Below are 115,343 nucleotides of genomic sequence, written 5' to 3'. Positions count from 1 at the left end.
TTATAACTGTATTTCCACACGATGGTGAGATAATTTATTATTCAAAATAAAAATTCATTATAGATATATACTTAAAATATTATGAGTAAACCTTAGTCAATTAAGGAGAATATAATGATTAATCCACTGGAATACCATCCTAAAGGGGATAAAGTCAACTCAGATTACTTTAACGAATACAAAACCAAAATTTATGAAAGGCGTGTATCTACTGGACTGGAAGAGTTGTATGGTGATATGTGCGGCGTAGTTGTTCAAGTACAAACTGGAGATGCTATTCCATATATCAGAGAATTGTATTCCATGACTCCTTACCGATATGCTCGGAGCTATATTAGTGATACACATAAGATTTATTGTCTGATTAATACAAAAAATTCACCTGCTTTTATAATACTTGAGCCGCTAGATCCTAATTTTAAAGACGATATAACTCGTTTAAATAAGATGTATCCTAATTCAAGAGAAAAATTTAATGCTCGTTACGTAGGTGAGATTTACCGATGCAAGGATAAGGATGAAACCAGGGGTGTATTAATTTCTCATGATTTTAATTTTCATAATCCTGATATGACAGAAAACAAGTTTTACTGTAATAGACATATTCATTTTACCAGGTTATCTGATTTTACTTACAATTGCGTGGGTTATACTGAGGATAATATTTATGATTTTGATGACCTGGAATTGGGGCAACGATTCTATCTAACTAAGGAGCAAGAAACGATATTGGATGCACAAGACCAAGAAAGTCATGACAATGGAATTAAAAATTTGATTAAAGGCATCGATCATATGGCCACTCGGATATTGGCTGGTGAACGTGAAGATGCCATTTTGGAGTTTTTGTGCTTGTCCAAATATTATTTTTGGGGTGCCTATAATATCTATGATATGAATTCATCGACTAATGTGAACAGAAATCCACATGGTCATGATATAAAATCTCCGGCAAAAGTATTTACTGCTAATAACACTCCCTTTATGGTCAATTCCTTTGAAAATCTTCCCATGCCAACTGAGACTTTTGTACGTAATTATGGCAGAAGAATGCATCATATTGCCTATGAAGTGAAAGATGGCGATCATTCTTCTGGGAAAAAAAATATTGATTTTGTTGTTGAAACACTTCGAGACAAATTGAAAATTGAATTTTTAGCTAAGGTGTTTGGGGCTTGCGAAAATTCTCCAGACTTAAAACAAATTTTCTCCAAGCATTCCATTTATTCTATATTAATCACTGAATACGTAGAACGATGCCATAATTTTGATGGATTTTTTACCAAAGAGAATGTCGCTGCCTTAACTGAGGCTGCTAGTTTGGATGAAACGACAAAGCAACAACATAAAAAAGCTTCAATTATTGGGGATTGATAAGCCTTAGGTTATTTTGAATGATAATTCCAAAACTTGGGCAATGCATAACAGCAGGCAGTTACTCCTATAACGCATAAAATACCACCTGATATTAGTGCGATTGGAATACCAAAGCCTGCTGCAACAATCCCAGCTCTGGTGTCACCCAATCTTGGGCCACTTAAATAGCTGATCATCTCAATTCCAGATAATCGTCCCCTTAATTCCTGAGGGATGGTATTATTCCATAAGGTACTTCTGAAAATGCCGCTAATGGCATCAAATGCTCCTGCCAGAGCAAGAAAAAAGAGCGATAACCACAGAGAGTTAGCCAGTCCAAATCCGATAATAGCTACTCCCCATAACGCTGCAGAAACAGCAATAGCTCTTCCATCGTGGTTAATTTTTGCTGTCCATCCACTGACAAAGGAAATAATCAATGAACCGACTGCAGGGGCGGCATATAGTAATCCTAATGTTTTGGCTCCGCCAAATTGCTGAGCAATGGCGGGTAATAGAGCATTTGGCATCGCAAAAATCATTGCAAAGAAATCAACAAAATAACTGCCCATTAATTCTTGTCGGCTAAATGCAAAGCTTAAACCTTGTTTTAGTGATACGAAAATGGGGGGATGCTCTTTGGTGATGGGTTTGGGTATTGTGTGCATTAGACTCAGATTGATCAATGAAATTATAAAGGTTAACAAATCAATGACATAAGTTATTACAATCCCATACTGCGCAATGATTAGACCAGCAATAGCTGGTCCAATGATCATACAAAAGCTGAATTTGAAACTGCCGAGGGCTCCTACTTTTTTATAATCCTCGGGCTTAACAATTTGTTGAATGATGCTGTCAAAAGCAGGTCGATGCAATCCAGTAATTGCGGACATTAATGAAGCCACAATAAACATTACGCTGATGCTTGGATGAGTAAGAATAGAATTTAACGCCAGGAGAAGGCAACCGAGGGCAAGTAAGAATTCACTGATGATCACTAATCCACGTCGACTATATCGGTCTGCAAAAACACCCCCGAGGAGTGCTGTAACAAGAAGTGGTAATAGTTGTACCAGACTGAGCATTCCTACCATGAGAGTGGATTCGGTGAGTTGATAAATCTGAAATGGTAGAGCGACACTGGTAATCATTGTGCCAATGAATGAAATAAACTGCCCCAAATAGAGTAAAGTAAAATCGCGGTTTGTTTTAAGGATGGATAAATCCAGTAAATGACTCATATTAGGAAATATAAATTATAAAAGTATAAATTTTTTAAATGATAATTTTATGCTCTTTTACTCGAACAGTACAGAAATATGTACAAATTGGATATTGAAGTAAGTTTTGTCAATTTAACTGTGTTTGGTTAGCCAGTACAGAGCAATGTCTATTCTCTTGGCTATCCATATATTTTGAAATTGTGAAATATAGGTTAAAAACTCATTTAAAGCGTGGGAGCGATCAGGCTTTCCACTCAATCTTGGATGCAAGCCTATCGTCATAATGGCAAGTCGATTTTCTTGATAAAGATAATCAAAGGTATTTTGTAAACGCTGATAGAAATCCTGAGCAGTAACAAACCCTGGAGAAGTTGTAAAGCGAAAATCGTTACAGTCTAAGGAGTAGGGTATTACGAGATGATTATTAATAAAATACGGTAGTTCATCGGCATAACTATCCGAGTCATAAACAAATCCGCCGATCTGAGTTAATAGATTACGAGTAAATGGACTTCGTCTTCCAGTATACCAACCTAATGGCCTCTGTCCTGTCAATTCTTGCAAGGTATCAATGCATCGAATGATGTGTTTTCTTTCTGTGGTTCTGTTTTCTTTTGAATAATCTATCCAACGCCATCCATGCCCAGCAATTTCATGTTTGTTACTTGCCAGATAGTTGGATAACTCAGGATTTAGTATTAAAGCATAACCAGTAACGAAAAAGGTAAGTGGGGTGTTGTGTTTATCAAATAGGCGGATTAAGCGCCAAATTCCAACTCGGCTCCCATATTCATAAAAAGACTCCATGCTGTAATTTCGCTCTCCTTTCCTTTTAGGGCTAAATGGGAAGTCGCTGCCGTAGAGTTCAGCTTTTGCGTCACCATTAATTGGACTTAATTCCGCTCCTTCTTCATAGTTAATAACAAAATTAATGGCGACCTTGGCTTTGTTTGGCCAGGTCAAGTCTATTTGCTTTGGTCCATATCCAGTGAGATCTCGAGTCATGGTTTATCCTAATTCAAAGGTGGTGATTCCATAGATGTTTTCTTTTTTTAATTGTGGTTCCCCTTTTAAATACATACGTGCTGTAGCGAATACCTTATTCATTTGATAATGCTGAACCAGCTCAATGGCAGAAGGATTATCTTCTGGAATATCTAGAAATATCTCATGCCCATCAGCATATTGAGCTAAATTAGTGAAGAGTTGGTGTGCGATATCGAGAGTATTAGCAAACAGAGGTCCAATTTTGAAACCTTGCTGACATGTTCTAATCACACCGTAACCTTGAATTTGTCCTTCAGATAGATAACCTAAAGCCCGACTTTGTGGCTGATTAATCCAGCATTTCAGAAACTTGGGGCGAGGTGCCGGGAAATGCAACCGATCATAATGGGATAGTTGTAAAAAATCAGTTTGATTTAGTGCGACAATATGGGGATCATTTTGAATTGTTTTCATTGTATTATTTAAGTGATAACGTGCGTTATTGTGTGCAAATTGATATCCAATGCTTGCATACTTATCCAGCATATTCATCACACCATCAATACCTGCATTTCTGTTACCAATATAAGCCAACCTGGCTCTGGTTAGTTCTAAACCATAGCCTTGATCTCTATAAGATTTATCAACAATATAAAAACCACAAAAGGCAAAATGGTCATCATAAATGACTGCAGAACCAACTGCGATCGTTTTCCCTTTCAGTTTACCCACAAAAAAACCATTAGGATCGGTTTGGTAAAAACATACTGCATCATGATTTCCTGGGTTCCATCCTTCTCGTGCTGCCCAATCTATCGCCAGGTTAATTTCATCCTGGCTCATAGTTTCTATAATATAATCTTTTGTCATGATGAACCTCAGTATTCCTTTATCGTTAGAAACAGGAGTTTAATTGTTTATTTGAGTTTGGTTTCGTGATTTAAGCTCTCTTAGCTTATGGGTTATTTCAATCCCATACACGGGTAGTTTATCTGAACTGAGTAAGCCGATTTGTACAAGAATTGAGGCTTGATCCCAATAAATATGTTCACTGATGATTTTTCCATTATGAAATCCAACAATTGCAACCAAAGGGATTTCTACTCGTTTTCCGGTAGGTTCAATTCCATTTAACATCCAATCCATCTGAATATTGTGAGTAAATTTGAAAATGAGCTCATCTACGATTTGATGGGTACCTATTGTTCTGGAGATAAGCTCTACTTCAGTATCATCGGGTTTTTGAGGGATAAATAATTTGCTGTAAAAATATTTGACTCCTTCCTTTCCAAATCCCCCTGTCATAGTCGGTACATTATTGACATAAGGATTGTCCTCCATAGTTCTCATGGTATCTTCAACACTTTTGGTTTCAAATTCATAGCGAGTATGATTTTCCCATACTTGAACCATGTGTTTTTGCTCTTCAGTAAGAATATCCTCAGTCATTTTGCTCATTGTTCTAGTCCTTTAAAAAAGAGATCTGTATTTCTTTAATTTAGACTAAAAAAGATATTTTTTCTGATCCTAATATCATTATTTATCACCAAATTACTTATGATTTAAGGCCAAATTTCTAATAGACTATAATAAAAACAATTAACGGATTAAAAAAGCTAAGGCAAAATCATGATTCCTCGTCTGACCTGTTCCATGGCAGTTTCCAGCAAAATTAGAGACTTTTTACAGGAACTTGAAAAATTATCTGGTTTTCAGGGTGAAATAGATGAAGCCTTAAGTAGCCGCATTGTTTTATCAACTGATAATAGTGTCTATCAAGTACTTCCTGAAGCCATCATTTTTCCTAAAACTGAAAATGATATATCCCTTATTTTTAAACTGGCTAGTGTTGAGCAATTTCGGGATTTATCTTTTGCTCCAAGAGGTGGGGGTACTGGGACTAATGGTCAATCATTAAGCGCAGGTGTAATCATAGATTGTTCTCGCCACATGAATCACATTCTTGAAATCAATCTTGATGAAAATTGGGTACTAGTGGAATCAGGCGTAGTTCTTGATCAATTGAATGACTACTTAAAGCAATACGGTTGTTTTTTTGCTCCTACCTTGTCCCCAAGTAATCGTGCGACGATTGGTGGCATGGTTAATACGGATGCCAGTGGCAAAGGCTCAAGATTATATGGAAAAACCAGTCAGCATGTATTGGCAATTACTGCAGTTTATTTAGATGGGCAAATCCATACGAGCGAAGAAATAGAAGTCAGTTTTTTGGAGGAGATAAAAAAATTGCCAGGAAACGTTGGACAATTTTATAAACAATTGGAGAAATCAGTTCAAGATCACCGGAAAACAATTGACAATAAGTTACCTAAACTACATAGATTTGTGACTGGATATAATTTAGCGAAAATTTATTCCGAGGATCGGAAGCGATTTAACGCTAATTATGCTTTAACTGGCTCTGAAGGAACATTAGCTTATGTCACTAAAATCAAATTGAAATTAACCAAAATACCAAAATATAAATGTCTATTTGTTGTCTTGTATCCCTCATTTAGTGACGCACTTGATCATGCCAAGCATTTGGTTGCATTGGAACCAGAAGCTATTGAAACAATGGATGGGACTATTTTGAATTTAGCTAAGACCGATATTATTTATCATAGTCTTGAGTCTTTTCTGAATTCTAAGGATAACAACAAGGTTGATGCGGTCAACTTGATTGAATTTGTAGCGCATGATGAAAAAATAATATCGCAATACGAAAAATCTTTAAAGAACACTTTAAAAGACTATGATTTCCATTTTGTAACTGATAATGAGGATATTCAGAATCTTTGGGAGCTCAGAAAACGCAGTGTAGGTTTATTAGGGAAAGTAAAAGGAGCACGAAAACCAATCTCAGGAGTTGAAGATACTGTTGTACCACCTGAACATTTAGCTGACTATGTTAGGGAATTCAGAGAATTATTGGATTCTTATGGTCTGGCTTATGGGATGTTTGGGCATATTGATGTTGGCTGTTTACACGTTCGACCTGAATTTAACTTGATGGATGAAAAAGACAGACAAATTTATTATGAAATAATAGAAAAAGTAGCAAAACTAACCCAGAAATATGGTGGCGTGTTATGGGGTGAACATGGAAAAGGATTTCGAAGTGAATTTGTACCGATGTTTTTTGGGGAAGAACTTTATACCGAACTCAGAAAAATTAAGACCAGCTGCGATCCTCATAATCAATTAAATCCTGGAAAAATAGCCATTCCTCTTGATAATAGTGATCCTCTTGTTAACATCCGTTCAGAAAAAATGCGGGCTGCTGCAGATAGTCAAATTAATAATCAATACAGAGATACTTATCAGTTACCCTTAAGCTGTAATGGGAATGGAGCCTGCTTTGATTTTAAATTTCAAGATGTTATGTGTCCTTCCTACAAAATTACCCGAAATCGTATCCACTCTCCCAAAGGAAGAGCCAGTTTGGTTAGAGAATGGTTAAGACAATTAAGTACTTTTCCAGGAAATCATGAGTCATGTTGGCCATTGACAAGACAAATCAACACTTTTAAAAAACATCGTGGTCAATATGATTTTTCTCATGAAGTGTATACTGCAATGGAAGGGTGTTTAGGATGTCAAGCATGCAAATCCCAATGTCCAGTTAATGTTAATGTGCCTTCTTTTAAAGCAAAATTCTTGCAGGCATACCACACAAGATACTCTCGTTCCTTAAAAGATCTTCTTATCGCATATAGTGAGCGCATAGGCTATTTGCAAAGTCTGTTTCCAAGATTAAATAATTTCATTCTCTCTAATAAATGGGTGATGAGGTTTTTAGACAAGTATATTGGGTTTGTTGATCCTCCCTTGTTCAGTAGTCCTAATCTTAAATCGCTCTTAAAAAAAGAGAACATTCCATGGCTGGATTTGAATCATTTGCCTTCCAAAGAGAAATCAATAATTTATGTACAGGACTGGGTGACCAGCTTTTATGAGGCAGAGCTTGTGACTAAGGTCTGTTTATTAATAAAAAAATTGGGCTTTAATGTTTACGTGTTACCGTGGTTTGAAAATGGCAAAACCTTGCACGTCACAGGAATGCTTAAATCATTTGTAAAACTTGCAAGAAAAAATGCGATCATGTTTCAAAAAATATCTGATTATGAGTTAACTATGATTGGTCTTGATCCTACGATGGTCTTAACTTATCGATATGAATATCCAGAGTATTTGCAAGGAAGTGAATGCAGCAAAATATTGTTGATTCAAGAGTGGCTATCTGAAACACTAACCAGTCAAAAAGCAAAAGAAATCCCAATAAAAATTAATGAAAATCTTAAAGGTTATCAATTACTCAGTCATTGCACTGAACAGGCAAATTGCAGTGCAGCACTTGAACAATGGGAGCAAGTCTTTAAGTTTTTTGGATTGACTTTGACTACCGAAAAAATTGGATGTTGTGGTATGGCTGGATCCTATGGACACGAATCAATCCATCAATTCGAATCACGTGGTTTGTTTGATTTATCATGGAAAAATTATTTTAAAGACAATACTCATTCTTCAAATGTTTTAGTTGACGGTTATTCTTGCCGTGCTCAAGTGAAACGATTTACAGGCTTGAAAGTCCAGCATCCTGTTGAAGTGTTACTTGATTACATCCTGACTTGATTACTGGAAATAGATGAGTTGCTAATGTATTTTTCAAGCTATGGATAATATTGGATAGGCTGTTATTATTATAGTATCTACAGAATTGGTTCTCTTTTTAACTCGTATAGAAGTCGTTGGTAATCTGATGTGAAAAGAAACTGGCTTATGTGAAAGATTCCATAAGTAATAAATGGGGCTGCAAAGACATCAATACTGTAATGAATATGCCCCGCCAATACTGTATAAGCAAAAACAATGGATGTTATAAGGCAAAAATAACGGAATGAGGGATTTTTCCAAAAAATTAGCATCATTAAAAATGGCCCACCAACATGCCCGGAAAAAAACAAGTCTCCATTAAACAAAACAAATGAAGAAAAATTATCGGGAATCACCAGTTGATTAGGGGGTGGTCCTAGATGGGTCATACTGATAAAGGCGCAGCGAATTAATATAAATAGGGCGGCACTTTTAGTAACAAAAGGAAGATATGCAGGTTGTAATAGAATAAAAATAGTGAAAATTGTCCAGAAAATAATTGCTATATGCACGTGAAAAAAAGTGACGTCACGAAGTGGCAAGTTATCTAGAATTAAATCATTTACTGGGCTACCTGCCATCAGAGACGCATAATTTCCTGCAAAATTCATAATGAGGAAGCTCGTGATAAGCAAAAAAATTCCACTTACCAAGCTTCTTATAAAATATCTTTCTTGATAAAGAATTTGGTAGCGATTCGTAATAGCTTTCATGATTTCACCATGGCATGGTAGATTTTCTCATATTGTTCGGTGGTTCGCTGGATATCATGCTCTTCAGACAATTTTCTACTTTCTATCCCCATTTGTGTACTAATAACCTGATCACCAAGGATTTTGATCATATAATGGGATAATGTCTCAATATCTTCAGGTTCAAAGAGATAGCCATTTACTCCTTCTTTAACCAACTCAGGTAAAGCCATGGCATTTGCAGCAAGGAGAGGCAGTCCTGACGCGATTGCTTCCAGTGCGACAATACTTTGCAATTCAGCAATTCCAGGATTCACAAAACAATTGGCGAGACCATACACTAATGGGTATTCTTCATCTGATAAATAGCCTGTGAAGGTGACGTGCTCCACAAGATTCAGATTATGAACCAGAGCTTGCAGGGACTGTAGCTCTGCACCACGACCAGTTAATACAAAGTGCGCATCAACAGATTGTCTTGCTTTATGAAATGCCTGAATAGCAATTGCCAGATTTTTTTCTTTATCCAAACGACCAGTATATAGAAGAACAGGTTTGTGAGGAATTTTATAGCGTTGCCTAATAATGTTGGCATCTTGTTTGGGCTGAAACTTTTGCCGATCAACTCCACAAGAAATCACATGAATTGTTTTTTGTAAATGGACTGTTTTAAGTAAGTTGGCTGCTGTATGGGTAGGAGTAGTTACTATCATTACCTGGGTTAGCATATCAACCACAATCTTCCAGGTGGTGCGATGAAACCATTTTTCAAAACGTTTAGGAAGACGAGTGTAGTGGAAAAAATTTTCAGGCATAAAATGATTAGTGGCCATCAAAGGAATTCCAGCTTTAAGACAAGCACGATAACAAATTCCACCCAAGAAAAATTTACCCTGCAGGTGAACGACATCAGGTTTAAAAGTCTCTATTGTCTTTAAAATGCCTTTCTTAATGAAGATAGGCCAGCAAACTCGAAAATTTTTGTATCCAACAGCAGGCCAGGAGCGTACTCCGTAGAGATTGACTCCATCATAGCTTGTATAACCTTGTTTTAAGCTTCGAGAGGGACATATAACGAGAACTTCATGTCCTTTGCCTTGTAAGGACTTTGCCAGACGGTGAGTAAAATAAGCTCCACCATTCAAGTCTGGGGGATAGCTATCCAGTACTGTCAGAATTCTCATACGCTTTTTCAGGCATCATAGAAGAACAGGTAGATTATCATTTATACAAGTATACAGCAATAATTTCTCATGCTATCCTAAAAATGTTTTCTTTGATTATCAACCGCCTTATAGTACAATAAATAATCTACTCCTTAGCAAATCAGTTCTATGACGTCAGTAAAAATCATTGGTATGGGAAAATATTTACCCGCTAATAAAGTGTTCTCATTAGAGTTGGACAAAAAACTTAACTTACCGAAGGGTAGCGTTCAAAAAAAATCAGGACTAATTTCTCGACATTTTTGCAATTCAAATGAAACTACTTCCTATATGGCTAGTCAAGCAGCATTACAAGCAGTGCAACAGGCAGACATTGCTTTGTCTGATATTGATGCAATTATTGGCGCCTGTGGGGCTGCGGAACAACCTATACCATGTACTGCGGCATTAATTCAAAAACAGCTTGAACTTGAAGAGTCTGGAATTGCTTGTTTTGATGTTAATAGTACCTGTCTTAGTTTTCTTACGGCACTTGATACTGCTTCTTATATGATCTCTGGCGGAAGATTTAATCGAATACTAATTGTATCGAGCGATATACCTTCAACGGGCCTTAACTGGAACGATATGGAAACTTGTACAATTTTTGGTGATGGTGCTGCGGCATGTATACTCGAAAAAAGTGAAGGTTCAAGCCGAATTTTAGCAGCTCATATGAAAACATACAGTTCAGGATCTGCCTTTTGCCAGGTTAAAGCAGGAGGAACTCTTATTCCGCCTGCGAGAGAATACGACAAAAAATATGGTCTATTTGAAATGGATGGGAAGAGTGTATTTAAATTAGCTAGTCAAATGATAGGTGATTTGCAAACTGAATTATTTGCCAAGGCAGGGGTTACCCTTAGTGATGTGAATTGGGTTGTTCCGCACCAAGCCAGTTTATTGGCAATGCATCATATACGTAAAAGGCTTGGTATTCCCAGTGATAAATTTGTGGATATTTATGCTACCCATGGTAATCAAATGGCTGCTTCAATGCCTTCAGCGTTGTGTCACTTATCTCATAATCAAAATTTACAGCGCGGGCAGCTGATTTATTTATTGGGAACAGGAGCTGGTCTATCTGCTGCCGGAATGATACTGGAGTATTAGTATGATTTCAGTCGTAACAGGAGCCACAGGATGTTTAGGCTTAAATCTTACCAAACGCTTAGTTGAAGAGGGTCATGAGGTTATTGCCTTAGGGCGTAATTTGCAACTTGGCGACATTATAAAAAAAATGGGAGCAACTTTTATTCCTTTAGATTTAAATGACTTGAACTCTTTATCTTTAATAAGCCAAAATGCAAATCTCATATTTCATTGTGCCGCTTTATCAAGCCCATGGGGAAAATACAAGGATTTTTATCAAGCCAATGTGATTGGTACTCAACATGTTGTTGCGGCAACTCCCAGTGATGCCAGACTTGTGCATGTATCCACGCCCAGTATTTATTTTGATTTTACTGAAAAACATAATATTAAGGAAAATTCACCTCTGCCATCGAAACCAGTCAATTATTATGTTCAAACCAAATTAATTGCTGAATCAATTGTTGATAAAGCCAGGGTAGAGCGACAATTAGATGTTATTACGCTACGGCCCAGAGGGATTTTTGGTCCCTACGATCGTGCAATTTTCCCTAGGCTACTAAAAGCAGAGCGTAGTGGAGTGCTTCCAATAATAGGCTCTGGTAATCATTTAATTGATATTACTTTTGTAGAGAATGTAGTAGAAAGTATGATTCTCGCTGCCTTGGCAGATAAGCACTGTTCAGGAAAAAAATATAATATCACCAATGATGAACCACGGACTTTTATTGATATTCTTTCAATGATATTTTCTGCCCTTAAAAAACCATTGAAAACGAAGAGCATACCTTATGCACGTGCACAATCATTGGCCAAACTTTTGGAATTTTTTCATCGAATGTTTCATTTTAAAACAGAGCCAAGAATTACAACCTATGGTGTAGGGGTGCTTGCCTTGGGACAAACCTTAAATATCGATGAGGCAAAAAGGGATCTAGGTTATAAACCCATTTGTAGTATCGATGAGGGTATAAAAAAATTTGCTGATTGGTATTGCTCATGAATACAGAGTTTCGGTTATTTGAAGTGGGTTATTGCAAACATTGTCAGCGTATGACTTTAAAAAATGGGAGATTCAAGAAGTATGAATACCCATCTTTTTGTGCTCTTATTAAACATCAAAACCATGGGTACATTTTATTTGATACTGGTTATTCCGAGCGATTTACAAGTTTGACACAAAAATTCCCCGCATCCTTGTACCGTCGCTTAACTCCTATGACATTGGCAAAATCTTTAAAAGATCAACTATTAGAAATTCATATCAAGCCAGAAGATATCAATTATATTGTGATTTCACATTTTCATGCTGATCATATTGGTGGATTGCGCGATTTTCCTAATGCTCAATTTATATGTCATCCTGAAGCGATAGACGATATCCGACATAAAAATGGTTTGAGAGCATTATTTAATGGTTTTTTACCAGGATTATTACCTAAAGATTTTTATGAACGGCTATTCCTGATGGAGAATGAAATCAAACTTGGTGAGCATCTTTTGCCTTTCTCTAAAGGGTTTGATGTATTTGGTGATGACTCATTAATTGCTATTCCTTTACCTGGGCATGCTAAAGGACAAATTGGTTTGTATTTTAAAGCGCCTAACGACACGTTCTTAATTGCCGACAGTTGTTGGCATCAAGAAACTTTTAAAGAATTAATTTATCCGAGTCAGTTGACGTATTTGATTCACCACGACAAGACTGCCTATGTAAATACAATCCAAAAATTGCATGAATTATATCAAAGAAATAAAGCCATAGATATTATTCCTTCACACTGCCAGCAACTGCGTTCGAGAATTGGGAATCCTGAATGTTAGTGCATATTCTATTTCATTATTTCAATGCACTTTATCTTGGTAGAGTTATCAATACTCCAGAGAAATTAAAGGTTCATCAAAAAAAACAATTCAATAAACTAGTAAAAAATAGTTTAAGTCAATCGGTATTCTATAGAGATTATCTAAATACTCCTCTGGAACGCTGGCCAATTATCAATAAAAAAATCATGATGGAACATTTTGATGATATTAATACGGTCAATATCAAAAAAAATGAGGCATTAGAGGTGGCTCTGCAAGCCGAAAATACACGAGATTTTTCTCCAATGATAAATGATATTGCTGTTGGGTTATCCTCAGGAACTTCAGGTAATAGGGGTTTGTTTTTAGTTAGTGCAAAGGAAAGAGATGCTTGGGCGGGAATAATCCTTGCCAAAGCCATGCCGAATGGTTTGCTCTCGAAAGAGCGAATTGCTTTTTTTCTGAGAGCGAATAACCAGTTGTATACCACTTTAAATAAAAGCAAAACAATACAGTTCTATTTTTTTGATCTTTTAGCTGATTTTGATTCTCATATCCAGAGATTAAATACTATCCAACCTAGTATTATCTCGGCACCCGCCAGCGTACTTTTAATACTTGCATTTCATAGAGAGCGTCTGAAAATCAATCCAAAAAAAATATTTTCAGTGGCTGAGGTGCTAGAACAGGAGGAAAAAGAGTTTCTGGAAAAGGTTTTTGACTGTACAGTCTCACAAATATATCAATGCACTGAAGGTTTCTTGGCCATTAGTGAACGGAAAACCAATCGCCTATTGATGAATGACGAATTTCTTATTATTGAAAAGGAATGGCTGGATGAAGACCGATTTGTGCCGATTATTACAGATTTGTATAGGTATACTCAGCCAATTGTTCGCTATAGGCTTGATGATGTTTTAGTGGTTAAAAAATCAAATAATGTTTTTACGGAGTTGAGGAATATTGAAGGACGTTTAGGTGATGTATGTTATGGGAAAAAAGGACAAGAGGTGGTTCCAATTTTTGCGGATGTCATTCGACAACGTATGGCAAGCAGTGGGGTGAGCTTTGAAGATTATTTAATCTGTCAGAAGACGCTAACAGAATTTACAATTCAAGTAATGCCAGAAATAAGCAACAAAAGTCAATTAATTGATCATTTAAATCAGCTTTTCATTTACAAGAACTGTGAACCTCCACAATGGAGTTGGCTACCATATGATGAGCACAAACCGGGTATGAAACGTCGAAGAATTCAATCAATGTATTGTCCTGAAAGCAAAATGGACGGATGACAGAACAAGCGCACTTATAGAGTAGCTGCACATAAATGCAGCGAACACAGGAATTCAAAAATAGAAACATCTATTATACTCTGCTAACTGGGCGTTAACTTCAATCCTTTACAGTAATTGCGAAAGGAGCAAAGAGTGATTTTCCATTGATTTGCACTTGAGCAAACATTTTGATAAATCCCCCTTTATTAGGTTCAATATGAAATTGTAACTCTGGTCCTCCTCGTTCAGTTTCATTTTGAGGTTCTTTCCCCATAGGATGAATGTGAGTAACGGTTTTAAAATCATCATTGAAACCAACGATATGTGCATAGGCACCCATAACAGGTTCCAACGTATGGATAGGGTTTCCTTCGGTATCAGTAATATCAATTTTACCCATAACTGGCTTACCTGCTTGTAATGGCAATTTATCAAAGGACAGTTTGAATTGATAGCCATTAACTGTGCTTACAAATGATGTTCGATGATCAATGTGATTTTCCTTTCTTTTTATTTTCTTTTGAGGTGAAAAATCGGCAATTATATATTCCTGAGTTTTTGTATTAGCAGGTAATAGATCAGCCCATGCCCGATAGGCGGCATTCTTGAAGATAGGTTGCCATTCAAATTGGTAGATACCAGGTGTTGCTGTTTCAATTGGATGGACGTGACTGTAGTCCCTGAAAGTATCATCAATAATCAGTAAGTGAATTTTTTGCGTATGCGCTTCAACAAGATCGCTTAAGGTAACTGGTCTATTATTTTTTATTTCAGTTAACTTGATGAAGACGAGTTTCTTATCCTTTTTATCAATTATCTTTTGAATTGACAGTTGCATGGTAGGGGGATTCACTGATTGCAAAGAAGAAAATGTTGTGCTTTTCATCGTGTGATGATGTGAATTTCCAGCAAAAACATTGCAATAGTATGAATTGAGTAATAGTAAGTTAATTATAATAATGGCAAATTTTTTCACAATACAGAGATCTCCAAAACAATTCGGAATTTAGTAAAATGCTATTGATCTGTTTTTGGATAATTATAATTGAAAGTAATCTATTAAATCTATTTACTTTACTTAGTATTGTTAAATTGTCTATATTGTAGTTATTTCCTTGTCGTTGTGATGGGGGCGTTAATACCAACGTTTTTAGGCTTTATTATATATTTTATTTTGCCGCTAAAACTTTTGGTGGAATTAAGCTCACAAAATAATGGATGAGCGAAAGCAAAGGATAAATGCCATGGGAGAAGAATGGTTTAAAAAAACACCCAAGGAAATTGCTTTATACTTTAAAACGGATTTGATTTTGGGGCTGACTGAAAAAGAAGCAGAATCAAGATTGAAAGAAACTGGCCCTAACTTAATTACCAAACAGAAAAAAACATCTGCCCTTATTATTTTCCTTCAACAATTTAGTAGTTTGGTCACATGGGTGCTCTTGGTCGCAGTTATTGTTTCCATGTTACTTGGTGAAACAGTTGATGCTATCGCTATTTTTGCAATCGTCATTTTAAATGCCATCATTGGTTTTGTATTGGAATACCGAGCTGAACGCGCCATTCATGCATTGCAGAAAATGGCTGCTCCCAAAGCGACTGTCTTGCGCGATGGATATACGAAGAGGATTACTGCTTCTGATGTTGTGCCTGGTGATATCCTGGTTTTTGAAAATGGTGACTTCATTGCAGCCGATGCAGGTCTTTTGGAACAGTCGGCACTCAAAGTCAATGAAGCATCACTGACAGGAGAGTCAATACCGGTTACTAAAGATCTTAATGTTTGCACAAAGAATACTCCTTTAGCTGAACGTAAAAATATGGTGTTTATGGGGACTTCTGTTGCCGATGGCACAGGCAGAGCAATTGTTGTGGCCACAGGGATGAAAACTGAGATGGGCCGTATTGCCAAGATGCTTAGTGAAGCATCCAGTGATGAAACACCTTTACAGAAAAAATTAAATCAGGTGGGCTCTCGTTTATTGTGGTTTTGTTTTTTCATTATCATTTCCATTTTTTGCTTGGGTCTCTTACGTAATATCCCTCTTATTAAATTATTTATGAGTTCTGTGAGCCTGGCAGTTGCTGCAATTCCTGAAGGTCTGCCTGCCGTAGTTACAGTAGCTTTAGCACTGGGTGTGCAGCGTATGGTGCGGCGTGCAGTGCTTGTTAGACGATTATCGGCAGTAGAAACACTGGGCAGTTTACAAGTCATTTGCACTGATAAAACAGGAACGCTAACTGTGGGTGAAATGACGGCCCGAAAACTCGTTACTGCGAGTGACACTTATAGTATTCTCGGAGAAGGTTATCACCTAAATGGAGGATTTTTAATTCAAGGTCAACACGAGTTGAGTCCTTCTGAAGACAAATTGTTACAAGCCATCCTGCGAGTCATGGTTGTCTGCAATAATGCTGAGATTAGTTGGCAAGGAAAGCAAGCAACCATGGTGGGAGACCCAACTGAAATTGCACTTTTGGTAGCAGCAGAAAAGCGGGATGTATGTAGAAGTGAATACCAAGTATCGCTTCCAAGAATTAAAGAGTTACCATTTAATTCCGAACGTAAGCGCATGACAGTAATATGCCAACAAGAAAATGAACTTATAGCCTTTGTAAAAGGGGCTCCGGAAACTATTTTGGAGCGATGCTCTCATATTTTGACGAAAGAAGGCATTAAAAAATTAACACTGAGCGACAAAGCATACATGAAGCAATCTTGTGAATTAATGGCCAGCGAAGCATTACGTATTTTGGCATTTGGTCAGCGTCAATTAGAGCATGCTCTGTTAGATCAAGATGACGAAAAAATTGAAAATAATTTCATTTTCCTAGGCCTAATTGGTCTACAAGACCCACCACATTCTACTGCAAAGGAATCGGTCAGTCGCTGCAAAAAAGCTGGCATTAAACCGATTATGATCACAGGTGACCATCCTGATACTGCAAGAGCCATTGCCAATGAGCTAGGTATTTTAGATGTGGGGGGGCGTTTAATTACTGGTAATGAGCTTGAGAAAATGCCAGAGGAAGAGTTTGATAATTGTGTTAAAGATATTACAGTCTATGCTCGAGTAACAGCTGAGCATAAATTAAAAATTGTTCGGGCATGGAAAAGACAACAAGTTGTGGTAGCAATGACAGGAGATGGAGTCAATGATGCCCCTGCTTTAAAAGAGGCTTCTGTGGGTATCGCAATGGGGAAAACGGGTACCTCAGTGACTAAAGAAGCGTCTGATATCATTGTTATGGACAATAATTTTACTTCTATTGTTGCTGGTATAGAAGAGGGTCGTACCATTTATGACAACATTGCCAAAACACTTTCTTATTTATTGGCGGGAAATAGTGGAGAACTATTGGTCGTTTTTATTGCTCTTTTAATCGACTGGCCATTACCTTTATTACCCATACAGTTATTATGGATTAACCTGGTAACAGATGGTTTGCCGGCTATCGCTCTCGCAACTGATAAGGCGGATCCTGAAGTTTTGAATCGTCCACCCAGAGCTACACAAAAATCTCTGATGAATATTTTGTTTTTTAAGCGAGTGATATTTATTGGTAGCTTAACAGCTGCTGTAACACTCGGTGTTTTTGCTTATGAATATTTAATTGATAATGATTTAACTCAGGCTCAAGATGCTGCGTTTTCAGTGTTAGTGACGGCTGAACTCCTACGATCTTTTGGAGCACGAAGCCAAACAAAAACTATTTGGCAAATGGGGTTATTTTCTAATCTGCGTCTATTTTTTATTGTAAGCATTAGTTTCATATTACAAATAGTGATCCATAATATTCCAGCATTGAGAGCGTTGTTTGGCGTTACTCAGGTTTCGCTTGCACAATGTCTCCTTTGGATAGTTTTAGGTATGCTCCCTTTATTAGTATTAGAAGGGCAAAAGTTGTTAAGGACGAGTGGTTATAAACAAAAAATAAGGAATAGGTGAAAAATGATACATGACCATCATCAAGGACATAAACATTCTGATAAAGGACATACCTGTAGTCATCATGAACAGAAAGAGCACAAATCTCATGTTGTAGGATCAACAATGGACGGTGCGATTGTCTATACTTGCCCAATGCATCCTGAAATTCGTCAAGATAACCCAGGGGTTTGCCCACTGTGTGGGATGTCACTGGAACCTGAAAAAGTGACAATTGAAGACGCATTAAATCCTGAATATCTGGATATGAAACGTCGATTTTGTATAGCAGTGCTTCTTACATTACCCGTCGTGGTATTAGAGATGGGAGGGCATTTATTGAAACACTTTATCTCTGCCAGTATTTCTAACTGGATTCAACTGCTATTTGCTACTCCGGTGGTGTTATGGTGTGGCTGGCCATTTTTTCAACGTGGCTGGCAAACTCTTAAAACACATCAATTGAATATGTTTACTCTAATAGCTATGGGTATTGGGGTGGCATGGGTTTATAGTATGGTGGCAGTACTTCTGCCCGGGGTATTCCCAATGGCTTTTCGAAGTCAAGAAGGAGTAGTTGCTGTGTATTTTGAGGCGGCAGCCGTCATTACTACCCTTGTCTTATTAGGACAAGTGCTGGAATTAAAAGCAAGAGAGCAGACCGGCAGTGCCATCCGTGCTTTATTGAAATTAGCTCCTGACAGTGCGCATCGTATAAAAGAAGATGGGAGTGAAGAAGAAGTATCTCTGGATAAAATTAATGTCGGTGATTTATTGCGCGTTCGCCCTGGTGAAAAAATACCGGTAGATGGTGAGGTACAAGAAGGCCGAAGTTTTGTAGATGAATCCATGGTGACAGGGGAACCTATTCCAGTTACTAAAGAAGCAGGTGCTAAAGTTATTGGTGCGACGATTAACCAGACTGGTAGTTTTGTTATGAAAGCACGTCATGTTGGTAGTGATACTATGCTTTCTCGCATTGTTCAGATGGTGAGTGATGCTCAACGAAGCCGAGCACCTATTCAACGGTTAGCAGATACTGTATCTGGATGGTTTGTTCCTGCTGTGATTTTAATTGCAGTGTTTTCTTTTATTTTATGGGGATTGTTGGGGCCACAGCCAGCACTTGGCTATGGCTTGATTGCTGCTGTATCTGTATTAATCATTGCTTGTCCTTGTGCCTTAGGCTTGGCAACTCCGATGTCTATTATGGTAGGCGTAGGTAAAGGAGCTCAGAGTGGTGTGTTGATTAAAAATGCTGAGGCGCTTGAGCGAATGGAAAAGGTGAACACGCTTGTGGTTGATAAAACAGGAACACTCACTGAAGGGCACCCCAAATTGACGCAGATTGTAACTGATCAAGGCTTAAATGAGGAAGAGGCATTAGCGCTAGCGGCATCGCTTGAACATCAAAGCGAACATCCGCTTGCCAAAGCCATCGTGAGTGCTGCAAAGGAAAAACAGTTGGCTCTTGAACCAGTTCAAGATTTTGACGCCCCAACTGGGAAAGGAGTAGTTGGTAAAGTAAATGGTCATCGTGTTGCCATTGGTAATATCAAATTAATGCAAGAGCATGGGAACGATAATGCTTCTCTTTTTACAAAAGCAGATGAGCTCCGTGCCAAAGGTGCCTCTGTGATGTTTATGTCTATTGATGCTAAAACGGTAGCCCTTTTGGTAGTGGAAGATCCAATTAAATCAACAACCCCTGAAACCATCCAAATACTTCAACAAAGTGGCATTGAAATTTATATGCTGACAGGCGATAGTAAAAAAACGGCGGAAGCTGTGGCAGAGACACTTGGCATAAAAAAGGTGGTGGCAGAAATCATGCCGGAGGATAAAAGCCGCATTATCAGTGAATTAAAAGAGAAAGGATTCACTGTTGCAATGGCAGGAGATGGGGTGAATGATGCTCCGGCACTGGCGCGAGCTGATATTGGTATTGCCATGGGGACTGGGACAGATGTGGCTATTGAGAGTGCTGGTATTACTTTATTGCATGGGGACTTGCGTGGTATTGTCAAGGCTCGTCGTTTATCAGAAGGGACCATGAATAATATACGCCAGAATCTCTTCTTCGCTTTTATTTATAACATCCTGGGTGTCCCTTTGGCTGCGGGAATCTTGTATCCATTCACAGGCTTACTATTAAGTCCAATCATCGCTGCAATTGCTATGGCGCTTTCTTCAGTTTCAGTAATTGTTAATGCGCTTCGATTACGAGGATTAAAACTATGAAATTAGAAGATGCAGTAATTTATGAAAAATAATACTGTTCGGGCGATTATTCAAGGTACTCTTGACCGTTTGGTACCTGTTTTAATGACAGCAGCAACAGCGGCTCTTGGCTCAAGTCTTATTGGGAGGACTATTGACCTCTACGTTTTTAAATAGGTTCGTTGTAACAGCAGATTATCACATGATTGAAATCTGGCTTGAAAAGCATCGACAGGTTTAATAATTGAAAATTAACATTCCATGAGCTATTTTTTATTTATCACTTCTTATTCAATAAAATTTCAATGGACAATCTGGATAGATCTTTGGGATTTTATAGACAAGATGTTTTTAAAAAGGAAATTTGGTTTCAGATTGCCAGTATCGACTATGAAGAACTGATTCATTTGTTTGATTTTAAACTATTATTCAATTCTTATAAAAAACCCATAAAACTATTGGATATAGGATGTGGGACAGGTCAATTTCCAAGAATGCTTGCCAGTCATCTAGACCCTGGAATTTCAATTGATTACCATGGTATGGATCCATCACCATATAGTTTGGAAGAAATAAAGAAATCTCTAACAGATCCCTTTAGGGCTCCTACACTGATAAAGGCGAAAGCAGAAGATTTGGATGCTCTTCCACTTAAAGAAAATAGATACGATATTATATGGGCTATACACTCTTGCTATTGTTTAGATAACAGTTCCATTCCAGTTGTTCTTGAAATCCTGGTGCAAATGCTTAATGATAACAATTCAAAACTCATTATTTATCAAGCCTCTCCTGTTTCTTCCTATTATCTAGCGCAAGAGATGTATTATAAATATGTTATGCCGCAAAATTATCAGCCTTTAGTATTTGCCTCAGATATACAAATGGCACTGGATGAATTGTCAATTAGTTACGCGATTGAGACAATACGGTTTAATCACGCAGTTCCTAAACATTTTTTGGAATACTATCTGGCTCAATGTTTGTTTTCTTCTACTCCGTTAAAGCTTTGGTATGTATCAGATAAGTCTCGAAATTGGCTTGAATCACTTCGAGCTGAAGATATCTATTTTTTTCCTCAGGAAGTCTGTTTAATTACAGTACAGAAGAGAGATTAGTGAGTTTTACAAAATACGTTTATGAGCTAGTGTAGCTCGCACGAATATTTGTACTGGGCCATTGAGAGATCCGGAGAATCCTTAAGTCGGTTGGCCGTTCCATTACTCCCCGAGCCCCAGGAGGAAGATGTTCGGAAAATCGTGGAAGAAGAACTATAAGCCTTTACGATTTGCAAAATATTAAACCGAGATTGAGAAAATGGAATTTTCTGATGATTATCTCTATTGCTTTATCAAAATCGTCTTTTGGATACTCTTACTGTTTTATTTTTAGTCCAATAATCATATTTAATACCGCTCAACTATAAGTTATTTCAGAATGATTCTCATAAGACTCGTCTGAATTTTTATGACTGTTTCTTCTTTTTTCATAGAAGATTCCTGGTATCCGCACTGATTGCTTTTTATCTTGATGCTTAAATTCAATGTGCAATTCTGCTTCATTGGTCTCATTCATCGCTATGATATTATCACTGCTATGTCGCCTTTTTATCGAAGGGGTTACTACTTTCATTTTCTTAATTATAGGTTTATATCCTGGCAAAGATTCGTTTCTGTTTTTTAGTTGTTTTTCAATATCATCTATTTGATTGTTATCATCTACAATGTATTCATTACGGAGATGTTCTTCCTGTTTTAAAGTACAGGTTAAATAAATATCATAGGAGCTGGCACCCATCCACAATAAGTTACTCACCGTTGAAAATATTCCAGAAATATAATCGTAAGTTGTTAAATCTTGGCCTGAAAATAAACCATAAATCGATACCATAGAGAATCCAGCAGCAACCAAAAACATGGATGATGATACAAGTCTTCTACTTAATAGACTCATTAATAAATTCCTTAATTCAAAACGAGAGTAATGGTATTTGAAATTGAATGAGTGGCCTCAGACATAAAAAATCAATTATTTTCAAATAATTAGTTACTTGGATTTTTTCGCAAATTAAGCATCGTTATTTAATTCTTGTCAAGACCCAAAATAGTTTTTATTTTCTATTAATATTAGTACGTTATAAGGAGGTCTACTGCACTGAATCTTAAAGCTTTTTTGGTAATTTTTTATTGAAGACGTATCATCCATATGGTGAAATAAAAAATTACCAAAAAAGCTTTAAGATTCAGCACATTAAACGTTCTCGCTACAATTCAACTACCGAATTTAGGATCATTGCTCAATAACAAGACTAATTGCGTCTAATTTAGGTTAAACCACATCACCCTTTCCGGATACCCTCTCAAAGAATGTTACAAGAAACGATATCGTTTTCTTCATTCAATTGAGATTGCTCATCAAGAGACTCAAGTTCTGGCAAAATACGAAAGTTATCAAAGTTTCGTGCAAAATTAATTAAATGCTTTGTGAAGTTCCAGTTTTCGGTATTACCAAAAATATCATTTAAAATGTCTTCGGATGTTTTTCCTAACTTAGGACAACATTTTTGTAATAACTCGTTAGCATAGGCATCGTTTATTTCTGACCACTTGCTGAATATTTTTTCTAAGTTTTCAATCTTAGTTTCAGTGTCATCAAATATGTGTACTTCATTTTTATGAAAAAAATTACCTATAAGAAATAGGACGAAGACACGAGATTCCATATATTCGTTCGGAATAGCATTCAGTATTGATGGAGTAAGTAATTTTAAGGGGAGATATTTACCATCAAAGAGCTGAGTTAAAAAGCGTAAATTCCAGCTACTATACAAATCGACCCATTCTTTACTTAGCTGAAATTCGCTGACAACCTTATTTTGTGAATTAACAGTTAAGTCAGGAAGTAAGTCATATTGATTATCATTGATGAGAGAGCCTCCTTCTCGTAAAATCAGATCCTTAATCGTGGTGTTATTGTGCGGACGGAGGTACTCAAGCATGGCGATTAAAACTGCTCCTGCGCAAGTATTAGGATTCCTATTATCTCGGAAAATATCTTCCCATATCACTTCTAAAATATTGATAGAGACATTTTTAACAGATACATCACGTACTTCGCCGAGCGAATAGGGTTGAATTCTAGCATTCCACAGCATTAGCCCATGTTTTTCAATAAATTTTTTGGCCTTCTCTTCAACATTGTCATTCAGATTACCTTCTAGAGAACGAACAAATGCCCCTGCAATTATTCCGGGCTCAAGAGAAATTGCCTTTAAGTTTTTGAAAATAGTAGCTCTATCCCAACGGAATCCAAATAATAAGTTATTTATGGGATTACCAGGGTATGAAACATTTCTTTGATTTACAAGGAAACTATAGATATCTTCAGTTAGCGTAGGGCTATTGGACATAGTTACAGAGAACGCTTCAAACAAACATAAAAAATTTAACCCTATTTGCAGCTGGTTAGCACTCTGCTCTAACTCTACATCTGAAACCAGCTCCTCTTTTTCTATAAAAGCTAATAACTCGCAAAGCAGAACGTTGTTTAGGATCCCTATTTTAAAACCTTCAATCAGTGATGTTAAATCGATTGGTTCCCTGCGTATCTTGGTCGTAAAATCTTTAAAATTTTCATCCCGTGGCTCAAAGTTATCTATATTTAACTCATTAAATATTTGTTGTATGTATATAGGATCAGATTTTGTCAAAAGGTAGGCCGTAGCTCGATCTAGGAACCTTCTTGCCAAAATCCTATTTGCATTTTGATCTTCATCGATTTGTTGCTGTATTTTATCTATATTTAACATCTTGACTCCGCTATCTACTTAAAAATTATACTTGGTGCATATTGAACCTAGTGCCTCGTCAATATTGAATTTACGGGTATGATCGCCTATCTTGCATTTATCTTTGCGTGATTTTTTGCTGCAAAAATGCTCGAATTAGTTGCTAGTCCTGTGCTTTTTGCAGCAAGTAATCCCACAAATCCGAACGCAATTTAGATGCCAACCTGGGGTATTTTAAGAATACCCGCGAAATTGTCTCCTTGGTTCAGTCTACTCGTTAATTACAATTTTCTCTGGGGGTATCCAAACAACTTTATTATCGCGCCATTCACATACTTGATTCCCTGCCTGCTTATGTTTTAACAATGCATCGTTTATCCCGGATTGGATGATTTTTGTTACTTTTTCTGGATCATTAAGAATTTTGGTGATGTTGTCATTCAAATGCTCATCTTGTTTCATTAGAAAATCTCCGAAAGGTTTTTCCATATCTCTTTATCTTTAATAATTAGACTATGATGCTTAATTTTTGAAGCAATAAGAGAAAGGTTATTGGTATTTGAATTGTCATAGAGCTGCCACGATTCTGCTAGTGGACTATACAAATTGAAGAAATTTTTTAATCCTGATGCATAACGTCTTCGAATGGTTTCTTCTGGAACTGAGTGCCCACCTGCTTTAATGCGTTCTTTAACCCTAAAAACAGCAAGGTCAGCATTTTGCAACCATAAAAAAATTAAATGGAACTGATAGCCTTGCTTTTGTAGTTTGGGTATCCAGGTTGCAAAGGTTCGACTTGCTAGTGTTGTTTCAAATGCAAAATTTACTTTTTCATTTGCAAGCGTATGAATGCGTTCTAGCATAATACGACCTGCTTGAATAGCTGCTCTTTCAGGTTGATAGGCACAAAGCCCTTGAGCTATGACATCCGCATTTACAAAATTATTAACATGCAATGCATCTTTTAATAAGGCAGGTGCTGCAGTTGATTTCCCAGCCCCATTAGGACCTGCAATAATGATTAAATGAGGCATACATTTACTCCATTGATACAATAGAGTTTTTTAATCTCTTTATAGTTCGGCATAGAGTTGAACCTCTGATTTTTTATTTAAAAAATGGAAACAATCTATTTCAGTTGTTTTTACTGATAACTGTTTGATGATCTTATCAAGATCAATTGAAATATCTTTTATTAATAGATCATAACGACCATAGAAATTAATATGAGTCCATGCAACCGGAGAAAACTGCTTGATCAAATTTGATTGTGGCAAATCTCCTTGTTCTTCGTGATAATCCATTAGCTTTGTAAGGATACTTGCATTGTAATAGATTGTTGCATTTGCCAATAAGCGAGCGCATTCATTCCAAACAGAAATTTCTCTATCGCTTGTTCCTCGAAAACTTTTACCATGAATCAAGGAAATATGGCGGCGTAATTGATGATAGGCTTCGCCTCGATTTAATGCACCTTGCACGGATCGGTGTACCACTACATCGCTAATGTAATCTAAAAGATAATCACTCATTAAAACTGCATTCATATCCCATAATGCAAGTTTGGTTTGATTGCTAAACGCATTACAACTCAACTTACTAATGATATTGCTTTGATTTGTTTCTCCAACGAGTAATGAAGCTAAAATATGCTGAATATTGTTTTCCTGTTTGCTTAGCCTATTACTGTTAAGCTGACTGGATGGTTTAATCAGATAGTCTTTAAATTTATTAGGATCAGAAAAAGAAATGATCGATTCAGTTTTTGTTGATAAGGAACGATAGCGCGGGGCAAATACTTTATTAATAAGGTAAAGTAATAGAAAGTTGAGTTGATTACTCCCTTCTGTATCGGTTGAGAAAATATCAGGTTGAACATCGGAGGTATTGTTGTAGATCAGATCAAACAAATGACAGCTTTCATGTTCATTAGCACCAATAATCTTAACATTCAGTGGGATATGGTTGGCTAGCAGTGTATAAGCCACAACGCCTTTCATTAGCCCAAAATATTTGGGTGAATATCTAGCAAGTAAGGACTCAAGTTCGGTAATAAATTTTTGCCCATCAAGACTAGCATGTAACAAATCAGCTGAAAAATTCCAGTGACGAAATATAGGCAAAGCTGCAATTGCATTACTAATTACATCATTGGCATTACGCAATGTTGCCAATCTTATATAATTGTGATCAGAGACAGCTAATTCGTTTTGTGGCAGATCGCATAATTCCGCCATTTTAGCAGAACCTAAATTCGTTCCCTTGCCGATAAGATTCGCAAAAATGCATAATTCATCAAGTTGGCTTTTTGCTTTATGAGGTTTAATGTGCGTGAATTGTTGAATAAAATGAGTATGCTGATTAACAAAATGGAGTATTTGGCTAATGCTAACCGTGGGGATCTTTTCATATAAGGGGTTTTTAAGCTCAATATCCTTCTTCGTATAAGGCAAGGTCCAAATAATAGAACCATCCTTGGCCGTTTTAATTTTAATATCGGAGTTTTCGCCATTCTGAATTGCTTCATTAACTTCAATAATTTTTTTATCCAGTGGCTTAGCCTTTTCTTCAATAAATTGCTCAACTGATTGATCTAACCGACGGTTGCTTAACTTTTTGAGTACAGCTTTTTTTTCTTCTGACCAATTTGGAAGTAGTTCTGACTCTAACGAGCGATACTTTGTACTGTCATTGATAAAGAGCGATTTATTTTCTAAATAGCAAGCGACTTTTGAATAACAATAATATTCATAACGACCAACACAGATATTCTTCTGTGTTTCATCAAGAATATATTTTTTTATACTGGCCGTTATAATTTGTTTTGGAAAATTTTTATAGGGTGCTTGGGTTAATGAAAGATCATCAGAAAGGGTGGTTTTAATAAAATCAAGTGCTTGCTGCAATGAACGGTGCTTATTACTAGTAAAAGGCAAAACTCTGAGCAACGAACGTAGTAAGGGGTTATAGGTTCGTGCCAAGTTATCAATACTTTGCCATGTAAATTTTTCATTGAATTTATGATTTTCATATCGATTAGCCACCTGTTCTATAAGTTCTGGGTCGATTATTGAATAAGCTTTTTCGATAATGCTGCTGAATGGCTGTGTTCTATCAATGTCTTTATCAATATAAAAGCGCATTAATTTAGCGACGACTGCTTTTTGTTCTGATTCCTCTAATGCTTCTGCTAATAGCAGATCCTGAGTGCTTTCTTTAATGGATTTATCATATTGATTAAAAACATAAAGAAACATAGTAACCAAATTATCGCATATACGCTGATAACGGTAATTTATAAAGCATAATAGCCACAAACAGATCTGTAATTGGTTGGTTCGATTTAATCCTTGAACAGTATAATGTTCAACAAGTGAAGCATAGTAAGCCATGCTTTTCTTCGGAATTTCTAAAAATGGCAGTACACGCTGAGCGATTTTATACAACGGAAGATAAGCAATAACGTTATCAATTTCTTGATAAATAGCTTTTGGCTTGAAATTCTTAGGTTCTTTTTTTAACAATGTTATTTTAAAATGTTCCTCTTTCTGCTCAAGTAATTGGAACAGTGACGATACTTCCATATCGGTTATCCGAGCCTTAATGATAGTGCTAATTCGTTTTTGTTCTGCATATATTGCATTGGAGATCATCTCTTGTAGTGTTGTGTAACCAGAAAGGACAATTTTATTTTCTTCAAACCACGTTAAAATTTCTTGAAAGATAAAGAGAGGATCAGCAGACAATCGTGCCAAATTGGCTGTTTTCTCCAATAAAAATTTATTGTGCTTTTCCTTGCTAAATAATGAATAACCAAACAAGGATAATACCCACTGTTGATTATTGTATTTGGCTTTTCGTCCGATTGTAGCTTTGGTTGTGATAACGCCTTCAAAATATCTTTCTCGGATGTACTCAAAGTCAAAATGAACTTCATTAAATGACCAGGAGAAAAAATTTTGCTTTGCTTTAAAATAGCCCAGCTGCAAAACAGCATCAATTTTAGTTTCGATGGTTGCTTTTGTATCTAAAACATATTGTTCTTGTTGGGTTAGTTCAAAAAACCATTCTTGCTCTTCTCGACTAAACGTTGGAAGACCATAAATTTGTTGGTATTCTTCGTCCTTTAAAACGCGAATCCGTTTATTTTGTTTTGTTTCGGAAAACATTTTAGTTGTTTTTGTCCACAAAAAACGATGGTTTTATGAAGACTATAAGTGTATATTATTTTATATTTAAATAATACATATATTGTCCAATTAAATTGTGTTTTGGGTTTTATCAAAATAAGCTGAAAAATATGACGAATTTTGCCTATTTACGTGTTTCCACTGACCATCAAGATGCTAAAAATCAAAAATTAGGTGTTTTGGATTATTGCAATCATCGAGGCATTAATGCGTTAACTTTTATTGAAGATACGGTTAGTGGTAAATCCTCATGGCGAGAGCGTGCTATAGGGAGCATTTTAGAGAAAGCAGAAAAAGGCGATGTCATTGTTGCATCAGAAATTTCTAGGCTCGGTCGATCGACGCTACAAGTATTAGAAATAATGGAAGTGGCAGCACAAAAAGGAGTCTCAGTGCATATCGCTAAAAACAATATGGTATTGGATGGTTCGATGCAGTCAACTATTACGGCCACCATTCTTGGGTTAGCTGCACAAATTGAGCGTGAGTTTATATCTTCTCGTACTAAAGAAGCTTTAGCAAAGAGAAAAAATGATGGAGTAAAACTGGGTCGACCAAAGGGTGAATCTGATTTACTTAAATTAGATGCTTTTCGCGATGAAATAACAAATTACCTAAAAAAAGGTATTAACAAGCGTGCTATTGCTAAGTTGATTGAGTGCTCACCTTCAACGCTTTACAAATGGTTAAAACGTCGGCGCATTTATATTTGATAAATAAAGAATATCTGTTTTTTTATGCACTTTGTGTTATATACTTCTTCGCACAGTAATTTCTAAGGATAGAATGATGAACAACAAAATAAACTTATTAATTTCAGGGCTCACAATGGCTTTTGCTGCGGCTTCGGCGTACTCTGATGAAGGAGCTAATGACTTATGCAGCAAATTACCCGGACACTGGCAAGGTATTTATACAATAAAAAATGTAGATCATTGTGAAGCTTACAATGGATGCACTCATTTAGTCATGGCTGATGCCACTTATCTTTCAGGTAATACATTTATGTTGAAGTTGTATCCTGCTGTTGGTGAGGGCGGTGAGTTTAAAATCCAATGCGAAAATGGTGTGATCACTTCATCTGTTAACCCAGGAAATAGCATTAAGGCCTCTTGTGACTCAATGAATCACTGTTTTGTGATTTATAGTGATCCCATGCTTACTTCTGAAATGGCAAAACTGTAGATACAATGAGTTTCAAAAACTAGAGAGGAAATAAAATTGGGTAAAATAATTGATATCAATTTATTTATAAATGATTTACACGATAGAGATATAGAACTTATATTTTTAGATAAGTTTATTCCTTTTAATCAAAAAGGGCAGACTTGTAAATTGGTTGCTGGAATTGCAATACAGAACTATTTATATGTAAGCAAATTTAATTCGATGGAGCCTTTGCCTTTGCATAAAGAGCGCCAAACTTTTAATTATTCTTTAAGGCAACGGGCTAAAGAATTAATTGATTCAAAAGTTGGAGAGGTGTATGGAACAGAGCAAGTAAAAAAGGTTTTTGAATATAATCGCTTCGAAGTAAATTCTTTTAGAATTTATGAGGAAATCATATATATAAACTTAATTAGAGACTCACTTAAGAATCTATGTCCTGTAATTGTCTTTTTTGATGTTATTCCAAGAAGAGAAGAGATACAAAATAATGGATCGCCTAGCTTATTAAATGGACGATTTGAACACGCTGCAGTGGTCGTAGGAATATATAAAGAAAATGATGAGTATCGAGTTATTTATTCTCAATGGGGTGGATTTTATGAATGTTCTGTAACTGACTTATTTAAGTCTACTTCACAATTAAAAATTGATAAAAACTCAGAAGATTATAAAAAATTTGATCCTATTCCATTTGTACTTCCTAAATCAGCGTGGATTTCTGATCAGCAAGTTAAAGATACACTTGAAATATTTTATGAGGATATGCCAGTCAAAAAATTCCTATTTTCAACTCTACACACTTTCTTTAAAAGCAGAATAAGCGATGATTTAACGCGAAATCGCATAGCTAATCCACCAATTGGTTTGGAAGGAAGCCTCGTCAATACTGTAACGATTATTACTGGTGATAATATGAGTAGGGATTTCTTGTACGAATATGAGGACTTTTTAGTGCGAAATGACTCATCTTCTCTTATTGAGCCTAACGAAAATTATTTTGAAGATTCTCTCACACTATAAAAAATCATCCTATTGACTTTAAGGAGACAATTTCGCGGGTATTCTTAAAATACCCCATATTACAACGTTACCACCCAAAGCAGAATTACAGAAAAAGTTACATCAATCTATTGAGTTTGCGAGATAGCGATTTGTAAGCAAATATAAGTGAACGATATTTGTCCGGAAATTTGGACGGTTTACGCCTAGAACCCCTATAACGCGCACAATTACTTTAAGCTACTCAATCCAAAATGTTATCCCTAGAAAGAGTGGCCTGTATATTAACAATTTTATGCGGAAAATTAGCATCTTAATTTGATGTTTCGAGTAAAAATTCAAAGCAAATAATTCTTCAAAAATTCTGGAATACGTTGTTCGAGCCAATATAACGGTTGACTTTGACTTATCCCTGTTCCAGCAATAAAACCAACATGTCCGCCATATTGGCTTAATTCTAAAGTGATTTGAGAAGAAAGCTCTTTGGAGGATGGAATAACATCGGGCGTCATGAATGGGTCGTCTTGCGCATGAATAATCAAAGTGGGTATGGCAATGTTTTTAAGATATTGCCTGGAGCTTGATTTTTGATAGTATTCTTTAGCACTTTGAAAACCATTGATTGGTGCTGTGATTTGTTCATCAAATTCCCAGAGGGTTTTTAAAGAAAGTAAGTCGTTTTTTGAAAAAGGAGAGTCGTTTATGTGATCTAATTTTTTCAAAAAGGTATAGCGTAATCGCTTTAATAAATAAGCTTGATATAGACGAGAAAAGCCCTGACTCATCTTGTTAGCTACTGAATTTAATTGAAATGGCACGGAAACAGCAATAGCAGCATCTATCCACAGAGACGCACCTGTTTCACCCAACCATTTAAGTAGAACATTTCCACCCAGCGAAATGCCGACAGTTGCTTTTTTTGTAAATGGTTCACGTTTGGCTAAAATCTCAAGAAAATAGGCAAAGTCAGCTGTATCACCAGAATGATAGGCGCGTAAAATGCGATTGGGTTCTTCACTGGCACCACGAAAATGCATTAAAACACCACGAAATCCTGCATTGGCAAAAGCCCGCAACAAACCACTGACATAAATGGAATTAACTCCTCCACCTAAACCATGAAGTAATATCACTAAAGGTGCATTTTTATTTAAGCCATTGATACACCAGGCAAGATCGATAAAGTCACCATCAGGTAACTCTAGTCGTTCATGAAAATCGATCGGCGGTTTTAAACGTTTTTTTACTAATGTGGGATATAGGGTTTGCGCATGCTTATTGCTTAACCACCACACTGGCTTAAATGAGCTATTAACAATCATATACTTCCTGAAAACAAAATAATTTTAGCCTAACGTACTAAATCGGGTTTTCATTAGAGGGTTAAAAGATTAAATTTTAATCAACAAAATAATTAAAACAATCTTTTTAGGTAACTTTTCATCATAATGATTTATAGTTACCATATCAAATTATAGGGATATAAATGATAAGTATTCCATTTACGGAGCCGTATTACCACTATTATATACCAGCTCTACCCAAAATGGCTTATTTCTTGATGCGATAGTCGGTAATCAAGAATTTATATGTTTTACTCCAAAACCCTTGTTTTACTAGAAGGAGATCTTTGATGTACTCATTAGATTGGGAACGCGCATATGGTATTCCAAATTCTACAGCAAGTTTTAAATTACTTCCTGAAGATTTTAAAGTTAATGAATTGTTTGATGGGCAATTTAGTGGAGAGGGAGAACATATAGTTCTCAAAATTGAAAAAAGAGGATTAACTACGGAAGAAGTTGTTAAATCTTTGGCAAAATTGGTTAATAAACCTATAAAACTCATAAGCTACGCAGGATTAAAAGACAGGCAGGCATTAACTACCCAATGGTTTAGCATTCATGCCCCTGGAGAAGTAATTGAGAGTGTTGGAACACTCGCAGCGCCAGGGTGGAGGGTACTTGAAAACACGCGTCACAATAAAAAGTTGAAACCAGGTTTCTTATCAGGAAATCACTTTATAATCACCTTAAGAGATGTCTCTAATGAAGAAGAGCTGATTCGCCGCATTGAACAAATTAAATTAAAAGGTGTTCCGAATTATTTTGGTGAGCAGCGTTTTGGTCGTGAGTGTGCTAATTTGATGAAAGCAGAGGAAATGTTTACACAAGGACGAAAAGTAAAGGATCGATTTTTAAAAGGAATTTATTTTTCGGCAGCTCGGTCGTGGCTTTATAATTTAATTTTATCCAAGCGAGTAAGGGATTTATCATGGAATTTACCCTTGTCGGGTGATGTTATGCAACTTAGCGGATCAAACAGCATTTTCGTCAATGATAAAGACATGGATGAGCAATTATTAAAACGAATAAGTGAGAAAGATATTTCTCCCGCAAGCCCTTTACCTGGCAAAGGTAAAAATTTTGTAAAGGGCAGGGCATTGGAAATAATGAATACAATCTATGATGAGTGGGCTCACTGGATAGAGGGATTGGAGAAGAATGGTTTGGAAGAGGCATGGCGTGCTAATATCCTTCATACTGAACAGTTTGAGTACGACATAAGAAACAATACTACTGAACTGTCGTTTATTTTGCCTGCAGGCTCCTATGCGACAGTAGTATTACGTGAACTGGTTTGCTATTAATCAGATATAAAATAACATATATTAAAATATCACTCGTTAATAAACTGGGTGCTTTTGTTTTCTGTCGTAATTGTTTGTGATGATTATCTTATTCAAGGAAACTCTCATGATGCCAGTTCGACTTTTTAGGTCACTTCTTTTATTCAGCGTATTAGCATCCTATTCAACACTCTCTGTAGCACTGGGTGTTGAACTGATCGAAACCAGTCCTAAATCTCCTGCTGTCTTAAATCAAGATGAGGCTCTGTATGTGCTTATACGATATAAAAGTGACCAACCTTTGCGTTTCCAGGCCATTGGAAAATATCTGGGGCAAAAGCTTATAGAAAGAGTAAGATTCAACCCATCACAAGCCTATCCTGCAGGAGAAGGAGAAGCTATTGCTTGGGTCGCCTATGATAAAGCCACAGAAATTGATTCAATAACTGTTACAGTCTATGATGCCAATTGGCAGCAATTACAAACCAAATCAATGTTACTATCAGCTGGCTGGCAAGGAGATAGGGGTAGACGTAATCATCCTATTGCTCCATGGGTAGAAAAACTCAATCGACAACAGCAATCCAGTGTCGGACAACATCAGGCACCAATCTCCTCCAGAGAAGCTTTTTTTGTTCAATTACTTTTTCTGTCGATTCCTTTATATTGGTTTTTACAGATTGTACTTCTTTTTAAATGGACTGGATCATGGAGGAAATTGGCTTGCTTCCCATTAATATTTAGTGTGCCTTTACTTCTATATACACTATATGCTTTGTATGCTGGTTCTAATTTATGGCCATTAATGATGTTATTTATAACCCCATTTATCTTACTGAGTTTGTTGATCATTATTGGGTATAAAAAATTCTATTTCAGGTAAGCAATGAGTTAATACATTAGAAAATCTTTCTTGATTCTCAATATTCCTGATAAGTTAAAAATTTGACACGTAGAAATAATGTTATACAATTTGCTATAATTGTATAACAAATTTCGATAGGTCCCAGTTCATTATGTTTTTTAAAGAATGGTGTATTAAGCAATTAGGGATATCAACAATAACAGAGGGTAAAATTGTTCCAATAACAGTATTACCATCTTTTGGCGGCGCTGTTCAACTTGATTCTCTTGCACAGTCTTATGGTGGATATTACGTCAATGTGCCTGTGCAAGGTATAGCTTTTTCAAAAGACAGTTATAATCGATTATGTCAATATCTTGATCAAGAATTTGCTAGAACTTCTCGTTATCTCCCTACTGCTTTTATGTTTCAACAAAACAGGGATCAATACTTTTCGCGATTAGGCATCAATTCAACTGCTCAATACAATGAGAGGAAATTACCAAATATTCATTTAACATTTCAAACTCTCCAAGCCAAGCAAGAATTTATGAAAAAATTTGCAAACTACTATCCGCGCGAGAGTTTTGATGTAATTAACAATGTATATACCGTAGAAATGCCCCCTGGATTTTTAAGTCAATTGAGAGATATGTATTATAATGATCAAAACACTAATATTTATAAACGAAGTGATGTAATAGCTCTTCAGGAACAGCTGGATCATTTAGAAAAATTAAAAGATTATATACAAAAACATAAATTGAACGATCGTCTCGATAAAGCGCAAAAACTATCTTTAGATTACAGCAATGATAATAGTATTAATAATGCGGAATACGAAGCAAGTAGTGCCTATGCTTTATCGTTACAAGTTTTTGCAGAGACAAATAAAGATAACCTTACTCAACAGGAATATAATAGTTTAATTTACGCTTCTAACATGTTAGCTGCCTACGATGATCAAGGTAATTTAAAGCAAAGCTTAAAAACGGATTCTAATTTCATCAATTATCTTACGCGTGGCATTTATTTCCCTCTTATAACCTCAAAAACAGTCTCAACTCAAAATGGTTGGCCTCTAATTTCAAGCCTGCCTACCAATATTCAAACGAACCTATTTACTCTAATTAATGAGAACACGACAAATATTTTACATGGACATCCCAAAGTACCATTAGGAAAAAATAAATATTATCAAATGTTGCGTTTTCTACCTGATAACTATGGTCGCTCTGAAACTGATGAGATTGTATTTCAGGCTGGGGGCATGTTTCATCATTCCGCCATGTTCAGAATCATTAAAGTTGGGGTTTTGGCTAATGGACAACAAATAACAGATCCTACTCAAGTTCCCCATCATTATGAATATTATAAAGTAGAGAGTAATTTGGGTGCAGGATGTCATGATCCCGATTTTCATTCCAAAACCTGTAGGGGTACTTATATTACCAAATTAGATCCTTTTGTTCTTAATAGTTCCAATCAATTAGTACCAAGTACTACAAATCCATTTACTGACCCTAGGAAGTATCAAGCTGAAATGGAATTTACTTTACGAGAATTAATTTCTTCTGAGCGGCAATTGCTCTTTTATAGACAACCACAAGTAGGCCAAAATGGTGAATCATCATCTACTCCAGGTACACCAGAAGCAAAGGAATGGACTAGACTAAATAACATAAAAGTACTCTTAAGCGGAAAACACTATCCTTATCCACTGAATTATTTTACAAGAGATGCCGTTGATCCAAAGAAAATTTACACATCTACAGTGGCAAATCAACTAGGTTATCTTCAGGAAGAAGGCAGCTGTACTATTTTTTCTATTAAACATTTGGTACATGGGCTAATTGGTCACGAATTAGCGGCTTTGCATAGTGAGTTTTTACAAAAAAGCAATGGTGTGGAACATCTTGCTGCTGTAGATCGAAAAATAAATATTCTCAAAAAAGTGCTACAACCAGTACAAATTCCTATAGACAGGAATTACACACAGCTATGGTTAGATACTTTTAAACGCTGCATGAATATAACAACACAAGGATCTATTCAAGGTTTAGGAATTACTTCCTCTTCACAAACCGGGCAAGATATCATTGTTCTTAATGATCATGCGTTGAAGAAACGTTGGTATGAATTATTACAACAACAAAAAACTCAATTTCCACTTAATCCACAAAATTATAAAAATCAGATAACAAATTTTTCATCCTGTTTTCCATATGGTACTATTCCTGGTTGCCAGATTTCTCCGACTATGATTACTTTTAATGATCCTGTTATAGCGTATTTATGGGAAGAACATTCTAAAAAAGCAACTTTATTACATACACCACCTCCTTTCGGATTTTTTTCTCCTCCTTCACAAGGTTTATTAATGTTAAAAAATCTGACATTAACTGGTGCAAATAAAATTGAATCAGCTGTTATCACAGAGGATTTAAAGAATCCAAAACAATATGTTATTAAATTAAAATTTCCAGATTACCAGAGCGCTCAAATTTTTGCTGGATCACTAGAAGGTGCTACTACAAATAAGCCAAAAGTGATAATAACGACAAATAACGAAGTGATACTCGGGGAAAAACGGAGTAGTATGCTCTTCAAATCTTTAAACATTAACGCTAAAAAGATTTTGAACGAGCTTCCTCAGGAAACCAAAAGTGGTCATGGGTTTAATTTTGGTTCAGGCTAAGTGAAGGAATGGAACCTTCCTACAAACAGACAATAAAATGTCATTATCCAACCACATTGGTTTTACATAATGTTCAAAATCTACCAAGCTGGATATTGAGAACCGAAAGGCACAACTGGTTTCATCTGAATAGAAGGCATAGAAGTGAACTTGGTGGGAGGGGCAAGACGGGTAATTTTTCCGTAAGGACTCTCTTCTGTAAGCAAATTTACTGGATAATCATCTTGCTCAGGGGCCTGCATAAACTTCTCCGGCTGAATATAACCTAAATCTTGAACCCACATTGCACTACGAGATAATGACACTTTAACATGGTAACTACCACCATCTATTGCACGTTTCAAAAGGGCAGACATTACTCCGGCCACTGCTAGATAAGCAGTGATCAAGTCGGTTAAATAAAATACGGGAGAAAATTTTGGGCCGACAGTTCCTCCTTCTTTCATTGCGAATCCAGTGGTTACTTGGCCAAGCTGATCAAACCCTGGTCTATTTCGCCATGGTCCTTTATGCCCGTAAGTATTAATTGACAGGTAAATAATACCTCTTGTTGACTCTTTTGCAATATCCTCTGCACTGAGTTGAAACGCCTCAACAACAGACGGACGATAGGAATTGGCAAACACATCTGTTTCTAATAATAATTCACGCATTTTATTGGCATCTCTAGTAGTATTTAAGTCGAGATAGGCATTTGTTTTTCCTGCATTTACTGCAAAATCCTGTACTAAAGTATCACGATGATAAGGTGAAGAAACATGCAGAACATTCGCGCCAAATTCCGCTAGTGAATAAGTACTTCTAGGTCCTGCCAGAACATGCGTAAAATCTAACACATTAATGTTTTCCAGAGGTGATTGAGCTCTCGGGCTTAAACCATAAGGTTCTCCATTCTTGATTTTCTCTATTTCGATAACTGGAGTTACTGCAAGGATTTTTCCTTGTGGATGGTTAAGCCATTCTTCTTGAGTATTTGCAATACAACAAGGCAAACCAAGTTCTGATAACTTTTCTTGTAATTCAAAAGAATTCCAATTTAAAATCACGTCTGCAATCGCTTCACGATTGTTACCGCAATTAAAAAAATTTAAATAACCTTGTTCAAGTTTTCGGTAAGGGGGGCCAGACTCAATCATGACAAATTGATTATCTTTGCATTTAAATAAGCCATTGGTTGGTACAGTTTCAGCACCCAACTCTAATTTATAACCATTTTGCCAGATAAAATGTGTCGGATGTAAATAGTGAATGGCATCTTCCATTTTTATATGAATATCATTGTCCTGATTTGTACGATATTTCCATACAGCAGCTGCTGCAATAGCATCTAGCCCTAACACATAACTCACTGCCTCACCTAATCGATGGGGGGATCTCAAAAGTGGATCTTTACCCTCTAAAGTAAACTCACCCTTAAAAAAGGGTGTAAATCCTAGTACATTGATAAGATCAGAAAGCGGTTTTAATTCACCATTGGATAGTTTGCGATGATTCATAAAAATCCTTTTGATTATAGTTATAAAATAAACACCTATGATTGAAGAAAATAAATTCTTTTGTGGAATTTATCCAGATTTATTACAAAAATAAGATTCTATTAAGGAAGGTATAGAGGCGTGGGATAAATGGATATGAAATATGAGAAAATTTCTAAAAAATCTACAAATCATGAGCTCTGATTTTTCTATAATTTATAAACGCCATGCTGTTTTTTATTTATTGATAATTATTTATATACTTATTTGTTACTTATTACATATAGTAATTATCTATTTCATTAGGATACAAGTTTAAAGGATTAAACATGAAAATAGCCGTTATTGAACCAATAGGCATCCCCATTGAAGAAATTAGGTCTGAATTATCGGCTCATAAGATTCTGGAATGTGATAGCCGCAACTGGAATGATGAGCAATTAAGTGAATTTATAAAAGATGTTGAAATAATTGCGTTAACAAATCGACATCTATCTGCTGATGTCATCGATTCGGCGGGGAAATTAAAATTTATTGCTGTAGCATTTTCAGGAATCGATCATATTGATATGAATGCAAAGGAAAAAAGGCAAATTCCTGTAAAAAATGCAGGGGGCTATGCCAATACAGCCGTCGCTGAGTTGGTGTTTGGACTTATGATTTCTCTTGCACGTAATATTCCTGATAATAATCGGAACATAAGGCAACAAGCCGCAAGCAATACCGGAGTTGAATTGAAAAATAAAGTCTTAGGTATTGTAGGGTTTGGGGCGATCGGTTTGGAGGTTGCAAGACTTGCCAAAGCGTTTCAAATGCAAACATTAGTGTATGATAGAAAATCTCAATTAACATTAGAAAATGTATTTTCACAATCTGATTTTGTGACTCTGCATGTACCACTTAGCAATGAAACAAGAGGGATGGTCAGTTTAAGACTTTTGTCAAAAATGAAAAAAACGGCTTATTTGATTAATTGTGCCAGAGGACCCATTGTGATTAGTGACGATTTAAAGCAGGCACTAGAGCAACGCTTGATTGCGGGTGCTGCGTTAGATGTATTTGATAGTGAACCACCATTACCAATCAATTACGGTCTTCTTGATGCGCCTAATCTTATTGCTACACCACACATTGGATTTAATACAAGAGAAGCACTTATCGCCAAGGGGAAATTAACAGTAAAAAATATTCAAGAGTTCCTTAAGGAGAGCTCTTGATTTCTTGATTCTTGATGATAAACCTGGGCTGAGAGTTTTGCTTTGACATTTTCTAAATCCATTACAGCCTTAGTATAGCTTTTCATTCGAGCTATTAGTTATTTATTCAATACTTAGACACCTCGTAAATTCCGTGCTGAAACCGTAGTATAAGGACAAGCTGGTTTTGGTATGGTTAACAGGCGGTAATTCAAATTTATTCTTAGCATTTTTTCAATTTCGACGATTTGCTCAAAACGCTCATCTATATTCTGATAATTGACGCATTTTAGATTGAGACATTCTTCTCGCTCGGATCTTGTCTCCAATTCTAGTAAATTTTCTTTATTATTTTTATAGGAGGCCACTAATTCAGATAAACAATAGTTAGAAATATAATGTTTAGCTATGTTACTGTAATCTTTAAATAATATTCTATAATCGACCTTTTCATTAAGGTAGTATAGAAACGCCATCATTTCATGGAGTTTGGGTTTATAATGACCGCTATCATTATCAATGATTTTCAAATTCCCATTCTCAAAAACCATAAATCCTGCCCCTCTAACCTTCTTACCATTTGCAAGATAAGAATGATGGGTTTTTTCATCATATGGTTTCGCAACAATTTCAAAATTATCCTTGATGATGTAGATGTACCTGCCATTAAGTAAATTCCCGTGCTGAGTAGTAAATCGACCTTCATCGGTATTACGGATCGTATTGATGCGTTGCTGTTTAGCTGTTAAATACAGAAGCTTAAAATCGGGATGAGAAAAAAATGAATTATTATGCAGATTAGCTTTCACCACGTCATTTTTTAAGGCAGCAACCAATCTCTCAGTCTTGCGTTCTTTTCTATATGGATCACCAAGTTTGATTTTAGACATTAATTTTTTTGTCGCAATTGCATCAAGTTCAGCATCTGAAAATGAAAAATCTACTGAATTTCCTGATTCATTATTTTGCGCCATTTGTTGTCTTAAGGTTTCACGGATTTCTTCTTGGCTTAACATTCAATATCTCCTAAAATTTTATGAAATAAATAAACTTTATGGTAAGAAATTATTATTAAATAAACTTTAGATTGTGTATGGGTAGATATACGCAATTTGAGTTAACCAATATTTTTTCGAAGCCTTAATCACTTCTGTCATATTTGTAAGTTAAATAAAATCAAATAGTTACGAGGAATTCTGGAGGAGCATTCTAACTTTAAATGCGACAATCATTTATATACTTTTACTTGAGAGAGATTCTCTCCCCACCCCTTGGTGGCTATGGCTTATTAATAACTGCCTGTTGCTTTTTGAAAAACTAAAATGGGCAGAAACGGTCCTATAAAATAGTAAGTCTTATCGGAATTACCGGTTAATATAGAGGGACAGGGAATCGATCATGGGTAATTACGATCAATTGATCCAGGAAATACTGACAAGGGCTGTCTTTGACTGTAAAAATTAATTTCGAACATCATATCTAATCGGTTTACAAATCCTCCGGGAGGACTCCGGAGTCAATAGCTACTTATTCCACGTGGTTAGGCAGCATGCTATGATTCTTCTATATAAAAATACCCTTTGTCCATTAATTTAGATACTATTTCATCTTTGGTGCTACAATTTAACTTGGCTCTAATATTCTCAAAATGTCTTTCAACAGTTTTTTTCGAGATGAATAATTTGCCTGCTGTCTCTCTATGATTTAATCCTTTCATGTATTCACCAATAATCTGCTGCTCTCTTTTCGTCAAATTCAATGTCCTTATTTCGTGTTTAATTTTTATTATTTTATCCTTGACGTTTATTGTCTCTAAAGTCTCTTTATCCCAATCAAAATTATAAACCGCTTGATTAATATCAGCAGTCAAATGCCGACTCGGTGAAGCCTTGTCCATAGTACTTAATAAACGCAGCATACGTTTATTGAAATACTGACTGAACTCCTGAAATAATTTGAGATCTCTTAAGTAATATTGGTTAATATTTATATTATTAATGTCTGTTCCATAAACGAAAATCTTAATTAAAATCCCTTCCTTAGTCACTTCCTTGTTAACTATCGTAAAAAAATTGCCAATTCCAAATTTTCTAGCAACTTCCTGTAAAATTTCAGGTCCATTTGAGTCACGCAGATAAGACAAGTAGGTCCCACTTTGAGGATATTGCTTTATCGACCATAACGGGGCGGAAAGAAAGAGGTCATTTTTTTGCATTTGAGAAGCGGCATATTCGTAATATTTGAGATTATTGATTAAACCAATGAAATCGCCACTTTCGTCAATTTCCATGTACCTGAAAAAATTCACTCCATATTTCAATAACAATGGTTCACACAAATCATTGATAAGATGAGATTGCCTCATAAAATTTTCTAAAACATTTTCATCCATTAGTCTATTGCCTGTGCTTCTTACTCGCTCCTATTATTAAGTATAGCCAAAGATGCAGATAAACTTGATTTCATTCACAAGGAAAATCTGTTGATACAGATTGTTTTGAAGAATTTTTATCTTGAGCTTTTTGCACTTTATCTTGTTCCTGCTTTTGCACTTCTTTTTCATTAGCCTCTAAGGCATATTTCTTCAGATAGAGGCTTAGACTCGAATCAAATTTTGTTGTTTGAGCTGTTAGCACAGCTCAATATCCAAAATATATATAAGATCGCATAACTAGTTTCCGTTTATCGGCCACATTGTTTGTATTCTCAGTCGCCATTCATAGACAAACAGGACGCTACTAGTAAAGGGTATTTTTTTTATTAACCTCTAAATCTTCTGCAGCTTTTTCCACGGCTTTTACAGACTCTGGACGTGCATATGAGAAGATGCCCTGGCGTGAACCAAGCGTAGCAAAGGTAATCACTGCGTTAACCAAGCTTTTTAGTAGGTTCTTCAGGTAGTCACTCCAACCTAAATCTTTTTCTAAAACTGGTTTGGCATCATTTATTGCTTTTTTACAAGCGAATTTGAATTGGTTTTTAGCTTCTTCATGAGGAATGTTATTAGCTCTTAGTCTTAGATTATCCTCATAAACATTACGAGCAGCTATCAAGTTGGTTAAAAGTGTCGTAGAAGCCTTATGTGCTTTTTTGTATTTATGTTGATCTACTCGGTCTATTTTGAGAACAAGCTCTGTAATAATACTATCAATTTTCTTGATGGTATTATTTATTTTACTTTCTCTTTGTTGGCTTTTTTGACGTTCCAATTCTTTTTGATGTTCCAATTCTTTTTGACGCTCTTGCTTCAAAGGATGTTCATGCGCCAAAATTTGTTCTTTATAATACGCAGGGGCTTCTATTTCTTTATTGGCAGAATTAAGGAAAACAATATTTTTTGCATTGGAGAACATCATACCTAATTTACCCCGATCCTCTTGGGGTATGGATTTAATTTCATCGATACTTAAATAAACAGTATTAACATGAGGTAAGGACGACTCGAGATTTATTAAATATTTAGGATTGATTCTATCTAAGTAGATATTTGACAAATCAATAGAGGTTACGTTTTCAGGAATAGCTTGCAAACATTGAGCCCATTCTTTAAGACTTAGGGGATGCCAGATACTGTTACTCAAACTAAGGTGAGCAACTGATTTTGGAATGGCGGCGAAAAGGTTAGTGAATTTCTCTAAGGTTTGCTCCCGAGTATCTTCCCCCCAAACTTTCAAGTTAAGGTGAGTCAGGTTCGGAGGTAGTTTGGAAAAAGCACTATACAATTCCTCACGATTTAGATGGTTAAATTTAGTGTGATTTAAATCCAGATGAGTCAGGTTTTTAGGAAGACTAGCGAAAACGTTGCCTAATTCCTCACCACTGAGTCTTTTAAAGTCATTAAAACTTAAATCCAGATGAGTCAAATTTTGTGGGAGAAGACCGAATATATTAGCTAACTCTTCTCCACTTAGTTCATCAAGGTACCTTGCATTTGTTAAACGAAGATGAGTCAGTTTGGTTAGATTGCTCAGAGTAGAAAAACACTCAACCAATTCATTATAATTGGGAAATTGATCAGTGACTATGTCATCATCTAAAATAAGGTAAGTAGTTTCAGAAGGAATTTGGCTAAATTCCCTATCTAGATCCGCCTTTTTTTTATGGTTTATCTGATATGCTTTCATGATGACTCCACAGGAATAAAAAGAAATAGAAATAAACTTTATGGTAAGAAATTATTATTAAATGAACTTTAGATTGTGTATGGGTAGATATACCCAATTTGAGTTAATCAATTTTTTTCGAGCCCTTGGTTCACTTCTGTCATATTTTTAAGCTAAATGAAATCAAATAGTTACGAGAAACTCTGGTTTTTGTTACCCAAGGTATCTATCTTAGTTAAAGGAAGGAGCGAAGCAGACCTTTCCAGTTATCTTGCTTCTCTAATAGGGAAGGAACGAGTTAAAGTAGTTTCATGGATCTAAGTAGTACTTACCGTTCCATCGTCAAAACATTTTCCCAATGCAAAAATAGTGGCCGACCGCTTTCATGTCATACGCCTCCTTCAACTTCAATGTATGATGACCTACCACGAACTATCGAGCCAAATAAAAAGGAAGCGGGGCATATTGGCTTTGCTGCGTACACGACCAGATGGATTGACGCCTCAACGAAAACTTAAGCGTGATGTATTTCTTGAAGACAATCCGGCTATAAATGCTATATATCAGTTCCAGCAACATGCTCTTACACAAAGCCATGAATAAAGATTGGCGTAAAAAAATGATCCCCCAATTTTTAAATATGCTGGATGACATGAAAAATAGTCCATTTAAAGCTTTGTGGCTCTTGGAAAAACATTCTGTCTATGGAAAGAAAAGATAGTACGTATGTGGCGTTTTAGAAAGTCTAATGGCATTACTGAATGCTTTCATCGAAAGATGAAATTGATTCAACGAAGAGCTTATGGCTTTCGTAAATTTCTCTCAATATGTAATAAATATATGCAGAATTATATGCGGTTGCTGAGTATAAAACAATCAAAATAATCATGAGATGAGCAAAGCATTGCTGGGTGATAAGTTTTTAGTCCACGGGGGGGGGGGGGGGGACAATTACCCCTTTAATTTGCTTTAAATACATCAAGCTATGATAACGCCTATCAAAAGACTTTTCGCTTTGGTTCGTCATGGTCAATGGTTCTTTTTCTTTAAGTTGGTAATTGATAACACGCCATTGAGGCAAGATTAGCTTACTCCTTGGAAGGGTTTTATAAGTTTTTCCATACCAGATCTTTGGCTTACTCAGTCAATAACGGTTGGTACTTCATTTGATGATGAAACTGGAAAGGACAAGGAAAAAATGAATCGAAGGAAGTTATTATCCACCTTATCGGCAAAAAAAAGCCAAATTAATTGCAGAGAAAATTGATTTTGATTATCGGTATTTACTTTAAATGAGTATGTTATATATCATTAAAAAAATATTCAATTAACTTTTATAATCAATAGTTAATGTACTTTGTGCAACCTCAATCATTGAAATTTCATGGTGCTCATAATTCCCATTTAAATTATCAATACACAGTCTCGCTGAAATAGGTTTCAAATTATCTAATGAAGTTTCTAAGTAAATAATGCTGCTATTGCTCTCAAAGTTAATTTCATCCGGAATGGATTCTTTAATGGTTGTTATCCCTTGTTTAAGAGAAGACGTTTTGTTTTGGTCTAATATTTGTACTTCATAAATTGCAGACTGAAAACATTCATCTTCAGAATATAGATTACCAATACGATTAGCCCGAACAAATTGACGTGCATCAGAAAGAGAATAAAAGACCATCACTTTACTTTGTGGATCTTGTACATACAAAGGATATGAATACTTTATCAACTTATCAGTAATTAAATAAGTAAAATCAAAAGTTTCATCAAATATCTCTCCATTATTTTTAATACAAAATGGCAAACCTGCAATAAAAAAATTTTTACTCTTATTATCCTCAAAGGATCGCTTTTTAAGAAACCACTTTTCTTTTGTAACTAACCAGGAAGGAGGCTTTTTATTGGTAATATGAAAACCAACTTGATTATAATTTTGAAAAGCATTATCAACAATAGTCTTTGCTGTATCAGAAATATAATCTGGGACATCTAAAAGATATATTTTTTTAGTTGATTCCTCGATATTCTCCTCAGAATCTTGTGGCAAGCTAATAGCTGAATCTTCTTTAGATCTCATAAAAACGCCAAATAATTAAATTAAGAATAATTATTGCATATTTTACACATGTTGAGAAATTGCTAAACTTATTCATGCGTTGCTCTTACACAAAGCTATGAATAAAGATTGGCGTAAAAAAATGATCCCCCAATTTTTAAATATGCTAGATGACATGAAAACATTTGCCAAAATGCCTAGGTTAAATACGTCGATTCTGTGGCAAGATTTCAATCGAATCTGTAAGCGTCATATTGCCTTGTTCTGGGACTTTAGGCACATGAAAACGATAGCGATTATTCTTTGCAAATATTTCTATTACTCTATCCTGTTTTTCTATTAGATCTCGGTACCGGTCATTACACCTTTTTAATTCTTCCTTTATGTCGGCCAATTCTTTTTCACCTTTACTAATGCGTTCTGCTATTTTGCAAAAACTTGTTTTCTTTAGGTACTCATGCCATTTGGTTGTAGATTTATCGTAATCATTAATTGTTGGTTCATTGCTTTCAAACCCAATAAATCCTCTCAATAAGGAAATTTGCGGTTCCGTAAGTGGATTGGCTTCGGATTCTGGGTTATTTTGAAACCCCATATCATCGTTAATTATTGGTTCATCGCTATCGAATCCAACAAATCCTTTCAGTAAGGAAATTTGCAGTTCCGTAAGTGGATTGGCTTCGGATTCTGGAATATTTTGAAACTCCGCGTGATCGTTAATTATTGGTTCATCGCTATCGAACCCAACAAATCCTTTCAATAAGGAAGTTTGTAATTCCGTAAATGGATTACCTTCTGAGTCCGAGGCATCAAGTTGTGAAAAAGTACTCATTTTAGATGATACTCCATATGAATTAACTTGGGAAAGGTGCACATGTGATTGGGAAAGACCCCATTTTTGCTCTGAAGAGATTTATGTTCTATGAGTTATTTAAAATGGCGCGCCCGGAAGGATTCGAACCTCCGACCCCCTGGTTCGTAGCCAGATACTCTATCCAACTGAGCTACGGGCGCGTTGATTGGCGGAGAGAGAGGGATTCGAACCCTCGATGGGATTTCTCCCATACTCCCTTAGCAGGGGAGCGCCTTCGACCACTCGGCCATCTCTCCAATCAATGGTAGCGGAGTATAACAGGTATTTGACGGGCGTCAATAATTCTCTCTGCAGAAAGTAGTGAAATTCAAAATTGAGCGTAATTAATATCATCAATGCCCATAAAAATGCCATTGTATTTTTTTTAAAGTGGAACTGTGTTATTACATTATTAAATTAAAAGGATTTAAAACCTATTATGTGGTATGAGCGTTTGTTAGAGTATTTGGCTGGTAAAATTTGCGCATCTGATAAAGACAGGGCAATTTCATTTATAGGTCATCTGGTTAAATTGTTCAAAAAGGAATTTTCCGATAAAGAGGAACTTGAGCCGGAATTTATTTTTGGTTTTATTATTACTCTATATAACTATTCAAAAGACCATCAAGATCAAAACATTTCTCTATCTGAATTTGCTAAATACTGCTTGGGCATCATGATACTTTTCGCCAAAGTTACAGATGACTTGGCTATTTATTGCTCGGATTTTGTTGAAATTTTGTCTGATGAAAAAATATTGCAAGAATTACGCGTTGAAGAGGATTTGGCAAGGTTTAGAAAGGATTACTTGCAAGGTATAAGACAACATCCAGAAGTTACCCCATTTCTTCAGTTTAAACAGGTTGAGGATCCATTTAAAATTAAAAAACAGATAGAATATCTTGCTAAAATAGAGGAACTGAAACTACTTGAAAAACAAGCTCTTATAAAATTGAATTTTGTCGTAAATCTAAGATTTAAAAATGTGGTAGACGTATTCACGGATTTGTTAAACCGTGTGAATGACCAGCAAACCATCATTTCAAGTCTGCATCAATATCTTTTGCCTTACAAAGGTAAGGATGAATGGTTTGATGCTTTTATCTTATCGTTAAACAGACTCTTGAAAAGGTCAATATGGAGTCAGAGATTTCACAATAAAACTCAGTTACCAGATAACTTCAAGATAAATCTGGTGTTCGTGCCACCTCTAAAATTGCAGGGCTTGCCCAGACATAATCAGGAAATAATAAAAATCTGTTCGTTATTAGAAGATTATACAATCAAAAAATCATGCAAAACAGGCTCATTATTCACCAAAAAAAACCATCAAAATTATATAAAAGAAGTCAATGACATTGTGAGGAAGATATACAAAGGCGATCTTTTAACAGTAGAAGCAATCCTTGATGAATTAGCTACAATTAATATAAAGAATCAAAAAGATGAGTTGATTTCTTTAAGAGAAACAATAAAGACTAATTACAATGAAAAACGAATGCGATCGAGTAATGAATAATTTATAAAATCAATGTATTATCTTTCGCTTGGTTAATTTTAATAACTAAATTTCATCAAAAAATCATCTTAAGATTTCAAAATATAAAGAATGCTGATAATCTTTGAGTTTATTGATTTAGGTATAGCCCCATACATAGAGTGGCCCTAACAAGGAGGACTAATGAAACACCAGTCGAATTTAAATGGTCGTGACGTTTATGTAGTCGATGGAAGTCGAACTCCATTTCTTAAAGCAAAAGGAGTAGGCCCGTTTTCTGGCTCAGATTTAGCTGTAGCGGCAGGAACGGCTTTGCTAAACCGTCAACCATTTTCTCCAGATGTACTTGATGAAGTGATTATTGGTAGTGCAATGCCAGGCCCAGATGAAGCAAATATTGCCAGGGTGGTAGCGCTGCGTTTGGGGTGTGGTGATAAAGTACCAGCATTTACGGTTATGAGAAATTGCGCTTCAGGTATGCAGGCATTGGATAATGCGGCAGTTCAGATTGCTACCGGCCGTAGTAATTTAGTTCTGGCAGGTGGCACAGATGCCATGAGTCATGCCCCTTTATTATTTAATGAAAAAATGGCTTCCTGGCTTGCTGGCTGGTTTGCGGCTAAAAGTGTGGGACAAAAGTTAGGTTTGATTACAAAATTTAGACCTTCTTATTTAGCGCCAGTAATTGCTTTACTCAGAGGGCTTACAGATCCTATAGTTGGATTAAATATGGGGCAAACAGCCGAGAAGGTTGCTTATAGGTTTAATATTACCAGAGAGCAAATGGATGAGTTTGCTAATCAAAGTCACTTGAGAATAGCTCAGGCCTATGTAGAAAATAGAATGTCAGAAGTGATTCCAATTATAGATTCCAAGGGGCATATTTATCCTCAGGATGATGGTATTAGAGTAGATTCTACAGCTGAGAAACTATCAAAACTAAAACCTTTTTTTGATAGAAAGTATGGCATGGTTACTCCAGGGAATAGTTCGCAGATAACTGATGGTGCTTGTCTATTATTATTGGCTAGTGCAGAAGCTGTAAAAAAATACGATTTACCTGTTTTAGGTCGCATAGTAGATTCGCAATGGGCTGCGTTAGATCCATCTCAAATGGGTTTGGGGCCGGTCCACGCCGTAACACCAATATTAGAAAGACATAATTTGAAACCTCAGGATTTGGATTGTTGGGAAATTAATGAGGCGTTTGCAGCACAAGTTTTGGGGTGCCTGGCAGCATGGAATGATGATGAATATTGCAAAACACAGCTTGGGCTTAAGGGAGCATTAGGGGCTCCATCATTGGAGCGACTTAATCGAGACGGAGGTGCCATTGCCTTAGGCCATCCGATTGGAGCCAGTGGTGCTCGTATCGTATTACATGTTCTCAAATCGTTAGAACAAAGAAATGAGTCACGAGGTATAGCTGCAATTTGTATAGGAGGAGGCCAGGGAGGCGCTATGTATCTTGAACGAGTTACCGAGGTGAAAGGACATGAATAATTATAAACATTGGGATTTGCAACGAGATAATGAGGCTATACTTTGGCTGGGTCTAAATAGAAGAGATGCCGCAGTTAATAGCATTAATGAAGAAGTATTGGATGAGTTGAACAGTTTATTGCATGAAATATCCCATGATAAAAAGGCAATAGGACTTGTCATTTATTCACTTAAGGAAAAAGGATTTATTGCAGGTGCTGATGTCAATGCTTTTTCTCAATTTGAGAATTCCTCTCAAGCAGTAAGCTTTTTGCAGAAAGGACAAACTGTATTCGCGCGGTTACAAGCTTTATCTATTCCTACTGTGGCGATGATTGATGGCTTTTGCATGGGTGGTGGTTATGAGTTGGCACTATCTTGTACCTATCGAATTGCTACTGATGACAAAGATACCCGTATTGGTTTGCCTGAAGTGATGTTAGGTATTCATCCAGGGTGGGGTGGCACTGTACGCTTGCCGCAATTAATAGGTGGGTTTAAAGCGTTATCACAAGTAATATTGACTGGTAACGCAATACCTTCCACAAAAGCTAAAAGTTTAGGAATGATCGATGAAGTTGTTCCGGTTCGTCAACTAAAAAGAGCTGCTATTTATTTTATCAAAAATAAACCTCCTAAACACAGACCATCATTCATTGAAAACTTAACTAATAGCACGATATTTAGAAAACCGATAGCTTATTTATTGCGTTACAATGTAGCCAAACGAGTTCGTAAAGAACATTATCCCGCACCCTATGCAGTAATTGATTTGTGGGAAAAGGAGGGGGGTATTGGTGATAGAGCTTATCTAAAAGAAGCAGATTCTATAGAAAAACTTGTATCTCAAGGTGAGACAGCCAAGAACCTGATAAGAGCTTTTTTGCTACGCGAGCGCTTAAAAGGGTTTGCCAAAGATAGTCATTTCAAAGCAACTCATGTACATGTTATCGGTGCAGGTGTTATGGGGGGAGATATTGCTGCCTGGTGTGCACTACGCGGTCTTCATGTTACCTTACAGGATAAATCTTATGAGCAAATTGCTCCTGCGATAGGTAGAGCACATAATTTATATCGAAAGAAATTACGTAAACCACGATTGATTCAGGCTGCACTGGACAGATTAATACCTGACCCTGATGGGTATGGAATCAAACGAGCTGATGTCATTATTGAAGCAGTTTTCGAGAATTTGGCTGTTAAACAGGAAATAATGAGAACTGTAGAAAAAAATGCCAAGAAAGAGGCTATTATAGCAACAAACACATCCAGCATTCCGCTCGATGAGATTAGCAGTGTAATGAGTCAACCAGAGCGTTTGGTGGGTATCCATTTCTTTAATCCAGTTGCTAAAATGGATTTGGTAGAAGTAGTCAGTAGTTCATCCACTGCAAAAAAAGTCCAGCAACATTCTTGTTCATTTGTAAATCAAATTGGCAAGTTGCCTTTACCAGTCAAATCAAGTCCCGGGTTTTTAATAAACAGAGTACTCATGCCTTATTTGATGGAATGTGTGCAATTATTGGATGAAGGATATAGCGCAGAGACTATCGATGAAGCGGCATTACAATTTGGTATGTTTATGGGACCTGTTGAGCTTGCTGATACAGTAGGAATGGATGTTTGTCTGGCGGTAGCTGAAAATCTGACCAGTCATTTTGGTGGCACCATACCGCAAAAATTACGTGATTTGGTTAAAAACGGTAAATTGGGACGAAAAACCGGAGAAGGCTTTTATAAATATAAAAACGGCAAAATAATTAAGAAGAAGGCACCTGCTCATGTTGATAAAACAATTGCAGACAGATTAATTTTACGAATGGTCAATGAAGCTGCTGCATGTTTGCGTGAAGGAGTAGTTGAGGATTCTGATTTATTAGATGCCGGAATGATCTTTGCAACAGGTTTTGCTCCATTCCGTGGTGGTCCTATGAATTATGCTAATGATTTTGGTAAAGATAAACTGGAAACCTTATTTAAGACGTTTGAATCTAAATACGGCGAACGCTTTAAAGTAGATACCAGTTTATAATTCTCATAGACCTCATTCCAAAGGATGTGGTTGTTAGACTGAGATATCCGAGCCGAGACTGTAAGGGAGCGGTACAAATGGTGTGTATCCCGCTCACTCACGGTCGAGTTTCGGTTCGTTCAGCCCAGGTCCTTTGGGAAACATTTCAAAACAAAGTCATGATGATTTTGAAGCCAAAAACATGAAAAGAATTTTGTATCTAATTTTTTTGTTGAGTAAATACTCTTTTGCAATGGTCTATGTATTGCCTGAAAGTGGGAATACTGTTGGTGAATTTCAGGTAGCGTTTTCTGAGTTTGGTGAAACCATAGATGAAGTAGGCAGACGTTTTAATATTGGCTATTACGAAATGGTGAGAGCTAACCCAGGAGTGGATGCAAAATATCCACTGGCAGCTAATACAAGGTTAATTATTCCTTCACGTTTTACTCTTCCAAACGTTCCTCAAAAAGGTATAGTCATTAATTTGGCAGAGTATCGCCTATATTATTTTCCTCAGGATGAGAATGTCGTAATTACTTATCCGGTAGGGATAGGTAAAAAAGGCTGGGAAACCCCTTTGGGATTGACTAAAATTGTATCCAAAGAAGTTAATCCTACCTGGAGACCAACAGAAAAATTGCAAAAAGCTGCTGAAAATATTGGTGCACCAATTCCCGGTGAGTTTCCTCCAGGTCCTTATAATCCTTTAGGTAAATATGTTTTACGTTTGGGCTGGCCGACTATTTTGATTCATGGTTCTAATCGGGTCGATGGAATTGGTGCAAAAGTGAGTGCGGGTTGTATACGCATGCTTCCTGAGGATATTGATCATTTATATAGTCTTGTGTCCGTTGGGACAGCAGTAAGAGTTATCAATACGTCAGGAAAAAGAAGCTGACAGTCAGGGTATTTTAATCCGATATATTTTGATTTTTACAGGTTTACCGTAGCTTACTTCAGATTATCATTCTTAACTTTGATCAAAGTCAAAAAATAATAGCATAAAGCAATGAGAGCTAATGCAGCTAAGATATCAATAGGATAATGCCAACCAAGTAGCACACATGAAGCCATCAACAACACATTAATTATCGCTAATATCATGCATGGAATAAACCAATCTTTGACTAAGTAAACACATAAAATTGCCCAGATCGAGTGAAATGAAGGAAGAGCAATTAAACCACCCTCAATGGTTGTAGGTTGAATATGATTATGAATTTGATGAAATTTAAAGCCTGTTGCGATTTGTTCAGGGAGGAATAAATGACTATGTATTTCACTGGCAGGTGCGGTAGTTGGGAAAAAATAATAGTAAGTAAAGCCAAGTAATGTCGTGGAAAGTAATAGGAAATAATAGTCTTTGAGGATATGAAATCGTCCTGAAATTATAACACATAAGGGTATAATGCTCATTTGATATGTTAAGGTGTCATAGATAATAGACAACAAGTATTTAAAATAGGGATGTTTACTAGTCCATTCCAGAATAGCTACCATATTAATACCTAATTGCTCTTCCAGCTTTATAATTTGCTTGTCAATTGGAGTGAATGGCGTTAGCTGAACAGCGTTTGTTGCCAAAGCAATGATTGACATAACAACAAAAATATTGATTAATTCTAAGTTGGACCGAGTAAGTCTATTATTTTTGCCAAACACTAAAGTCAAGCCGATATAATTTAATAAGATAATGCAGGCTATAATTGATGTATTTGGTGGAAAATAATTGTTTCCCGGGAATTGATAGTAAAAATGATTGATAATTAGAGCAATTAGCGATAGACCCAAAATAGTCCCTGCTAATAAGATAAAACATCTTAAAGGTATAACTTGCATTTATTCGCTATTATTCAAGTATAGTTAGAGTTTCCTTTTGTTTAATTGCCTGGAAGACTTCTTCTCTATGCACGTTAATTGACCTGGGCGCTTCTACTCCAAATTTTATATTCCCATTTTCCTGTGTTTTAAAAGCTAATATTTTAACAACGGTGTTAGAGATACGAATCATGAGCGGCTCTTCAAACTTAAGGGTTAATATGTCCATTAAAAAACCTCTTTGTATAATAATTTATTCCAAATATTAATAAATAACTGGTGTCATTTATCCACGAACGGTACCTTACTTTGATAACAGTTGTCACTATAAATTACTGTAAAATTTATAAAATTTTTTGACTTAAGCTTGGAATATTACTTGAGTGAGTATAAGTTAAACAGAACATCATTCTGTCATTTAGAGTAATTAACCAAAAACTATAATCAGTTTTAATTTTTAAAACTCATAAAATTAGTGAAATTATATAAAAATAAATTACTAAACACAGTTGTTAGTTTTAAGATTAGTGCTCCTTGAGCCCCCGATTTTTCAATATTAATCGTCCTGAGATTGTAAGAATTTAATAAAGAGGCTATAATTGGCGGTTTTTAAAAACCTTGCCTTACTAGTATATGAATATTGGAAGGCTTTATCCATAAGGAGAAACCATGAGACATTATGAAATTATGTTTCTAGTACACCCTGACCAAAGCGAGCAAGTACCAGGAATGGTTGAGCGCTATGAGGGGATTATTACCAAACATAACGGTAAAATACATCGTAAAGAAGACTTGGGTCGTCGTCAGTTAGCTTATTCGATTAATGATGTTCACAAAGCTCATTATATTCTAATGAATATTGAGTGTAATCTTGATGCACTTAATGAAATTAAGAACGCATTTAAATTTAACGACGCAATTCTAAGGTATTTAATTACTGTCCAAAAGCAAGCGATTACGACAGAATCTGTGTTAATGAAGAAAGAAAAAGAAACTAAAGCCGCTTAAGAGGAGAGCATTTATGTCAGCTTATTTTCGTAGAAAAAAAATGTGCCGCTTTAGCGCAGAGGGTGGTAATGAAATTGATTATAAGGACATCAATTTATTAAAAAATTACATTACTGAAACAGGTAAAATTGTACCAAGCCGTATAACTGGTACACAAACCCGTTTCCAAAGACAATTAGCCAAGGCAATTAAGCACGCGAGATTTATTGGTTTGTTGCCTTATTGTGATAGCCATAGATAAAAAATGAATCCTGCAGGTAATTTTATAATTAGACAAAGCAAGGCGCTTCTTGAAAACAAACAGTATGCCATTTTTTGCGCTGTTATTCTTTCAATAGTTCCTTTTGCCTCTTGGTTATCGGTTGCCTTAGTGAGTTTAATTACCTTGAGGAAAGGTGCAAGACCTGGATTTGAGGTGATGCTACCTGCATTGATTATCCATTCTGTGCCTCTAATAATGTTGTTGCCTCTGGAAATGGCGTTAATTAATACAATGGTTGCTTATTTGCCTTGCTATATTGCTGCTTTAACTTTACGCAAAACAGCGAGCTGGTCAAATGTATTTGGAAGTTTTCTAATTCAGGCATTCCTGGTGTTTCTGTCAATTCAAATTTTGGCTCCTGACTTTGTAAGTGGGCAATTTAACCAATTTAAGGTGATATTGTCTCAATTTCAGGATTACAAACAACTAATAGAAAATAGCACAGACGGACTTGGTTTTTTAAGTTTGGCTCAGATTTTTTTGGGCATTCAGATATTGAGTGTGATTGTCTCAGCGGTAATCTCATTAATGTTTGCCAGGTCGATACAAGCCAAACTATTTATGCCCGGTGGTTTTAAACAAGAAATATTGGAGTTTCGTAGCGGTAGATTTTCATTTTTGATGCTAATTCTCATATCCATCGCGTCATACTTTGAGGTTCCGGCTGCTATTAGTACTTTGCCATTACTTCTTGCGTATTTCTTTTTATCCGGGTTTTCTTTGGCCTACTATATATTAGCTAGAAAATGGCAAGTCAGAGTAGTGATTTTACTATTTCTATTGATATTACTAAAACCATTCTTTGTCTTATTTGCCTACATTGTCTTTGGCTCATTGGATAGTTTATTTAATTTTCGATTATATCTCCCTGAGAGGGTGAGAGAATCAACGTAAGGGGTTATTAAGATGGAAGTAATCTTATTAGAGAAGGTACGTAATCTGGGAAATTTAGGTGATAAAGTACATGTTAAATCAGGATATGGACGTAATTACTTAATACCACAAAATAAAGCCGTATTTGCAACAGAACAAAATATCGATCTGTTTGAAAAGCGTCGTTCAGAGTTGGAGAAAAAGGCTCAACAATCATTGGCTAATGCAGAACAACGTGCTGCTAAATTGAATGACATTACTTTAGTTATTAGTGCAATGGCTAGTGATGAAGGTAAATTATATGGTTCCGTTGGTGTTAATGAAATTAAGGATGCTTTGATAGAAAAACAAATGGAAGTCAGCAAGCGTGAAATTGTTATGCCTGAAGGACCATTGCACTCTATTGGCAATTATGTAGTAGAAGTGCATGTTCACAGTGATGTCATTGCTAATCTTCAAGTTGAAATTATACCTTCCAAATAATTGGTTTATAGTTAGACCGAATAGTTTTCTTTAAAATTCAATGATATCCATTTATTTTGTTCCTTAAATTGTGCGGGTCACCCGCACAATAATGCTCTTTTATTGATTAACTTGATCAACATATTAATTTAATTTATAAAAATTAATCAATAATGTGTGACAAAATGATGAATTCTGAGTATAATTAGCACACTTTAATTATTGAGGTATCATTGTTATGTCCAAAGCTAAGAGAGAACAAAATCCTATCGCTCAAAATTTACGAGAATTTAGACAAGTTGCCGAGCTCTTAAAAAGAGAAGGTTTAGTAATAAGTGAAAGTAATTATAAGGAAGTTTTTGGATTATTAAAAAGGTACCAAGATTTGGCCAATTATTTTGATCGAAATCAAAAAGAACTAAAAGAAGGGCAAATAGGTGAATTAAATAAAATTAAAGGGAATAGAAAGAAAAATATCGAGGGCATAATTTCTGCGCACGACAGGCAGGAAATGAAGCGAAGAGCTCTTTTTATTGAGAACGATATAATAAGAAGGGAAGCCAAAATAAAAGAGGAATTTGAAAGAGTAGAAAAACGTCATATCGAAGCACGAAAACAAGTTGCAATTTTATGGCCTGAAGTGAAAAAAGCAGCAAATGAATTTATAAATGCTGGCATTAAAGACATGGATGATTTATTACGAAAATACAAAAATTTAAGAACAGAGTTAGCTATTCACGTTAATAAACTACCAAACGAAGAGCGTATATTCAAAACGCAAGAGATGGATGAATTATCTAAACAGGTCAACCGGCATGAAAGGGAATTATACATAGAAATTTATCGGGCTAGAAAGGTGATTGAGACTGCAGTAGCTCAAGCACAAAGAAATGTAGATAAGATGTCTTTGATACAAATGGTACAATTAATGCTGCCTGGTTTAAAAGAGGCCGATATATTAAAAATCGCTCAAAAAGCCGGTATTCTTACTCTTGAAAACGGTACTGTTTCTGAAAGTGATGTTAATTTAGGAACAATAGTTGTAAAAAATATACCGTTAAAAAATCAAACTGCTTTAATGAGTGTATTGTTGAAAGAATTAGCTATCCGTGGTACTGAAGCTGGCCCACTAGCACAATTCATACAAGCGATTGAAAAAAATGCTGAAGCTCTAGTGACTGGTGAAAAAACTTATTTCTCTATTGCTTACGAAACCAAACATGGTGAGTTGGGTAGCCTGCATTACAACATTCATGATCTTTTAAATGACCCGCATGGAGCAATTTCCAGGCTTATCTTTGAAATGTATAAGCATGGCGTAGATGAAAACAGTCATGTGGTAATGGCATTTACTAGTCCTGAACAGGTTGCCTCCTTAATGCTGGCTAATGGTGGAAACATCAAGGAATTAACCCAGGGTGGAAATTTGCAAGCATTGACAGGAGTATTATTAGAAAACTCTGATAATCCAAACGCTTTGGCAAGAATAGTCGGTCATGATGTGCCTGTTGACCGAAATACTTCTGAAATTATTCTAGCTCTAAATCGCCCAAGAGAGAGAGTTGGTATAGAACCAAGTAAAGTGATGGAATTATTTCAGGTGGTTGCTGTCGTATTCGAAGCCCGAAGAATTTTAATTGATTGGGTAAATGCTCCAGCAAGAAAACGAGAAAAAGATTCTGAAGCTATATTAGGTGGAGTTAATCCGCTATTACTTGAAGGCGGTAGAGTAAAACAAGTGCCAGGATTTTTACAAATTTTGGGTCCCAAGGAAAAACCAACTGTCACAGTTGTGGATATTGATAAAACTATACCAAAAACAAAAGAAGAAGAGTTGCTTAATAAAAAAATACAGGCTGCTTTAGATACTGTTGATATAGCTTTACATGGCCTTAAAAGTAAAATAGGCGAGATCAATCAACATCAATATGATAAAGCTTATGCAGCAGCTAAAGTGCTTTTAAACCAATTGCAAGAGGCTCGTGATCAATACGCTATTGATTTAAAAAATCCTGAAATTAAACATGCCGAAGCGGGACTTAAATTTAAGGCGGCTTGTAAATTAGCGATTGATGAAGCAAAACCAGTCCTGGAGAAAGACTTAGGCTGGGGAGATTACCTCAAGAATTTGTTGAAAGTGATTGCTAACGCAATTGTAATCGGCTTGACATTGGGAATAAGCAGTGGCTTCTTTACAACAAAACGTTCAGAATCTGCTAAAGCAGTTGAACAGGCAGAAAAAGATTTGGAGCTTGAGCAAGTAACTTCATCTGTTAAGCAATGTTGTAAATAGTACTTTATGTGCACTCAATATCGGTATTTGTTTTATTCAAATAGATGGATTTAATAAGTACTGATATTAAGCATCGTTTCATTCAAAGTTCGATAGAAGCAAAAAATAATCTGCCTCTATCGAACTTGCTTTATTCTGACTGGATCCCGCACAAAAAAGTGTTGCTTTTTTACCTGATAACGTTCGTTTAGCGGCATAAAAGGCATTGCGCTTTTTTATGTCAAACTCACGTTATTTAGGGTTTCCATTTAATATTACATCCAATACTTGGTTTTTGTTCAAAATCTAAAGCTTTGTTATTTAGTATGCAATCTAAAGCTTGACGGAGCGATTCTCCGGTAACCGGAACACTATTACCCGGTCTTGAATCATCCAATTGTCCTCGATACATTAAAGACAAATGAGAGTCAAATACAAAAAAATCAGGGGTACAGGCCGCGTTATATGCTTTGGCAACTTCTTGAGTTTCATCAAAAAGATAGGGGAATGGGTACTGATATAATTTTGCAGACAGAATCATATTTTCGGGAGAATCATCCGGGTAATTTTCTACGTCATTAGAATTAATGGCTAAAAAACGAATTCCTTTAGGAATATAATCGTTTGCAAGTCGCGTTAGTTCATTATTTATATGTTTAACGAAAGGACAGTGATTGCAAATAAACATAATCACAGTAGCATTATAATGAGGTGTTTCACTTAATCTAATGCTACTTCTGGTAGTCACATCTTCTAATTCAAAATGAGGAGCTACTGTGCCTAACGGAAGCATATTTGATGGAGTTCTAGCCATTATTCAATTCCCCAAAAATCAATTTCAAAATAACAACTTATAAAGCGCAAAAGAAGCAAACACTGTATTAAGAACGCCCCAAATATAAGAAACATATTGTCCCTTATAAGCACTATAATAAGCATATATTGCCACACTTGAACTTCCAGAAAAAAATATGATTTGATTATTATAGGCAAGACCTATAGAAAGCAGAGCTATTCCAATAATGCCAATTAATACAAAGATACTATTTTCCTTACCTAATATTAAATAGAAAACCAGCAGCTGCAGACACAATAGTGAAGGTAATGCTGCCCCAATATATGGCCCCATACCCAGAAGTATGGAGGTATGGCCAGCTCCCAGAATTAACTCCAAAGCTATAAAATAAATCAGGTTATAATGAATTGCAGTAACCAGCAGTGCTATTGAACCAAAAATATAATATCCTTGAGGAACATCCTGACCATGCCCATAGATAAGTAATAAAGCACCTGTAATCCCCAGTATTATGTAGATAACATCGTACTTTGTTCTATCCACTGATCACCATTTTAAATAGATTCCCTTAGCTACTGATTCCTGAATGACTTCATTTTGTGATTTGTTAGTAGAAATCCAATAATTACCCATGTTACTGAGTGCGAATTTTACACGAGGGTATTGGCAGATTTCTAGTACGTCACGGCAATCCACTAAAGAAGTATTGTCTTCAACATGTTTGTAACATTTGAAATTTAAATTTTTTACATCAGAGGCAAATGCAGCCCAATTCATGGAGTCTAATGATGTTTGCAAAGGAGGACTCATAAAAGCATCTGAGTTGTCAAAACGTTCAAGTTCAATCTTGGAGTCCGAACGGTTTTGAATTAGATAATAAGCTTGATTACCTGATTCATTTAAAATGAGATAATTTTCGCTATAGCCAAAACCTGTAACCTCGCAGCCACGTGGAAAAATTGAAGCAGCCATGGTTGCATTTGATACAAAAGCTGTTACTAACATAACTTTAGTAAGGTGATTAATTAATGACATAATTTCCTCAAAAAACAAAATTAAGTTGCTATTTTAATCATTAATTAGACAAAGTCTATCATGTAACAAAAAAATAGAGGGTAATGGTCATAACCTCTAGTTTTTATTATTTGCTGCCATTTTGGCTTTGAGCATTGGGTAGTAAGTTCTGTAAAAACTCAACAATAAATACATGCTGACATAACCTAATGATAAACTAACCCATAGATTGTTTGTTTCAGGATAATTAATAAGCAAACAAAGTGAACTGATTCCATATAGTGCAGAACAGCAATGCATTAATATTTTCAAGATCCTGGACTCGGTCAGGTAATCCAGCCTTGATGGATAAACATATTTTACTGGCACAAAAATCAGTACGCAAAAAAGCGACAAAAGAATAGTATTAATAATCTCAGAAGTTTCAAAAATATACATATAGAACACGGTGATATTCCAATAACAAGGAAACCCTTTGAAAAAATGATCAGGTGTTTTGGCGTCATCCTGGCAGAATTGGTAAGCAGATGTTATTGTAATCGCAGATATTATCGGTACTACATAATCTATTGGTAACATGCCTGGTTTTACTAACAGGAAAAAACAGGGAGTAATAACATAGTTTAAATAATCAACAATATTATCCAATAATGCGCCATCTATTTTAGGTAAAACACTTTTAACGTGAACTAATCGAGCAAGACTACCATCTACAGCATCAATAAACACAGTAATAGCCATAAGCCATAAAGCAAAAATATAATCATGCTGATAAATTTTATACAAACTAAAAACACCAATACAGGCAGCGCTAGCTGTAAATATATGTACAGACCAGGCAGCAAGATACTGAGTGATTGTAAAAGGGGGCTTTATTGGATTCATTACTTATCCTAGGTTTAAACAATATAATTCTCTCAGTACATGTCAATTACTGTATTGCGCTAACATGTAATTCTCGCAAAAAATCCCAAACGAGATGGCGCAGTGTACCATATCATGAGTAGATTCCCAGCTTCATGAGAACGACTAATTTTTTTGTCATGTACATTTCTAGTTTCATTAATATATTGATTTTTATTACTGTTCTTAATGACAATCTAGCTTAGAATATAAAAATAGTATCAACATTCAAAAGCAAAGCGCAAGTTAGGTGGATTATTTTAAAGTAAAAATTGTTCTTATATGGTCTAAACTAAAGTCATGTTAATTTTATTTGGTGAATAAATGGATATTCAAACAGTTAATCCGGCAACAGAAGAAATACTAAATAATTACGTATGCCTGGATTTCGCCACAATAGATAAAAAAATAGCCGCAGGGCACGAGGCATACTTAAATTGGAAGAATTCCAAATTTGATGTCAGGCGCTCTTTAATGCTTAATTTAGCGCAAATTTTAAAAGATAAAAAATTTGAGTTAGCTCATTTAATGGCCTTGGAAATGGGGAAGCCAATTACTGCCGGCAAAGCCGAGATTGAGAAATGTGCTTGGGTTTGTGAGCACTATGCTGAAAATGCTGAACAATATTTAATGCCAAGGACAATCCAAACTGAAATGAAAATGGCAAAAGTTTGTTATAGGCCTTTAGGAATAGTGTTTGCTATAATGCCGTGGAACTTTCCTTTTTGGCAGGTTTTTCGATTTTCAGCCCCCACAATTATGGCAGGTAATGGTGCGATTTTAAAACATGCCCCGATATCAAGTGGAACAGGAAATAAAATTCAGGAGTTATTTGAACATGCCGGCTTCCCTCCTTCATTATTTCAGCATTTAATTGTAAACAATGATGGTGCGGCTCACATAATTGAAAATCAATTTATTACCGCCGTGACTCTAACTGGAAGTGAACGAGCAGGGCAAAGTGTTGCAGCAACTGCCGGAAAAAACTTAAAAAAATCATTATTGGAATTAGGTGGCTCGGATCCTTATTTGATTCTGGATGATGCTGATTTGGATCTCGCGGCTCACTGCATTGTGACTTCAAGATTAAATAATAGTGGACAAGTCTGTATTGCTGCAAAGCGGGTCATAACAGTTCAATCAATTGAAAAGAAATTAATATCTAAAATCAAAGGTCTCACTACTAAGTACAAGATAGGTGATCCACTTGATCCTAATATTAACTTGGGTCCGATGGCCAGGAAAGATTTACGAGAAAATTTACACATCCAAGTACAAAAATCTATTAAACAAGGTGCGAAATTATTGCTTGGTGGTATAATTCCACAAAGTAAAGGGTACTTTTACCCACCTACATTATTGACAAATGTTAAACCAGGGATGACCGCATTTGATGAGGAGCTGTTTGGCCCTGTTATTGTTATAATTTCAGCGAAAGATGAGAGAGAAGCCATTTCTCTGGCCAATATGGGCCAGTATGGTTTAGGCGCTGCTGTGTTCACACAGGATTTGAATAAAGGGGAGCATATTGCTACTTATGAAATTGAGGCAGGAACCTGTTTTGTTAACGCATTTGTAGCCTCCGATCCAAGGCTACCATTTGGCGGAATAAAGCGTTCGGGATATGGAAGAGAGTTATCCAGAGAAGGTATATTGGAATTCGTAAATACTAAAACAATAGCAATTAGTGATTTTAGATATGGTACAAGATAGTAAATTCATTTTTATTTCCACTACAAAACAGGAGTTAAGCTGTTTCGAAAAGGATCATTTAGTTGTAGTCTATCCAATTTCATCTGGGAAAAATGGTGTTGGTGAAAAAATTAATAGTGAATGTACCCCAAGGGGTTGGCATCAAGTGTATTCCATTCTCGGATTAGATTTGCCAGTAAATAGCGTTATGGTTGCTAGAGAGTGGACCGGAGAAATTTATTCGGAATCATTGGCAGCACAATTTCCAGAGAGAGACTGGATACTCACTCGAATTTTGCAATTGGATGGATTAGAGCCAGGTCGAAATAAGGGTGGGGATGTCGATACTTTACAGCGTTATATTTATATTCACGGCACACCGGATACAACCCAATTGGGCGTACCTGGCTCACATGGCTGTATTCGTATGAATAATAATGCAATCATTGAGTTGGCCGCTTGGGCAACAACGAATACTTTAGTATGTATACAATAATTAACAATAATGAATGCTTCAGAGCATATGTGAACCTGAAGGGGTGAATTAATGTCCTATAAATTTGAAGAAGGTAAAGACGTAATAGTTGATGCGGTTGTAGAGAAAATTAAACGTACTATGACTGGAGAACAAACAGAATTTTGCGCTGAGTTTGCCAAACAATTTTATGGAACCGTAGCTCTTGAGGATCTTAGAGAGTGGGATATCGACGACCTATATGGGGCAGTAGTTAATTTTTGGTCATTAATTTGTGAACGTGCGCCCAATGAAACTAAAATTAGAATTTATAATCCGGAATATGATCGTCATGGCTGGCAAACAACACATACTGTTGTGGAAGTGATCTGTGATGATATGCCTTTTATTGTGGATTCTCTTCGCATAGTAATTAATAGAATGGGTTTGACTTCACATCTCACTATCCATATGGGCGGGATCAAAGTTAGAAGAGATAACCATAATAGAGTTTACGAAATTCTCCCGAGAAATGGTAAAGCTATTGGTGATGATGTTTTGCATGAGGCTCCTATTTTTATAGAAATTGATCGGCAAACAGATCCTCTCGTTTTATCAGAGTTGCATAAAAATTTTGAACGTGTTCTTGAGGATAATCGGGCTGTCTTTGAAGATTGGGACAAAATGCGTACAAAGGTACGAGAAATAATCAAAGAGCTTGATACGGTTCCCAAAATAATAGACGTGAACGAAATTGAGGAAACCAAAGCGTTTTTAAATTGGATGGAGGATCACCATTTTACATTTTTAGGATTGCGTGATTACGATCTGGTTAAAAGAGGAAAAGAAACCTTTTTGCAGCCGATTCCTGAAACCGGATTGGGTGTGTTACGCCAGAGTTTGAGTAAATCAAGTGCAAGAAGCATTACCGCCATGGGACCTGAAGCACAAGGACTAATTTCATCACCTCGAATTCTTGTAATGTCCAAAACAAACACTTTGGCTTCTGTTCATAGAGACGCGTATACGGATTACATTGGAGTTAAGCGTTTCAACAAAAAAGGAGAAGTCATTGGTGAAAGACGAATTATAGGGCTTTATACTTCTGCAGCATATCATACCAATCCTAAGCACATCCCATTTTTGCGACATAAAGTTGCATTAATTATGAAAAATTCTAACTTAAATCCATATAGCCATGCAGGCAAGGTATTACTGAATATATTAGAAACCCTGCCAAGGGATGACCTGATTCAGGGTACCGAAGATGAGTTGCTCGAGATAGCTATGGGTATTTTCTACATGCAAGATAGAAAACGTATTCGTCTATTTGCAAGAGTGGATGTTTATAAACGATTTATTTCGTGTTTGGTATATGTTCCAAAGGATCGGTTTAATACAGAATTAAGATATGCCATGCAAAAAATTCTGGCAGAAAGCTTTAATGCAGAAGAAATCACCTTTTCTACCCAATTTTCCGAATCAGTGCTGGCGAGAATCCACTTTATTGTAAGAGTTAACCCCAAGAACTTACCTGATTTTGACTTAAAAGAAATCGAGAATAAACTAATTGAAGTGGGACGCTCATGGATAGATGATTTGCAACATCATTTGCATGAGGCATATGGTGAAGAGCAGGCCAACGCTCTTTATTCTCGCTATAAAAATGCTTTCCCTATTTCTTATTCTGATACTTTTACTCCCAGAACTGCTGTCTATGACATCAAACATATCGAGATGTTAAATCCAGAAAATCCTCTTGGAATTAATTTTTATAAACCTCTTGATGAATCTGAAAAAAGTTTTAGGTTAAAAGTGTATCAACATGACATTACTATTCCGTTATCTGATGTATTGCCTATTCTGGAAAACCTTGGATTAAGAGCAATTAGTGAACGTCCATATGTTTTGAAATTTGAAGACGGTAAGGTGGCATGGATCAATGATTTTGCCATGCAATACAATAAAGACGGCGAATTTAATCTCGATGAAATTAAAGAGTTATTTCAAAATGCATTCGCAAGAGTTTGGTTTGGTAATGCAGAAAATGATGGCTTTAATCAATTGGTATTAGCTGCAGGACTAAATTGGAGGGAAGTCGCTGTATTACGAACTTATGCCAAATATTTCCGACAAATAGGGTTTACATTTAGCCAGGATTATATGGAAAAGGCGTTAAACAATAATGTAACCATTGCAAAAAAATTAATTAAGTTATTTGAAATTCGTTGCAATCCTCATGACTCAAAAAAGAGAGAGGATAGGTACGTCACTCTTGTTTCTGAAATTTTATCTGATCTGGATAATGTAGCAAATCTTGATGAAGATAGAATTATAAGACAATATGTGCATGCAATTGGCGCCACTATACGTAGTAATTTTTATCAAGTAGATGACCAGGGTAATCCTAAAAATTACATCTCTATAAAATTATCCAGTAAATTAATTCCTGGTGTACCAAAACCTTACCCAATGTTTGAGATTTTCGTCTACTCCCCTCGATTTGAAGGAGTGCATTTACGTTGTGGTAAGGTGGCACGTGGGGGTTTGCGCTGGTCTGACAGGCGTGAAGATTTTCGGACTGAGATTCTTGGTTTAATGAAAGCCCAACAAGTAAAGAACTCTGTCATCGTTCCAAGTGGAGCGAAGGGTGGTTTCGTGCCTAAGCAAATACCAGTTAATGCCACTCGTGAAGAAATAATGGAAGAAGGGATTAGTTGCTACAAGTTGTTTATAAGAGGATTATTGGATATAACCGATAATTATAAAGAAGGACAAGTTGTCAAACCTCAAAATGTTGTTTTTTATGATGAAGACGATCCTTACCTTGTGGTTGCTGCAGACAAAGGGACTGCAACATTTTCTGATATTGCCAATTCAATCTCTCTCGAATATGGATTCTGGCTCGGAGATGCCTTTGCTTCAGGCGGATCCGTTGGATATGACCATAAAAAAATGGGGATCACCGCCAAAGGAGCTTGGGAATCAGTTAAACGTCATTTTTATGAACTGAACAGAGATATACAAAATAAAGATTTTACAGTCGTCGGTATTGGAGACATGGCTGGGGATGTATTTGGGAATGGAATGTTGCTATCGAAGCGTATTAAGCTCGTAGGAGCTTTTAATCACGTTCATATATTTGTTGATCCTGACCCTGATGCGGAGAAAAGCTTTAAAGAAAGAGAAAGATTATTCAATCTTCCACGATCCAGCTGGACAGATTATGACAAAAAACTTATTTCAAAGGGTGGTGGTGTTTTTTCACGCAGTGCAAAATCCATTCAAATTAGTCCTGAAATGCAAAAAGTGTTTGGAATAAAACAAACCTCTATTGAACCTAATGAGTTGATTAAAGCCATATTAAAAGCTGAAGTGGATCTGCTTTGGAGTGCTGGAATCGGTACCTATGTGAAGTCAAGCACTGAAAGTAATACCAGTGTCGGTGACAGAACAAATGATTCTACGCGTGTTAATGCCAATCAGTTACGATGCAAAGTGATAGGGGAAGGAGGCAATTTAGGATTAACCCAATTAGCGCGAGTTGAGTACAGTTTACATGGCGGTAAAGTTTATACCGATTTTATAGATAATTCCGGAGGAGTTAATTGTTCAGATAAAGAAGTCAATATTAAAATTTTGCTGAACAATATTGTGATTGCGGGTGATCTTACCCCTAAACAAAGAAATGAATTATTGAGCAATATGACGGATGAAGTTGCCAAATTAGTGCTTAGAGATAATTTCTTACAAACCCGAGCTATTAGCCTAACCGCCTCTCAGGCACTTAGAGCAATTGAATTACATGGACGATATATTAATGAATTGGAGAAAGCAGGTAAAATTGACAGAACTCTAGAGTTTTTACCTGATGAAAAAGTATTGATGGAACACAAACTTATGGGGAAAGGGTTAACTCAGCCAGGGATCGCAGTTTTGATGTGTTACAGCAAGACCATATTAAAAGAGCAAATTCTAGCTTCTGAAGTACCTGAAGAAAGTTATATGAATCAAATCCTTGTTGGTTCATTTCCTAAACCCTTGCAAGAGCATTTTAGTAAACAAATGCAGGATCATCCATTAAGAAGGGAAATTATAGCCACCCGATTAAGTAATATCATTGTTAATGAAATGGGTTTCACTTATGTGTATAGATTGCAGGATGAAACTGGTGCTCCGGTTTCAGCAATTGTTAGAGCCTATATGATTGCGAGAAGCGTCTTGAACCTGGAAACTATATGGAAGCAAATCGAGGAGCTTGGAACTAAAATCAGTGCACAGTCTCAAATCGAAATGATGATGCTCTATGTCAGGTTATCAAGAAGAGTAACCAGATGGTTTTTGCGAACCCATAGGAGAGCAATGGGTATTACACAGGCTATTGAATTATATGCTAAAGGTGTCGATGAGTTAAAAAAATCCATGCCAGCGGTTTTTGGTGAAGTAAGTCGCTCTCAATACGATGAACACTATCAAGAACGTATTAATGAGGGAATACCTCCAAAATTAGCCCATGAGTTGACCGTTACACGTGGATTGTTTGCAGCCACTGATATTATAGAAATTGCTTATGAGAATAATATAAAAATATCAAAAGTAGCTGAGATTTATTTTGGCATAGGTGAATTTCTGGATATCGCATGGCTTCGTACCCAGATTATTGTTCATACTACAGATAATCACTGGGAATCACTGTCTCGAGAGGCATTACGTGATGATCTGGATTGGCAACAACGTCAATTAACTGCAGCTTTAATGGGTTTTGAACCAAATAATAAGGATTTGCAAGCACGATTGTCTAGATGGGGAGATGCTCATGTGTCGTTGATTGATCGTTGGAATCATATACTTACCGATCTAAAATCGAGTACGACATTGAATTATACTATGTTTTTAGTTGCAACCAGAGAGCTACTTGATTTAACACAAACTACATTGCAATCTAATTTAAAAATGGCAGAATCTTATTGATAAATAGAAAGGGAGTTACATAAATGACATCTAAAGTTGCTTCAGGGTATTCGCCACTTAGTAAATTGTTTCATTGGGTTATTGCATTAGCTGTTATAGGAATGCTAACAATGGGTTTTTTTCTTGATGATATACCTGAACAATTCCAGGGAACAGCCTATATGCTTCATAAATCGACGGGAATTACCATTCTTTTCTTGATGATTTTGCGTTTTATTTGGATTCATGCTGTCGGAAAACCTCCCTTACCTGTTTCTATTAAGACTTGGGAAAAAGTCTTATCAAGGTTTGTGCAATATAGTTTTTATGCGCTCTTGGTTATTATGCCATTGAGCGGTTGGATCATGTCAGTTGCTGCTGACAAAATTCCAAGTTACTTTGGTTTGTTTAGAGCGCCATTGCCTTGGATAGAACCCAATAAATCTTTGGCTGAATTAATGGAAGAGTCTCATGAAACCATCGCATGGATCTTGATTGCTTTTATTACATTACATATCTTGGGTGCACTTAAACATCATTTCATTGATAAAGATAAAGTGTTGAAGCGAATGTTGCCGGGGAAGAGTGAGTAGCTCCATATGTTTAACTTAGAAAATCCAGCAGATTCGGTGACAGTAGGTTGCGCAGTGGGTCTTGGATGCTTTTTCTAAGTTAAAATATTTGAAGCAAATCTTGAGGATTAGGGTGAGTGTGATCCAGGATTGATGTATCAGTGAACTGGAGCAGACAGGGATCCATTTCTAATATGGCTACAAGACTGTTAGAAAAATGTTTCCCAGTTTGTTCGGGTACGACTTGGTCCTTTTGGAAATTTATTGTTTTTAAGTTATGCAAAGCCATATCCATTAAGGCTGAACTACTTCCTCTAATGAAATAGAGAAACTATGCTTTTCAAGTCGAGCTGATGAAAATTTTTCTTTTAATATACTTACAACAAGCAAATAACGATCATGGCCAAGTAAAGAGTAATCAATTAATTCTCCTATCTCGGTATTCTCATCAGATTTAAACAGTTTTTGCCCTGAATATAATTCATCATTTGTTTGAATAATACATTTCTTTAATTCATGTTTCAAAGTTGCTCTATAGTGAGTTCTTGCTATGATTTCTTGCCCTTTATAACACCCTTTATCAAAACTAATGTATTGAGTCTGATGCAAGTCAATTCTATGTGGTAAAAATAAGCCTCTAGAGTTGAGATAGATATCCATTTGACTATTAAATAGTCTGAGAGTGTGCCAAGTTAACGAACCCAGTAACTGATTATTTTCAAAAAAAGGTTTACAAAATTTTTCATAATAATCTAGGGGAATTAAATAAATATAGAATCCTTTTCCTATGTGATAGGCACAATAATTTTTGGTATAAGAAAGTGAATAGATACTGTTTGACAAGTGTAATGTGTCAGGTATTTGGTCTTTGCTGTTTTGTAGATAAAATCCCAATATTTTGTAATCGCTATTTACACTAAGAGCAACTCGAGAAATCTGAGCGGTTTTGGTTAATGAATTTTTAGTTACTTCAATTAAATCTTGCGGAAGAAGTAGTTTTACACCTTGCCAATCTATAACATCTAGTAAGCTAAGAATTCGACCTTTAAGATTGCATTGTGCTCCTTGAATCATAGTAGAGTTAGATACTAATCTTAAATCACAGGTTAATTGTCCTTGCAAAAAATCAATGGATTTTTCGCCGAACAAATCAATCACTCCCATATAAGATAAATCAAACAGGTAATTTTTCTGCTTATTTAATAATAACTCAGATTCGATTGGGTTAAACGTTGTAAAATGCCTATTATTAATTACATATTCCAAAATGGTTTTCATACCAGATTCAGTGATTTTGTTTATAAATAGAGTAGTGTATCATTTGTTCTCCCAAAATCAGATATAATTGTAAGTACTTTCATTTAGTATTTTTTAATTTGTCGTGAAGTAACAACAGAGGAAACCATTTTGGACAATAGACAAAAAGCCAGGTTGGTATGGAAATGCAGACGTGGAATGCTAGAACTTGATCTTGTTTTTCAGAAATTTGTAGAGAAGAAACTTGATCAACTTACAGAAAGTCAATTCACTGCATTTGATAATTTATTAGCTCACAATGACCCCATTTTATACGCTTGGGTTATGGGTCACGAGGAGCCCCAAGAGAAAGAGTTAGCTGAAATTGTCTCATTCATTAGAAATTGCAATTAATCCAGGTAAATCTAAAGTCTATCTTAGACTAGTACTGGTTCTTTATTTATGTACCATTGCCCTGGTTTTATATTCTTCTTTGTATGCGATAATAAAAACCTTCTTATTGCTTCTTATTACTATTCAATTCAGATGCGATATAATTAATCAAAGTGTCTGCTATAAAATCAGAGAAATTCAATATAGACAGAACAATAAATGGCTATTAAAGGCAGTGGATGGAACAACCCACAATTACGACGAATTAAAAATTCTTATTCATAATCTTCTATTTCAAGTTATGAAATTCTCTTCCGGTAAAAAAAATCAATTGTTAATTCTATTTAATGATCAGATACCTATCTATCAATTGCGATTATTGCACCTAAACAGCAATAAAAAGTAGTATATAATATTACATAATGGTTAAACTATAAACAATCCCGCATTGCATTGACTTTATCTTATTCAAAAGCAATAACAAGTAATGGAATAACGAGGAACTTATGAATATTGAGACCACTTTAAGTGATGAAAATCTAATTGAGTTGGCTCAGAAAGGAAATGGACCAGCTTACGATAAGCTATTTGAGCGCTATCAACATAAAATTCAACAAATGATTTATTTCTATACTAATGATTGGGTCAATGTCAATGATTTAACTCAAGAAGTACTAATTAAAGTATTTAGGCATTTGCCAGACTTCAATGAACGTAGCCAATTTTCAACATGGTTATATAAAATTATACAAAATACTATTAAGAATTATTTTCGCTCTCATAATTCGCGGACTGATTCGGAAATGCAATACGTAGACGAACAATTTTCTGCCCACTATAACTCCCCAGAATCTAACATCATGGGTTTAGAATTTGAAAAAAAAATAGAAGCAGCGATGTCAAGTTTATCAGAAGATTTACGTCAGTGTTATGGTATGCACATATTTGATGGCCAAACCTACCAGGATATTGCAAAAGAAATGCATTGTCCCATTGGTACTGTACGTTCCCGTATATTTAGAGCACGGAAACAATTAATGGATATTGTCAGCGATAACACTTAACATATCAATTAGATATACTACATTGTATATAACCTTAAAATCTGAATACCATCCAGGCAATAAAGTGACATATCTTTACTGAGCTCTTACTTTGAGCGGTTGTAAGTGCAAATCAAAGTTTTAATACTATTTTATTTACTAAATAAATGAGGCTAATTTATTACAGCAAACAGCTGATATTCAATAAACATATGCTAAAATATTTTCATTCATACGAACCTACAAGACCTTCTATGCTGGAAAGTGATCGCTTAATCAGTAGTCAAAGTAATGTCTCAGAAGAAGCAATAGATAGAGCTATCAGGCCTCTTAGCTTAAGTGAATACATAGGACAAGAGGTGGTAAGCTCCCAGATGCAGATATTTATTAATGCAGCAAAAAAGAGAAATGATCCTTTGGACCATGTTCTTATTTTTGGCCCACCTGGCCTTGGTAAAACCACACTGGCAAATATCATTGCTCATGAAATGGGAGTTAATATCAGACAAACTTCAGGGCCAGTTATTGAACGTGCGGGAGATATTGCTGCTATATTAACCAATTTACAACAAAATGATGTTCTATTTATCGATGAAATACATAGATTAAGCCCTGTTATTGAAGAAATCCTTTATCCAGCTATGGAAGATTATAAGTTGGATATCATGATAGGAGAAGGACCTGCAGCCCGATCTATAAAATTGGAATTGCCTCCTTTCACATTAATTGGAGCAACAACAAGAGCAGGATTGCTTACATCGCCATTAAGAGACCGATTTGGTATAGTACAACGCTTGGAATATTACTCTGTTGATTCACTTACCCAGATTGTGGCTCGATCCGCTCATTTGCTTAATGTTCCAACAAAACCAGAAGGTGCAAAAGAAATTGCTTTGCGTTCTAGAGGGACTCCACGTATTGCTAATCGATTATTAAGAAGAGTCCGAGATTATGCTGAAGTAAAGGGAAATGGCATCATTACTGTTGATATGGCTCAAAAAGCTTTGGAAATGCTTGAAGTTGATCAACATGGATTTGATTTAATGGACAGAAAATTGTTGCTGGCAGTTATTGAACACTTTAATGGTGGTCCAGTAGGTGTCGATAGTATAGCCGCAGCCATTGGTGAAGAAAAAGGGACTATAGAGGATGTATTGGAGCCTTTTTTAATACAACAAGGTTTTCTCATGCGCACTCCTCGAGGTAGAATGGCTACTCCAAAAGCTTATCAGCATTTTGGTTTTAATGCTATTGAACAGGAATAGTACATGAATCTTATTTCGAATCATCAGCATAGCATAAGAGTCTATGCAGAGGATGTTGATTTCATGGGAATCGTTTATCATGCGAATTATCTTTGTTATTTGGAAAGGGCTCGCACAGAGTTATTAAGAGAAAATAATTTAATTTTAAGTGATTTGATAAAATCAGATATTTTATTTGCAATAAACGAGCTCACTATTCATTATTTGTTACCGGCAAAGCTAGATGATCAATTAACTGTTGAGACTAAAATCAAAGAATTAAAAGCATGTAGTCTTATATTTGATCAAAAAATATTTAATCAACATGAACAATTAATTTGTAAGGCTAGTGTTCAAGTAGTCTGTGTTGGCGAAAACTTAAAGCCCAAACGACTACCTAATATTATTAGGAAGAATAACTAAGGCCTTCAATACTGGAGATAAATGGTGGCTAATCAAGCAAACGTATTAATGTATTTTATGCAAGCTGGTTTGGTAGTAAAAACCGTGATGCTAATATTATTAATTGCTTCAGTCGTTTCCTGGACATTGATATTTCAAAGAGCATGGTTTTTTAATCGTAGAAAACAATTGACGGAAGCGTTTACCAGAAGATTTTGGGATTGTGGTGATTTAAGCAAACTTTATGCGGATGTGGATAGTAATAGTGATGAAAAACAAGGGATTGCAGCTATTTTCCATGCCGGTTTTAAAGAGTTTGTTCGCAATAGGAAGCAAGGTACGGTTACTATTGAACCAATACAACGAGTCATGCAGATAAGTCATGCTAAAGAAGCAGAAAAGTTGGAACAACATTTACCATTTTTTGCTTCAGTTGGGTCAATTTCACCTTATGTGGGGTTATTTGGTACAGTTTGGGGTATAATGACGTCATTTCAGGCCTTGGGACATGCACAACAAGCAACAATAGCTATGGTTGCTCCTGGTATTTCGGAAGCATTGGTTGCTACGGCTTTAGGACTATTTACAGCTATTCCTGCAGTTATTGCATACAATAGGTATACAACTCAGGTTAATACTTTGCTGAATAAATATGATTTATTCCAAGAAGAACTGATTTCTTTAATTGAACAACAAACTTCTGGTTCGTCTAGAGGATAAAATTTAAAATGAAGCGATCTAAAACCAATCGTGAACGTCCAATCTCTGAAATTAATGTAGTACCCTATATTGATGTGATGTTGGTTTTATTAGTTATTTTTATGATTACTGCACCAATGCTCACACAAGGGGTCACTGTAGACCTTCCTAAAGCTGCAAGCCAAAATTTACAGCCTTCTGATAGGGAACCAATTATTGTGTCTGTAAATCAACTGGGTAGTTATTTTTTAAATATTAGTAGTACCCCAGCAGAACCTATTGAAGCTCAGGCATTACTAGTAAGGGTTGCAGCAGAATTAGAGTTGGCAAAACAATCAGGCCAAAAACTCAATGTCCTTGTTAAAGGAGATCAAGGGGTCGCATATGGTAAAGTTGTTCAAGCTATGGCTCTATTAAAGCAAGCAGGTGCCGAGCAAGTAGGATTACTTACTGATTCTGAGACAGGTGAAACAGAGGGAAAGGCATGATAATAAATACACCTAGTTACAGAAAAGCATTCTTTTCTGCTGTCATACTTCATCTTTTTTTGATCGCCCTTCTTTTAACTGATACGAACACTAAAAGACCGGTTCTAACCAAGGAAATCCAAAATTCCCCAGGCATGTTACAACCAATTGCATCTCAACAGGAGGTTGTAAAAGCAGTTAGTGTTGATAATAAAGAAATCATGGAAACAGTTAATCGTTTGAAGGAAGAACGAGAACAACAAAAAAGAGCTGAACTCAGCAGACAAAAAGAGTTATTAAGGCAAGCCGAAGCTGCGAAACAACAAAGAATCAAGGAGCAACAAGAAGTTGCAAAATTGAAAGAGGAAGCGAATAAGATTGCCATTGCCAGAAAAAAACAAGCTGAAGAAGAGAAGAAACGTTTAAAAGAATTAGCAGAGCAAAAGGCGTTAGAGGCGAAACGTATTGATGAGTTAAAAAAGCAAAATGAGAAATTAGTGAAACAACGTGAATTAGAAGCTAAAAAATTAGCTGAGCTTAATAAGAAAAAATTGGAAGAAAAAGCGAAAGCAGACAAGCTGAAAGCTGAACAAGCAAAGGCCGAAAAGCTAAGAGCAGAGACTGCTCGTGCTGAACAAGAAAAAGCAGCTATGGAAAGAAAAAAACAAGAAGAAGCAGCGGCTGCGCAACAAGCTGCTCAAAATGCTGAAAGGCAAGCACGAATAGCTGGTGAAGTTGATAAATACAAGGCACTCATTGTAAATGCAATTGGACGCAATTGGATTTTACCTGAAAATGTTGACAGCTCTCTGTCAAGCCAATTCAGAATACGTCTTGCTCCAGATGGAACAGTACTTGAAGTGTCCCTAACCCGCAGTAGTGGAGATCCCTTATTAGATAGGTCAGCACAAACAGCGATATATAAAGCCTCACCGCTTCCCGTGCCTAAAGACGTTGAAACATTTAATTTGTTTCGCGATATCAGTTTAACCGTTCGTCCAGAACAAGTTAGGGGGTAATGCTCGTGTTGAATCGAATTATTTCACTTTTCTTGCTGTTATTTACTAGTCAAGTGATTGCTCTTGACTTGGAATTAACTCAGGGGATTAACTCAGCTCTGCCAATCGCTATCAACTCCTTTGGTACCGATGCAGCAGCACAGGAAATAGCAAATGTTATAGAAAATGATTTAAATATATCCGGACAGTTTAAAATTATTTCCGGCCCTCAGGGACCAAATTCTCAGTCCTCAGTGAATACCCTACGTCAGCTAGGCGCTGATAGTGTAGTAACAGGAAGGGTTAATCAATCGGGTAATCGAATTGAAGTGAGTTTTACCTTGGCTGATGCAGTGGCTAAAGGAAACATTTTGTTGACAAAAACCTTTCAAATCAATGCCAATCAAGTTAGAGCCCTTGCACATCATATCAGCGATGAGGTATATCAAAAGCTAACTGGAGAGAGAGGGATATTTTCTACACGAATAGCCTATATTTCAGTCCAAAGAAATGGGCCAAGGGCACGTTATTCACTAGAAGTTGCTGATGCCGATGGGCATAACCCTCAAAGCTTGCTCGTTTCAACAGAACCTATTATGTCACCTTCCTGGGCACCGAATGGCAAAGCTATCTCATACGTATCTTTTGAAAAAAAACGAGCTCAAATTTTTACTGTTTCAGTTGAAACGGGACAACGTCATTTAATTACCAGTTTTCCAGGAATTAATGGAGCACCCGCATGGTCTCCTGATGGACGTCATTTGGCTGTTGTTTTGTCTAAAAGTGGAACTCCCAAAATTTACGATGTTGATTTGGGTTCTGGCGTTATGAAACAACTGACTTTTGGTAATTCTATCGATACAGAGCCACGCTTTGCACCCGATGGACGTAGTTTATTATTTACCTCAGGCAGAGGAGGCGCTCCTCAAGTCTATCGATTATCATTAACAGATGGTCAGGTAAGTAGAGTAACTTTCGAAGGTAACTATAATGCACGTGCATCCTATACTCCTGATATGAAACACATTGTCATGCTGCACAGAGAAGACAGGCAATTTAACATAGGCTTACAGAATGCCAATGGCGGCCCAATTTCTAATTTAACTTTTTCAGGTCTGGATGAATCTCCTTCGGTTTCACCAAATAGTCGTTTAGTACTATATGCAACTCGCCATCAGGACAGAGGAGTTTTAGGCATAGTATCTATAGATGGTAGAATTAGAATGAGACTTCCGGCTCGTGAAGGTGATGTTCAAGAGCCTGCCTGGTCTCCTTATTTGAGTTAATCATGGTAAGAAATATATTAATATTGTTTTTTTTATGTATATTCAATTCAGGTTACACTTGGAATGCGATAGGGCACCAATTGGTCGCCCAGATCGCATACGATAATTTGACACCTGAAGCCAAACAAATGTGTGATTTGTATTCTCATTCAAAAGCCAGAGTATCACCTAATGCCAATTTCGTAAAATCAGCCTCTTGGTTAGACTCCATAAGAGCCAATGATGTTCATTGGTTTGATGCATTACATTATATAGATATTCCATTCTCAAAAGATGAAACACCACTCCCATACTCTCCAGAAATCAACGCTCTCTGGGGAATTAAACAGGCGATTACTGTATTATCCTCCAACAAATCCAATTTAGTTGATAAGGAATTGAGCTTGCGCATATTAACGCATTTGGTTGGAGATATTCATCAACCTCTACATACTGTCACCAAAGTAAGTAAAAAATTACCGAATGGAGATTTAGGTGGAAATTTGTTTCAGTTGGGTGAAAATCCAATTGGAAACAATTTACATAAGTATTGGGATAATGGAGGTGGCGTGCTGATAGGCCAAGGCAGGTTATTTCAGATTAAAAATAAAGCGAAACAACTAGAAAAGAAATGGTCTTGTCAATTAGCTATAAAGGAAAAAAATCCTCGGCAGTGGGTTAACGCATCACATCAATTGGCATTAAAGCAAGTATATGCTATTTCACCATATAAAGTGCCTGCTAAACGATACCAGTTAAATGCTCAAAATATTACAGAAAAGCAAATACTTTTGGCTGGGTGTCGATTAGCCTATTTGCTTAATCGTATTGCTGAAGATCGTAATAAATTTAGTTAAAGCACAGCTTTAAGAGCTCATTCTTTATCATTATATATCCGCTCCATTGCGGTCGCGGCTCAGTTCTGCGTCATTATAATCCGAGCCGCGACCGTAAGGAAGCGGATAGTTGGCACGTAGAATAACCAGCTGTGAACGATTACGAGCCGTGATTATTAGGGAGCGCACGTATAAAGATTGGTGTAAACGGTGGACACTCCACTCAATCCATTGGCCACATATTTAACAGAAGTAAATCCAGCTTTAAGCAGTATATTCAAAGCAATTTGGCTTCTTTTACCAGATTGACAGTATAAAATGATAAGATGGTCTGGGTTTAATTCCTTTAAGCGATGGGATAATTCTTCTAACGGAAGCACAGTTCCCCCTATATTTTGTGTTTCATGTTCTTTTACTGTGCGAACGTCTATTAGGGTAATATCTTTATTTTTCAGAAACAATTGATGGAGTTCTTCCTTAGTGATTGATAGGTTGTTTGAATCAATTGGAAGTTGACAATTTGCAGGACAAATTAATTCTTTAATTGATTGATTATGAACACAAAATTCACAATCAGGATTTTTTGAAAGGAGAATTTCTTTAAATGTCATTTTTAACAAGTCAACAATAAGTAGTCGATTTTTTAATGGATTACCTATTTGTAATATCCATTTTATTATTTCAGTTGCCTGGATAATACCTAGTATCCCAGGTAAAGGACCTACTACTCCACTGATTTCACAGTTTGATACATTAATTCTGCTTGATGAAACGGGGAATAGACAATGAAAACAAGGTGATTGTTTACCATGAAAAATTGAGCAATACCCTTGGAGTTGGGCAGCACTGGCATAAACATACGGTTTTTCTAACTTAAAGCAAATACTATGAATCAAATATCGGGTATAAAAATTATCCGTTCCATCGGCTATGATATCGTACTGACTAATTAACTCAGCTGCATTGTCCTCCGTTAATCGATCAGTAGATGAAATTATTTGAATAAAGGGATTGATTTTCTGAAGTTGTTCCTTTGCTGCAATAGCCTTTTTTTGGTTAACATGTGATTGATAATAAAGAATCTGTCTTGGTAAATTGCTTAACTCGATAATATCATCATCCACAATACCTAGAGTACCCACACCTGCTGCTGCCAGGTAAAGTAATAAGGGCGAGCCTAAACCTCCAAGACCTATACATAATACTCGGGCGTTTTTAAGTTTTTCCTGACCTGCTAACCCAATTTCATCTAATTTAATTTGTTGGGAGTATTGAATTTGTTCACGCATTGATAAATTTGATTTATTCATGGTTTGACTTACTAATTTGGATTAAAAATTGTTCAGCGGCGGTTAAAGGAGCATTTGCTTTTGTAACCGCTGATATTACTGACACACCATCAACATTTGTCTTTAGGACATTGGGAAGATGTTTGAGAGAAATGCCACCAATAGCGACCAAGGGGTAACTCAGTGTTTTCCGCCATCGTTCAAGCTGGTCAACACCCTGAGGTTTAAAGGACATTGCTTTGCTGGTTGTCTCATATATAGGGCCACAAGCAATATAAGAAGGATTAAGAGTATGGGCTCGGGCAACTTCATAATAACAATGGGTGCTCACACCTAAATGCATCCCTGATTGCTTAATTCTGTCTATATCAGCTTCCACAAGATCTTCTTGACCAAGATGAACTCCTTTAGCGCCGAGATTAATAGCCAGTTCCCAGTAATCATTCACAAATAATGTGGCACCGAATTGATTGGCTAAAAGGACACTGTGTTTAATTTCTTCTTCCAACCATGATTTGGAGGCATTTTTTATTCTTAATTGAATGCATTTAACACCTAATGGCAATAGAATTTTTAACCAATGACTGCTATCAACTATTGGGTAAAAGCCAGTATAGCATCGTTCAAATGGCTGACTTAATTTTATTAAAGGGGTAGGGGATAGATAGGGAAGATCTACCTCCTCTTCAGGCCAGCCACCATGAAACAACTTAGCTGTTTGTTGGTCAATCTTCTTTGATTGACGTATGCCTCTACTCACATACATTTTTGAAATAACAATTGCATCTTTTATAGGGTAGCCTAGCGCAAGACAAGCCGCTAGTGCTGAAGACAATACACAACCTGTGCCACGATAATTTATTTCAGGGAAACGTTGGTTCGCAATCCAGAAAGAGTCTTTTCCATCAGTCCAATAATCCTGACTAAATAGATTATCCTTTACATGGCCTCCTTTAAGTAAGACTTGTTTGACTCCCATTGATAAAAGGTCATGGGCAGCAATTTCGATATCCTGATAAGACTCTACAGTCCTATTTAAAATAATCTCTGCTTCTGCCAAATTAGGAGTAATAATGTCAATATGTGGAAATAATTTAACTAAATTTGCTCTGTGTTGCTTTAAATCTGAAAAAAACAATTCAGTACCTGAAGAAGAAGATACTAAAGGATCAAGAACTACAAATCCCGTGTAATCCTTTAAAAAATTAACTAAGTTCTCAGTAGCTAATGTTGAGCTCAGCATACCAATTTTAATGGCGTTGGGTTTAAAATTTAGTTTTAAAGCATCATACTGCGCAGTAAGATGCTCACTGGAAATTGCTTCTATAGCTAAAACTGAGTTAGCGTTTTGTGCTGTTATCGCAGTAATTATAGTGCAAACCTCAACCCCCAGATTTTTTAGCGTTTCGACATCAACATGAATACCAGATAGCCCTACTGGATCAACACCTGCAATAGTCCAAACAACTGGCATTTTCATATTTTATTTTCCTGATGCCAAAAAGGAGTATCTATTAATGGGGTACTTGGATGGGCCATATTTCGTTCAGACATCATGCCCCCTATGAATGCACAATGACCTGAGATAACGGCATGACGAAATGCAGTGGCCATAGTTGGAGGATGGTTAGAAAGGGCAACCGCTGTATTGAGTAGCACACCATCGAACCCTAATTCCATAACTTGCACTGCATGTGATGGTTTACCAATACCAGCATCAACTATTAGTACGATATCTGTAAAGCGATGACGCAATGCTTCCAAAGCATAGGGATTAACTAATCCTTTGCCTGAACCTATAGGGGAAGCCCAAGGCATAAGAATTTTGCATCCAACATCTACTAGTTTTTGGCATAAAACCAAATCATCTGTACAATAAGGAAAAACCTCAAAGCCTTGCTTAACCAATGTATTAGCTGCTTTGACCAATTCAAAAGGATCAGGTTGCAAATTATAATCATCACCAATTACTTCTAATTTTATCCATGAAGTATCAAATAATTCCCTTGCAATCTCTGCAGTATTGATGGCTGCTTCAGCACTGCGACAACCTGCAGTATTTGGCAAAAGATGGCAGCCCAGGTTACTCACTGTTTGCCAAAAGAAGTCACCACACAGTCCAATAGAAGTCTGGCGTTTTATTGATATTGTAATAACCTCAGAGCCAGAGTTACGAATGGCATTCTCCATGTGCTCAAGCGTAGGATAGCACGCAGTTCCTAATAACAAACGACTGTTTAATTCTCTATCTGCCAATCGCCACATCGTTAACCTCCTTGCATAGGTAGAAGGATATCTACACAATCGTTTGCTTGTAAAAATATTGTTTCGTAAGTTCCACGTAACACAAGACGGTTATTTAGAGCAACGGCGAAGTGTTGTCCTGTGTAATTATGTTGCTGTAAAAATTCACTTAATGACAATGGTATCTCAATGTCATAGACCTTATCGTTCAAACAAATACTAACCATAATAATTCTCCCAAAGGTCAGGATAGTTCAGATACTGAAAATTGGATGTTACGCCTCGTAATATCTCTTCTGCCAAAGCTGGGGCAATTAAATAACCATGACGATAAAGCCCATTGACCGCTACAAATCCCTTAGAGAATTGAATACGTGGTAAATGATTGGCCAGCGTTGGTCGACAATGGGTGACTGTTTTTAGTATTCGCGCTTCACCAAAGCCTCCATGTAAATAATAAACGGCTGTGAGTAACTCCAACGTAGTTCGAACTGAAATAGGGCTAAAGTCTTTTGCTTCAATTTCACTAGCACCTATGAGATAAATATTTCCTGGTCTAGGAACCAGATACAGACTATAGCGTGGATGTAACAGGCGTATAGGACGTTGCAACTTAACCTCGGGGGCATGCACCCAAATTAGTTCTCCTCTTAAGGCACGTAAATCAGGGAATACTGATTGAGCACCTAACCCACGACAATCAAAAACGACATCAAAATAGTACTGTCTTTCTTTAGTGCCAATGACATGCGGCTTAAGAGCGAGCACAGGTGTGTTTGTCATGTATAGTAAGCAAACAGCCTTCAGGTATTTATTTAGAGCAGTCATTAATGCCTGGCAATCGATGTGCGCTTCATCCTGAAAATAGTATCCTGTTTCAAATTTGGTAAGTTCAGGTTCAAGAGCAATGAGTGTGTCGTGTGATAATTTTTGAAGAAAGGTGGATTCATGACCTAGCTGGCTTACAATACGACGACTGAAATGAGTCCATTCTGTATGATCATTCGGATGATAGAGGACTAGAGTCCCTGATTGTTGAAAATAAATTGTTTCAGGTAATTGATTAATGATACGTGACCAATAGTTTTTAATTGATTCCTGACCTAAACAAGAAATTAACAGTTCCGATTTATCTAATTCACAAAATGGTGATAATAGTCCTGCAGCTGCAGTGCTGCAATTCATATTTTCAGTCTGTTGATCGAAAAGTGACACCTGCCAGCCGGCATTATGTAAAGCCAAAGCTAACAGACGTCCCATGATTCCAGCTCCTACAATTCCTGCTTGCATAATTAGTCTTCAAGACAACAAGCTATTGGCTTCAAATCAGAATAGGGCGTATCAGGTAAGTAATTGTTGGTATAACATTGAGAAATATCAAAGTGTTCATCAATAATTCCCAGATGCTTTGTATAGCGACCAACCTTAGCCCAGTCTCTATCAATATTTAGTAATGATCGAGAGAAAAATGGCAGGGTTCTTGTAAAAATCTTTTGATATAGTGGGGTACGCAATTGTGGTTTGGCCTGGCATAATAGTTCATAGGCTTCTTCTGGTTTCTCGGTAGTGAATGCTGCTCCTCGTTGTGTGGCTCGGAGGAACCCTTCCACTAATTCAGGTTGCTGCAATGTACATTCAGGGACAATAAATTGAACCGAACAAAAACAACAACAGCCCAACCCCGCCAATTGATCGATTCTTAAGAATACTGTTTCTCCACAAAGATGCTCTAATTCAACCTTTTGAAAATTAATAAAGCCAATACCTGTATCGATGACATCACGATAAATAGCATCTGTAACATTCATGCCAATTCGCACTGTTTCATAGCTTGTTGGATCAATACCCGCAAGACTTGCTAAGTTATCGATAATTTTTTTACCAAATTCACCTATATAACCAACTCGTTTGCCAACAATGTCATGGAATGAATTTATTCCACTTGATTTTAAAGCGATTAAACCTGTAGGTGGTTCATCCAAAAGTGTGCCAATAGATGTTACAGGATAACCTTTGGCTTTGGCAGCCACTGTATGAATCATTGCTTTTACACCAAAATCTACTGTCCCTAACCCAACTATTTCAGTCACATCGCTGGGATCCGTTGGTTCCAAAATAGCCAGTTTAATGTCTTCTTGTAAATAAAATCCCAATTGCTTTGCAACCAGAATAGGCGCATGGTATGGGTTTGCATACCAGTTAAGTAGTAAAGTAACTCTGGATTTTAATGATGACATTGCCATAACTCCTTGTGTTATTATTTGAATAATGGAGAGATGGCAAAAGGGAACCTGACCATAAAATGGCGAGGTTTTTTTGAAGGCAGTCCTTACGCTGATATGACTCAGATCAAGTTCTACGGGTAACTCTCAGCCGGATTTCCGACACCCCGCGCCATCTAATAAACTTTGCTATACTAAATTTTATTATTTTGTTTGTCAAACCGGCATTAATGGTGAGGCAGGTCAAAATCATCCTTCACCTGCAATAGAAACAAAACGATGTCACTAACAGGCGATAACTATGAAACACTTAGAGCATGGCCACTCCCAAAAAGAAATTTTAGAACGATTAGCTCAAACTCCCTCACAAAGTTATTTACGAGATTGGATATATGGTGGTATTGACGGGGTTGTCACTACTTTTGCAATTGTTTCTGGTGTTGTGGGCGGACAACTGTCTTCTCTGGTTATTCTAATTTTAGGTTTTGCTAATTTGTTAGCAGATGGGTTTTCAATGGCAGCAAGCAATTACCTGGGAACAAAATCAGAAGTAGATCAATATAATCGATATAAAGCCATTGAGGAGAAGCATATAGATCTTATGCCCGAAGGAGAAAAAAATGAAATTAAACAGATTTTTCTAAAAAAAGGATTACATGGGGAAACATTGAATCAAGTTGTTGAAGACATTACCGCCAACAGAACACTGTGGATAGATACTATGTTGCAGGAAGAATATGGATTGCCAGCTTCTCTTCGTGTTCCCTTTAAATCCGCATTATCTACTTTCGCAGCATTTTTGCTTTTCGGAATTATTCCATTAACTCCTTACGTGCTTGTTTTTACTAATCCATTCTTTTGGTCTTGTCTCTCTACAGCGGTTACATTTTTTGTCATTGGCTCAATTAAAAGCCATTGGTCTACTAAATCCTGGTTCTACTCTGGTTCTGAAACTCTAATAATAGGTGTTATTACAGCAATACTTGCTTATAGTATTGGAGTGTTTCTGCATTATTATTTAACTTAAAAATAACAATGAATAAAGTATAGATTTGTTCATCTTCCTTTGTGCTTGTTTTTAAGTATCCGACATAGGTGATAATAGAGTTCATTTAGTTCATTGGATTTTATAAAATATTCTGGAACCCGATATGTTTGATGTTATTTATAATAGCCTGTTGATGTTCAAACCTAAACCAATAAGTCAGTTCAATCACATTTTATTTTCTTGTTTACTCTTGTGTTTTTTAAATTCAGCTAATGCAGTTAATTATAGTGATCTGAAATTGAATCATGCTGAACAGATAACGTTTTTCACCGATATTGTTAGCCACGGGAAGAAAGTTACTCTGGATAACTTGTCCGTGCCTTATGATTATTTATTGACACAACCATTAATGACTATCGGCCTGGAGAAATACTATCAACGTACGCCTATGATTAAGGTAATTTATGCTTTAAAAAATCAACATCGCAACACCTATTCACGAGTTATCATAATGTATGTTGATCGATATAAAAACAGAAATAATCCTATACTTGCTCAAAAGAAAAATGAAGCAATCCCTGTTGAGTTAGCTTTCATTACTGTTAATTTTAATGAGCTACCAGAAAAAATAATTACTGACATCCTCCATACCGAAATTCCTTTTGGTAAATTATTGACCAACCATCATTTCAAAACCTCTACAGGAGAGCGTACTTATTTTACAGTCTCTTGCAACAAATTTTTGAGAACCTTGGTGCATTGTAAATTAAATAAAAAATTATACGGCCGTACCAATACAATTATCCGATCAGATAACAAAAAATGGATTGCCCATGTTGTTGAAATTTTGCTCTAAATCTAACTTGATAAAATCGATTTTCAAACATTCTTCCAATATTCCATTTTATTGCATAAGACAATAAATGGTTCTGTTTACCAATTTAAAGTGAGTATTAAAAGTCAATGAAGCTTTTTTCATTGCTTTCAGCATCCATTGACAGTCCGAGTCATTAGCATAGTGTAAACTGAAATTCTTTCTTACAAAAGGAACCAGTTCAAGCACTTTAAGAGATAAATGAGCATCAAAAGTTAAAAAATACATTAATGTCAACTCATCTTTAAATTGCTGATATCCACCAATGCCCTCGTAATCATTAATTAAATCACCGCATCCATACAAAATTGGGCAGTGATTGTATATTTCAATTCCAATTGGATGATGTGAAGAGTGACCATGAATGATGTTGACACTCAACTCATCAATTAAAGCGTGGGCAAAATTCTGATGTTGGCGTGGAATATCATATCCCCAGTTACCACCCCAGTGAATGCTGATAATAATTAAATCATGGGGCTTTCTATAATAGTTAATTATTTCTTTTATTTGTTGAATTGTATTTCCATTCAAGTCATGCAATAGCCACAGTCCGGGTTGCTTTGTAGTGGCACCCCATTGTGGAGATATACCACTGGAATAGGTCCCCATGGAAAAAATTAATATTCTTATTTTATCATTCGGCGTGCGAAGAATAGCAGGAGTTTGTGCTTGATCAATGTTATGGCCAGCCCCGGAATATTCAATGTTTGCCTTTTTTAAAGTCCGAAGTGTTTCCAAAAAACCTTGTTTACCCCAATCCAATATATGATTATTCGCTAACGAACAGACATTGATGGATGCGGAAGTAATTGCATCGATATTACCAGGATGCATTTTATAATGAATGCTCTTATGCAAGTCTTGTGTTTTACTTTTAGTAATGCTGGTCTCTAAATTAATAATTCGAGCAGAGAGATTTCTTTGTTTTAATTCAATTAATCCATCTCCCCATAGATAGCCGCCATAGACACCACGAGGTATTTTTCCATTAGTTCTTTCAGCGATTACAACGTAATCCTTAGCGTCTTTAATATAGGGTTCATAGAGGCGAGGAAATGAGGGGCATGATAAAATCTGATCAATCCCTCTACCAGTCATAACATCGCCACATAAGAATATTTGCAGATCCTGTGGTGGAGGCATAGAACAATATAATCCTATAAGTAGGAGCATTAAATTACTATTAATTATAGCGTTATATTGCCTAAGGAGAGTTTAGGTAGCCTCATCCTGTAAAGACTAAAAAATTTTGGTTTAGAAATAATTATCTTTCATACTATGTATTTTTTGGAAAAATTTCTTACTTATCTTAAGGTTATATTTTTTACATAAATGTTCCCGGGCTTCAGATTCGTCACTTTCTAGCATTTGGTCCCTTTGAAGGAAAGTTAAGATGTCTTCAGTCACTGCCCATTGATACATTAGCCATTTCCATTTTTTCTGATACTTCCCTACGAAATCAGCTTTGAATACTGTGGTTGATTTTTCATGAAGAACAGCTGTTTTAAATAAAGCAGGATTTAATGATTGGATATAGTCAGAAGCGACTTTAAGTGTTTCACCTGTGTCATTCACATCATCAATAATTAATACATGTCTTCCCTCAATATTTACATTAACAGGGGAAATAACTTCAGTGGATTTATGCTTTTGTGCTCCACCATAATAATGACTGATCTGCATCGAACCTAACTGTCGAATATTTAAAAAATCACAAATAAAGCGTGCTGCAGGAAAACCGCCTCTTGCAATAGCTACGACTGTATCAAATTGATAGCCAGATTGCATAATTTGGCCTGCCAGTTTACAGCTTATTTCATAAACTTCTCGAAGTGTAATTATTTTTGCAGAAAAGTCTTGTTTCATAACAATGATAATTGAGCAGCTGATAGAAGAATCTCATTATAAATGACTTCTTAGTTTAAATAAAACCAGGAAAATAGATTTATATTCTTACAATAATAATCCAGAACTCTATGAAATCACTTAAGTTTTCGCCGCATCAAGTTTGACTTCATGTAAATAAGCCACCACATTATTAAATTCTTTTTGATTAAATGAGAAGCCAAAATGGAGCGAAACTTTTATTGCTAACTCATTAAATAATTCACACATTTTAAATAATGAGTCCCACATATTGTTATATTCAGCATTAGCATAGGTTTTTAAAAATTCCTGCCATATCCCAGGTTCAAGATGGTTTTCAATATATTTTCCATGATTACCTATGATACTTTGGTAATTAGTATTAATTCCTATATACCATATTAACATCTGGATTAACTCTTCTTTTACAACTTGTTCCGAAACGTATTTCGCATAAGTTAACTCTTTACGCCAGATGCCCTTGGCAACATAGGTGCTTACCCATAAAAATTCGTTACAACAATCTAAAAACTCCTTCTCTGTGGGGGGCTTAGGTAAATAATCTTTATCACTAGGTGGTGGGAATGGTTCAATAAAATTGTCTTTATCAAGCAATAAAATACTTTGACTATCTTTTGACATTGTATTTAGCTGGTTGATATGTAATAACGTTAGATCAATCCTGTTCCAATCCTTGAATTGCATTAAATAGACATACTTATCTTTTGATTTTGGCCATTTTTCATCCATCTTATCAGGTGCTTGCATGATTAATATATCACCAAAATGGTTAATCCAATTGGTGTCCACTACAAATGGCTCCACATCTGTCACTATGTATACAATATCATAGTCTTGGAAAATATCTTTTTTTGCACAAGGACTCGCACGCGAACCATTCATAATCACAGCTCTAATTCTCTCATCACTTTTAGCTATTTCGATAATGAGGTTAAGCATTGTTTGTTCATCTCGTCTATATCGTGTTTTCATAAGAATCTGTTTAATTTGCTTTGTTAAGGATGGAATTTTTTAACTTTTTAGCTTTTATCATATGGCTAGCCTAGTTTTTGCAGCCATCGTACTAATTTGCGAGTTTTATTTGAAAATAATTTCGGCGCATAAAATTCCCCAGCCACACGTTTACTGATTTCACTTAAAGTAGGGTAGGGAGCAATCACATCGGTAAAGCTTCGTAATGTTTTTTGTTCACGAATAGCCATAACCCATGGCAAAATGAGTTCACCTGCATGAGGACCAACAATGGTAGCTCCTAAAATCCTTCCCTTTTTATCTGTGATGATTTTAATTTTTCCATTTAAAGTGCTTTCGGTTTGAGCACGATCATTGTCAGCAAAAGGCCATTCGGTAATTTGAATATCAGGTCGCTTTAATGCCTCAATAACAGAGAGTCCAGCATGAGCTAATTCGGGCTCGGTATAAGTTACCCAGGGAACTGCTTTATAATCTACTTTAGCGGGTAACTTAAAAACAATATTACGGAGTACAATACCAGCTTGATATCCGGCCATATGAGTAAACTGATAAGACCCAACCACATCACCAACCGCGTAGATTTTTCTATTCGTGGTTTGTAAGCGCTTGTTAACTTCTATGCCTTTGTTCGTAAATTGAACACCAGCTTTCTCCAAATCCAATGAATTAACGTTGGCTCGTCGTCCAGTTGCAATGAGGAGGTGACTGGCATTAATCGTCAATTGTCCGCCTTGATGTTCAATTGATACGATGATGCCAGAATCAGGATGCGAGACTATTTGTTGTACTTTAATTTGTTCATAAATGAGAATGCTCATTGCTTCCAGTTGAGTACGAATGTGAGCAACACAATCAGCATCATCTTTAGGAAGAATATTCAACCCTTCCAAAATTGTAACTTTAGAACCTAACATAGCAAATGCTTGAGCAAGTTCGCAACCAATGGGGCCACCACCAACAACAACCAAGTGTTTAGGTTGTTCTTTTAAATCAAAAATGGTTTCATTGGTAAAATAGGATACTGTATCTAACCCAGGGATAGGTGGGATAAATGGCAATGATCCGGTTGCAATCACAAAACGCTTCGCCTGAATTAAAGCATCGCCAGCTTGTAATGTATCAACATTTAAAAATTTACCCTTTTCTTGAATAACTTGTACACCTAATGATTCAAAACGTTGCACAGAATCATGTTCAGAAATATTCTCTATGACTTGATGTACATGCCGCATGACTTGTGGAAAATCAATTTCCAGTTCTTTAGCGCGTAACCCAAAATGAGTGGCATGCTTTGCATAATAAAAGGCTTTGGCTGCAGCCAATAAGGATTTGGATGGAACACAACCATAATTCAAACAATCGCCACCCATTTTTCCTGACTCGACCAGAATAACCTTCAGTCCTAATTGTGAACATCCAGAAGCCAAACTCAAGCCAGCAGCTCCACCGCCAATAATAGCTAAATCACACTTTATTGCCACATGTATACCAGTTATACCACTTTGTTGATTACGACGATTACGAGTTAAGTATTGATAAAATGCAGGCATTAAAGACAAAGCAGCCAATGCTAATAAGGGACCTAATATTTTTGGTTCAAAGATAACTCCAAGATTAGGTGTCTGATTAGCTGCAAATATTTGACCTAGGCCATTACCAACCATCACATAAACGGTTGAGCCGGGAATGATGCCAAGAAATGTCGCGGTAATAAATGTTTTTGCCTGTACATTCAAAAGAGCAGGTACAATGTTAACCACCCAAAACGGGAACAAGGGAATCAAGCGCAAGGTGAGCAAATAAGAAAAGGCATTGTGCTGAAATCCTTGGCGCATACGCTCTATCCAACCCGATGCTTGTTTTGCCAGCCATTCACCTATTGTGGTGCGGACTGCATAAAAGAGTATGGTTGCTCCAAGCGTAGCACTGGTGAGCACGAATAAGACGCCCCAGAGTACTCCAAATAAGAACCCGCCAGCCAAAGTAAGGAACACTGCTCCTGGTATAGAGATGGCAACTGAAATTGTGTAACAAACAATAAAAATCAATGGTGCCATGAGGTAATGAGTTTGAGTCCATGAAATGAGTAAGGCATGATTTTCTCTTAATGTATTAAAACTTAAGTATCTATCCAGATGCAGACTGAAGAAAAGCATTAATAATCCGATTAATGCAATCAATGGCAGCCAACGGCGAATCGTTGTTTTAGTCATTAACGTTATTCCCTTAACCCAGTGAATTTGTATGTATTGGGATCCTAGCAGTAATTTAGTCTCAGGTCATACCTTAATTCACTGCAGGACAAGATAGGATTAAAAAATTATTTAACAGAGTCGGTAAGTGGTGCTAAGTCTTCCAATTTAATATGAATATCGCGCTGGGGAAACGCTATGGAAATATTATTCTTACGGAAAGCTTCTTCAATAGCAAAATTTAATTCGCTTTTTACACCCCATTTTTTATTCACATCTTTGATCATGCACCAGAGTTGAAAAATTAATGCACTATCAGCAAAGGTAGTAAATAATACTACGGGTTTGTATCTAGTACTCTTTACTACATCATCGTGTTTATTAGCGACTTCCAAGAGGATTTCCCTAACTAGATTCAAATCACTGCCGTAAGCAACACCAACTTCACAATTCACTCTCCAATAACTATCAGTAAGCATATAATTGACAACACGACGTGTAATCAAATCAGAGTTGGGGATAATGATGTCTTCGTGTATTGGAGTAATAATTTGTGTTGATCTTACTCTAATTTTTTTCACAAACCCTTCAACACCATCAATACTAATTCGATCACCAGGTCTTATTGGTTTCTCAATAAGTAAAATGAGGCCAGAAACAAAATTATTAACAATGCTTTGTAATCCTAAGCCTATTCCTACAGAAAGAGCTCCTGCTATGATAGCAAGGCCAGTAAAATTGAACCCTGCTACGAGCAAGCCAGCAATAACGGCGATACTAAATCCAACATAGGTTAGAATAGAGGCGATAGCAACCTGAGTTTCTTCTTCATTTTCGAACTGTTGGTGACCGCTGACCGCTGTTGAAATGGCGCGAAAAACTAAATAAAGAAAACAAAACACTATCACTCCAAAGATAGCGCGTGTTGGATAGATTGTAATATTTGCCAGGGTAAAACCGTATAATAATTTGACATAAACAGTGTCTATAAAATCCGTAGCAAACCCCCAACATTTTCCTATCAAATAGATACCTACAAGAATGATAATAAGTTTCAATGTTATTTTAAGAATATAAAACTCCGTAAGCAGTTGATCTTTTTTATATCCAAACAATCGAATGACATTAATTTTTCCTTGTGTGTAACTCAATGAAGCATAAAATTTGGTAATCCCCTGTTCGACTAAAATAGTGATGTAAAGGATGAAAAAAGTGCAAATACCGGATAGTGTGAGTTGCATGGCCAAGGTATAAAAACCATTCAAGTTAAGAATGGCACAACCTAAAAGCAGTACAAAAATAAAGTATCGAATGAAATTATAGTGTCGCTTTACGAAAGAGATATGAAGATGTGATCGGCAGAAATAATGAGTAAAATAAGCTGCAGTGCCAAGTAATATAAAAAGAAAAACAGATTGAATTAATTCCAGAACAACATTATTCACTCCCCAAATATCAGATAATTTTTGTTCAAGGATTGCGAAAAAATAAAAGACAATTACAACAATGCTTAGAACTTTAAAAAACTCACTATCCATGGCATACCAATCAAAAAAAGCTTTGATTTTTTTTACTTTGAATAGGCAAATAATTAGTAATATTCCTGTGAGAAGCAAAAATAACTGCTTCATTAGGAGAAATTGAGAGTTAATAAGTTGCTCTTCATTGCCAAACAACCATAGATAACTCAATAACGAACCAGTCATAATATACAATGCTAGAAGTGTGACATGGATCCAGCGAAGTTTTTTAAACCTTAAGTAACGACGAATAATATTGGATTGCCGTAATTTTGAGAGAAAGAAAACGGAAACTAAAAAGCTGGCAACAACAATAGAAATCCATATATAAAAGGGTAGTTCTTGAAGCAGAAATTTCTCTTTTGAGTAATTTATCCATTTAACGTTATCAGGAGAATTAAGAATTTTATTTATTGATTGCCAAAATGGTGAGATGCGAGCCAGAGTTTTTTCTTGTTTTAGCTGCAAAATAGCACTTTTATAAGCTTCTATCGCTTCTTGAGCTCGAATTGAGAACAATCTGCATTGTGATTGCAGTTCAGCTAATTCTTGCTTTTGATTATTTAAATAGACAAGGTCTGCTCCTTTATTATTCCCTGTAGAAGTCGCTTGCTTAATTAGTACATCCACACCGTTTAATTTCTTTTGCAAATCTGAGATGCATTGATCGGATTGGGCTGATAGCTCGCTTAACGTTTCTACTGCTTTATTCAGATTGTTTAAATTGAGATTTTGAACGGACAGTTGAAGATTGATGTGATCAAATTGTTTGTTTGCATTTTTTACATCAAAAATGGCCGGCAAAGTAGTATCCCCCAAAATAGGGGGAATACTAAGAAAGAAAAGCAAAAACATGACGAAAAGTCTCATGGTCATTCTCTTCATTGCCACGGTATTTATTACTTACTGTACTTTCTTATGGTGTGAATCTCAAGAAAGAATTGAAATGCATAGTAAAACTAACTCATAATAGTCTGAGTCAAGCCATGCTTAACTCAGATTCAAATTATCCCTGTTGTAAAGATTCAATCACAGCGCCTAAAAAGCGAGTAGCTTCGCCTCCAGTGATAGCTCTATGATCAAAGCTTAAAGACAAAGGAAGCAGACTATGCCCTTCAATTTTGTCTTCATTAGTCACTACAGCTGCTTTATAAAGCCGCCCAACAGCTAAGATAGCAACCATAGGAGGTACAATTATAGGACTTGCAAAGCGCCCGGAAAATTTTCCAAAATTGGACAAAGTAATGGTGGCTCCTTTTAATTTGTCTGCACTCACTGCGCGATTACGAACAGACTCTTTAAATTCATTTATTATTTTTCTTAACTCGCTATCCGAGTATTTTTCAGCGTCATGAATAACTGGGACAAATAATCCTTCTTCGTTATCCATCGCAATACCAAGATGTACTTCCTTAAAACACTGGCGTGCAGCATGTTTGGAATCAAACCAGGCATTAAGAGCAGGCTCTTTTTTGGATGCATGAATAATAGCGCGAACTAATCGAACAGTAATGTCTGTACCGGGTTTCCAATTATTAATGTCCGCTTCATCAAAAATACTCACAGGAACTATTTCTGCATGAGACTGTACCATGCTGCTAAGCATGGCACGTCTGACACCTCGTAAAGGTTCAAATCCAGCAGGGGGGTGTGAGTTTTTATCTGCTTGAGCCTGAACATCCTCACGTGTAATAAATCCATTTTCGCCAGATCCTTTTAGAGATGTTAAATCAACACCTAATTTTTTTGCCAATACTCTTACTGCAGGTGTCGTTTTAACACGTTGACTGGAATTTTGATTCCCAATGACAAAAATGTCTTCAGTAACATCCGTGCTTTCCTCCAGATTACCTACCACAGTGCCTTTATCTGAGGCTTTTTCAGTTGATGAAGCAAAAGCTACCAGCGGTTGCCCGGTTTTAATGACATCACCTGGTTTACCATAGAGTTTTGTAATGGTACCTGATTGAGGGCAGGGCACATCAACAATAGCTTTCGCTGTTTCCATTGAAACTAAAGGTTGATCCACTTTAACGACATCACCTTCCTTAACAAACCACTCATGAATTTCAGCATCAGGCAGTCCTTCACCTAAATCGGGTAGATTAAAAATGTTCATTATTACTCCATTATACTCATAACAGTGTGTTTAATACGGGTAACACTAGGTATGTATTGCTTTTCCAGTTGGAAATAAGGCATGACTGTGTCATAACCTGTGACTCTTAGAACGGGAGCCAGTAAATCAGGCATACAATGTTCCATGATTTGAGCTGAGATTTCTGCACCTACTCCACAAGTTTTTGCTCCCTCGTGAACTATAACGCAACGTCCTGTTTTTTCGACTGAGGCCAAAATAGTCTCTATATCCAAAGGCTTAATTGTTGCTATATCGATCACTTCACAGGAAATACCTTCATCACTCAATTGTTTAGCTGCTTGTAAGGTTTCATGCATGCTGGCTCCCCAACTGATTAGTGTCAGGTCATCTCCCTGTTGCAGGGTAAAACATTTGCCTAATGGCAATGCTTGTCCATCATCAGGAACAGGTTGTTTTACTAAACGATAAATTCGTTTGGGTTCAAGAAAAATAACTGGATCGGGGTTGCGTATGGCAGCTAATAATAATCCATAAGCTCGTTTCGGAGAAGAGGGAATGACTACTTGCAAACCCGGTATATGGGCAAACAATGCTTCCGTACTTTCAGAGTGATGCTCAGGTGCTCTGATTCCACCACCAAATGGAGCACGATAAACCAATGGGCAATGTAGTCGTCCTCTGGTTCTATTACGCATACGGGCTGCATGGGAGATAATCTGATTCATGGCCGGGTAAATAAACCCCATAAATTGAAATTCCGCAACAGGCTTTAAACCTTGAATAGACATTCCAACAGCTAGTCCAGCTATCATGGATTCTGCCAAAGGAGTATCAAAAACGCGATTTTCTCCAAATCTATCTTGCAAACCTACCGTAGCTCTAAATACGCCACCATTTTTACCAACATCTTCTCCAAAAACAACGACATTTTCATCATGGGCTAATTCATACGCCAAGGCCTGAGTAACGGCTTCAACTAAAGTAATATCAGGCATGAGAATACTCCTCCATGGCTATTGCACGTTGTTCTACTAAATACTCTGGTAATTCCGCATAATGGTAATCAAAAATACTGTTAACAGATTGAGGTTTGGTGTTTAAATATTCTTCTACCGCTTTTTCTACCTTTTCACTACACTCAATCACCAATTTTTCTTCATCCTGAGATGTCCAAATATTTTGTTGCATTAAAAAATGTTTAAATCGCGTAATAGGTTCCCTGGTTTTTGCTTCTTCTACCTCTTTAGATGGTTGATATCGAGTCGCATCATCAGCAGTAGTATGATCACATAGACGGTATGTGAGTGCTTCGATTAAAGTAGGTCCATCTCCTCGACGTGCTTTTTCAATAGCATCACCTATAACTTGTCTGGTAGAAAAAATATCATTGCCATCTATTTGAATTCCAGAAAAACCGGCAGCAATGGCTTTTTGCGCTATAGTTTGTGAGCCTGTTTGTTTGTCGAGAGGAACGGAAATCGCCCATTGATTATTGTTTACTACAAAAACAACCGGTAAGTTCCAAGTACCAGCCACGTTCATGGCTTCATAAAAATCTCCTTCAGACGTTCCTCCTTCTCCTAAGCAAACAACAGCAACCCTGGGTTGATTTCTATATTTGAATGCAAAAGCTACTCCTGCTGCATGCAAGCATTGAGAGGCAATAGGAACACAGATAGGAAGATCTTCGGCATTATTAACAAAATGACTTCCTCTTTCATCTCCACCCCAAAAGGCGAGGATTTCGGACATTTTAACACCACGCTGTAGTTGTGCCGCATAATCTCGATAATAGGGCACAAAAACATCCTCAGGTTTCATTGCATGGCCAATGGCTGTTGAAATTGCTTCCTGACCATTAATTGGTGCGTAGGTCCCCATTTTACCAGTTCTTTGCAACGCAATCGCTTTTTTGTCAAAAGTACGAGTAAGAACCATGATTTTATATAGTTCTTTAAGTGTGGATTGATTATCAGCAAATGATGGTAATTCACTGACTAACTCACCTTGTTCATTAAGATATTGTGTGTATGTAATTTCAAATTGAGCAACTATTGTCATTACATGGCTCCTTGTCAACAACGCGTTGGCATAGCATACTCACAAATTAATTGAAAAACCAGTAAATTAGCAGGAATCACAGATAAAAAGGTTGTATGGGATTTACTCAAATTAATTGAGTAGGTATGAGAAAGGAAATATAATCACTCATACCTAAAACTTTTACATCAAATTGGCTTTTATTTCTTCCGATAGTTGTGTATCTAATTGAGATTCACTATTTAGTTGATTTAATTGCATAACTAGAAAATCTTTAATTGCAATTATTACCTGTTTTTTCCAAAGCTCAATATTTTTAGAATCTTTTTTATTGAAAGCCAAATCCTTTGTACTGGCTTTAATTTTACTCATCAATAAAGCCCCCCATTCATCACTCATATACAAATCCTGATCGGAAGACTTCAAGGTATGAGATATCCATTTTGCTGGAGTAGCTCTGGAGTTACCTTGTGTACAACTCATAAATTCAGGTAATAGCGCATTAATGATAGCATCCATATGATGATTAATTTCGCTTTCTGGCAAAGAGCCTTTCTTTAAATGGTTAGCTATAAAAATTTTAAAGCTGGATTGTACGATCGAGCGAATTGGATGGATTTTGGGAGGTAATTCGTCTAATGACGTTTCTGGAATTTCGTAGTACATATTTAGCTGATTCAACGCAAAACCAAGTGTCATATTACCCATTTGCGATGCTTTAATATGCTTCAAAAGTAGTGAGAAATCAATGTGTCCCTCTTCAACACAAGCATCTAAAGTCAATTTTTTATTATCATGCTCAATCAAGCCTACGCAAATAGTAAGCAGTGTTAATTTGCGTAAAATCAAATCAAGTTTTTGCTGGTGTAATTGAATATGCTTTTTAAAATCTTCAAGCCATGATCTCAGTTCCAAATCATTAATTGTGCTTGAAAGAGGCAAATCGGACGCAAAATACTGTAAATCTTTCAACATGGTTCTTGCGTATATTTCTCGGACTCTGTAATTTTCTTCACAAGGGATTGGTTCACCTTCCTGGTAATAACTTATTTCAAATGCTGTGTCATGGGTATTATATTTACTATTTATCATGATACTTCTGATAGCATTCGTGAAATAGTTCATAACCGATTTAGGAACTGATTGTCCTTCTCTGAAAGTACGTAAAGATGAGATAAAAATTTCCTCAAACAAACTCCGTATCAACTGCATTTGCAATTGGCGGATATAGTAATAGTCAATATTTTTAATGACTTGAATGGATAAATTGATGGAAGTACTTGAATGAACTTTTAAAGCAGCTAATCGTTTAAGATTGATTTCATTATTGTCCTTTAAGTCCTTTTCGTATACAAGCGTCTCACCTCTATAATCGGCCAGCAATGTTTCCAGATCTAGAGAGCTTCTAACCAGTTCAGTTCTAGTTCTCGCAGATCTTATTCCACTTTCTGTTGAATGAGTTGGGTCACTGGTTGCTGGTAATGAAGCGAAACTTTTACTAAAAAAGGAGGTCCTAACTCCACCTGGCTCCGTTTGATTCGTTTCGAAAAGGGAAACCAAAGTGAAGGGATAGCGTTTGCGAAACTCTTGGATATTATCAATACAGGCTATACCATCAACAATTTGAACACCAATAATATCCTTTAATTCATTATTTACTAACTCGGGATTAATGCTATCTTTACTTCCTGCAATTTTATAATTACATTTTGCCGAATTAGTGCTCTCATCAAAAGTCCAGATAAGAGGTTTGGCTTGATAAGTGACATTTTTGAAATAAATTCGCATACAATTTTTATGATATAAAGGTTAAAAAATGGACATAGTATGTTTTATTTACTTTTTTGTAAATCAATATCCAAAATAAGTGATGTTGTAAGGTGATTAAATTTGATTAATAGCACAGTTATTTCTTTTGATTACTACAGTTTTTTACCCGAATCCTATGCCAAGCTTTGCCATTTACCTGGGTTTGTACTTCTTCAGAGTACTGATCAGTCGATCGGTCGTTATGATATTTTAAGTGCATATCCCTATGAAAATATAATTATTAAGGATAATTCCCAGGATAAAGACCTGGCATTAATGGAATTAAAAAATAAAATCAAAATAGAACATTCAAAGCTTAGTCTACCTTTTCAGGGAGGAGCTATAGGATACGTTTCTTATGATTTTGGCTCTTTATTGCATGATCTTAAAAAACAACCAGCAAATGATTTAACCAATATGCCATTGTTAAATCTAGGGCTCTACGATTGGGCGATCATAGTAGATCATGACTTGAAAAAAGTGACTTTATTCGCTGCAAATAGTCACTCATCAACAACCAATATTTTAGAGGAAGTAAAGGAGATATTAAGTAAGGAGCTCATTCAGCCTGTAATGTTTTCATTACAAAACGAGTTTACTCCTTTGATTTCCAAGGAGCACTACAGTGATTCATTTAATGCCATTCAACAATCATTGAGAGTAGGGCGCTCGTATCAGGTGAATTATACTCAACCATTTCAAGCAAAATTCAAAGGTGATCCCTGGGCTATGTATCAGGCAGTTAGTACAAATAATCCTGTTCCGTACTCTGCTTTTATGAGGACTGATGAAGCCGATATTTTAAGTTTCTCTCCTGAGCGCTTTTTACTATGTGATAATAGTGAAATTTTAACCTCACCTATAAAAGGTACTATACACCGTTCAAACAACCCCGTAATAGACAAACAATTGAGAGAACAATTATTAAAATGTCCCAAAAACAAGGCTGAAAATGTAATGATTGTAGATTTACTTAGGAATGACCTGGGTAAAATTGCCAAACCAGGAACTGTTAGGGTAAAGCGCCTTTGCGCTATTCAAAGCTATAATGCAGTTCACCACTTGGTCTCTGATGTACAAGCCATTTGCAGAGATGAGCTCCATCCTATCGAAGTATTTTTCTCCTGTTTTCCAGGAGGCTCAATTACTGGAGCCCCAAAATTAGAAACAATGAAAATTATCAGTGAGCAGGAGCTTTATACAAGAGGAATTTATTGTGGTTCTATCGCATATTTTTCAAAGCATGGACGTTTTGATTCAAATATTGCAATACGTACAATTACAGCCAAGGACAATGACTTGTATTTGGCAGCAGGAGGGGGGATAGTGATTGACTCTGAATGCGAAGATGAATATCGTGAATGTTTTACGAAATTAACTGCGATTATAAATGGAATCAAACAAAACTGAACAAATAATGGGTACGCATTCATCCGTCATTGTATTACATGATCTCTTTAAGAACTCATTGATTCTTACCAAACGTAGTGAACAACTTAGAAACCATCCAGGAGAGGTGTGTTTTCCTGGTGGATTTCAAGAAGTAACAGATCAGAATTTATATAGCACAGCATTAAGGGAAGTGGATGAGGAATTAGGCATCACATCAGATAGAATAACATTGATTAGAGAGTTAGAAGTTGAAAAGACACTGCAAGGCTTAATTATTCATCCTTGGTTTGCTAGCATTAAAAATGTATTTCCCTACACTATGAACCTTCAGGAAGTCAGTGAATTAATTTTTGTGCCTATGGATTTAGTAAATAATCCACAGAATTATAAAGAGTTGAGACTTGAAAAAGACGGGCGACGTATTATGACCTGTCAATTTATTGCCAATAAAGAATTAATATGGGGAGCTACAGCACGAATTATGCGCCAGTTAGCCTTCTGAATAGAAATCAACTGTGTAAACGATTGAATACCCGTAAATAAGATAATTAGTTGTACAAATTGGGTTTTCTGTACCATTATTAAATGTAGACCAACTTCCTAAATTAAAGGATATAGTTTATGAAGTTATTCAAAATTCTCTTATTTGCTGTTATTTCTTGTAATTCCTATTCGTTCAATTTAACGATTGGAATATCAAAATTTAATCCTCCTTTTGAAGTTTGGTCAGGTAATCAAAATTCCTTATACGGATTCGATATCGATCTGATGAATGAAATCTGTTTAAGGTTAAAAGCAAATTGCACTTTCGAAGCTTATATTTTCGATGATTTATTTCTCGCCTTAAAAAATCGTAAGGTGGATGTGGTTATTGCTTCTATGATAATCACTGATGATAGAAAGGAAAGTTTTATTTTTAGCCTTCCTTATCTAGAAAGCAATTCACAATATATAACTAATTTTGATTCAGCAATCAGTTCCTTACCTGATCTATATGGCAAAAAAATTGGGGTAAGAAAAGGTACGCCTTATGCGAATCAAGTATTATCAGAAAACCGCAACAATCAAATAGTTTTTTATAAACTCATACAAGATATGCTTGATGGATTGAACGATAACCAAGTTGAGGCCAGCTTAATGGATTATGAGGCTGCAAAATATTGGATGGCGTCTGAACCTAATGAGTATAAATTAATTGGTGATAAAATCCCTATCGGAGAAGGCTATGCCATTATGGCTAATCCCGATCAAATTGAATTAATTAAAAAGATAAATAGAATTCTTCTCGAAATAGAATCCGATGGAGCTTACTTAAGGATATATTCAGAATACTTTTAAATGTGAGGTATTCGAGATAAACATTATCCCGAATACCTATGTTGCCTAAACAGAAACCACAGTTTTTTCATTTTGCGAGGGTTTGGATTCCATTTCTTTATCTTTAAGAGCACGGCGCAAAATTTTACCTACATTAGTTTTTGGGAGTTCATCAAAAAACTCAACGACTTTAGGGATTTTATAAGCTGTCAAATGCTCTTTACAATGGTTAATAATTTGTTCTGCTGTTAATGTCGTATCTTTTCTTACAATGCAAGCTTTAACTCTTTCTCCGGATTCTTCGTCAATAATCCCTACAACTCCTACTTCTAATACGTCGGGATGCATTCCTATTACTTGTTCTACTTCATTAGGATATACATTAAATCCTGAAACTACGATCATATCTTTTTTTCTATCTACTAAATAAATAAAACCCTCTTCATCCATGCGCGCAATATCGCCTGTTCTTAAAAAACCGTCTTTGGTAAATACCAATGCTGTTTCATCAGGTCTTTTCCAATAGCCAGGCATAACTTGTGGCCCTTTAATACATAATTCACCACTGTCACCAATCGGCATTTCTTTGCCTTTCTCATTACGTATGGATACATCGGTTGATGGAAGAGGCAATCCAACGCTTCCATTATACCCCTCAAGATACATAGGATTTATAGTGACCGCTGGACTAGTCTCAGTTAATCCATAAGCTTCCAAAACACGAGTTTTGGTCATTTCTGACCATTTTAGGGATACACTCTTTTGCAATGCCATACCGCCGGATAGTGCTAATTTTAATTTACTGAAATCAATTTCCTTGAATTTAGGATGATTAAGCATTGAATTATATAAAGTATTAACACCTGTGATCGCTGTAAAGCCTGAATTTTTAATTTGATCTATAAAATGTCCCATATCACGTGGATTTGTGATAAGAATATTTTTAGCACCAATTTTCATAAAAGTCAGACAGTTAGCTGTTAAGGAAAAAATATGGTAGAGAGGAAGTGCGGTTATAATAATGTCTTGATCGCTTATTCCTAAGGGTGCTATCCATGTATAAGCTTGCAGCACATTCGCGACAAGATTACCATGCGTTAAAATGGCACCTTTTGCAACACCTGTAGTTCCGCCAGTATATTGAAGAAAAGCAATATCGTCATGATTAAGCTCTACTCGATGAAGCGTTGCTTGCTCTCCTTCCGTCAAAGCATAGTTAAAAGCTACAGCATGAGGAATTTTATAAACAGGGACTAATTTTTTTATATGATTAACAACAAAATTAACAATAAAACGTTTAAATGAAGGAAACAAATCACCTATTTGAGTGATAATGACATGCTTGACTGATGGCATGGAAGGCAAAGCCTTTTCAATTGTTTTTGCAAAGTTGGCAAGCACAATAATGACTTCTGCTCCAGAGTCATTCATTTGGTGTATCACTTCATCCGCAGTATATAATGGGTTGGTGTTTACTGCCACATAGCCTGCGCGCAAAATACCGAATATAGCTACAGGATATTGTAAAATATTGGGCAGCATTATTGCGACTCTTGCTCCTTTTTCCAAATCGAGTTGTTGTAGATAGGCTGCAAAATTTCTACTTAAGTTATCTAAATCAGCATAGGTAATTTCAGTCCCTAAATTGGAATATGCTACTCTTTTCGCATAGGAGCTGCATGATTCATTAAATAAAGACACTAGGGATAAATATTGACTTGTGTCAATTTCATATGGCACTCCATTTTGGTATTGTTCAAACCATCGTTTATCCACTTTGACATCCTTCTGTTATTGTTTCCTGCATGATAGTATAAACAAAAATCTCACTAATGGATATCATGCTAATGAGTGAAAATATAACTAATACACAGGCCTTTAAGCTAAAAGGAAGGTTGTATACTTTAACCGTTTTGCATGTTTTGAATACTAACAAAGACGTTTTTTCTCAACAATTTGCTGAAACGGTTGTTAAAGCACCCAAACTATTTGAAAGAACACCAGTAGTTTTTGATTTATCTTCCGTAAACCATTTAGACTTTGACCTACAGGAACTGTGCCAGATTGCGCGAAATCATGGTATGATTCCTGTCGCTACCCAAGGCGGGAGCCCTTTGCTGGATACCATAGCTCAGTGTCAGGGTTTGGGTTTACTTAATGCTTCAACATCGCATGATAAAACAATAATTGAAGAGTCAACCGAATCCCTTTCTACTTCTACAGAGAATGTTAAATCGAAGTTATTAACAACTCCAGTAAGATCAGGTCAACAAGTTGTTGCCAAAGGGACTGATCTTATAGTTGCTTCCTCGGTTAGTCATGGAGCTGAGTTATTGGCAGATGGAAATATTCATGTATATGGAACTTTACGAGGTAGGGCGTTGGCAGGAATATCGGGTGATATTGACGCACGAATTTTTTGTCAATCTTTGGATGCTGAATTGGTATCCATAGCTGGTTTTTACAGGCTAAGCGATGCCATTGAACCGATTAACGGACCTTGTCAAATCTACTTATCAGAAGAACATATTGTTATTGAGCCTATATGATTGACGCAGTATTTATTTCAGATCTTCATCTGCATCCTGATGATAAAGGCATTCAGGATAGGTTTCATAGTTTTATAAATTGGGCGCAACGATCTGTAAAAAAAATTTATATTCTCGGCGATTTTTTTCATGCTTGGCCAGGCGATGATTCAATTAATACCTGGAGTAATGCGATTGCAGAGCAAATATGCACGCTGACTCAAAAGGGTATTGAGGTTTATTATATGACTGGGAATCGTGATTTTTTGCTTGGGTCGGCATTTGCCAAACGCGCTGGATGGAAAGTGTTGACAGATCCGACTGTCATTACACTTGGAGATAGCAAGGTCTTATTAGTACATGGCGATCGTTATTGTATTAAGGATAAGTCTCATCAACGCTTTCGATTGTTAACTAGAAACAGATTATTTACATTTGTTTTTTTAAAATTTCCCTTATCGATGCGCAAACGATTAGTGAACAGTGTTCGAAATATTAGTCTCAGTAATAATAAACCGATCGAACAGATGGATGTGGTTAATTCTGCAGTAATTCACCATATGTCAAAAAATAATACGGATACTCTTATCCATGGTCATACTCACAAACCTGGCTTAACTAATTACTCATATAAAGAAAGCGAACTAACAAGATATGTTCTAAGTGATTGGGATGACACGCCTATGCTTTTGTGTTATGATAATACAAAAGGTCTTTATTTCACCCAATATGATACAAATTGAGGAGTTGTCTAATGTCTAAATCATCGAAAGAAATGAAAGAGGAACTTGAACGAATTCGAAAAATTGAAATAGAGAATGATATAGTCAAAAAACGCCAAGCATTAGAAGACAGCAGAAATCGGTCTCGTGCAGAAGCTGACGATAAACTTAAAAAAGATAAATACATAAAAGATCCTCGTTCCGGCCAAACAATTACTCTTTGGGAAAATGCGGTTCAAAAAGCAACAGAGGTATTTGAGGCAGAGATGAATTCTTATATGGATGCACGCGCTGCAATCATGACCTTATTAAAAATGTACTCCGAACTTGTTAAAGCCAATTTCCAGACCATGAGGGAATTTCGCGCAGCAGTTGGAAATAAATTGATGGATTGGGGAGTATTGCCTCTTAAAGATTATATCAGCAGTAAACTAACTGGTAATCCTGAAATTGATTTGCCAATGCTACAACATGAGGTTAGTTTTACTGATGACAACAAGTTAAAAATCGAACCTCTTTCTCGCTCAGACAAAGGTACGGAAAAAGGTAAAATCGATGAAATATTTGAAAAAATGATACATTTTTGGTTAAAAGACAATGATTACACTCCTGATCCACAAGACCCAACTAAATTTGTTGATTCAAATGGCACAACTCTAGATAAAGCAACATTCAATAGATTAAAGGATGATCCAGATCATGGCCTTGATCATTTCTTAACCGAATATAATCCGGATTTGCAATATAAAGCACGGATGTAATCACCAACATTTGCATAGCGCCTATCTAACGTATTTAGAGGGGAGGTAGGCCACTATGAAAGCGGAATACGACATCATTTGATACAATAAATTCATTCTCTATGTCTAAAAACTGTGAGATACGCCCATTAAGATTTCCGCCATAGAGTCTAGCCAAATGCAAGTATTCTTCAAAGTGTCTACACTCCGATTTGACTAATGTTCTATAAAATTTAGCTAACTCATCATCCTCTATATAGTGGGTTATCGCATTAAATCGCTCACAAGATCGTGCTTCAATGATGGCACCAATAATTAATTGATCACAAAGACGTTCCATTCCATCTTTATTAGTGACGTATTTATGTAAATTGGATGCATATTCTGAAGGCTGCAATGGAGCGTAAGAAATCCCCCTTTGTTTCATAATATCGATAACCTTTTCAAAATGGAGCAACTCCTCCCTCGCTAATGGTGCCATTACTGAAATTAGTTCTCCTTTTTCAGGGTATTTGCTTATAAAATTAATTGCAGTACCCGCAGCTTTCCTTTCACAATGAGCATGATCAAGCAATAAAAGAGGTATGTGTTCAGAAGCATATTGCAGCCATTCATTTGGCGTTTTCACTTGCAAAAAATCATTTAACGTTTGTAAATCACTATCTAATCGTTTTAACATCATAAATTACACTATAATTTCAAATAAATAGCCCTTATATCATATACTTTAAAAAATTTAAATTGGATGAAAAATGGACGAAATACAAAAAGATGATGAATTGAGCCGATGGTTTTCCACCTATGGATTAATAACTGCTGAACGAATATTAGGCAAATATAGTATAACTCTGCCACAAGATGAATTGTTAGAAGCAATTACCACACCATTGAGTTTCTATCGTTATTTATTGCAAATTCCCTTAAAGAATGTGCTTAATGGAATCGTGCTTCAACAAGCAAGTGACTATCATATCTATGCACAAAAATTATTCATTGATTATTTATTATCAGGCGAAAGCAGCAAAGAACCAGATTCACAAGGTGCTGGTACTCGTGAGTCTTTAGAGGACGAAAGGCAACAACTGGTTCAGTTAGGTGATGAGTTTCATAAACTGGAGTTGGAACAAGATAATCTAATTGCTTCAAGTCAAGCTAGTTTAATGAAAATAGCTCATGATTGGAATATAGAGCTTGAAGCAGCTCTTTCCAAATTAAACACATTATATAAAAGTGTTAATCCTGATATTAAAAAAAGCTCAATCAGAAAAGCATTGAATAAGGCATTAATTCATTGTGATCTTGTTAAAGACCAATCACAGAATAACAAAGATGTACTCGTTGATAAATTGAATCAATCATTAAAGATTTCTTCCACTGCGGAAATAAAGGAAACCGTTCTCATGCATCTGGGCGGACTCTTGCAAATTATTGAATCTTTGGATACGAAACTTGGTGAATTTGCTGATCGAACCAATCAAATGGGGCAACAAACAAAATCATTTAGAACACAGTTTTATGAAACAATACTTCGTGTTACGGAGCTAATTAAACTATTACCCGAATACAAAATCAACCCAGAACAAGATGCTATTAATAGGGAGCCCTTATATTTTGATAGAACAATCGGTGAATCATAATGACCGACATTTAATAGTTTTGTAGCCCAATAAATGAGGGATTAATCAAATACAAGTAGTCGATAAGAATCAATCCCAATGTATTTCATCTATTGCTGTAACAGATAAAGAGTTCAATTAATATTAATTTTTTCTAAGTGCAATCTTTAATTTATTAATTTGAATTTACACTATAATTACTAATGGAAATTAATCATATTAAACAAAATTAAGGATGATTCGTTTAATGCATAATGAACTGGATCCAAACATCTCTTTTTTCAAATCAGTATTAGATAAAATTAGAATGAGCAGATCCATGCTTAATCTAATTTTTATTGCTTCAATTGGATTTTTATTAATCATTAATTTCATCTCTTATTATCAACTAAATAATTTAATCAACGCAAATCAGAGAGAAGAACATACCCGTGAAGTTATTGAGACCCTGGATTCTTGTCTTTATAATTTTGTGGAGATTCAGTCGAATCAACGAGGATATCTCCTCAGAGGAGCAGATCAGTTTTTAACCGATGTAGAGTCTATCAAATCAGAATTAAAACGGAATTTAGAGAAACTGGCAGTACTAACAGAAGACAATCCAGAACAAAATAAACGGGTTTTGAATTTCATCGATCGAATTGAGCTACGGCTGAAAATGCTGAATCAGATCGTGACATTTAAGTTAAGTAATAAACTTGATACACAAGAAGGAATTAATTTAATTAACCAAACACTGAATCTATCCAACAACATTAAAAGTTTAGGGCAGGAAATTAAATCAGTAGAATTGGTATTGTTATCGGAAAGAAGTATCAATACCATACAAAAAGCTGATTCGAGTTTTATCCTGCTAATAACTGGCAATATTATCAGTATTCTTTTTCTTATCCTGGCTTTTATTGTTGCCAGTATTGAATTATCAATGCGTAACAAAACAGAATCCTACAATAAAAACATCCAAGTTCGTTTACAAAAAATTATTGAAAGTGCTAGTGATATGATTGCTGCACTTGATAATGATTATCGATTTATCATTTTTAATGAAGCTTATCAACGTGAATTTAAACGTCTTTTTAATAAATCAATAATTGTTAATATGACTTTGGAAGAGGCATTTTCCAATACACCTGAAGACAAGAAAGATTTAGTAAAAGTATGGACTGAGTCATTGCAATACACAGATTGTAATAAAGTTATTGAAGTTAATATGGAAAATGATAAAAATATTTATGAAACAACCACTAAATTAATTCAAAACGGAGATAGGGTGATTACAGGGGTTGTGCACAGCGTTCGCAATATTACTAAACGTATTCAGGAGCATACTGAATTACAGGAATCCTATCAAAAACTTGCTGCGGGAATGAAAGAACTACAGAATAAAAATGAACAAATTACTTTGTTAGTAGAAATGAGCGACATCATGCTTGCATGCAATTCACAAAATGAATTAAGTGAAGTGATGTCCAAATACTCGCAACGACTGCTTTTATTTTCTAGTGGTTATTTGTTTATTATGCATCCTTCTAGAAATTATTTAGAAAAAGCCACTAGTTGGGGGAACCCTCATGATCATCAGATAACCTTTACTCCAGAACAATGTTGGGCTATTCGGATGGGTAGAATCCATGAAGGAGGCTCCTCACGACTTGAATTAATGTGTAGTCACATAACAACTAAAAAAGAGGAAAACATATTATTTTTTTGTGTCCCCTTAATGGCGCAAAATGATATCTATGGCTTACTTTATTTGGAAGTTCATCAAAAACACTCGAACTTGATTAATGAAAATCAACGTTTGTTAATTACTGCTTTTGCTGAACTGGCCGCATTAGCTCTGGCAAATGTCCGTCTGAGAGAGAATTTGCGGCATCAATCAATACGTGATCCACTGACGGGATTATACAATCGTCGATATTTAGAAGATTTTCTGTTTAAACAACTGCACCAAGCACAACGTTCAAAAACCTCATTTGCTATTTTGATGATCGATTTAGATCACTTTAAAAAAATCAACGATACCTTTGGTCATGATGCCGGTGATGCTGCACTAAAAGAGGTAGGAATGCTCCTTCAAGAGGATACAAGACTTGGTGACACCGCTGCTCGATACGGTGGTGAAGAATTTATTATCCTTCTCTATGGCATAGATGCTGAATCAGCTAAAAACAGAGCTGAAACCTTGAGAAATACAATCTCTAAATTACAAATCAAATACGGCGCGCAACAAGTGGGGCATATTACCGCTTCAATTGGTATCGCATTGTATCCAGCGGATGCTAAAACATCATCCGAATTGATTGAGGCGGCAGATAAAGCATTATATCAGGCAAAAAGCAAAGGAAGGAATCAAGTAGTTATGTTCTCGGAAATCACTTCATAATATTGGCATGTTTGACAATTTATTAAATGAATAGATGAATTTTTATTAGCCAGACAAGCAAGAAGTCATGTATAATAATGCACTTTAACTTAACCTCATTGGAGTGCATGATGGCAAAAGAATTAACTTTATCTATTATTAAACCTGATGCTGTAGCTAAATCTGTAATAGGTCAAATTTACACCCGTTTTGAACAAGCTGGCTTAGACATCGTTGCAGCTAAAATGGTACAGCTCTCACGCGAACAAGCTGAAAGTTTTTATGATATTCATCGTGCACGACCCTTTTTTAATGATCTGGTTGCTTTTATGATTTCTGGCCCTGTAATGATTCAAGTATTAAAAGGTGAGAGTGCTGTGGCTAAAAATAGAGAAATTATGGGAGCCACTAATCCAAAAGAAGCGGCGCCAGGAACTATACGCGCTGATTTTGCTGACAGTATCGATGCTAATGCGGTGCATGGATCGGATAGCCAGGAAAATGCTGCCCGTGAAATAGCATTTTTCTTTGAACCACATGAAGTATGCGATAGATAAAAGCTGGTTTGGAATGGCAATGAACCAACAAAAAGTGAATCTATTAAATTATAATTACTCCCAATTACGAGAGTTGTTGATCACTTGGAATGAAAAACCTTTCAGGGCTCAACAGTTATTTCAGTGGATTCATCAGGCTGGTATGTCTGATTTCACCCAGATGACCAATTTAGGGAAAGCTTTAAGACAGAAGCTTTCTCAATTGGCATATATTGGATTGCCTGAAATCGTTGCTTGTCAAAAATCCACTGATGGTACTCATAAATGGCTATTAAAACTGGAATGCGGTAATTGTATTGAAACAGTATTTATTCCTGAGTCTAACCGAGGAACACTCTGTGTGTCATCACAAGTAGGATGTGCATTAAATTGTTCTTTTTGTTCAACTGCAAAGCAAGGATTCAATAGAAACTTGTCAACTGCAGAAATTATTGGACAAGTATGGTTGGCAGTACGAGAATTATCGGGTGACCATGGTATTCACGATAAACGAATCACAAACGTTGTGATGATGGGAATGGGAGAACCATTACTTAATTTTGATAATGTAGTTTCTGCAATGAACATCATGATGGATGATTTTGCCTATGGATTATCCAAAAGACGCGTTACCTTAAGCACTTCTGGTGTATTACCAGAAATGGAGCGCTTAAGGGAAGTGAGTCCAGTTGCTTTAGCCGTATCCTTACATGCTCCAACAGATGAGTTACGTAATGTACTGGTACCAATTAATAAAAAATATCCTCTCACTCAATTAATGTCCTTATGTAAACGATATTTTAAGGACGAACCAAGAAGAAAGGTTACTTTTGAATACGTTATGTTAAAAGGCGTTAATGATCAACCTGAGCATGCCAATCAATTAATTAAACTACTGCAAAATGTACCTGCGAAAGTGAATTTAATTCCCTTTAATCCATTTCCTCTGACTCAATATCAAAGATCACCACAGGAAGTTATAGACGCATTTAGAGAGAAATTAATGAGCCATGGGATTAATACTATAACACGCAAAACTCGAGGTGATGATATTGATGCAGCATGTGGACAACTTGCTGGTGAGGTAAAGGATAAAACCACAAGATCACAGCGATGGCAGAAACTTCATTTCATCAGCAAAGTTAATCAATCAAATGAAATAGTTACTTCCTCGGAATAATCACTTTTGTGCCTGCCAAAATAATTGGCTTGATTAAATCAAATAAAGCTATTTTCTTGTATAGATCTCACATTAAATAGCGACAAATCATTTTTAATTTGGACTTAAGTAGTTATAATGCGGAATCATTTCTAACGTAAAGTGGTTAATCGTGCTAAAAAGCCTGAGATATTTATTAATTATGGTATGTTTGCTTTCACAATCCTGCCAACACACAGAAGACAATGAAGAGCAAAACAATAAAAAAACAGATCTTAGCAAAGCAGCCACTTTTAATATGCAACTGGGGTTAGGATATCTAAAGCAGGGAGATAGGCCAAGAGCAAAAAAGAAATTATTAACTGCCTTGGAACAACAACCAGAATCACCAGATGTTAATGCAGCATTAGCCTATTATTTTGAACAAACCAAGGAACTGGAAAAAGCTAAGAAATATTATCAAAAAGCAATATCGCTATCAGGAAGCGGAGGAGCACAGATGAATAACTATGGTACATTTTTGTGTCGACAAGGAGATTACAAAAGTGCTGAAATATACTTTTTGAAGGCAGTTACAGATCAAAACTATGTCCATACTTCAGGTGCTTATGAAAATGCGGGATTATGTGCTATGGCCATTCCTGATCATGATAAAGCCATTTTATATTTTACAAAGGCATTAAATCAGGATCCATCAAGAAAGGAATCACTATATGAATTAGTGAAGTTACAAAGTAAAATGGGCCATGATACGGAAGCACTCGACTTGCTTCAAAAATATCCCGATTTAGTATTAAATGACAGGGTAATGCTTGCTCTAGCTAAAGATATAGCTAATAGAACAGGTCAATATACACTGGCTGCAGAATATGAAAACAGCTTCAAAAAAATGGAGCCGACTAATAATATTAGTGGAGTAGATAATGAATACAACAGCAGCAATGGATGAAACAGGTAATAACGAAATCACTAACCCTGGTTACGAATTGGCAATTATTCGTCAACAAAAGGGCTACTCAATCGAGTATGTTGCAAGCAAGCTTCATTTGCGTACTCGTATTATAGAACTAATCGAAGCAGGCGATTTTAATTCATTACCCGAGCCAGTTTTTGTAAAAGGATACTTGCGTGCTTATTCAAAATTATTGGGAATTTCACCTGAACCATTTTTAACTGTGTTTAACACACAATATTCCTTTGAAAAAAAACCAGAGCGCGTTGCCCTATGGCAAAGCAAAAAAGAATCTCATAAAGCTGAGCATTTTATTAGATGGTTTACGATATTATTTGCAATTGGAGTGTTGGTTGCGGTTGGTATTTGGTGGCAAAAAAACAAGGATAGTCAAGCCTTATATTCACCTAAAGAAAACACATCTGGATTATCAATAAGTGAAACCAACTCTGAACTTAAATTGACTGATTTATCAAAAATGGAATCATTATTAACACCTAACAATACACAAATGACGCCTCTGGAGAAACAAGGTGGCTGAGAAAATCCAAGCAATCCGAGGAATGAATGATATATTGCCAGATAATACCTCGGCATGGCGATTCATTGAACAAATTTTTGTTAACTGCCTTTCACGATACGGTTACAATGAGATTCGTTTTCCAATTGTTGAAAGTACACAGTTATTTAAACGTACAATTGGTGAAATTACCGACATTGTTGAAAAAGAAATGTATACTTTCAATGACTTGAATGGTGATAGCATCACTCTGAGGCCAGAAGGTACGGCAGGCTGTGTTCGTGCCTGCATAGAACATGGTTTATTGCATAATCAACAACAAAAATTGTGGTACTCAGGCCCCATGTTTCGTCATGAACGCCCACAAAAGGGTAGATACCGTCAATTCAACCAGTTCGGAGTCGAGGCACTGGGAATTACTGGTACATCCATCGAACTGGAACTCATATCGATTTGTCGCAGATTATGGACTGATTTAGGTTTTTCTCATTCAGTGCAACTACAAGTTAACTCGTTAGGTGAGCTGGAAGAACGTCAAAAATATCGCGCTGTTCTCGTAGAATATTTACGAGATCATTTTAATATATTAGATGATGATAGTAAAAGACGATTAGATAGAAACCCTTTAAGAATTCTTGATAGTAAAAACCCTGCTCTTCAGCAACTGATTCATAATGCTCCTAAACTAATCGATATTCTGGGAGACGAAAGCCGCGAGCATTTTCAATCATTTTGTAGCGGATTGGAAACGCTTGGCATCCCTTATTCCATTAATCCAGTCTTGGTAAGAGGATTGGATTATTATGGTCAAACAGTATTCGAATGGGTAACAGATCAATTAGGAAGTCAAGCCACTATATGTGCGGGAGGCAGATACGATATGTTGGTAGAGTTTCTTGGTGGAACTCCTACTCCTGCAGTTGGTTTTGCTTTAGGCCTGGAAAGAATTTTTCTTTTAATGGAAACTTTGAATTTATTGAATTTAAATGAAAATAAACCATTTATATTTGTTATTGCTACTAGTGAAGAAGCAATATTGAAAGCGCTGGTTATGGCTGAATCAATTCGTAATGCTCACCCATCAATTAATATTATAACTAATACATCGGGGGGAAGTTTTAAAAGTCAATTTAAAAAAGCAGATAAAAGCGGAGCTCGTTTGGCTTTGATTTTGGGAGACGATGAGATTGCTAAAGAATGTGTAAGTATTAAAGATTTGAGAGCTGAAGTAGAACAACTGTCAATACCCCTTATTAACGTAAATCAATTTTTACAAGATTATCTAGCTTGAGGGCAGGAGAGTATTATGTCTGTTTATATGACGGAAGAAGAACAATTAGAAGTTATCAAAAAATGGTGGAAACGATACGGAAATATAATAACTATTGTTATATCAATAGTGCTTCTTATTATTGCAGGATACCGATACATGAATTGGCATGATGACAAGATAAAGCAACAAGCATCTATCGCCTATGAAAATATGATGATTGCTTTTTCTAATCAAAATATAAAGTCAGTGCGCTCGTATGCCAATGAACTAATAAACGATTATAAGCACACAGTTTATGCTGATGTAGCACATATGACACTTGCAAAAATTTATGTTGGTAAAAATAAACTTGAAAAAGCAAGAGATGAGTTGCAGGCCGTTGTTTCTGAGAGCAAAATGAACCCGCTAAGACAAATTGCCAAAATACGAATCGCGCGCCTACTGGCGGCAGAAAAAGCTTATACCAATGCTTTAAATGAATTAAGTGTTGTCGAAGACAATGCCTATCTGCCGGTGATTAATGAGTTAAAAGGTGATATTTATAGCGCAAAAGGTCAGTATCAGGATGCCATTAAGTCTTATCGACTAGCTATTGACGAAGTACGAACAAACGGAATGGGCAATTTATTTTTAGAAATGAAAACAAATGAGTTAGCAATTAAAACTCAATCGATGATTACTGACGACAAAAAGATAAAAGCGGCTTAATTTTTATTGTTAATAAAGGTTTATGTTTTATGAAAATCAGAATATTTGTTTTAACACTATTTACCTTGGCTCAAGGATGTACTCATATTGATGATTATATGTTTGGTAAGGATAATACCCCTCAGCCAAAACAACTAAAAGAAATACAGCCCAAGATTAAAGTAGCTCAAAACTGGACAGCACCAGTTGGAAAGGCTCGTAAATCCAATGAGCACTTGAATCTTAAGCCAGTGATTCGTGGAGATATCGTTTATACTGCTGATGCAAGTGGATTAGTACAAGCAGTCAGCAAAAAAGATGGTCAGGTAAAATGGTCAACCATATTAAAAAATAATATTGTTAGTGGACCAACTGTAGCGGACGGCTTTGTAATTGTAGGGACTAACGCCTCTACATTGGTATTATTGAATCAAGCTAATGGAAAAGAGATTTGGCAACACAAAGTGTCAGCTGAAGTTTTGGCGCCTCCAGCATTATCACATCAAAAGGTTATTGCAAAAACTATAGATGGGAAAGTTTATGCGATTGATGCCGTAAACGGTAAACAACTTTGGGTTGCAGATCACGGCGCTCCAGGTCTGGTACTAAAAGCCAGCTCGTCACCTATCGTGGTTGATAATTTAATTCTTATAGGGTTTTCAGATGGGAAATTAGATGCTCTTGAATTGCAGACGGGAAGATTAATGTGGCAAAGGAGTATTGCTTATGGAACAGGTGCAAGTGATGTTGATCGTTTAGTTGACATTGACTCTGATCCCATAATAAATAACAACGTTGCCTATTTGGCCAGTTATCAGGGATATGTTGGTGCTTTATCACTGTCCAATGGCCAATTTCTATGGAGAAAACCAGCATCAGTTTATAAAAATATGCTTTTAAGCCACAATAACCTGTATTTTACAGACAGCAATGATGTTCTGTGGTCGTTAAACAGCCTTACCGGTCAGGTTAATTGGAAACAAACAGCCTTAAAAGCAAGAGGACTCACTGCACCTGTTTTAGTCGGAGGAGACTTGGCTGTGGGGGATAGGACAGGATACCTGCATATCTTGTCCACTCAAACTGGTGAATTACTCGGTCGCTCCCAACTATCGGGAGGAGTAACAGTATCTCCAAGTGTATCTGGCCAAAAAATGTATGTATTAACTGACAATGGAATGCTCAATCAACTTTCAGTGAGCTAACGATATGATTCCTGTAATTGCCTTGGTTGGGCGCCCCAATGTAGGAAAGTCTACTTTATTCAATAGACTGACCAAGACGCAAGATGCTCTTGTTGCTGATTTTCCTGGCCTAACGAGGGATAGACAGTATGGGCAAGCCCAATATGAAAATAAATCCTATATTGTTGTTGATACTGGTGGTATAGGGGTTGATGACATTGATGTTGATACTTTGATGTCAAAACAGTCAAGAGTCGCTTTAAACGAAGCCGATGTCATTCTCTTTCTGGTTGATGGTCGATCGGGATTAACTGGTATTGACGAACAAATCGCCCAAACATTGAGAAAACTAAATAAAAAAGTACATTTGGTTGTTAATAAAACCGATGGATTGAATGAAGACATTGCTTGCGCCGACTTTCAGTCTCTAGGAGTTATAGATGTACATGCGATTTCTGCTTCTCATGGAGGAGGGATCAGCTCATTACTCGAAAGTATCCTGGCTCCATTTACATCCGAAACGCATGAGCCAACTCAGGAAAAAGCCATCAAGATTGCTTTTGCTGGTCGGCCCAATGTTGGAAAATCAACCTTAATTAATAGAATATTAGGTGAAGAAAGAGTAGTAGTCTATGATATGCCTGGAACAACTCGAGATAGTATTTCAATCCCGTTTACAAGAGATGATAAACAGTACACCCTCATTGACACTGCAGGAGTAAGACGCAAATCACGTGTTGATGAAAAAATCGAAAAATTTTCTGTTATTAAAACACTGCAAGCGATAAAAGAAGCGCATGTTTGCATGTTACTTATTGACGCGAATGAAGGCATTACAGATCAAGATATGAATTTGCTCGGGTTCATTATTGAATCCGGCAAGGCATTAGTTATTGCAGTAAATAAATGGGATGGTTTGGAAGGCGATCATAAGGAAACTGTAAAATCTGAACTTTCAAGGCGATTGCACTTTGCAAATTTTGCAAAAATACGATTTATTTCCGCATTGCATGGTAGTGGGGTAGGTGGATTATTCAAAGACATCAATGAAGCTTACAGCTCTGCAACACAATCTTTTTCTACACCAAAACTAACCAGATTACTGCAAG

Annotated in this window: 101 protein-coding genes, 2 tRNA genes, 2 pseudogenes and 1 riboswitch (1 of these 106 cut by a window edge); of the genes and pseudogenes, 59 read left to right on the top strand and 46 right to left on the bottom strand. The window is 36.2% G+C overall.

All coding sequences use genetic code 11. The features are described from left to right. The first annotated feature begins 114 nt into the window (after positions 1-114). Positions 115-1,374, top strand: coding sequence for a hypothetical protein (locus tag ACZ5EK_RS08600; RefSeq protein ID WP_464429082.1), 1,260 nt, complete (start codon positions 115-117; stop codon positions 1,372-1,374). A gap of 11 nt (positions 1,375-1,385) precedes the next feature. Here ACZ5EK_RS08600 and ACZ5EK_RS08595 read toward each other — a convergent pair whose 3' ends face one another. From ACZ5EK_RS08595 to ACZ5EK_RS08580, 4 genes are all read right to left on the bottom strand, one after another. Continuing rightward, positions 1,386-2,600, bottom strand: a complete 1,215-nt coding sequence (locus ACZ5EK_RS08595) for an MFS transporter (protein ID WP_464429081.1) — start codon at positions 2,598-2,600, stop codon at positions 1,386-1,388. 114 nt (positions 2,601-2,714) lie between these two features. Continuing rightward, the gene (locus tag ACZ5EK_RS08590) at positions 2,715-3,587 is read right to left on the bottom strand and encodes a polysaccharide deacetylase family protein (RefSeq protein WP_464429079.1); all 873 of its coding nucleotides are present in this window, start codon (positions 3,585-3,587) and stop codon (positions 2,715-2,717) included. A 3-nt stretch (positions 3,588-3,590) separates the two neighbouring features. Continuing rightward, positions 3,591-4,439 (bottom strand): GNAT family N-acetyltransferase, encoded by an 849-nt coding sequence (locus ACZ5EK_RS08585; protein WP_464429077.1) that lies wholly within the window; start codon positions 4,437-4,439, stop codon positions 3,591-3,593. Between the two features lie 39 nt (positions 4,440-4,478). Next, positions 4,479-5,027, bottom strand: a complete 549-nt coding sequence (locus ACZ5EK_RS08580; protein WP_464429075.1) for an ester cyclase — start codon at positions 5,025-5,027, stop codon at positions 4,479-4,481. Positions 5,028-5,198: 171 nt separating this feature from the next. On the opposite strand from ACZ5EK_RS08580, the gene ACZ5EK_RS08575 reads away from it, so the two are divergent. Continuing rightward, a complete protein-coding gene (locus tag ACZ5EK_RS08575; RefSeq protein ID WP_464429073.1) occupies positions 5,199-8,204 on the top strand; it encodes an FAD-binding and (Fe-S)-binding domain-containing protein in 3,006 nt (1,001 codons plus the stop codon). Positions 8,205-8,281: 77 nt separating this feature from the next. Here the strand turns inward: ACZ5EK_RS08575 and ACZ5EK_RS08570 are convergent, their stop codons facing one another. Both ACZ5EK_RS08570 and ACZ5EK_RS08565 read right to left on the bottom strand, forming a co-directional pair. Continuing rightward, the gene (locus tag ACZ5EK_RS08570) at positions 8,282-8,938 is read right to left on the bottom strand and encodes a phosphatase PAP2-related protein (RefSeq protein WP_464429071.1); all 657 of its coding nucleotides are present in this window, start codon (positions 8,936-8,938) and stop codon (positions 8,282-8,284) included. After that, complete coding sequence (locus tag ACZ5EK_RS08565) at positions 8,935-10,101, bottom strand: glycosyltransferase family 4 protein (RefSeq protein WP_464429070.1); 1,167 nt, start codon at positions 10,099-10,101, stop codon at positions 8,935-8,937. The genes ACZ5EK_RS08570 and ACZ5EK_RS08565 overlap by 4 nt, the downstream gene beginning before the upstream one ends. Positions 10,102-10,251: 150 nt before the next feature. Here ACZ5EK_RS08565 and ACZ5EK_RS08560 point away from each other — a divergent pair, with 150 nt between their 5' ends. The 4 genes from ACZ5EK_RS08560 to ACZ5EK_RS08545 are packed head-to-tail and all read left to right on the top strand — an operon-like array spanning position 10,252 to position 14,315. After that, entirely contained in the window at positions 10,252-11,235 is a 984-nt protein-coding gene (locus ACZ5EK_RS08560) for a beta-ketoacyl-ACP synthase III (protein WP_464429069.1), read from the top strand. Between the two features lies 1 nt (position 11,236). After that, positions 11,237-12,217: an NAD-dependent epimerase/dehydratase family protein gene (locus tag ACZ5EK_RS08555; RefSeq protein WP_464429067.1), complete on the top strand. Its 981-nt coding sequence runs from the start codon at positions 11,237-11,239 to the stop codon at positions 12,215-12,217. Continuing rightward, positions 12,214-13,038, top strand: a complete 825-nt coding sequence (locus ACZ5EK_RS08550) for an MBL fold metallo-hydrolase (protein WP_464429065.1) — start codon at positions 12,214-12,216, stop codon at positions 13,036-13,038. The genes ACZ5EK_RS08555 and ACZ5EK_RS08550 overlap by 4 nt, the downstream gene beginning before the upstream one ends. Next, positions 13,032-14,315: a F390 synthetase-related protein gene (locus tag ACZ5EK_RS08545; RefSeq protein WP_464429064.1), complete on the top strand. Its 1,284-nt coding sequence runs from the start codon at positions 13,032-13,034 to the stop codon at positions 14,313-14,315. The genes ACZ5EK_RS08550 and ACZ5EK_RS08545 overlap by 7 nt, the downstream gene beginning before the upstream one ends. A gap of 100 nt (positions 14,316-14,415) precedes the next feature. On the opposite strand, the gene ACZ5EK_RS08540 is transcribed toward ACZ5EK_RS08545, so the two are convergent. Then, positions 14,416-15,273: a hypothetical protein gene (locus ACZ5EK_RS08540; protein WP_464429062.1), complete on the bottom strand. Its 858-nt coding sequence runs from the start codon at positions 15,271-15,273 to the stop codon at positions 14,416-14,418. 268 nt (positions 15,274-15,541) lie between these two features. On the opposite strand from ACZ5EK_RS08540, the gene ACZ5EK_RS08535 reads away from it, so the two are divergent. The 4 genes and pseudogenes from ACZ5EK_RS08535 (at position 15,542) to ACZ5EK_RS08520 (ending at position 21,564) form a co-directional block, all read left to right on the top strand. Further along, positions 15,542-18,247, top strand: coding sequence for a cation-translocating P-type ATPase (locus tag ACZ5EK_RS08535; protein WP_464429061.1), 2,706 nt, complete (start codon positions 15,542-15,544; stop codon positions 18,245-18,247). Positions 18,248-18,250: 3 nt separating this feature from the next. Then, positions 18,251-20,467 (top strand): copper-transporting P-type ATPase, encoded by a 2,217-nt coding sequence (locus ACZ5EK_RS08530; RefSeq protein WP_464429059.1) that lies wholly within the window; start codon positions 18,251-18,253, stop codon positions 20,465-20,467. 39 nt (positions 20,468-20,506) lie between these two features. Beyond that, positions 20,507-20,687, top strand: a pseudogene (locus ACZ5EK_RS08525) (hypothetical protein); the annotation flags it as partial. 85 nt (positions 20,688-20,772) lie between these two features. Beyond that, on the top strand, positions 20,773-21,564 hold the full coding sequence (locus ACZ5EK_RS08520; RefSeq protein WP_464429058.1) for a class I SAM-dependent methyltransferase: 792 nt from the start codon (positions 20,773-20,775) through the stop codon (positions 21,562-21,564). Between the two features lie 298 nt (positions 21,565-21,862). Here the strand turns inward: ACZ5EK_RS08520 and ACZ5EK_RS08515 are convergent, their stop codons facing one another. The 5 genes from ACZ5EK_RS08515 to ACZ5EK_RS08495 form a co-directional block, all read right to left on the bottom strand. Further along, positions 21,863-22,399 carry a hypothetical protein gene (locus ACZ5EK_RS08515; RefSeq protein WP_464429057.1) on the bottom strand — a complete coding sequence of 179 codons (537 nt, stop codon included), beginning with the start codon at positions 22,397-22,399 and terminating at the stop codon, positions 21,863-21,865. Between the two features lie 406 nt (positions 22,400-22,805). Beyond that, a complete protein-coding gene (locus ACZ5EK_RS08510; RefSeq protein WP_464429055.1) occupies positions 22,806-24,254 on the bottom strand; it encodes a hypothetical protein in 1,449 nt (482 codons plus the stop codon). Positions 24,255-24,503: 249 nt separating this feature from the next. After that, a complete protein-coding gene (locus ACZ5EK_RS08505) occupies positions 24,504-24,695 on the bottom strand; it encodes a hypothetical protein (protein WP_464429053.1) in 192 nt (63 codons plus the stop codon). Beyond that, positions 24,695-25,267: a zeta toxin family protein gene (locus ACZ5EK_RS08500; RefSeq protein WP_464429052.1), complete on the bottom strand. Its 573-nt coding sequence runs from the start codon at positions 25,265-25,267 to the stop codon at positions 24,695-24,697. The genes ACZ5EK_RS08505 and ACZ5EK_RS08500 overlap by 1 nt, the downstream gene beginning before the upstream one ends. Positions 25,268-25,306: 39 nt before the next feature. Next, a complete protein-coding gene (locus ACZ5EK_RS08495) occupies positions 25,307-28,402 on the bottom strand; it encodes a Tn3 family transposase (protein ID WP_464429051.1) in 3,096 nt (1,031 codons plus the stop codon). A 131-nt stretch (positions 28,403-28,533) separates the two neighbouring features. On the opposite strand from ACZ5EK_RS08495, the gene ACZ5EK_RS08490 reads away from it, so the two are divergent. The 3 genes from ACZ5EK_RS08490 (at position 28,534) to ACZ5EK_RS08480 (ending at position 30,613) form a co-directional block, all read left to right on the top strand. Further along, a complete protein-coding gene (locus tag ACZ5EK_RS08490; protein WP_464429050.1) occupies positions 28,534-29,136 on the top strand; it encodes a recombinase family protein in 603 nt (200 codons plus the stop codon). Between the two features lie 76 nt (positions 29,137-29,212). After that, entirely contained in the window at positions 29,213-29,608 is a 396-nt protein-coding gene (locus ACZ5EK_RS08485) for a hypothetical protein (protein ID WP_464429049.1), read from the top strand. Positions 29,609-29,644: 36 nt separating this feature from the next. Beyond that, entirely contained in the window at positions 29,645-30,613 is a 969-nt protein-coding gene (locus tag ACZ5EK_RS08480; protein WP_464429047.1) for a hypothetical protein, read from the top strand. Between the two features lie 317 nt (positions 30,614-30,930). Here ACZ5EK_RS08480 and ACZ5EK_RS08475 read toward each other — a convergent pair whose 3' ends face one another. Continuing rightward, a complete protein-coding gene (locus ACZ5EK_RS08475; protein WP_464429046.1) occupies positions 30,931-31,914 on the bottom strand; it encodes a hydrolase in 984 nt (327 codons plus the stop codon). Positions 31,915-32,225: 311 nt separating this feature from the next. Here ACZ5EK_RS08475 and truD point away from each other — a divergent pair, with 311 nt between their 5' ends. The 3 genes from truD (at position 32,226) to ACZ5EK_RS08460 (ending at position 36,763) form a co-directional block, all read left to right on the top strand. Beyond that, a complete protein-coding gene (gene truD, locus ACZ5EK_RS08470; RefSeq protein WP_464429044.1) occupies positions 32,226-33,242 on the top strand; it encodes a tRNA pseudouridine(13) synthase TruD in 1,017 nt (338 codons plus the stop codon). 109 nt (positions 33,243-33,351) lie between these two features. Continuing rightward, positions 33,352-34,104 carry a hypothetical protein gene (locus tag ACZ5EK_RS08465; protein ID WP_464432472.1) on the top strand — a complete coding sequence of 251 codons (753 nt, stop codon included), beginning with the start codon at positions 33,352-33,354 and terminating at the stop codon, positions 34,102-34,104. 133 nt (positions 34,105-34,237) lie between these two features. After that, positions 34,238-36,763: a hypothetical protein gene (locus tag ACZ5EK_RS08460; RefSeq protein WP_464429043.1), complete on the top strand. Its 2,526-nt coding sequence runs from the start codon at positions 34,238-34,240 to the stop codon at positions 36,761-36,763. An 80-nt stretch (positions 36,764-36,843) separates the two neighbouring features. On the opposite strand, the gene ACZ5EK_RS08455 is transcribed toward ACZ5EK_RS08460, so the two are convergent. Then, positions 36,844-38,259: a CoA transferase gene (locus ACZ5EK_RS08455; protein WP_464429041.1), complete on the bottom strand. Its 1,416-nt coding sequence runs from the start codon at positions 38,257-38,259 to the stop codon at positions 36,844-36,846. A gap of 308 nt (positions 38,260-38,567) precedes the next feature. On the opposite strand from ACZ5EK_RS08455, the gene ACZ5EK_RS08450 reads away from it, so the two are divergent. After that, the gene (locus tag ACZ5EK_RS08450) at positions 38,568-39,455 is read left to right on the top strand and encodes an NAD(P)-dependent oxidoreductase (protein ID WP_464429039.1); all 888 of its coding nucleotides are present in this window, start codon (positions 38,568-38,570) and stop codon (positions 39,453-39,455) included. Positions 39,456-39,568: 113 nt separating this feature from the next. Here ACZ5EK_RS08450 and ACZ5EK_RS08445 read toward each other — a convergent pair whose 3' ends face one another. The 4 genes from ACZ5EK_RS08445 to ACZ5EK_RS08430 form a co-directional block, all read right to left on the bottom strand. Then, on the bottom strand, positions 39,569-40,450 hold the full coding sequence (locus ACZ5EK_RS08445; RefSeq protein ID WP_464429036.1) for a hypothetical protein: 882 nt from the start codon (positions 40,448-40,450) through the stop codon (positions 39,569-39,571). A gap of 536 nt (positions 40,451-40,986) precedes the next feature. Beyond that, entirely contained in the window at positions 40,987-41,826 is an 840-nt protein-coding gene (locus tag ACZ5EK_RS08440; RefSeq protein WP_464429034.1) for a helix-turn-helix transcriptional regulator, read from the bottom strand. Between the two features lie 70 nt (positions 41,827-41,896). Further along, complete coding sequence (locus ACZ5EK_RS08435; protein ID WP_464429032.1) at positions 41,897-42,070, bottom strand: hypothetical protein; 174 nt, start codon at positions 42,068-42,070, stop codon at positions 41,897-41,899. A gap of 102 nt (positions 42,071-42,172) precedes the next feature. Next, complete coding sequence (locus ACZ5EK_RS08430) at positions 42,173-43,558, bottom strand: leucine-rich repeat domain-containing protein (protein ID WP_464429030.1); 1,386 nt, start codon at positions 43,556-43,558, stop codon at positions 42,173-42,175. Between the two features lie 348 nt (positions 43,559-43,906). Here ACZ5EK_RS08430 and ACZ5EK_RS08425 point away from each other — a divergent pair. After that, positions 43,907-44,422: pseudogene (locus ACZ5EK_RS08425) on the top strand (transposase). 442 nt (positions 44,423-44,864) lie between these two features. Here ACZ5EK_RS08425 and ACZ5EK_RS08420 read toward each other — a convergent pair. From ACZ5EK_RS08420 to ACZ5EK_RS08405, 4 genes are all read right to left on the bottom strand, one after another. Next, positions 44,865-45,614, bottom strand: coding sequence for a hypothetical protein (locus tag ACZ5EK_RS08420; RefSeq protein ID WP_464429027.1), 750 nt, complete (start codon positions 45,612-45,614; stop codon positions 44,865-44,867). A 181-nt stretch (positions 45,615-45,795) separates the two neighbouring features. Beyond that, a complete protein-coding gene (locus ACZ5EK_RS08415) occupies positions 45,796-46,425 on the bottom strand; it encodes a hypothetical protein (protein WP_464429025.1) in 630 nt (209 codons plus the stop codon). Positions 46,426-46,530: 105 nt separating this feature from the next. Beyond that, positions 46,531-46,607: transfer RNA gene (locus ACZ5EK_RS08410), tRNA-Arg, on the bottom strand. A gap of 6 nt (positions 46,608-46,613) precedes the next feature. Continuing rightward, positions 46,614-46,703: transfer RNA gene (locus ACZ5EK_RS08405), tRNA-Ser, on the bottom strand. Positions 46,704-46,885: 182 nt separating this feature from the next. Here ACZ5EK_RS08405 and ACZ5EK_RS08400 point away from each other — a divergent pair. The 4 genes from ACZ5EK_RS08400 to ACZ5EK_RS08385 all read left to right on the top strand — a co-directional run bounded on the left by ACZ5EK_RS08400 (position 46,886) and on the right by ACZ5EK_RS08385 (position 52,338). Next, positions 46,886-47,965 (top strand): DUF5617 domain-containing protein, encoded by a 1,080-nt coding sequence (locus ACZ5EK_RS08400; RefSeq protein ID WP_464429022.1) that lies wholly within the window; start codon positions 46,886-46,888, stop codon positions 47,963-47,965. Between the two features lie 162 nt (positions 47,966-48,127). Then, positions 48,128-49,447: an acetyl-CoA C-acetyltransferase gene (locus ACZ5EK_RS08395; protein WP_464429019.1), complete on the top strand. Its 1,320-nt coding sequence runs from the start codon at positions 48,128-48,130 to the stop codon at positions 49,445-49,447. Then, on the top strand, positions 49,440-51,458 hold the full coding sequence (locus ACZ5EK_RS08390) for a 3-hydroxyacyl-CoA dehydrogenase NAD-binding domain-containing protein (RefSeq protein ID WP_464429017.1): 2,019 nt from the start codon (positions 49,440-49,442) through the stop codon (positions 51,456-51,458). The genes ACZ5EK_RS08395 and ACZ5EK_RS08390 overlap by 8 nt, the downstream gene beginning before the upstream one ends. Positions 51,459-51,639: 181 nt before the next feature. Then, entirely contained in the window at positions 51,640-52,338 is a 699-nt protein-coding gene (locus ACZ5EK_RS08385; protein WP_464429014.1) for a L,D-transpeptidase family protein, read from the top strand. Positions 52,339-52,391: 53 nt separating this feature from the next. Here the strand turns inward: ACZ5EK_RS08385 and ACZ5EK_RS08380 are convergent, their stop codons facing one another. Both ACZ5EK_RS08380 and ACZ5EK_RS08375 read right to left on the bottom strand, forming a co-directional pair. Beyond that, entirely contained in the window at positions 52,392-53,279 is an 888-nt protein-coding gene (locus ACZ5EK_RS08380) for a phosphatase PAP2 family protein (protein WP_464429011.1), read from the bottom strand. Positions 53,280-53,289: 10 nt separating this feature from the next. After that, complete coding sequence (locus ACZ5EK_RS08375) at positions 53,290-53,487, bottom strand: carbon storage regulator (protein ID WP_464429010.1); 198 nt, start codon at positions 53,485-53,487, stop codon at positions 53,290-53,292. Between the two features lie 440 nt (positions 53,488-53,927). On the opposite strand from ACZ5EK_RS08375, the gene rpsF reads away from it, so the two are divergent. The 5 genes from rpsF (at position 53,928) to ACZ5EK_RS08350 (ending at position 58,156) form a co-directional block, all read left to right on the top strand. Then, on the top strand, positions 53,928-54,266 hold the full coding sequence (gene rpsF / locus ACZ5EK_RS08370) for a 30S ribosomal protein S6 (protein ID WP_464423822.1): 339 nt from the start codon (positions 53,928-53,930) through the stop codon (positions 54,264-54,266). A gap of 13 nt (positions 54,267-54,279) precedes the next feature. After that, positions 54,280-54,507 carry a 30S ribosomal protein S18 gene (gene rpsR / locus ACZ5EK_RS08365; RefSeq protein ID WP_010947320.1) on the top strand — a complete coding sequence of 76 codons (228 nt, stop codon included), beginning with the start codon at positions 54,280-54,282 and terminating at the stop codon, positions 54,505-54,507. 3 nt (positions 54,508-54,510) lie between these two features. After that, positions 54,511-55,422: a hypothetical protein gene (locus tag ACZ5EK_RS08360; protein WP_464429009.1), complete on the top strand. Its 912-nt coding sequence runs from the start codon at positions 54,511-54,513 to the stop codon at positions 55,420-55,422. Positions 55,423-55,434: 12 nt separating this feature from the next. Further along, positions 55,435-55,884, top strand: coding sequence for a 50S ribosomal protein L9 (gene rplI / locus ACZ5EK_RS08355; protein WP_464429006.1), 450 nt, complete (start codon positions 55,435-55,437; stop codon positions 55,882-55,884). Positions 55,885-56,101: 217 nt separating this feature from the next. Next, entirely contained in the window at positions 56,102-58,156 is a 2,055-nt protein-coding gene (locus ACZ5EK_RS08350) for a Dot/Icm T4SS effector LegC6 (protein WP_464429004.1), read from the top strand. A gap of 235 nt (positions 58,157-58,391) precedes the next feature. On the opposite strand, the gene ACZ5EK_RS08345 is transcribed toward ACZ5EK_RS08350, so the two are convergent. From ACZ5EK_RS08345 to pcsA, 4 genes are all read right to left on the bottom strand, one after another. Next, positions 58,392-58,949, bottom strand: coding sequence for a thioredoxin family protein (locus ACZ5EK_RS08345; protein ID WP_464429003.1), 558 nt, complete (start codon positions 58,947-58,949; stop codon positions 58,392-58,394). Positions 58,950-58,973: 24 nt separating this feature from the next. Further along, on the bottom strand, positions 58,974-59,474 hold the full coding sequence (locus ACZ5EK_RS08340; protein ID WP_464429001.1) for a hypothetical protein: 501 nt from the start codon (positions 59,472-59,474) through the stop codon (positions 58,974-58,976). 3 nt (positions 59,475-59,477) lie between these two features. Next, positions 59,478-59,966 (bottom strand): enhanced entry protein EnhB, encoded by a 489-nt coding sequence (locus ACZ5EK_RS08335; protein ID WP_464428999.1) that lies wholly within the window; start codon positions 59,964-59,966, stop codon positions 59,478-59,480. Positions 59,967-60,062: 96 nt separating this feature from the next. Next, the gene (pcsA, locus tag ACZ5EK_RS08330; protein ID WP_464428998.1) at positions 60,063-60,830 is read right to left on the bottom strand and encodes a phosphatidylcholine synthase; all 768 of its coding nucleotides are present in this window, start codon (positions 60,828-60,830) and stop codon (positions 60,063-60,065) included. Between the two features lie 342 nt (positions 60,831-61,172). Here pcsA and ACZ5EK_RS08325 point away from each other — a divergent pair, with 342 nt between their 5' ends. From ACZ5EK_RS08325 to ACZ5EK_RS08310, 4 genes are read left to right on the top strand one after another with little or no spacing between them, the layout of a single operon-like run. Continuing rightward, complete coding sequence (locus ACZ5EK_RS08325; RefSeq protein WP_464428995.1) at positions 61,173-62,561, top strand: NAD-dependent succinate-semialdehyde dehydrogenase; 1,389 nt, start codon at positions 61,173-61,175, stop codon at positions 62,559-62,561. Beyond that, entirely contained in the window at positions 62,548-63,036 is a 489-nt protein-coding gene (locus tag ACZ5EK_RS08320) for a L,D-transpeptidase family protein (RefSeq protein WP_464428993.1), read from the top strand. The genes ACZ5EK_RS08325 and ACZ5EK_RS08320 overlap by 14 nt, the downstream gene beginning before the upstream one ends. A gap of 51 nt (positions 63,037-63,087) precedes the next feature. Next, positions 63,088-67,965 carry an NAD-glutamate dehydrogenase gene (locus ACZ5EK_RS08315; protein WP_464428991.1) on the top strand — a complete coding sequence of 1,626 codons (4,878 nt, stop codon included), beginning with the start codon at positions 63,088-63,090 and terminating at the stop codon, positions 67,963-67,965. 23 nt (positions 67,966-67,988) lie between these two features. Then, positions 67,989-68,537: a cytochrome b gene (locus tag ACZ5EK_RS08310; protein ID WP_464428989.1), complete on the top strand. Its 549-nt coding sequence runs from the start codon at positions 67,989-67,991 to the stop codon at positions 68,535-68,537. Between the two features lie 273 nt (positions 68,538-68,810). Here the strand turns inward: ACZ5EK_RS08310 and ygfZ are convergent, their stop codons facing one another. Beyond that, positions 68,811-69,794 carry a CAF17-like 4Fe-4S cluster assembly/insertion protein YgfZ gene (ygfZ, locus tag ACZ5EK_RS08305; protein ID WP_464428987.1) on the bottom strand — a complete coding sequence of 328 codons (984 nt, stop codon included), beginning with the start codon at positions 69,792-69,794 and terminating at the stop codon, positions 68,811-68,813. Between the two features lie 129 nt (positions 69,795-69,923). Here ygfZ and ACZ5EK_RS08300 point away from each other — a divergent pair, with 129 nt between their 5' ends. The 10 genes from ACZ5EK_RS08300 (at position 69,924) to ACZ5EK_RS08255 (ending at position 77,120) form a co-directional block, all read left to right on the top strand. Continuing rightward, positions 69,924-70,166 carry an FAD assembly factor SdhE gene (locus ACZ5EK_RS08300; protein WP_464428984.1) on the top strand — a complete coding sequence of 81 codons (243 nt, stop codon included), beginning with the start codon at positions 69,924-69,926 and terminating at the stop codon, positions 70,164-70,166. Further along, the gene (locus ACZ5EK_RS08295; protein ID WP_464428982.1) at positions 70,138-70,551 is read left to right on the top strand and encodes a hypothetical protein; all 414 of its coding nucleotides are present in this window, start codon (positions 70,138-70,140) and stop codon (positions 70,549-70,551) included. The genes ACZ5EK_RS08300 and ACZ5EK_RS08295 overlap by 29 nt, the downstream gene beginning before the upstream one ends. A gap of 100 nt (positions 70,552-70,651) precedes the next feature. Next, entirely contained in the window at positions 70,652-71,209 is a 558-nt protein-coding gene (locus tag ACZ5EK_RS08290) for a sigma-70 family RNA polymerase sigma factor (RefSeq protein ID WP_464428980.1), read from the top strand. A gap of 233 nt (positions 71,210-71,442) precedes the next feature. Then, positions 71,443-72,453 (top strand): Holliday junction branch migration DNA helicase RuvB, encoded by a 1,011-nt coding sequence (gene ruvB / locus ACZ5EK_RS08285; protein WP_464428978.1) that lies wholly within the window; start codon positions 71,443-71,445, stop codon positions 72,451-72,453. Positions 72,454-72,456: 3 nt separating this feature from the next. Then, positions 72,457-72,855, top strand: a complete 399-nt coding sequence (ybgC, locus tag ACZ5EK_RS08280; protein WP_464428976.1) for a tol-pal system-associated acyl-CoA thioesterase — start codon at positions 72,457-72,459, stop codon at positions 72,853-72,855. A 21-nt stretch (positions 72,856-72,876) separates the two neighbouring features. After that, positions 72,877-73,554, top strand: a complete 678-nt coding sequence (gene tolQ, locus ACZ5EK_RS08275; RefSeq protein WP_464428974.1) for a protein TolQ — start codon at positions 72,877-72,879, stop codon at positions 73,552-73,554. An 8-nt stretch (positions 73,555-73,562) separates the two neighbouring features. After that, positions 73,563-74,021, top strand: coding sequence for a protein TolR (gene tolR / locus ACZ5EK_RS08270; protein WP_464428971.1), 459 nt, complete (start codon positions 73,563-73,565; stop codon positions 74,019-74,021). After that, positions 74,018-75,019 carry a cell envelope integrity protein TolA gene (gene tolA / locus ACZ5EK_RS08265; protein WP_464428969.1) on the top strand — a complete coding sequence of 334 codons (1,002 nt, stop codon included), beginning with the start codon at positions 74,018-74,020 and terminating at the stop codon, positions 75,017-75,019. The genes tolR and tolA overlap by 4 nt, the downstream gene beginning before the upstream one ends. Positions 75,020-75,024: 5 nt before the next feature. Further along, positions 75,025-76,284, top strand: a complete 1,260-nt coding sequence (gene tolB / locus ACZ5EK_RS08260) for a Tol-Pal system beta propeller repeat protein TolB (RefSeq protein ID WP_464428967.1) — start codon at positions 75,025-75,027, stop codon at positions 76,282-76,284. Positions 76,285-76,286: 2 nt separating this feature from the next. Next, on the top strand, positions 76,287-77,120 hold the full coding sequence (locus tag ACZ5EK_RS08255; protein WP_464428965.1) for a S1/P1 nuclease: 834 nt from the start codon (positions 76,287-76,289) through the stop codon (positions 77,118-77,120). Between the two features lie 155 nt (positions 77,121-77,275). Here the strand turns inward: ACZ5EK_RS08255 and ACZ5EK_RS08250 are convergent, their stop codons facing one another. The 6 genes from ACZ5EK_RS08250 to ACZ5EK_RS08225 are packed head-to-tail and all read right to left on the bottom strand — an operon-like array spanning position 77,276 to position 82,869. Further along, complete coding sequence (locus tag ACZ5EK_RS08250; protein ID WP_464428962.1) at positions 77,276-78,409, bottom strand: ThiF family adenylyltransferase; 1,134 nt, start codon at positions 78,407-78,409, stop codon at positions 77,276-77,278. Continuing rightward, positions 78,402-79,868 (bottom strand): thiamine phosphate synthase, encoded by a 1,467-nt coding sequence (gene thiE / locus ACZ5EK_RS08245; RefSeq protein WP_464428960.1) that lies wholly within the window; start codon positions 79,866-79,868, stop codon positions 78,402-78,404. The genes ACZ5EK_RS08250 and thiE overlap by 8 nt, the downstream gene beginning before the upstream one ends. Beyond that, complete coding sequence (locus ACZ5EK_RS08240; protein ID WP_464428957.1) at positions 79,865-80,653, bottom strand: thiazole synthase; 789 nt, start codon at positions 80,651-80,653, stop codon at positions 79,865-79,867. Before ACZ5EK_RS08240 ends, thiE begins: the two co-directional genes overlap by 4 nt. Before the next feature lie 2 nt (positions 80,654-80,655). Beyond that, positions 80,656-80,859: a sulfur carrier protein ThiS gene (gene thiS / locus ACZ5EK_RS08235; RefSeq protein WP_464428956.1), complete on the bottom strand. Its 204-nt coding sequence runs from the start codon at positions 80,857-80,859 to the stop codon at positions 80,656-80,658. After that, positions 80,852-81,922 (bottom strand): FAD-dependent oxidoreductase, encoded by a 1,071-nt coding sequence (locus tag ACZ5EK_RS08230; protein ID WP_464428953.1) that lies wholly within the window; start codon positions 81,920-81,922, stop codon positions 80,852-80,854. Before ACZ5EK_RS08230 ends, thiS begins: the two co-directional genes overlap by 8 nt. 2 nt (positions 81,923-81,924) lie before the next feature. Further along, positions 81,925-82,869, bottom strand: a complete 945-nt coding sequence (locus tag ACZ5EK_RS08225; protein WP_464428950.1) for an ABC transporter substrate-binding protein — start codon at positions 82,867-82,869, stop codon at positions 81,925-81,927. A gap of 71 nt (positions 82,870-82,940) precedes the next feature. After that, positions 82,941-83,034, bottom strand: a riboswitch (TPP riboswitch). A 121-nt stretch (positions 83,035-83,155) separates the two neighbouring features. Between ACZ5EK_RS08225 and ACZ5EK_RS08220 the strand changes: the two genes are divergently transcribed. Continuing rightward, complete coding sequence (locus tag ACZ5EK_RS08220) at positions 83,156-83,881, top strand: VIT1/CCC1 transporter family protein (RefSeq protein ID WP_464428948.1); 726 nt, start codon at positions 83,156-83,158, stop codon at positions 83,879-83,881. Positions 83,882-84,005: 124 nt separating this feature from the next. Then, the gene (locus ACZ5EK_RS08215; RefSeq protein ID WP_464428946.1) at positions 84,006-84,698 is read left to right on the top strand and encodes a hypothetical protein; all 693 of its coding nucleotides are present in this window, start codon (positions 84,006-84,008) and stop codon (positions 84,696-84,698) included. 48 nt (positions 84,699-84,746) lie between these two features. Here ACZ5EK_RS08215 and ACZ5EK_RS08210 read toward each other — a convergent pair whose 3' ends face one another. From ACZ5EK_RS08210 to ACZ5EK_RS08170, 9 genes are all read right to left on the bottom strand, one after another. Beyond that, a complete protein-coding gene (locus ACZ5EK_RS08210) occupies positions 84,747-85,862 on the bottom strand; it encodes a CapA family protein (RefSeq protein WP_464428943.1) in 1,116 nt (371 codons plus the stop codon). Between the two features lie 111 nt (positions 85,863-85,973). Then, the gene (locus ACZ5EK_RS08205; protein ID WP_464428940.1) at positions 85,974-86,585 is read right to left on the bottom strand and encodes a phosphoribosyltransferase; all 612 of its coding nucleotides are present in this window, start codon (positions 86,583-86,585) and stop codon (positions 85,974-85,976) included. Between the two features lie 120 nt (positions 86,586-86,705). After that, positions 86,706-87,578: an aminoglycoside 6-adenylyltransferase gene (locus tag ACZ5EK_RS08200; RefSeq protein WP_464428938.1), complete on the bottom strand. Its 873-nt coding sequence runs from the start codon at positions 87,576-87,578 to the stop codon at positions 86,706-86,708. 65 nt (positions 87,579-87,643) lie between these two features. Continuing rightward, on the bottom strand, positions 87,644-89,794 hold the full coding sequence (locus ACZ5EK_RS08195; RefSeq protein WP_464428936.1) for an FAD-dependent oxidoreductase: 2,151 nt from the start codon (positions 89,792-89,794) through the stop codon (positions 87,644-87,646). Positions 89,795-89,901: 107 nt separating this feature from the next. Then, positions 89,902-92,169, bottom strand: coding sequence for a mechanosensitive ion channel family protein (locus ACZ5EK_RS08190; RefSeq protein ID WP_464428933.1), 2,268 nt, complete (start codon positions 92,167-92,169; stop codon positions 89,902-89,904). A 130-nt stretch (positions 92,170-92,299) separates the two neighbouring features. Further along, positions 92,300-93,412, bottom strand: a complete 1,113-nt coding sequence (locus tag ACZ5EK_RS08185) for a dihydrolipoamide acetyltransferase family protein (RefSeq protein ID WP_464428932.1) — start codon at positions 93,410-93,412, stop codon at positions 92,300-92,302. Positions 93,413-93,414: 2 nt separating this feature from the next. Next, on the bottom strand, positions 93,415-94,389 hold the full coding sequence (locus ACZ5EK_RS08180) for an alpha-ketoacid dehydrogenase subunit beta (RefSeq protein ID WP_464428930.1): 975 nt from the start codon (positions 94,387-94,389) through the stop codon (positions 93,415-93,417). Next, on the bottom strand, positions 94,382-95,455 hold the full coding sequence (gene pdhA / locus ACZ5EK_RS08175) for a pyruvate dehydrogenase (acetyl-transferring) E1 component subunit alpha (protein WP_464428927.1): 1,074 nt from the start codon (positions 95,453-95,455) through the stop codon (positions 94,382-94,384). The genes ACZ5EK_RS08180 and pdhA overlap by 8 nt, the downstream gene beginning before the upstream one ends. A gap of 162 nt (positions 95,456-95,617) precedes the next feature. After that, a complete protein-coding gene (locus tag ACZ5EK_RS08170; protein ID WP_464428925.1) occupies positions 95,618-97,222 on the bottom strand; it encodes a hypothetical protein in 1,605 nt (534 codons plus the stop codon). Between the two features lie 102 nt (positions 97,223-97,324). Between ACZ5EK_RS08170 and pabB the strand changes: the two genes are divergently transcribed. The 3 genes from pabB to ACZ5EK_RS08155 all read left to right on the top strand — a co-directional run bounded on the left by pabB (position 97,325) and on the right by ACZ5EK_RS08155 (position 99,973). After that, on the top strand, positions 97,325-98,653 hold the full coding sequence (gene pabB, locus ACZ5EK_RS08165) for an aminodeoxychorismate synthase component I (RefSeq protein ID WP_464428924.1): 1,329 nt from the start codon (positions 97,325-97,327) through the stop codon (positions 98,651-98,653). After that, positions 98,634-99,137, top strand: coding sequence for an NUDIX hydrolase (locus tag ACZ5EK_RS08160; protein WP_464428922.1), 504 nt, complete (start codon positions 98,634-98,636; stop codon positions 99,135-99,137). Before pabB ends, ACZ5EK_RS08160 begins: the two co-directional genes overlap by 20 nt. A 119-nt stretch (positions 99,138-99,256) precedes the next feature. Further along, positions 99,257-99,973, top strand: coding sequence for a transporter substrate-binding domain-containing protein (locus tag ACZ5EK_RS08155; protein ID WP_464428919.1), 717 nt, complete (start codon positions 99,257-99,259; stop codon positions 99,971-99,973). Between the two features lie 45 nt (positions 99,974-100,018). Here ACZ5EK_RS08155 and ACZ5EK_RS08150 read toward each other — a convergent pair whose 3' ends face one another. Beyond that, positions 100,019-101,728: an AMP-binding protein gene (locus ACZ5EK_RS08150; protein WP_464428917.1), complete on the bottom strand. Its 1,710-nt coding sequence runs from the start codon at positions 101,726-101,728 to the stop codon at positions 100,019-100,021. Positions 101,729-101,799: 71 nt separating this feature from the next. On the opposite strand from ACZ5EK_RS08150, the gene minC reads away from it, so the two are divergent. The 3 genes from minC to ACZ5EK_RS08135 are packed head-to-tail and all read left to right on the top strand — an operon-like array spanning position 101,800 to position 103,963. After that, positions 101,800-102,501 carry a septum site-determining protein MinC gene (gene minC / locus ACZ5EK_RS08145; RefSeq protein ID WP_464428915.1) on the top strand — a complete coding sequence of 234 codons (702 nt, stop codon included), beginning with the start codon at positions 101,800-101,802 and terminating at the stop codon, positions 102,499-102,501. Further along, on the top strand, positions 102,498-103,223 hold the full coding sequence (locus ACZ5EK_RS08140) for a UDP-2,3-diacylglucosamine diphosphatase (RefSeq protein ID WP_464428913.1): 726 nt from the start codon (positions 102,498-102,500) through the stop codon (positions 103,221-103,223). Before minC ends, ACZ5EK_RS08140 begins: the two co-directional genes overlap by 4 nt. A gap of 11 nt (positions 103,224-103,234) precedes the next feature. Further along, on the top strand, positions 103,235-103,963 hold the full coding sequence (locus tag ACZ5EK_RS08135; RefSeq protein ID WP_464428910.1) for a hydrolase: 729 nt from the start codon (positions 103,235-103,237) through the stop codon (positions 103,961-103,963). Between the two features lie 34 nt (positions 103,964-103,997). On the opposite strand, the gene ACZ5EK_RS08130 is transcribed toward ACZ5EK_RS08135, so the two are convergent. Next, the gene (locus ACZ5EK_RS08130) at positions 103,998-104,621 is read right to left on the bottom strand and encodes a MiaE family protein (protein ID WP_464432471.1); all 624 of its coding nucleotides are present in this window, start codon (positions 104,619-104,621) and stop codon (positions 103,998-104,000) included. 73 nt (positions 104,622-104,694) lie between these two features. Between ACZ5EK_RS08130 and ACZ5EK_RS08125 the strand changes: the two genes are divergently transcribed. The 10 genes from ACZ5EK_RS08125 to der form a co-directional block, all read left to right on the top strand. Next, entirely contained in the window at positions 104,695-105,579 is an 885-nt protein-coding gene (locus tag ACZ5EK_RS08125) for a hypothetical protein (protein ID WP_464428909.1), read from the top strand. A 298-nt stretch (positions 105,580-105,877) separates the two neighbouring features. Then, positions 105,878-107,944 carry a diguanylate cyclase gene (locus ACZ5EK_RS08120; protein ID WP_464428907.1) on the top strand — a complete coding sequence of 689 codons (2,067 nt, stop codon included), beginning with the start codon at positions 105,878-105,880 and terminating at the stop codon, positions 107,942-107,944. Between the two features lie 110 nt (positions 107,945-108,054). Further along, positions 108,055-108,480, top strand: coding sequence for a nucleoside-diphosphate kinase (ndk, locus tag ACZ5EK_RS08115; RefSeq protein ID WP_464428905.1), 426 nt, complete (start codon positions 108,055-108,057; stop codon positions 108,478-108,480). Positions 108,481-108,499: 19 nt separating this feature from the next. Continuing rightward, positions 108,500-109,639, top strand: a complete 1,140-nt coding sequence (gene rlmN, locus ACZ5EK_RS08110) for a dual-specificity RNA methyltransferase RlmN (RefSeq protein ID WP_464428902.1) — start codon at positions 108,500-108,502, stop codon at positions 109,637-109,639. 151 nt (positions 109,640-109,790) lie between these two features. Continuing rightward, positions 109,791-110,567 carry a type IV pilus biogenesis/stability protein PilW gene (pilW, locus tag ACZ5EK_RS08105; protein ID WP_464428899.1) on the top strand — a complete coding sequence of 259 codons (777 nt, stop codon included), beginning with the start codon at positions 109,791-109,793 and terminating at the stop codon, positions 110,565-110,567. Beyond that, positions 110,542-111,111, top strand: coding sequence for a helix-turn-helix domain-containing protein (locus ACZ5EK_RS08100; RefSeq protein ID WP_464428898.1), 570 nt, complete (start codon positions 110,542-110,544; stop codon positions 111,109-111,111). The genes pilW and ACZ5EK_RS08100 overlap by 26 nt, the downstream gene beginning before the upstream one ends. A gap of 22 nt (positions 111,112-111,133) precedes the next feature. Next, positions 111,134-112,381, top strand: a complete 1,248-nt coding sequence (gene hisS, locus ACZ5EK_RS08095) for a histidine--tRNA ligase (protein ID WP_464432470.1) — start codon at positions 111,134-111,136, stop codon at positions 112,379-112,381. A 15-nt stretch (positions 112,382-112,396) separates the two neighbouring features. Beyond that, positions 112,397-113,071: a YfgM family protein gene (locus ACZ5EK_RS08090; protein ID WP_464428895.1), complete on the top strand. Its 675-nt coding sequence runs from the start codon at positions 112,397-112,399 to the stop codon at positions 113,069-113,071. 29 nt (positions 113,072-113,100) lie between these two features. Further along, the gene (bamB, locus tag ACZ5EK_RS08085) at positions 113,101-114,255 is read left to right on the top strand and encodes an outer membrane protein assembly factor BamB (RefSeq protein WP_464428892.1); all 1,155 of its coding nucleotides are present in this window, start codon (positions 113,101-113,103) and stop codon (positions 114,253-114,255) included. Positions 114,256-114,259: 4 nt separating this feature from the next. Continuing rightward, positions 114,260-115,343 carry the 5' portion of a ribosome biogenesis GTPase Der gene (gene der, locus ACZ5EK_RS08080; protein WP_464428889.1) on the top strand. The gene runs 305 nt beyond the window's last position, so only the first 1,084 of its 1,389 coding nucleotides appear in the window; it begins with the start codon at positions 114,260-114,262; its stop codon lies beyond the right edge, outside the window.

This window comes from Legionella sp. JM-2024, assembly GCF_055389095.1.
This window is presented reverse-complemented; position numbering and strand designations above follow the sequence as displayed.

Bases quoted from the DNA above. Each gene is read 5' to 3' on its own strand.
- ACZ5EK_RS08600 (WP_464429082.1), top strand. From the start codon at position 115: ATGATTAATCCACTGGAATACCATCCTAAAGGGGATAAAGTCAACTCA.
- ACZ5EK_RS08595 (WP_464429081.1), bottom strand. From the start codon at position 2,600: ATGAGTCATTTACTGGATTTATCCATCCTTAAAACAAACCGCGATTTT.
- ACZ5EK_RS08590 (WP_464429079.1), bottom strand. From the start codon at position 3,587: ATGACTCGAGATCTCACTGGATATGGACCAAAGCAAATAGACTTGACC.
- ACZ5EK_RS08585 (WP_464429077.1), bottom strand. From the start codon at position 4,439: ATGACAAAAGATTATATTATAGAAACTATGAGCCAGGATGAAATTAAC.
- ACZ5EK_RS08580 (WP_464429075.1), bottom strand. From the start codon at position 5,027: ATGAGCAAAATGACTGAGGATATTCTTACTGAAGAGCAAAAACACATG.
- ACZ5EK_RS08575 (WP_464429073.1), top strand. From the start codon at position 5,199: ATGATTCCTCGTCTGACCTGTTCCATGGCAGTTTCCAGCAAAATTAGA.
- ACZ5EK_RS08570 (WP_464429071.1), bottom strand. From the start codon at position 8,938: ATGAAAGCTATTACGAATCGCTACCAAATTCTTTATCAAGAAAGATAT.
- ACZ5EK_RS08565 (WP_464429070.1), bottom strand. From the start codon at position 10,101: ATGAGAATTCTGACAGTACTGGATAGCTATCCCCCAGACTTGAATGGT.
- ACZ5EK_RS08560 (WP_464429069.1), top strand. From the start codon at position 10,252: ATGACGTCAGTAAAAATCATTGGTATGGGAAAATATTTACCCGCTAAT.
- ACZ5EK_RS08555 (WP_464429067.1), top strand. From the start codon at position 11,237: ATGATTTCAGTCGTAACAGGAGCCACAGGATGTTTAGGCTTAAATCTT.
- ACZ5EK_RS08550 (WP_464429065.1), top strand. From the start codon at position 12,214: ATGAATACAGAGTTTCGGTTATTTGAAGTGGGTTATTGCAAACATTGT.
- ACZ5EK_RS08545 (WP_464429064.1), top strand. From the start codon at position 13,032: ATGTTAGTGCATATTCTATTTCATTATTTCAATGCACTTTATCTTGGT.
- ACZ5EK_RS08535 (WP_464429061.1), top strand. From the start codon at position 15,542: ATGGGAGAAGAATGGTTTAAAAAAACACCCAAGGAAATTGCTTTATAC.
- ACZ5EK_RS08530 (WP_464429059.1), top strand. From the start codon at position 18,251: ATGATACATGACCATCATCAAGGACATAAACATTCTGATAAAGGACAT.
- ACZ5EK_RS08515 (WP_464429057.1), bottom strand. From the start codon at position 22,399: ATGAGTCTATTAAGTAGAAGACTTGTATCATCATCCATGTTTTTGGTT.
- ACZ5EK_RS08510 (WP_464429055.1), bottom strand. From the start codon at position 24,254: ATGTTAAATATAGATAAAATACAGCAACAAATCGATGAAGATCAAAAT.
- ACZ5EK_RS08505 (WP_464429053.1), bottom strand. From the start codon at position 24,695: ATGAAACAAGATGAGCATTTGAATGACAACATCACCAAAATTCTTAAT.
- ACZ5EK_RS08500 (WP_464429052.1), bottom strand. From the start codon at position 25,267: ATGCCTCATTTAATCATTATTGCAGGTCCTAATGGGGCTGGGAAATCA.
- ACZ5EK_RS08495 (WP_464429051.1), bottom strand. From the start codon at position 28,402: ATGTTTTCCGAAACAAAACAAAATAAACGGATTCGCGTTTTAAAGGAC.
- ACZ5EK_RS08490 (WP_464429050.1), top strand. From the start codon at position 28,534: ATGACGAATTTTGCCTATTTACGTGTTTCCACTGACCATCAAGATGCT.
- ACZ5EK_RS08485 (WP_464429049.1), top strand. From the start codon at position 29,213: ATGAACAACAAAATAAACTTATTAATTTCAGGGCTCACAATGGCTTTT.
- ACZ5EK_RS08475 (WP_464429046.1), bottom strand. From the start codon at position 31,914: ATGATTGTTAATAGCTCATTTAAGCCAGTGTGGTGGTTAAGCAATAAG.
- truD (WP_464429044.1), top strand. From the start codon at position 32,226: ATGTACTCATTAGATTGGGAACGCGCATATGGTATTCCAAATTCTACA.
- ACZ5EK_RS08465 (WP_464432472.1), top strand. From the start codon at position 33,352: ATGCCAGTTCGACTTTTTAGGTCACTTCTTTTATTCAGCGTATTAGCA.
- ACZ5EK_RS08460 (WP_464429043.1), top strand. From the start codon at position 34,238: ATGTTTTTTAAAGAATGGTGTATTAAGCAATTAGGGATATCAACAATA.
- ACZ5EK_RS08455 (WP_464429041.1), bottom strand. From the start codon at position 38,259: ATGAATCATCGCAAACTATCCAATGGTGAATTAAAACCGCTTTCTGAT.
- ACZ5EK_RS08450 (WP_464429039.1), top strand. From the start codon at position 38,568: ATGAAAATAGCCGTTATTGAACCAATAGGCATCCCCATTGAAGAAATT.
- ACZ5EK_RS08445 (WP_464429036.1), bottom strand. From the start codon at position 40,450: ATGTTAAGCCAAGAAGAAATCCGTGAAACCTTAAGACAACAAATGGCG.
- ACZ5EK_RS08440 (WP_464429034.1), bottom strand. From the start codon at position 41,826: ATGGATGAAAATGTTTTAGAAAATTTTATGAGGCAATCTCATCTTATC.
- ACZ5EK_RS08430 (WP_464429030.1), bottom strand. From the start codon at position 43,558: ATGAAAGCATATCAGATAAACCATAAAAAAAAGGCGGATCTAGATAGG.
- ACZ5EK_RS08420 (WP_464429027.1), bottom strand. From the start codon at position 45,614: ATGAGATCTAAAGAAGATTCAGCTATTAGCTTGCCACAAGATTCTGAG.
- ACZ5EK_RS08415 (WP_464429025.1), bottom strand. From the start codon at position 46,425: ATGAGTACTTTTTCACAACTTGATGCCTCGGACTCAGAAGGTAATCCA.
- ACZ5EK_RS08400 (WP_464429022.1), top strand. From the start codon at position 46,886: ATGTGGTATGAGCGTTTGTTAGAGTATTTGGCTGGTAAAATTTGCGCA.
- ACZ5EK_RS08395 (WP_464429019.1), top strand. From the start codon at position 48,128: ATGAAACACCAGTCGAATTTAAATGGTCGTGACGTTTATGTAGTCGAT.
- ACZ5EK_RS08390 (WP_464429017.1), top strand. From the start codon at position 49,440: ATGAATAATTATAAACATTGGGATTTGCAACGAGATAATGAGGCTATA.
- ACZ5EK_RS08385 (WP_464429014.1), top strand. From the start codon at position 51,640: ATGAAAAGAATTTTGTATCTAATTTTTTTGTTGAGTAAATACTCTTTT.
- ACZ5EK_RS08380 (WP_464429011.1), bottom strand. From the start codon at position 53,279: ATGCAAGTTATACCTTTAAGATGTTTTATCTTATTAGCAGGGACTATT.
- ACZ5EK_RS08375 (WP_464429010.1), bottom strand. From the start codon at position 53,487: ATGGACATATTAACCCTTAAGTTTGAAGAGCCGCTCATGATTCGTATC.
- rpsF (WP_464423822.1), top strand. From the start codon at position 53,928: ATGAGACATTATGAAATTATGTTTCTAGTACACCCTGACCAAAGCGAG.
- rpsR (WP_010947320.1), top strand. From the start codon at position 54,280: ATGTCAGCTTATTTTCGTAGAAAAAAAATGTGCCGCTTTAGCGCAGAG.
- ACZ5EK_RS08360 (WP_464429009.1), top strand. From the start codon at position 54,511: ATGAATCCTGCAGGTAATTTTATAATTAGACAAAGCAAGGCGCTTCTT.
- rplI (WP_464429006.1), top strand. From the start codon at position 55,435: ATGGAAGTAATCTTATTAGAGAAGGTACGTAATCTGGGAAATTTAGGT.
- ACZ5EK_RS08350 (WP_464429004.1), top strand. From the start codon at position 56,102: ATGTCCAAAGCTAAGAGAGAACAAAATCCTATCGCTCAAAATTTACGA.
- ACZ5EK_RS08345 (WP_464429003.1), bottom strand. From the start codon at position 58,949: ATGGCTAGAACTCCATCAAATATGCTTCCGTTAGGCACAGTAGCTCCT.
- ACZ5EK_RS08335 (WP_464428999.1), bottom strand. From the start codon at position 59,966: ATGTCATTAATTAATCACCTTACTAAAGTTATGTTAGTAACAGCTTTT.
- pcsA (WP_464428998.1), bottom strand. From the start codon at position 60,830: ATGAATCCAATAAAGCCCCCTTTTACAATCACTCAGTATCTTGCTGCC.
- ACZ5EK_RS08325 (WP_464428995.1), top strand. From the start codon at position 61,173: ATGGATATTCAAACAGTTAATCCGGCAACAGAAGAAATACTAAATAAT.
- ACZ5EK_RS08320 (WP_464428993.1), top strand. From the start codon at position 62,548: ATGGTACAAGATAGTAAATTCATTTTTATTTCCACTACAAAACAGGAG.
- ACZ5EK_RS08315 (WP_464428991.1), top strand. From the start codon at position 63,088: ATGTCCTATAAATTTGAAGAAGGTAAAGACGTAATAGTTGATGCGGTT.
- ACZ5EK_RS08310 (WP_464428989.1), top strand. From the start codon at position 67,989: ATGACATCTAAAGTTGCTTCAGGGTATTCGCCACTTAGTAAATTGTTT.
- ygfZ (WP_464428987.1), bottom strand. From the start codon at position 69,794: ATGAAAACCATTTTGGAATATGTAATTAATAATAGGCATTTTACAACG.
- ACZ5EK_RS08290 (WP_464428980.1), top strand. From the start codon at position 70,652: ATGAATATTGAGACCACTTTAAGTGATGAAAATCTAATTGAGTTGGCT.
- ruvB (WP_464428978.1), top strand. From the start codon at position 71,443: ATGCTGGAAAGTGATCGCTTAATCAGTAGTCAAAGTAATGTCTCAGAA.
- ybgC (WP_464428976.1), top strand. From the start codon at position 72,457: ATGAATCTTATTTCGAATCATCAGCATAGCATAAGAGTCTATGCAGAG.
- tolQ (WP_464428974.1), top strand. From the start codon at position 72,877: ATGGTGGCTAATCAAGCAAACGTATTAATGTATTTTATGCAAGCTGGT.
- tolR (WP_464428971.1), top strand. From the start codon at position 73,563: ATGAAGCGATCTAAAACCAATCGTGAACGTCCAATCTCTGAAATTAAT.
- tolA (WP_464428969.1), top strand. From the start codon at position 74,018: ATGATAATAAATACACCTAGTTACAGAAAAGCATTCTTTTCTGCTGTC.
- ACZ5EK_RS08255 (WP_464428965.1), top strand. From the start codon at position 76,287: ATGGTAAGAAATATATTAATATTGTTTTTTTTATGTATATTCAATTCA.
- ACZ5EK_RS08250 (WP_464428962.1), bottom strand. From the start codon at position 78,409: ATGAATAAATCAAATTTATCAATGCGTGAACAAATTCAATACTCCCAA.
- thiE (WP_464428960.1), bottom strand. From the start codon at position 79,868: ATGAAAATGCCAGTTGTTTGGACTATTGCAGGTGTTGATCCAGTAGGG.
- ACZ5EK_RS08240 (WP_464428957.1), bottom strand. From the start codon at position 80,653: ATGTGGCGATTGGCAGATAGAGAATTAAACAGTCGTTTGTTATTAGGA.
- thiS (WP_464428956.1), bottom strand. From the start codon at position 80,859: ATGGTTAGTATTTGTTTGAACGATAAGGTCTATGACATTGAGATACCA.
- ACZ5EK_RS08230 (WP_464428953.1), bottom strand. From the start codon at position 81,922: ATGCAAGCAGGAATTGTAGGAGCTGGAATCATGGGACGTCTGTTAGCT.
- ACZ5EK_RS08225 (WP_464428950.1), bottom strand. From the start codon at position 82,869: ATGTCATCATTAAAATCCAGAGTTACTTTACTACTTAACTGGTATGCA.
- ACZ5EK_RS08220 (WP_464428948.1), top strand. From the start codon at position 83,156: ATGAAACACTTAGAGCATGGCCACTCCCAAAAAGAAATTTTAGAACGA.
- ACZ5EK_RS08215 (WP_464428946.1), top strand. From the start codon at position 84,006: ATGTTTGATGTTATTTATAATAGCCTGTTGATGTTCAAACCTAAACCA.
- ACZ5EK_RS08210 (WP_464428943.1), bottom strand. From the start codon at position 85,862: ATGCCTCCACCACAGGATCTGCAAATATTCTTATGTGGCGATGTTATG.
- ACZ5EK_RS08205 (WP_464428940.1), bottom strand. From the start codon at position 86,585: ATGAAACAAGACTTTTCTGCAAAAATAATTACACTTCGAGAAGTTTAT.
- ACZ5EK_RS08200 (WP_464428938.1), bottom strand. From the start codon at position 87,578: ATGAAAACACGATATAGACGAGATGAACAAACAATGCTTAACCTCATT.
- ACZ5EK_RS08195 (WP_464428936.1), bottom strand. From the start codon at position 89,794: ATGACTAAAACAACGATTCGCCGTTGGCTGCCATTGATTGCATTAATC.
- ACZ5EK_RS08190 (WP_464428933.1), bottom strand. From the start codon at position 92,169: ATGACCATGAGACTTTTCGTCATGTTTTTGCTTTTCTTTCTTAGTATT.
- ACZ5EK_RS08185 (WP_464428932.1), bottom strand. From the start codon at position 93,412: ATGAACATTTTTAATCTACCCGATTTAGGTGAAGGACTGCCTGATGCT.
- ACZ5EK_RS08180 (WP_464428930.1), bottom strand. From the start codon at position 94,389: ATGCCTGATATTACTTTAGTTGAAGCCGTTACTCAGGCCTTGGCGTAT.
- pdhA (WP_464428927.1), bottom strand. From the start codon at position 95,455: ATGACAATAGTTGCTCAATTTGAAATTACATACACACAATATCTTAAT.
- ACZ5EK_RS08170 (WP_464428925.1), bottom strand. From the start codon at position 97,222: ATGCGAATTTATTTCAAAAATGTCACTTATCAAGCCAAACCTCTTATC.
- ACZ5EK_RS08160 (WP_464428922.1), top strand. From the start codon at position 98,634: ATGGAATCAAACAAAACTGAACAAATAATGGGTACGCATTCATCCGTC.
- ACZ5EK_RS08155 (WP_464428919.1), top strand. From the start codon at position 99,257: ATGAAGTTATTCAAAATTCTCTTATTTGCTGTTATTTCTTGTAATTCC.
- minC (WP_464428915.1), top strand. From the start codon at position 101,800: ATGAGTGAAAATATAACTAATACACAGGCCTTTAAGCTAAAAGGAAGG.
- ACZ5EK_RS08140 (WP_464428913.1), top strand. From the start codon at position 102,498: ATGATTGACGCAGTATTTATTTCAGATCTTCATCTGCATCCTGATGAT.
- ACZ5EK_RS08135 (WP_464428910.1), top strand. From the start codon at position 103,235: ATGTCTAAATCATCGAAAGAAATGAAAGAGGAACTTGAACGAATTCGA.
- ACZ5EK_RS08130 (WP_464432471.1), bottom strand. From the start codon at position 104,621: ATGTTAAAACGATTAGATAGTGATTTACAAACGTTAAATGATTTTTTG.
- ACZ5EK_RS08125 (WP_464428909.1), top strand. From the start codon at position 104,695: ATGGACGAAATACAAAAAGATGATGAATTGAGCCGATGGTTTTCCACC.
- ACZ5EK_RS08120 (WP_464428907.1), top strand. From the start codon at position 105,878: ATGCTTAATCTAATTTTTATTGCTTCAATTGGATTTTTATTAATCATT.
- ndk (WP_464428905.1), top strand. From the start codon at position 108,055: ATGGCAAAAGAATTAACTTTATCTATTATTAAACCTGATGCTGTAGCT.
- rlmN (WP_464428902.1), top strand. From the start codon at position 108,500: ATGAACCAACAAAAAGTGAATCTATTAAATTATAATTACTCCCAATTA.
- ACZ5EK_RS08100 (WP_464428898.1), top strand. From the start codon at position 110,542: ATGAATACAACAGCAGCAATGGATGAAACAGGTAATAACGAAATCACT.
- hisS (WP_464432470.1), top strand. From the start codon at position 111,134: ATGAATGATATATTGCCAGATAATACCTCGGCATGGCGATTCATTGAA.
- ACZ5EK_RS08090 (WP_464428895.1), top strand. From the start codon at position 112,397: ATGTCTGTTTATATGACGGAAGAAGAACAATTAGAAGTTATCAAAAAA.
- bamB (WP_464428892.1), top strand. From the start codon at position 113,101: ATGAAAATCAGAATATTTGTTTTAACACTATTTACCTTGGCTCAAGGA.